We start from the raw sequence: 110,557 nt of genomic DNA, 5'->3' as shown, positions 1-110,557 counted from the left end.
ACCGGCGACTCCGACGTCGCCAAGCTGCTTACCGGCCATGGCGCCTCCCCGCAGGCGCTGCGCGATGCCTTCGTCAAGGTCCGCGGCAGCGCCCGGGTCACCAGCCCCGACCCCGAGGCGACGTATCAGGCGCTGGAGAAGTACTCCACCGACCTGACCGCCAGGGCTCGTGACGGCAAGCTCGACCCGGTCATCGGGCGTGACAACGAGATCCGCCGCGTGGTGCAGGTGCTGAGTCGGCGCACCAAGAACAACCCGGTGCTGATCGGCGAACCCGGCGTCGGCAAGACCGCGATCGTCGAGGGTCTGGCCCAGCGCATCGTGGCCGGCGACGTGCCCGAAAGCCTGCGCGACAAGACCGTCATCGCACTCGACCTCGGGTCGATGGTGGCCGGCGCCAAGTACCGCGGCGAGTTCGAGGAGCGGCTCAAGGCCGTCCTCGACGACATCAAGAACTCGGCCGGGCAGATCATCACCTTCATCGACGAGCTGCACACCATCGTCGGCGCCGGCGCGACCGGCGAGGGCGCGATGGACGCCGGCAACATGATCAAGCCGATGCTGGCCCGCGGCGAGCTGCGCCTGGTCGGCGCGACCACGCTCGACGAGTACCGCAAGTACATCGAGAAGGACGCCGCGCTGGAGCGCCGCTTCCAGCAGGTGCTGGTCGGCGAGCCGTCGGTGGAGGACACCGTCGGCATCCTGCGCGGGCTGAAGGACCGCTACGAGGTGCACCACGGGGTGCGTATCACCGACTCCGCGCTGGTCGCGGCGGCCACCCTATCCGACCGCTACATCACCGCCCGCTTCCTGCCGGACAAGGCCATCGACCTGGTCGACGAGGCCGCATCGCGGTTGAAGATGGAGATCGACTCCCGGCCCGTCGAGATCGACGAGGTCGAGCGGCTGGTGCGCCGCCTCGAAATCGAGGAGATGGCGCTGGCCAAGGAGGAGGACGAGGCGTCCAAGGAGCGGCTGGAAAAACTGCGCTCCGAGCTGGCCGACCAGAAGGAGAAGCTGGCCGAGCTGACCACCCGGTGGCAGAACGAGAAGAACGCGATCGACGTCGTCCGGGAGCTCAAGGAGCAGCTGGAGGTGCTGCGCGGGGAGTCCGAGCGCGCCGAGCGCGACGGCGACCTGGCCAAGGCCGCCGAGCTGCGGTACGGGCGCATCCCCGAAGTGGAGAAGAAGCTCGACGCCGCACTGCCCCAGGCCGAGGCCCGCGAGAACGTGATGCTCAAGGAGGAGGTCGGGCCCGACGACATCGCCGACGTGGTGTCGGCATGGACCGGCATCCCGGCGGGCCGGATGCTCGAGGGCGAGACCGCCAAGCTGCTGCGCATGGAGGAGGAGCTGGGCAAGCGCGTCATCGGTCAGAAGAAGGCGGTGACCGCGGTGTCCGACGCGGTGCGGCGCTCCCGGGCCGGGGTCGCCGACCCCAACCGGCCGACCGGGTCGTTCATGTTCCTCGGTCCGACCGGCGTTGGGAAGACCGAGCTGGCCAAGGCGCTGGCGGAGTTCCTGTTCGACGACGAACGCGCCATGGTCCGCATCGACATGAGCGAGTACGGCGAGAAGCACTCGGTGGCCCGACTGGTCGGCGCCCCGCCCGGCTACATCGGCTACGACCAGGGCGGCCAGCTGACCGAGGCGGTGCGGCGGCGGCCCTACACGGTGATCCTGTTCGACGAGATCGAAAAGGCGCACCCGGATGTGTTCGACGTGCTGCTGCAGGTCCTCGACGAGGGCCGGCTGACCGATGGGCAAGGCCGTACGGTCGATTTCCGCAACACCATCCTGATCCTGACGTCCAACCTCGGGTCGGGCGGCAGCGAGGAGCAGGTGATGGCGGCGGTGCGCTCGGCGTTCAAGCCGGAGTTCATCAACCGGCTCGACGACGTGATCATCTTCCAGAGTTTGGAGCCCGGCGAGCTGGTGCAGATCGTCGACATCCAGCTCCAGCAACTGGCCAAGCGCCTGGCGCAGCGCAGGCTCACCCTCGAGGTGTCGCTGCCGGCCAAGCAGTGGCTCGCCCAACGCGGCTTCGACCCCGTGTACGGCGCCCGGCCGCTGCGTCGGCTGGTGCAGCAGGCCATCGGCGACCAGCTGGCCAAGCTGCTGCTGTCCGGCGACGTTCACGACGGGGACACCGTCCCGGTCAACGTCAGCCCCGGCGGTGACAGCCTGATTCTGGGCTAAACCCCTGGCGCCGAACGTGCTCTCATGGCTGGGATTGGGCGGCGATCTCGCCACCAGAGCACGTTCGGCGTGCGGTTAGCTCGAGCCCAGCTCGAAGTCGCGGGTCTGGGCGCCGGCGTCGATTACCGCCTCGAGTCGTTGCCGGGCGGCCGGCTGCGCTAGTGTCTCGCGGAACAGCTGATCCTCGATGCGCAGGCCGGCCGCGAGTTCTTCGGTGGCCGCGGTGTCGACCGCCCGCTTGGCGTTGGCGATGGCCGACGCGGGCGCGGAGGCGATGCGCGCGGCCAGCTTGTCGACGAACCGCCGGAGTTGATCCGGCGGCAGCGCCCGATTCAAATATCCCCAGGATTCGGCGGTCGCGGCGTCGACATCGGTGCCGCCGAGGATGACTTCGAGCGCTCGTGCACGGCCGATCAGCCGGGGCAGCCGTTGCGTGCCGCCACCGGCGGGGATGATCCCGAGCGCGACCTCCGGATGACCCAGCACCGTCGCGTCGCGTGCGGCAAAGCGCATGTCGAACGCCATCGCGAACTCGCAGCCACCGCCCCGGCAGACGCCCTGGATGACCGCGATCGTGGCCTTCGGCAGCGTGCGGACCTGCTCGGTCACGGCGTGAAACAGCGACAGCTCCTGGTGCGGCCCGACGTCCTCGCCGGTCTGCAGAGCGGGCAGATCCAGGATCAACCCCACATCGGCGTGGGCGATGAAGATTTCCGGGTCGGCGGAGTCGACGACCAGCACCCGCACCCCGTCGTCGGCGGCGACCGCACGCGTCAGCCGGTCGATCTCGTGCAGCAGCGGCGCGTCCAGCAAATTGATCGGGGGGTTGTCGATCGTGGCCCGGCAAACACCGTCGGCGACGGCCACGCGAATGAGCTGGTAGCCCTGGTACACCATGGCGGGAACCTTACGCGGATCAGCAAACCTTAATGTGGTTGTGACCTGGTCGCATTCTCGGTTCCGGTCCGATAGCAGATACGCTACCTAGGATGGTCCCGCTCTGGTTCACGCTCTCCGCGCTGTGCTTCGTCGGTGCGGTGGTGCTGCTGTACGTCGACATCGATCGACGCCGCGGGCGCAGCAGACGGCGCAGGTCGTGGGCACGCTCGCACGGGTTCGACTACGAGCGCGAGTCGACCGAGATCCTCAAGCGCTGGAAGCGCGGGGTGATGTCGACGGTGGGCGATGTACCCGCCCACAATGTCGTGCTGGGCCAAATCCGCGGTGAGGCGGTGTACATCTTCGACCTCGAGGAAGTCGCGACGGTGATCGCGCTGCACCGCAAGGTGGGCACCAACGTCGTCGTCGACCTGCGCCTCAAGGGTCTCAAAGAGCCACGCGAAAGCGACATCTGGCTGCTCGGGGCGATCGGCCCGCGGATGGTGTACTCCACCAACCTGGACGCGGCCCGCCGGGCCTGCGACCGGCGGATGGTCACCTTCGCGCACACCGCTCCGGATTCCGCCGAGATCATGTGGAACGAGCAGCACTGGACGCTGGTTGCGATGCCGGTGTCGAGCACCCGCACCCAGTGGGACGAGGGGCTGCGCACCGTCCGCCAGTTCAACGATCTGTTGCGGGTGTTGCCGCCGGCGCCCGCCGAAACTGACGACCCGGCCGGACCTCGCACCGCCGCGCCGAGCCGCCCGCTGGCCCCGGCGGGACGGGCGGAGTTGCCGCCGCGTCGTTCCGCGCGGGATGCGTCCGGGCTGGTGGGCTCGGATCCGCAGGCCGCTCGGCGCGCCCCAGAGCCAGCCCCCCGCGACGAGGGGCGTACCGAGGCGATCCGTCGCCCACCGTCGACCGAGCGCAACGGCCAGCAGGCCCCCAACTTCCATCACTGAATCCTGTTGCGCTGCAACGGTAGACACTTAAAGGGCGGATAAGGCCGTGTCCGAAGCTGACCGTGCGGAACTGGCCGAACTGGTGCGACGGCTGTCGGTCGTGCACGGGCGCGTCACGCTGTCGGCGGGCAAAGAAGCCGACTACTACGTCGATCTGCGCCGCGCCACCCTGCATCACCGGGCCGGGGCGCTGATCGGTGCGCTGATGCGCGAACTCACCGCGGACTGGGATTACGCCGTCGTCGGCGGCCTGACCCTGGGCGCGGACCCGGTCGCCACCGCCATCATGCACGCCCCCGGTCGTCCAATCGACGCCTTCGTGGTGCGTAAGTCCGTGAAAACCCATGGCCTGCAACGGCTTATCGAAGGCTCCGAGGTGTCGGGCCAGCGGGTGCTGGTGGTCGAGGACACCAGCACCACCGGCGGTTCGGCGTTGACCGCGGTGCACGCCGTCCAGGACGCGGGCGGTGAGGTGATCGGCGTGGCCACGGTGGTGGACCGCGCCACGGGCGCCGCCGAAGCCATCCAGGCCGAGGGACTGCCGTACCGCAGCGTGTTGGGCCTGGCCGATCTGGGGTTGAGCTAGGACCGTCACCGCTGTGCGCACTTTCCTTGCGATAGCAGCCTGTTTGGCCGTCTGCCTGGCGGGCTGCTCCGGTTCCGGTCGCGCCGCGGCGCCGTACGGCGCCCAGGCCGTGCGGCTGGGCGAATCGCTGGCATTGCTGGGCTGGAACATGGCGGTGTCGAACCTGCGCTGGGGCGGCGACTACGTATTGGTCGACGTCGACGCGTCGCCGACGGACCCCAAGGCGCCGCACACCAAGCCCGAGGACATCCGGTTCGGGCTCTACGGTGCGCTCGCCCACCCGATGGAGTCGGACGGGCTGGGCAGCTGTGACAAGGCCCTAACGACCGTGCACGACATCCCGTCGCCGCTGCGGGCGCCGCCCGAGCGGCTGACCGGCACCGTGTGCCTCGGCCCGCTGAAAGACCGCAGCCAGGTGCGCGGCGTGTACAGCTACTCGACCCGCGACCGCATCCCCGATACCTCGGCGGCCTACCCGGCCGCTTTCCCGGTGGGCCTGATGCCGACCAACGTCAACGACACCGGCCTGGTCGTCAAGACCACCAGCCTGTCGGCGTGGCGGGCCGACGGCACGCCGGTGACCCGGGCGCAGCTCGGCGATCCGGGCGCCTTCACCGGCAACGGCTACATGCTGCTCGGGCTGGACGCCGAGGCCGTCGCGGCGCGCTACCGCGACGACTCCGCCCGGCGCGGCGGCCCGATGATGCTGCTCGCGTCGCCGACATTGCCCGCCCCGGGGCTGAACCCGGCCTGCGCGGTGTACGGGTCGTCGGTGCTGATCTTGCCCGAGGCCTCGCGGGACGCGGTGCACGTGGCCGCCTCGTTGTGCACCCAGGGCGAGATCAATCAGGCTCTGCTCTATGCGACGGTGGCGATCGTCGGGACGCATGCCGGGGTATGGACCCAGCGATGACCGAACCCGGCCCCACCGAATGGGCGGCTCAACCGGCCGCCGGCGTCGGCCCCTGGCAGGGCGACCCTCCCGACGACCCGCGGTATGACCCAATGTTGTTGCGCGACGGCGACACTCGCAACGTCGTAGACGCCTACCGGTATTGGACGCGGGAGGCGATCATTGCCGACATCGACACCCGCCGGCATCCACTGCACATCGCGATCGAGAACTTTGGGTACGACGCCAACATCGGGTCGGTGGTGCGCACCGCCAACGCGTTCGCCGTCGACACCGTGCACATCGTGGGGCGGCGACGCTGGAATCGCCGCGGCGCCATGGTGACTGATCGCTACCAACGGTTGTGCCATCACGACAGCACCGCGGAATTGACGGAGTTCGCGCGGGTCGCGGGTCTGGGCGTGGTCGCGGTGGACAACGTGCCCGGGGCGGCGCGGCTGGAGCAAACCGCGCTGCCGCGGGAATGCCTGCTGGTGTTCGGTCAGGAGGGGCCGGGGATCACCGACGACATCCGGTCGGCGGCGGCCATCACGGTCTCGATCGCCCAGTTCGGCTCGACGCGCAGCATCAACGCCGGCGTCGCCGCGGGAATCGCGATGCACGCCTGGATCCGTCAGCACGCGGATCTCGACCGCGCCTGGTGACCGGCGGCCCGGCCACCGGGCCGTACTGGCGAGTGTGCGTTCCCGGCGTTGCGTGTGCGTCTGCGGCGGCGACACGCCGGGTCGGGGCGCCGCCGGTACACACTCAAATCCGTAGCTGCACAGTGGAAGAGGCGCGCGACGTCAACTCCACAGCGTGACGTGAATCTTCGGCCGAAACCGCGTCACACCCACGCCCGAACCGCGGATCATCGCCTGAATACATCGCGGGGTGGTGATGAAGCGGACCAGTTCCGAGACCGCCGGCTGTCGCGCCGCCGGCGCCAGCGTCGCCGCGCACCATTCGCCCGAGCGGTCTAGGCCCGCACCGTTGACGTGTACCAGCCTCCCGGCGGCGAGGTCCTTGGCGACGGCGAAGCCAATGGTCAGCGTCACCCCGCCGACCCGCTGCACCTCTTCCAGCGCGGCGGCATCGCTCTGGAAGATTCGCTGCTGCGACTCCGGAATTGCCAAGTCGCGCAACATGGTTGCGATCTCGCCATCCACGCTGCCCGCCGACGGCCCCAGCATCCACTGCTGCTGGCGCAGCAGCCCCGGCGACGGAACACCCACGGCCAGTGGACTATTCGGTGCGACCACGGTGATGATCTGGTATTTCAGGAAGGGCCGCACGAAGATCGACTCGTCCGGGGCGGCGGAACTTTCGCTGGCCGGCCCGATCGCGATGTCGACGGCACGCGACGCGATCAGCTCGCGAAACCGTCTGGTCGGGTGCACGCTCAGCTCCACCGACAGGTCGTCGGCTCGCGACGAGAACAACTCGATCAGACCGGGCGCCGCGTGTTCGGCAAACGTCGTCGACGCCGCGATCCGCAGCAGCCGGCGTCCGTGTGCGGCCTCGGTGACCTCGATGGCGGTTTGCTGTTGCAGGCCCAGGATTTCCACCGCCCGGCTGGCCAGACGCAGCCCGCCCGGCGTGAACGCCAGCCCCGCACCGGTTCTGGTGAACAGCGGGTCGTCGAGTTCTTTGCGCAGCGCCGCGACGTGCATCGAGATCCCGGCGTCGGAAACACCGAGTTCGGCGGCGGCCGCATGCACCGAGCCCAACCGCACCACGGCCGAATAGGCCCGGAGTTGAGCCGGAGTCATGGCAATCAGCCTACGTGGGGCCTAATTTGAAGGGGTGCGCGACGTACTTGCCGAATTAGTGTCGATTTGGCGTGCCGGTCACACCGCCGGGCTGGCAACGGTGGTGCGGACATTCCGGTCGGCGCCGCGGCTACCCGGCGCCGCGATGGTCGTCGCGCCGGACGGATCGGTGAGCGGTTCGGTGTCGGGCGGCTGCGTGGAGGGCGCCGTCTACGACACCGCCACCGAAGTGGCGCGGACGGGCACACCGACGCTGGAACGCTATGGGGTCAGCGACGACGACGCCTTCGCGGTCGGCCTGACATGCGGCGGCATCATCGACATCTTCGTCGAAGCCGTGTCGCAGACGACGTTTCCCGAACTCGGCGCGATCGCCGGCGACATCGACGCGCACCGGCCGGTAGCCGTCGCGACCGTGATCGCCCACCCGGACGCGAGCCGGGTCGGCCGTCGGCTCGTCGTCCGCCCGGATGCCGTGGCGGCGTCACTGGGTTCGGCGCGTGCCGACGCGGCGGTGACCGACGACGCACGCGGCCTGCTGGCCTTGGGCCGCAGCGAGGTGCTCACCTACGGGCCCGACGGTCAGCGGCTCGCCGACGGCATGGAGGTTTTCGTCTCTTGCCACGCACCGCGACCGCGGATGCTGGTGTTCGGCGCCATCGATTTCGCCGCCGCGCTGGCGCAGCAGGGCGCCTTCCTCGGCTACCGGGTCACCGTGTGCGACGCCCGCGCCGTCTTCGCCACACCGTCCCGTTTTCCAGCGGCCGAACAAGTCGTCGTCGACTGGCCGCACCGCTACCTCGCCGCGCAGGCCGACGCGGGCGCTATCGACGAGAGCACGGTGATCTGCGTGCTCACCCACGACCCAAAGTTCGATGTCCCGGCGCTCGAGGTGGCGCTGCGCCTGCCGCGCGTCGGATACGTCGGGGCGATGGGCTCGCGACGCACGCATGACGACCGGATGGCGCGGCTGCGGGCGGCGGGGCTCACCGATGCCGAGCTGGGCCGGCTGGCCAGCCCGATCGGACTGGACCTCGGCGCACGCACGCCGGAGGAGACCGCGGTCTCGATCGTCGCGGACATCATCGCCAGGCGGTGGGGCGGCGGCGGCCGGCCCCTGGCTCAGTTGCTGGGCCGTATCCACCACGATCAGCAAGTCACCGGGGGCTTCGAGGCGACTTCAACGATCGCTTAACTCGCTATTGACGGCCAGGTCAGAGCGCACGACACTGATGTTCCCCTGCCCAGTGAGGTGCGTCACATGCAAGTACCCGGCCCCTTCGAATACGAACGCGCCACCAGTGTCGACCACGCCATCGGCCTACTCGATCGGCTGGGCGACGGCGCGCGAGTGGTCGCCGGCGGGCACAGCCTGCTGCCGATGATGAAGCTGCGGATCGCCAACCCCGAGTACCTGGTCGACATCAACGACCTCGCGCTCGAATTGGGCTACGTGATCACCGACCCGACGCTGGTCCGCATCGGCGCCATGACCCGCCACCGCGAGCTGCTGGAGTCCGACACCCTGGCCGCCGTCTGCCCGATCTTTCGCGACGCCGAACGGGTGATCGCCGACCCCGTCGTCCGTAACCGCGGCACCCTGGGCGGCTCACTGTGCCAGGCGGATCCGGCCGAAGACCTCTCCACTGTCTGCGAGGCGCTGGACGCGGTGTGCCTGGCCCGCGGCCCGTCGGGTGAACGCGAGATACCGATCGACGACTTCATCCTCGGACCGTACGAAACCGCACTGGCCTTCAACGAGATGCTTGTCGAGATCCGTATCCCGTTGCGCCACAAGACTTCCAGTGCATACGCCAAAGTGGAGCGGCGGGTGGGTGACTGGGCCGTGGCTGCGGCGGGCGCGTCGGTGACCCTCGACGACGCAACGATCGCCGCGGCGCGCCTGGGGCTGACCGCGGTCAACGTGGACCGCGAGGCACTGGCCGAAGTCGCCGCGTCCCTGGCGGGACAGCCGGCCACCGACGAGGTCTTCGCCGACGCGGGCCGACGTGCCGCGCAGGCCTGCGACCCCGTCACCGATGTCCGCGGCACCGCCGAATACAAGCGACACCTGGCCTCCGAATTGACTGTCCGAACGTTACGCACCGCCGCCCAACGTGTCCGGGCAGAGGGGAACTGACCATGCAGGTGAACATGACCGTCAACGGCGAACCGGTCAGCGCCGACGTCGAACCCCGGCTGCTGCTCGTGCACTTCCTGCGCGATCACCTACGGCTCACCGGAACCCACTGGGGCTGCGACACCAGCAACTGCGGCACCTGCGTCGTCGACGTCGACGGTGTGCCGGTGAAGTCGTGCACCATGCTCGCCGTGATGGCATCGGGCCACAGCGTGCGCACGGTGGAGGGCCTGGCCCACGCCGACGGCACGCTCGACCCGGTGCAAGAGGGCTTCATGCGTTGCCACGGGCTGCAATGCGGGTTCTGCACTCCGGGCATGATGATCACCGCCCGCGCCCTGCTGGACCGCGAACCGAACCCCGACGAGGAAACCATCCGGGAAGCCATCTCCGGGCAGATCTGCCGGTGTACCGGATACACGACCATCGTGCGGTCCATTCAATGGGCGGCGCAGCACGATACCGAGGCGGCGGCGGAGGCGACGTCATGACCACCTTCAAAGAAGAAGCACCCAGGCCCCCGTCGCCGGAAGACATTGCCGACAACGACCAAAAGCCTTGTGGTTACGGCCGAATGCTCCGCAAGGAGGATCCGAGGTTCATCCGCGGGCGCGGCCGCTACGTCGACGATGTCGTGCTGCCCGGCATGCTGCACCTGGCGATCCTGCGTTCGCCGTACGCGCACGCCACCATTGTCGGCATCGATGTCACTGCCGCCCAAGCACATCCGAAGGTCAAGGCGGTGGTCACCGGGGCCGACCTGGCGGCCAAGGGCCTGGCCTGGATGCCGACGCTGTCCAATGACGTGCAGGCCGTGCTGGCCACCGACAAGGTGCGCTTCCAAGGCCAAGAGGTGGCCTTCGTCGTCGCCGAAGACCGGTATTCGGCGCGCGACGCGCTCGAGCTGATCGACGTCGAATACGAACCGCTGGACCCCGTCGTCGACGTCCGCCGGGCGCTGGATCCGTCGGCTCCGGTGATCCGCACTGACCTCGACGGCAAGACCGACAACCACTGCTTCGACTGGGAGACCGGCGACGCGGCCGCCACCGAGGCCGCGTTCGTGAAGGCCGACGTGGTGGTCACCCAGGAGATGGTCTACCCGCGGGTGCACCCGGCGCCGATGGAGACCTGCGGCGCGGTCGCCGATTTGGACCCGGTCAGCGGAAAGCTGACGTTGTGGTCCACCACGCAGGCCCCGCACGCGCACCGCACGCTCTACGCGTTGGTCGCCGGGCTGCCCGAGCACAAGATTCAGGTCATCTCGCCCGACATCGGCGGCGGATTCGGCAACAAGGTGCCGATTTACCCCGGGTATGTCTGCGCGATCGTCGGCTCGCTGCTGTTGGGCAAGCCGGTGAAGTGGATGGAGGATCGCAGCGAGAACCTCACCTCCACCGGGTTCGCGCGAGACTACATCATGGTCGGTGAGATTGCGGCCACCAACGACGGCAAGATCCTGGCCATCCGGTCTAACGTGCTCGCCGACCACGGCGCGTTCAACGGCACCGCGGCGCCGGTAAAGTACCCGGCGGGGTTCTTCGGGGTGTTCACCGGCAGTTACGACATCGAAGCCGCCTACTGTCACATGACCGCGGTGTACACCAACAAAGCCCCCGGCGGGGTGGCCTACGCGTGTTCGTTCCGGATCACCGAGGCGGTGTATTTCGTTGAGCGCCTTGTGGATTGCCTCGCGTTCGACCTGAAGATGGATCCCGCGGAGCTGCGGCTGCGGAACCTGCTGCGGCCCGACCAGTTCCCGTACCGAAGCAAGACGGGCTGGACGTACGACTCGGGTGACTACGAGACCACGATGCGCAAGGCCATGGACATGATCGGCTACGACGCATTACGAGAGGAACAGCGGCGCAGGCGCGAACGGGGCGAGCTGATGGGCATTGGCATGTCCTTCTTCACCGAGGCCGTGGGTGCCGGGCCCCGCAAGGACATGGACATCCTCGGCCTCGGCATGGCCGACGGGTGCGAGCTGCGCGTGCACCCGACGGGCAAAGCGGTGGTACGGCTTTCGGTGCAGACCCAGGGTCAGGGGCACGAGACGACGTTCGCCCAGATCGTCGCCGAGGAGCTTGGTATCCCGCCCGACGACATCGACGTGGTGCACGGCGATACCGACCAGACGCCGTTCGGGCTGGGTACCTACGGCAGCCGCTCCACGCCGGTGTCCGGGGCGGCGGCCGCGCTGGTGGCCCGCAAGGTGCGGGACAAGGCGAAGATCATCGCCTCGGGCATGCTCGAGGTCTCGGTTGCCGACTTGGAGTGGGAGAAGGGCTCGTTCCACGTCAAGGGTGACCCGTCGGCATCGGTGACGATCGCCGACATCGCGATGCGGGCGCACGGCGCCAGCGATCTGCCGGAGGGTCTCGAGGGCGGCCTGGACGCTCAGATCTGCTACAACCCGGAGAACCTGACGTACCCGTACGGCGCGTATTTCTGTGTGGTGGACGTCGATCCGGGCACCGCGGTGGTCAAGGTGCGGCGGTTCCTGGCGGTCGACGACTGCGGCACCCGGATCAATCCGATGATCATCGAGGGCCAGGTGCACGGCGGCATCGTCGACGGGATCGGGATGGCGCTGATGGAGATGATCGCCTTCGACGAGGAGGGCAACTGCCTGGGCGGGTCGCTGATGGACTACCTGATCCCGACCGCGATGGAGGTTCCGCACCTGGAAACCGGGCACACCGTCACGCCGTCACCACATCATCCGATCGGCGCGAAGGGGGTCGGCGAGTCGGCCACCGTCGGGTCGCCGCCGGCCGTGGTCAACGCGGTGGTGGATGCGTTGGCGCCGTTCGAGGTTCGGCATGCCGACATGCCGTTGACGCCGTCGCGGGTCTGGGAGGCCATGCAGGGCAGAGCCAGGCCACCGATCTAGGCGTCGCGACGATGCAGAGCGAGTAACGAGCCATATGGGGAACCTCCCGCATGCGGGGGAGAGGAGCGGCGCAATCGAGCACAGCACGATCAGCGAGCGCGCACAGCAACTGGTGGCGACACGCACCCCGTTCGTGCGCGCGACAGTGGTGCGCGCCCAGCAGCCGACGTCGGCGCACGCCGGCGATGAAGCAATCCTGTTGGCGGACGGCACCATCGAGGGCTTTGTCGGCGGACAATGTGCGCAGAACTCCGTCCGCAAGGCGGCGCTCGGCGTGCTGCAGGCCGGCGAAAGTGTGTTGCTACGCGTACTGCCCGACGGCGACGTGCATTTTCCCGAAGCGCCCGGCGCTGCCGTCGTGGTCAACCCATGCCTGTCCGGCGGTTCGCTGGAGATCTTCCTGACACCGCAGCTGCCGCCCCCGCTGATCCGCGTCTGTGGCGACACGCCCATCGCCGACGCGCTCGTGCAACTCTGCCAGGTGCTCGGCTACGACGCCCGCCGCGAAATCGACAGCGGCACGGACCTGTCCGACACCGCCGCGGTGGTGATCGCGAGCCATGGCGGGCCGGAGGCCGAGATCATCCGCACCGCCCTGGACCACGGCGTCGGCTATGTCGGCCTGGTGGCCAGCACGGTTCGCGGCGCAGCCATAGTGAACGAACTCGAACTCGGCGAGCCCGAACGAGCCCGCATCCACACCCCGGTCGGGTTGCCCATCGGCGCCAAAACCCCCGCCGAGATCGCCGTCTCTATTGCCGCCGAGCTCATCGCCGTGCTGCGCGACGGTAACCTGACCCGCGTGAGCACCGTGACCAGTACCGACCCTGCCGAGGCGGTCGATCCGGTCTGCGGCATGACGGTGTTGATCGGACCCGGCACCGAGCACCTGCAACTGGCCGGCACGGACTACTGGTTCTGTTGTCCGCGATGTCGCAGCGCATTCTCCGCGGAACACGGCGGCGCATGACCGGACCTCACGTCACCGGTATCGTCCTGGCCGCCGGCGGATCCCGCAGACTGGGCAGTCCCAAACAGCTACTGCCCTACGGGAATACAACTTTGCTGGGAGCCAGCCTGAGTGTTGCGCACGACGCCGGGTTCGACCAGCTGATCGTCACCCTCGGCGGTGCCGCCGACGCAGTGCGGGAGACGGTGTCGCTGGACGGCGCCCAGGTGGTGACGGTCGACGATTTCGGCACCGGTTGCTCCTCCTCGCTGGTTGCCGCGTTGGCCCGGGTGCACCCGGACTCCGCCGGAATCGTGCTGCTGCTCGGCGATCAGCCCGGCATCGACCCGGCCACCCTGCGCCGAGTGATCGGCGAGGGGCCTGCCTCGGACATACTGGTCTGCCGCTACGCCGACGGCATCGGCCATCCATTCTGGTTTAGCCGTAACATGTTTGGCGATCTGGGGCGGTTGCACGGCGACAAAGGAGTCTGGAAGTTGCTGCATTCGGGCCGGCATCCGGTACGCGAGATGCCGGTGGATGGGCCCGCGCCGCTCGACGTCGACACTTGGGAAGACTACCGCCGGCTACTGGAATCGGCGCCGTCATGACGTCGGCGGTGTTCAGCGGTCCCGACGACGTCGTGGCGCAATTCGATGCCAAGGATTACCTCATCGACACGGGGACCGCGTCGGCGATCTATCTGGCCGTGACGCTGGGCCGGCCGTTGTTGCTCGAGGGTGAGCCGGGCGTGGGCAAGACGACCGCGGCGAAAACCCTTGCCCAGGTGCTGAACACGATCATCGTGCGGTTGCAGTGCTACGAGGGCCTGAGCGCGCACGAGGCGCTCTACGACTGGAACTACCAGCGACAGCTGTTGTCCATCCGGTTGGCCGAGGCGCGCGGAACCGGTATCGAAGAAGCCGATCTCTACACCGAGGCCTATCTGGTGGACCGGCCGATCCTGCAGTGCGTGCGCTACCGCGGACCGACACCGCCGGTATTGCTGATCGATGAAATCGACCGGGCCGACGACGAATTCGAAGCGCTGCTGCTGGAATTCCTCGGTGAATCCGCGGTGACCGTGCCGGAGCTGGGCACCTTCGTTGCCGAGCGTCCCCCGATCGCGGTGCTCACCTCCAACCGCAGCCGCGACCTGCACGACGCGTTGCGTCGACGTTGCCTGTACCACTGGATCGACTATCCCGAACCGGAGCGGGCGGCCGCGATCGTGCGGCGCACCGTACCGGGCGCTTGCGCCCCGTTGATCGAAAGCGCCACCCAATTCGTCCGTCGGGCACGCGATCTCGACTTGGACAAGCCACCCGGCGTGGCGGAGACCATCGACTGGGTCGCCGCGCTGGTATCGCTCGGGGTCGCCGACCTCGTCGACGATGCCGCCGTCATGACCCTGGGCGCGCTCGCCAAGACGCCCGACGACCGCACGCTGATCCGCGACGCGTTCAGTGAATATCCGCACCTGAGAGGACCCGCAGCATGAAGATCGCCAACCAGTTCACCGTCAGCGCACCGATCGACCAAGCCTGGGATGTGCTGTGCGACCTAGAACAGGTGATCCCGCTGATGCCGGGCGCGCAGCTGATCGGTCATGAGGGCGAGGACTATCTCGGCAAGGTCAAAGTCAAGGTCGGACCGGTGACCAGTGAATTCAGCGGCAAGGTCCGGTTCGTCGAGCAGGACCGTGATCGGCATCGCGCGGTCATCGACGGCAAGGGCAAGGAAGCCCGCGGCACGGGCAACGCGGCCGCCACGGTCACCGCGCAGCTGCAGGAGGACGGCGGTCGCACCAACGTGATCGTCGACACGGACTTGAAGATCGTCGGCAAACTCGCCCAGTTCGGCAGCGGCATGCTGCAGCAGGTTTCGGAGAAACTGTTGGGGCAGTTCGTGGAATCGTTGGAGGCCAAGCTGGCCGCCGAGAAGAACGGCGGCCCGCAGGCTGCCGAGCCGGCGGTCGAGGAGCCGACGCCGCCGCGGCCGGCGAGCCCGGTCGCGGCAACCCAGCAGGCGCCGGCCGCCGAGCCCGAGCCCATCGATCTGCTGCAGCTGGCCGGTGGTGACCAGCTGAAGAAGTACGCCGTCCCGGCGCTGGCCGGGTTGGCCGCGCTGGTGCTGATCTGGGTGCTGCTGCGGCGGCGTTAGCGGTCCGTGAGCACCCCATTGCTGTTGCGGGGCGTCGACCGGGCGGCGCTCGCGGCGGCGCTGGTTGCTCGGCTGCGCAACGCGGGGGTATCGGTGTCCGCCAGCGGCCCGGCGAGCTTTGTGCTGGCGTTGCGAATGTTGGCTCCGGACAACACCTCTGCGCTGTATTGGGCGGCCCGGCTGACCCTGGTGAACCGGATGGAGGATCTTGCGGCCTTCGACGCGGTGTTCGCCGCCGTCTTCGGGCTGGACGACGTCGACGGCGCCCGGCGTGCCGATGCGCAGTTGCCGTTGCCGGGACCGAAGACGCCCGCCGCCGGCACGCTGCGGCCGGGCGGCGGCGCGTCCGGGTCGACTCAGCAGCTGCCCTGGGTGACGCGCAGTGTCATCGCCGCCGACGGTTCCGGTGACTCGAGCGCGCAGGTGCCCGATGTGTTGCCCAGCCGGATCGAGGCGTTGGCGGATCGGCCGTTCGAGCGGTTCGATCCCGACGATCTCCGCCTGCTCGGCACGTGGTTGGAGGCGACCGTCGCGCGCTGGCCGCGCCGGCGCAGCCTGCGCTTCGAGCCGAGTGCCGCGGGCCGGCGGATCGATCTGCGCGCCACCATCAATGCGTCGCGGGCGACCGGCTGGGAATCGATGGTCCTGGCCAGCAGCCGGCCGCGCCGCCGACCCAGACCGATCGTGCTGGTGTGCGACGTAAGCCGGTCGATGCAACCATACGCCGCGGTGTATCTGCACCTGATGCGAGCCGTGTTGCGGCAGAACGGGACTCGGCCCGAGGTGTTCGCGTTCTCGACAACGCTGACGCGCCTTACCTCGGTGCTCTCACATCGGTCGGCCGAGGTTGCGCTGCAGCGGGCCAACGCCAGAGTCAGCGACCGGTACGGCGGCACGTCCATCGGCCGCAGCGTGACCGCGCTGTTGGCCCCGCCGCATGGGAATGCGCTGCGCGGTGCCGTGGTGATCATCGCCTCGGACGGCTGGGACAGTGATCCGCCCGAGGCGCTCACCCGCGCCATGGACCGATTGCGCCGTCGCGCACACATGCTGATCTGGCTGAATCCTCGTGCAGCGCACCGTGAATTCAAGCCACTCGCCGGGTCGATGGCGGCCGCCCTGCCTTATTGCGACCTGTTTCTGCCCGCGCATTCGCTGACCGGGATACGGCAGCTGCTGCTCGCGTTGGCCGAACGCTAATCAGCCCCCGCGTCCGGCGGCGTTGCGTGCACGTCCCGGGCGTTCAGTGTGCGCCCTGGGCGCCGTCACCACTAAGACCGGTCCATTGGGCGGACCAATCGCGTGAAAGCGGGCCGCGCGGTCGCAAAGCTGGTCTCATCCAAGCTCGCTCAACCAATGGACCGAGGAGCGCAGCGTGACCGGCCGTACCGCGCCGCAACGTCAAACACGCTGTGCTGCAACACTCCACGACACAAAGAAGGGCATGCCATGACAGCGCCAAGCAAACAACACCCGGTCGTGTTCATCCACGGCCTGTGGATCCACTCGACGGCCTGGCAGTCGTGGGTCGACCTGTCCGAGAGGCACGGATACGCGGCCTCCGCACCGGGCTGGCCCGGCGACAGCGCGACGGTGCTCGACACGCGCCGCAACGCCGCTGCCCTCAACAATGTCGGAATCCCGGAAATTGTCGACCATTACGCCAACCTGATCCGCTCCTCCGGGCAGCGACCGATCGTCGTCGGGCATTCCTTCGGCGGTCTGATCGCGCAGCTGCTACTCGACTCGGGCCTCGCGGCGGCGGCCGCCGGCATCGACCCGGCCCCGATCAAGGGCGTCAAGGTGGTGCCGTGGGCGCAGGTGCGATCGGGCTTCCCGATCCCGGGTCACCCGAGCACCAAGCGCGGGACAGTCTCGTTGAACCCCAAGCAGTTCCATTACGCCTTTGGCAACACGCTGAGCCGGGAGGAATCCGACGCGCTGCACGCCTCGCTCAGCATTCCGGGGCCGGGTCTGCCGCTGTTCCAGGGCGCAACCGCCAACTTCTCCAGCAACTCACCGGCCAAGGTCGACGTGCACAACACCACCCGCGGCCCCTTGCTGTTGACGTCCGGAACCGACGACCACACCGTCCCACTCAAGGTCACCCAGGCAGCCCATCGGCTGTACGCGAAAGGCCAGTCGGACACCGAGTTCCACCTCTTCCGCGGCCGCGGACACTCGCTGACCATCGACCATGGCTGGAAAGACGTTGCCGATGTGGTCCTGCAATGGCTGGCCCGAAAAGGGCTGTGACACGGGTATCCTGCGCAGATGTGGCTGAGCGCAGACGAATCCGGCGAGCAGCGCACGGTCAGTGACCGGTTGCTGATCATCATGGACGCCGTTGCCACCTCGCCCGGCGAGGTGGGGCTGTCCGAATTAGTCCGGCTGATCGGGATGAAGAAGGCGACCGTGCACCGGTTGGCCACCGACTTGGTGGCCCACCGGATGCTCGAGCGGGGATCTTACGGATATCGGTTGGGACTTCGCCTGTTCGAGCTCGGCGCGCACGTCCCCGCATCACGGAGGCTGCGGGCCTGCGCGCGACCGTTCATGACCGACCTGGTGACAGCGACCGGCGAGACCGTGCACCTCGGTGTCCTCGACGGCGCCGAGGTGCTCTGCATCGAGAAGCTCACCGGCCGGCGCAGCGCCCCGTCATCCACGTCCATCGGGGCGTGGCTGCCGGCGTATTGCACGGCGTTGGGCAAGGTGTTGCTGGCCTTTAGCCACGACTCCGTCGTCGACCCGGCCCTGGCCGAACCGTTGACGAAGAACACCGGCACCACGATCACCGACCGCGGCCAGTTCCTGCGCGAGTTGGCAAGGATCAGGGAGGCCGGTGTCGCCTACGACCGCGAGGAATGGGCCCCCGGGACCGTGTGTGTCGCGGCGCCGATCGTGGTCGAAAGCTACGTCGGCCGTGACGGGCACCGCGCCGTCGCCGGGCTGTCGGTGACCGGGCCGGCGGGTCGGCTGCAGCCCGCGCGGGTGGCCTCGGCGGTGCGCACCGCGGCGCTGACCATCAGCCGCAGCCTCGGGTTGCCGCAGCTGCGGTAACCGCCTGGCCGCGCCGGTGCGCTTTCAAAACCCAGGCGGCACAGCCGTATTGCGTGTCGTGTCCTTCAGTGCAACCCCGGAGCGACCGAGGGTGCGCGCGCCGGCGACCAACGCGGCGGCGACGGCCGCGGCACCGGCATAGTCGAGACCGTCGGGGGGATGGATGTTGGAGATGCAGTTGCGGTCGGCGTCGGTGCACCCCGGCGCCGGCCGGTGCGTCAGATAGATGCCCAGACTATCGGCGAATGACAAGCCGGGCCGCTCCCCGATCAACACGAGAACCGTTGCGACACCCAGCGCTGCACCGACGTGATCGCCGAGCGCGACCCGCGCCTGCGTCGCGATGACCGGCGGGGCGATCCGGTAGCGGCCGTCGAACTGGCAAAGCAGCGCGTCGAGCATTCCCGTCGCATGCTCGGCCAGCGCTCGGGGCGACAGACCGTCCGCAAGCACGAAACCGATGTCCGCGTTGGTCTTTGGCAACCCCGACAGGTCCGCGGGGGCGCGGCCCAGGTCGGGCCGGCGCAGGTACTCGGCGCGCGAGACCGCGCGGCTGCACACCCGCGGCGGCTCGTCGACACCGATGCCCCGCAGCCTCTCGACGAGGCCGTCGACGTCGAGCGGGTCGTGGACGGCGTCGCGTGCCGCAGCATGGGCCGCCCGGAATTCCAGCACCCGCCGCGTCGGCAGCGAGTCACCGGCCCGACCCAACCCAATACGCGCTGGGGTCGTCGCCCGCAGTGGCGCCCACCCACCGGTCGGTTGCACGTCGGTCATCGGCCGGCGACCAGTGCCCGCAGCGGCGACGCCGCCAGGTCGACGGGCAGGATCCGGCCGTCGGCGTCGGCCATGCCCAGGCCGGCCAACCAGGCTTCGAATTCGGGGGCGGGCCGCAGCCCCAACGCTTTTCGCGCATACAGCACATCGTGGAAGGACAGGCTTTGATACCCGAGCATGACGTCGTCGGCGCCGGGAACGGCGATGACGAACGCGGTGCCCGCCGCGCCCAACAGCGTCAACAGGGTGTCCATGTCGTCCTGGTCGGCCTCGGCGTGGTTGGTGTAGCAGACGTCGACGCCCATCGGCAGCCCGAGCAGCTTTCCGCAGAAGTTGTCCTCCAGCCCGGCCCGGATGATCTGCTTGCCGTCGTAGAGGTACTCCGGACCGATGAATCCGACCACGGTGTCGATCAGCAACGGCTGCAACGCGCGGGCCAGCGCGTAGGCCCGCGCCTCCAGCGTCTGCTGGTCGACCGGCTGGTTTCCCACCCCCAGGTGCGCGCCTGCCGACAGCGCCGCACCCTGTCCCGTCTCCAGGTACATGACGTTGTCGCCGACGGTGCCGCGGCGCAGCGATCGGGCGGCCTGGTTCGCCTCCTGCAGCATGGCGAGGGAGGTGCCGAACGCGGCGTTGGCCTTCTCCGTGCCGGCGATCGACTGGAACACCAGGTCGACGGGCGCGCCCCGGTCGATCAGCTCCATCGTGGTGGTGACGTGACACAACACGCACGACTGGGTGGGAATCGCGAACCGCTGACGAATGTCGTCGAGCAGGTGCAGCAACTCGGCGGCCGCGTGCGGCGAGTCGGTCGCCGGATTGATGCCGATCACCGCGTCACCGCAGCCCATCAGCAGACCGTCGAGCAGCGCCGCGGCGATCCCGCGCGGATCGTCGGTGGGGTGATTGGGCTGTAATCGGGTGGCCAGCGTGCCCCGCAAGCCGATGGTGGTGCGAAACGCGGCGGTCGTCGTCGCCGCGGCGGCCGCCAGGATCAGGTCCTGGTTGCGCATGATCTTCGACACGGCGGCAACCATTTCCGGTGTGAGGCCGGGCGAGACCGCGGCGATTCGGGCCGTGCCGTCATCGCGCGAGGCCGCGTCCAACAGCCAGTCGCGCAGACCGCCCACCGTCAGGTGTGCGATCGGGCCGAAGGCCGCGCGGTCGTGGCTGTCGATGATCAGCCGGGTGATCTCGTCGGTCTCGTACGGCACGACCATCTCGTCCAGGAACGTGGGCAGTGGGATGTCGGCCAGCACCCACGCCGCAGCGGCGCGCTCGGCATCCGATGCGGCGGCGCACCCGGCGAGCTGGTCCCCGGAGCGCAGCGGTGTGGCCTTGGCCAGCACGTCGACCAGTCCGGTAAACGAATGCGTGGTCCCCGCAATGGTTTGCCGGTAGCGCATATTCCAGTATGAGGTGGACGTCAACTTGTGCATCGCTGGCGTTTACTGTGCGTCTAGGGTGACGACACGCCGGCCGGAGCCGCCGCGGCTACCCGGCCAAGTCCGCAACTGCACACTCGGCGCCTCAGCACCGATGAGGCAGGATCGGCAGTATGGATCAGCTATGGGCAAACCGGGCTGCCAGCGCCGAAGCCGCGGTTGCCCAACGGCATCTGAGACGGCTGTGGGGGCTGCCCGCAACGCAGCTCGGTGTGGTGGCCTGGCCGCCGACACGGCGCGACCGGCTCTTCGGCACCTGGCATTACTGGTGGCAGGCCCACCTGCTGGACTGCCTGGTCGACGCGCAACTACGCGACCCGCAGCCGCGCCGGCAGGTCAGCATCAACCGTCAGGTCCGTTCGCACCGGTTGTGCAACAACTTTCGCTGGACCAACAGCTACTACGACGACATGGCGTGGCTGGCCATCGCACTGGAACGGGCCGCGCGGCTAGCCGGCGTCGAGCGCGGCCGTGCCCTGCCCAAACTCGCCGACCAGTTCGTCACCGCATGGGTGCCCGAGGACGGCGGGGGCATCCCGTGGCGCAAGCAGGACAGATTTTTCAACGCCCCGGCCAATGGACCGGCCGGAATATTTCTGGCGCGCTACGGCGACCACCTCGAGCGCGCCGAGCAGATGGGCGACTGGATCGACCGCACCCTCATCGACCCGCAGACCCACCTGGTGTTCGACGGGATCAAGGCCGGCTCTTTGGTCCGCGCCCAGTACACCTACTGCCAGGGCGTCGTGCTGGGCCTGGAAACTGAGCTCGCGGTCCGCACGGGCGCGGAGGCCCGGGTCCGGCACGCCGCGCGGGTGCACCGCCTGGTCGCCGCCGTCGACGAATACATGGCGCCGGCGGGCGTGCTGAACGGCTCCGGCGGCGGTGACGGCGGATTGTTCGCCGGCATCACCGCCCGCTACCTCGCCCTGGTCGCCACCGCCCTGCCGGGTGACTCCGCCGACGACGCGGTGGCCCGCGATACTGCCCGCGCGATGGTGCTCGCGTCGGCGAGGTCCGCGTGGGATAACCGGCAAACCGTCGACGGGCTGCCGCTGTTCGGCGCGTTCTGGGATCGCGACGCCGAGATGCCGACCGCCGGCGGCGCGCAGGCGCAGTTCGTCGAAGGCGCGGTGAACGCGTCGGAAATCCCGGAGCGCGACCTGTCGGTGCAACTGTCGGGGTGGATGCTGATGGAGGCCGCAGGTAAGGTCACCGCCGAATCGTCGCCGCAGACAGGAGTACCCCGTGAGTAAAGTCCACCCCGACGCCGAGTCGGCTCTCGGAGACCTGCTGAAGGATGGAATCACCATTGCCGCAGGCGGTTTCGGGCTTTGCGGCATACCCGAGAATCTGATCCAGGCGCTGGTGGACAGCGGCGTCAAGGACCTCACGATCGTCGGAAACAACGCCGGCGTCGACGATTTCGGCATGGGTTTGTTGTTGAAGGGACGACAGGTCAAGAAAGTTATTGCCTCCTACGTCGGAGAGAACAAGGAATTCGAGCGCCAGGTACTCGCCGGCGAGCTGGATCTGGTCCTCACCCCGCAAGGCACGCTGGCCGAGAAGTTACGCGCCGGCGGCGCCGGGATTCCGGGCTTCTACACGCGCACCGCGTTCGGCACCCAACTCGCCGAAGGCAAGGACATGCGGGTCTTCGACGGCACCGAATACGTGCTCGAGGAAGGCATTCAGGCCGACGTGTCGATCGTCAAGGCCTGGAAGGGCGACACCGCGGGCAACCTGATCTATCGCAAGACCGCGCGCAACTTCAACCCCATGATCGCCACCTGCGGCAGGGTGACCATCGCCGAAGTCGAAGAACTGGTCGAGGTCGGCGAGCTGGAGCCCGACCAGATCCACACCCCCGGCATCTACGTCGACCGCATCATCGAAGGCCCCGGCTACGAGAAGCGGATCGAATTCCGCACCACCAGCGGGGGCGCCGCGGCCAAAACGGACAGCCCCATTCGCGAGCTGATGGCCCGGCGCGCCGCCAAGGAGCTGCGCGACGGCTACTACGTGAACCTGGGCATCGGCATCCCGACCCTGGTGGCCAACTACATCCCCGACGACATCAACGTCACCCTGCAGTCGGAGAACGGCCTGCTCGGTATCGGGGCCTACCCGACCGAGGACGAGGTCGATCCCGACCTGGTCAACGCCGGCAAGCAGACCATCACCACGATCAAGGGCTCCAGCTTCTTCAGCAGCGCCGACTCGTTCGCCATGATCCGCGGCGGCCACATCGACCTGTCCATCCTCGGCGGCCTCGAGGTGGCCGAGAACGGCGACCTGGCCAACTGGATGGTTCCTGGCCGGATGGTCAAGGGCCCTGGTGGGGCGATGGATCTGGTCTCGGGCGTGAAGCGGGTGATCGTCGTGATGGATCACACCGCCAAGGACGGCAGCCCGAAAATCCTCAAGCAATGCACGCTGCCGTTGACCGGCAAAGGCGTCGTGGACATGATCATCACCGACCTGTGCGTCTTCGACGTGGACCCGCAACGTGGGCTCACCCTCACCGAACTGCATCCCGGGGTGACGGTCGCCGACGTCCGCGACAAGACCGGCTGCGATTTCGTCGTGGCCACCCCGCCGGGCGCCTAGCGCCGTCGCGCCAGGTATCCCCGCGTCGCCGCGATCAGCGCCGGTAGCAGCGACACGAACAGGATGACCAGGATGATCTTTTCCAGGTTCTGGTGCACGAGCGGCACGTTGCCCAGGAAGTAACCGGCCACGGTCACGCCGCCGCCCCACAGCACACCGCCGACGATGTCGAAACCCAAAAACAGCGGGTAGCGCATGTAGGACACCCCGGCGACCACCGGGGTGAACGTCCGCACGAACGGCATGAAGCGGGCCAGGATAATCGCCACGGGCCCGTACTTCTCGAAAAACGCGTGCGAGTCGGTCACGTAGTGCTGCTTGAAGAAACGGGAATCTTCCTTCTTGAACAGCGCCGGACCGATGCGGCGGCCGATGAAGTACCCGGTCTGGTCGCCCAGCACCGCGACGACGGCCACCGCCGGTGCCAGCACCCAGATGTTGAGCGTTCCGTGCGCGGCCAGCAGGCCGCCGGTGAACAGCAAAGACTCGCCGGGCAGCAGCGGAAACAGCAGACCGGTCTCGACGAAGACGATGACCAGGATGGTCGGCAGGACCGCGGAGGCGAACAAGCCTTCGGGTCCGATCCAGAACATCGGATCGATGATGTCGGGCATCAAAACCACTCGGCCGTCGCGGCGGTGCTCATGACGTCACAACATACCGGCACATGGGGGGCTGCCCACCGCGCGCGCCGAGTTGCGATACTAAGCCGACTCAGTCTTCAGGAGGAACGTCATGCCCATCGCCACCCCCGAGGTTTACGCCGAGATGCTGGCACGCGCCAAGGAGAACGCCTACGCGTTCCCGGCGATCAACTGCACCTCGTCGGAGACCGTCAACGCCGCCATCAAGGGCTTCGCCGACGCCGGCAGCGACGGCATCATCCAGTTCTCCACCGGCGGCGCGGAGTTCGCCTCCGGCCTGGGCGTCAAGGACATGGTCACCGGCGCCGTCGCGCTGGCCAAGTTCACCCGCACCATCGCGGCGAAGTACCCGATCAACGTCGCGCTGCACACCGACCACTGCCCGAAGGACAAACTGGACACCTACGTCCGCCCGCTGCTGGACATCTCGGCGAAACGCGTCGCGGCGGGCAAGGACCCGCTGTTCCAGTCACACATGTGGGACGGCTCGGCGGTGCCGCTGGACGAGAACCTCGTCATCGCCAAGGAGCTGCTCAAGGCGGCGGCCGCGGCGAAGATCATCCTGGAGATCGAGATCGGCGTGGTCGGCGGCGAGGAGGACGGCGTCGCCAACGAGATCAACGACAAGCTGTACACCACCCCGGAGGACTTCGAGCAGACGATCGAGGCGCTGGGCGCCGGTGAGCACGGCAAGTACCTGCTGGCCGCGACGTTCGGCAACGTCCACGGCGTGTACAAGCCCGGCAACGTCAAGCTGCGGCCCGACATCCTGGCGCAGGGCCAGAAGGTGGCCGCCGCCAAGCTCGGTTTGTCGGATGACGCCAAGCCGTTCGACTTCGTCTTCCACGGCGGGTCGGGCTCACTGAAGTCGGAGATCGAGGAAGCGCTGCGCTACGGCGTCGTGAAGATGAACGTCGACACCGACACCCAGTACGCGTTCACCCGCCCGATCGCCGCACACATGTTCACCAACTATGACGGCGTGCTCAAGGTCGACGGTGAGGTCGGCAACAAGAAGGTCTATGACCCGCGCAGCTACCTCAAGAAGGCCGAAGCGTCGATGACTGAGCGGGTGATCGAGGCGTGCAACGACCTGCACTGCGCCGGGAAGTCGCTCGGCGCCTGAGCCTTCTGCCCCTTCTGCCAGGCTGGCCGGCTGGCCGGCTGGCCGTTCGAGCGTGAAGTTAGTTTCACTCTCGGCGCCCAGCGTGAAGATGTCTTCACGCTCGGCGGGCCGGGGCTGCCTAGCCGCTGGGGGACTGGCAGATCTTCCACTGATTGTCGCGGTACTGCAGGTCGAGGCTGCGCGTTGACCGCAGCTGCGGGTCGTAGGCCATGAACGTGGTGACGTTGGCCTCGGCGTGTTGGCCGTTGACGACGATCTGGTCGACGCTGGCGATCACCGGATACTGCTTGGCCGCCGAAACCCGTTGGTACGTCTCGGCCCACGAGCGTTCGTCGTAGTCGACGTAACCGTCGCGGGTGGTGCCGCAGGTGATGCTGCGCAGCTGGATGAGGTCCCCGCGCTGCACGGCGACGTCGAAGTTGTGGATGGTCTGACGCACCAGGTCCTCCTGCGAGACGTGGGAGTGCTTCCCGCGGGTCAGCAGCACGGTGCCCAGGATGGCGATGGCCGCCAGGGCCAACACGATAACCGTGATCGCCAGCACCCAGCCCCAGTTGAAGTTTCGCGACACGGGGCGCGGCTTGTTCCCCTCGCGTCCTGGAATAGCCTGTGGGACAGCAGGTTTCGGGGGCGGCCCGGGCGCGGTGTTGAACACTTCCGTCGCCGGTTCGGGAGTGGTGGCGATGATCGCCGTCTCCTTCGCGTCGAAGCCCGGCGCGGTGAAGCGGCGTTCGCCCTGTTGCCGGTCCGCATCGGTCCCGGGGGCGCCGGCGGGATCGGACTTGTCGATCACCACGGTCTCGGTCTCGGGGTCCGGAGGGACGAGCGGGTAGGCCTCGGTGGCGTCCTCTTCGGCCTGTTCCGCGCCCGGGTCCGCACCTGGCGGGGTGGTGCCGCGGTTGGGCTCCGGTGGGTTAGGCATGAGTTGGAGCTTAGCGACCCGAGGGGGGACGGCAGAATGGTACTTATGACACCCATGGGTGATCTTTTAGGACCCGATCCGATCCTGCTGCCCGCCGACAGCGAGGCGGAAGCCGAGCTGGCGGCAAACGAGAATCCGGGCATCGTCGCCGCCGCGCATCCGGCGGCGTCGGTGGCGTGGGCGGCCCTCGCCGAGGAGGCGCTGGCCGAGGACCGTGCCATCACCGCGTACGCATACGCCCGGACCGGATACCACCGCGGCCTGGACAAACTGCGTCGCAATGGCTGGAAGGGCTTCGGGCCGGTGCCGTATTCGCATGAACCCAACCGCGGCTTCCTGCGCTGCGTGGCCGCGTTGGCCCGAGCCGCCGACGCGATCGGCGAGGTCGACGAGTACGGACGCTGCCTGGACCTGCTCGACGATTGCGACCCGGTGGCCCGCAAGGAGCTGGGGCTCTAAAACCCCTCAGAATTCCTCAGCACAGCGACCCTCGCCGTTCTCGACCTGGACGGTGGCGTGCTCAAGTCCCCGTTCGTGCAGGACTTCACGCGCGGCGCTGAGCACGCGCGCGGAATCGGCAGCGCTGGTGAGGTGCACGGTGCACATGTCCTTGCCCGGCGACAGCGTCCACACATGCAGGTCACGCACCTCGGTGACGCCGTCGACGGCGCCCAGCGCCGCCCGCAACTCCTCGACGTCGATGTGTGCCGGCGACGTCTCGGACAGGATCCGCAACGCCGCGCGCGCGAGCGAAAAGGCGCGGGGCAGCACCCAGATCGCGACCAGCACGGCCACTACCACGTCGGCATAGGGCCAGTGCGTGGTGACGGTCACGATGCCGGCGACCAGGACGCCGAGGCTGCCGACGATGTCGGCGACGACCTCCATGTAGGCGCCTTTGACCGCCAGGCTGCCCGCGGAGTGCGACCGCAGCAGCATCGCCACCCCCATGTTGGCGGTCACTCCGGCCAACGCGACCACGATCATCGGGACGCCGGGCACCGTTTCGCCGGTGCCCAGCCGGTCGATCGCTTCGATGAGGATGAACACCGCCACGCCGACCAGCAACGCCGCGTTGGCCACCGCGGTGAAGACCTCGGCGCGATGCCAGCCGTAGGTGCGGTCGGGGGAGGTGCTGCCCCGCTTGGCCAGCATCACGGCCGTCAGCCCCATAGACACCGCCACCACGTCGGTCAGCATGTGCCCCGCATCGGCCAGCAGCGCAAGGGAATTGATCACCAGGGAGGTGGTCAGCTCCACCACGAAGAAGGTCGCCAAAATCCCGGCGGCCATGACCATGCGAGGGATCATGCGAGCCGCGGTGGTCCTGTCCGCGGCTGGGGTGTGGCTGTGTCCGGCGCCCATGCCGACAAATATATGCATGAAAACGCATATATGGCAAGGTCAGAACCAGCGACTCCAGAAGCGGGTCAGCGAATTGCCGGCATTGGCGAGCAGGTGCGGTATCCCGGACAGGTCGAAGAACCAGCCCACGATGCCGAACAGCCACTGGTTGATCACCGGCGCCAGCAGCAAGAACAGCAAGATGAACACGCCGTACTGTTTGGCAGGCGCCACGGCCCGCTGCGTTTCCGAACTCAGGTGCGGTTCCAGGGCGTCGTAGCCGTCCAGCCCCGGGATGGGCAGCAAATTCAGCACCACCGCCATGATCTGCAGGAAGCCCAAAAACGCCGCGCCCGCCCACAACACCCAGTGCTCCGGGTCGAAGAACAGCCGGGTCAGCGTCAGCAGCAGGACCGCCAACACCAGGTTCGCCGTCGGGCCGGCCAGGCTGACCAGTGTGCGGCGGGTCGGCGTCATGAACCAGGTGTGCACGTAGACGGCGGCGCCGGGCAGGCCGATCCCGCCCAGCGCGATGAACACCATCGGCAACAGCAGCGACAGACCGGGATGGGCGTAGCGCCGCGGATCCAGGGTCAGATAGCCGCGAACCGCCTCGTCGTGATCGCCGAAGCGCCAGGCGGTCACCGCGTGGCCGAACTCGTGCAGGCACAGCGAGACCAGCCAGCCGGCGATCACGAAGATAAAGACCCCGGCGTAGGCCATCGGGCGGACGGTCGTCCCGGCCAGCCAGGCCAACACCCCGCCGGCTGCCGTCAGCGCGATCAAAGCCAAGAAGATGGGGCTGGGCCGCACCGACGCGCGCCCGTGTGAGTCCACCGGTCGAAACTACCGGACCAGCAGCCAGCCTTCGACGTGACGGTAGAACGTCGACCGGCGCGCGGGACGGGGCGCCGTGACCCCGTCCCGGATCACCACGGCGCCGGTGCTGCCCAGCTGGACGGCGCGCCCGGTGATCCACCGCCGCCAGGGTCGGCGGATCGAGGCCCGCAGGCCCGGCATGGACAGCGTCGGCTCGACGTCCGCGCCGGTGACGTCGCCGTCGAATAGCACGGTGTCGTCGGCGACGGCCTCGCCCCGCAGGCGGTGCTCGCCGCCCGGCGGCCGCCACCCGGCCCGGCCCACGATGACGGCGCCGGTCTCGTCGCGCACCAGCGTGACCCGCTGGGCCGTGCCGCGCCGGGCGCGTCGCGCCGCCCGACGGCCCGCCGCCGCGCGGTAGATCCGGGTCGCCCGGGTGCGGCTGCGCGGCACGTAGGCGACCTCGACGTCGAGGCGTTCGGCGCGCAGCAGCCGGCTCAGCACGGCGGCCAGATCACTGTCGGCGCCGAGCACGACCAACCGACGATACGGCCCGACGGCGGCGTCGATAGCCGCTGTGGCGGCCGCGCTTTCGACCCGATGGATCGGCAGCCCTCGCAGCGACCCGGGCAGCCGTCGCCCGCCAAACCGCAACACCGCCACGCCAGACGTGTCGGCGGCGATATTCATGAGCTCCTCGCAACCTGCTGAGATAGGGTGGGTCCCCGGCTGGACCACAATAAGCAGGCGTAAACACGCGGGATTGGGTGGGAGCAAGTCATGCCGGCAATCGTCCTCATCGGCGCCCAGTGGGGTGACGAGGGCAAAGGTAAGGCCACTGACCTGCTCGGTGGCCGCGTGCAGTGGGTGGTGCGATATCAGGGTGGCAACAACGCGGGACACACGGTCGTTTTGCCGACCGGGGAGAACTTCGCGCTGCACCTGATCCCCTCGGGGGTGCTGACCCCCGGGGTCACCAACGTCATCGGCAACGGCGTGGTGATCGATCCCGGCGTGCTGCTCGACGAGCTCAAGGGCCTCGAAGATCGCGGGGTCGACACTTCGCGGCTGCTGATCTCCGCCGACGCGCATCTGCTGTTGCCCTACCACGTGGCCATCGACAAGGTGACCGAGCGCTACATGGGCAACAAGAAGATCGGCACCACCGGCCGCGGCATCGGCCCCTGCTACCAGGACAAGATCGCCCGCCAGGGCATCCGGGTCGCCGACGTGCTCGACCCCGAGCAGCTGGCCCACAAAATCGAGGGCGCCCTAGAGCTCAAGAACCAGATCCTAGTCAAGATCTACAACCGCAAGGCGTTGGATCCACAGCAGGTGGTCGAGGCGCTGCTGCAACAGGCCGAGGGGTTCTCGCACCGCATCGCCGACACCAGGCTGCTGCTCAACACCGCGCTCGAGGCCGGTGAGACGGTGCTGCTGGAAGGCTCGCAGGGCACGCTGCTCGACGTCGATCACGGCACGTATCCCTACGTGACGTCCTCGAATCCGACGGCGGGCGGCGCGGCCGTCGGCTCCGGGATCGGTCCAACCCGCATCACCACCGTGCTGGGAATCCTCAAGGCCTACACCACCCGGGTCGGCTCCGGCCCGTTCCCGACCGAATTGTTCGACGAGAACGGCGAATACCTGTCCAAGACCGGCGGCGAATTCGGGGTGACGACCGGTCGGCGGCGCCGCTGCGGCTGGTTCGATGCCGTCGTCGCCCGCTACGCGACCCGGGTCAACGGCATCACCGACTACTTCCTGACCAAGCTCGACGTGCTGTCCAGCCTGGAGACCGTGCCGGTCTGCGTGGGGTATCGCGTCGACGGGGCGCAGACCAACGAGATGCCGATGACCCAAAGCGATCTTTCCCGGGCCGAACCGGTCTACGAAGAACTGCCCGGCTGGTGGGAAGACATCTCCGACGCGCGCGAATTCGACGACCTGCCCGCCAAGGCCCGTGATTACGTGCTGCGCTTGGAAGAGCTTGCCGGAGCCCATGTTTCGTGCATCGGGGTGGGGCCGGGCCGCGATCAGACCATCGTGCGCCGCGATGTGCTGGCGGCCCGCCCGTGAGCGATCGCAAGCGCGGCGAAGCCGGGCGCAGCGGGTCGCGAACCGACCAGTCTTTGACCGACGCCGACGCACTCGAACTCGACCCCGAATACGAACACCACGGCGGCTTCCCGGAATACGGGCCGGCCACGCCGGGGCCGGGCTTCGGCCGGTTCGTGGCGACCATGCGCCGGTTGCAGGACCTTGCGGTGTCCGCCGACCCGGGCCCGGACGCTCAAGAGGTCTGGGACGACGCGGCCGATCGCGCCGCCGCCCTGGTGGAACTGCTGAGCCCGTTTCAGGCCGAGGTCGAAGGTCAGGCCCCGGCGGGGCGGACGCCGGATCTGCCGGGCATGGGCAGCTTGCTGTTGCCGCCGTGGACGTTGACCAGCTACGCCCCCGACGGTGTCGAAATGACGGGCCAATTCACCCGGTTTCACGTCGGCGGCAACTACGCGGTGCACGGCGGAGTCCTACCGCTGCTGTTTGACCACATGTTCGGCATGGTGTCCCACGCCGCGAACCGGCCGATCAGCCGGACCGCCTTCTTGCACGTCGACTACCGCAAGATCACCCCGATCGACGTGCCGTTGCGGGTGAGCGGGCGGGTCACCAGCACCGAGGGCCGCAAGGCATTCGTCGCCGCGGAGTTGGTCGACGCCGACGGCGTGCTGTTGGCCGAAGCCAACGGATTGATGGTGCGTTTGCTGCCTGGCCAGCCCTGACGCGCCCGCCACCTATCCTTAGCTGGTGACTGACGGCGTGACCGAAGGACCGCGCGCGCCCATCGGCGGGCCGCGCGTGCTGCTGCTGGGTTCCGACGAGCTCAGCGGGGAGCTCGCCATCGCCCTGCGGCGCCTCGGCGCACAGGTGCACGAGCATCCCGACGCCGGCCCCGACGCGGTCGCGAGCGCGATCGAGCAGTTACGCCCGGATGTCGTGGTGACCGCCACCTCGGCGGTGTCGGCGGCGACCCTGGAGGCCCTCGAGAGGCGCGCGGCCGAGGGCGCGACCGAGCTGGTACCGAACGCGCGCACGGTGCGTCTGACGACCGACCGCGAGGCGTTGCGCCGGCTGGCCGCCGATCAGTTGGGCCTGCCGACCGCGCCGTTCTGGTTCGTCGGTTCGGTCGACGAGTTGCGCGCGGTCGCCGCGCACGGCGGATATCCCATGCTGGTCGAGTCCGTGAGCGGGGTGGGGGAGCGGTCCGTGGTGTCCGGGCCGGACGAGGTCGACGCTGCCTGGCATCGCGCGGTCGGACAGGACCAGCCACCGCGCGTGCTGGCCGAAACCGTGGTCGAGGTCGAGGTTTGCGTCACGCTGCTCGCAATCCGCACCGCGGGACCGGCCGGTCCGGTGATCGAGTTCTGTTCGCCGATCGGGCATCGCCGCGCCGAGTCCGACGTGCTGGAGTCCTGGCAGCCGCAGAAGATGAGCCCGGCCGCGCTCGACGCGGCCAGGTCGATCGCGGCCCGCATCGTCAACGCGCTGGGGGGCCGCGGCGTCTTCGCCGTCGAACTGATGATCCATGGCGACGAGGTGTACTTCTCCGATATCAGCGCGGTGCTGCCGCAGAGCGCCTGGGTGACCCTGCGCAGTCAGCGCATCTCGGCGATCGAACAGCAAGCCCGCGCGATCCTGGGGTTGCCGGTGGACGCGCTGATGATCTCACCGGCCGCCGCCCGCTTGATTCGTCCGGCAGGCACCGCCCCCGCACTGACCGCGGCGCTGGCCATCCCGGAAACCGACCTGCGCGTGTTCGATCGCGGGCCGCAACCGCGGCGGGGCGTGGCGCTGGCCACCGCCCCGGATGTGGCGGCCGCGCGAGACCGCGCGCGCGATGCGGCCACAGCGGTCTTGCAGGGCCGCCACTAGACTCACCCGGATGAGCTACGCGGGAGACATCACTCCGCTCGAGGCGTGGAAGTTGCTCAGCGACAACCCTCAGGCGGTCCTGGTCGACGTGCGCACCGAGGCCGAATGGCGCTTCGTCGGAGTGCCGGATTTGTCCAGTTTGGGCCGAGACACGGTCTTCATCGAGTGGACCACATCGGCCGGCCAGCCCAACCAGAATTTCTTGGCCGAATTGAAGGAGCGGATCCCGGCCGACTCGGGCCCGGTGGTCTTCCTGTGTCGCTCCGGCAACCGGTCCATCGGAGCCGCCGAGGTGGCGACCGATGCGGGTATCACGCCGTCCTACAACGTGCTCGACGGCTTTGAGGGTCACCTTAACGCGCAGGCCCACCGCGGTGAATCCGGTTGGCGCGCAGTCGGACTGCCTTGGAAGCAGGGCTGAGTCGGCGATGACGGACAAACCATCGGTGCGGATTCCGAAGGCACTTCCCGACGGAGTCGGCCAAGCCACGATCGGCGTGCGCGGGGGATTGCTGCGGTCGGAATTCGACGAGACCGCCGAGGGCATGTTCTTGAGCTCCGGTTACGTCTATCCGTCCGCGGCGGAGGCCGAGCAGTCGTTCTCCGGTGACATCGATCGCTACGTGTACTCGCGCTATGGCAATCCCACGGTGTCGATGTTCGAGGAACGGTTGCGGCTAATCGAGGGTGCGCCGGCGGCTTTCGCCACGGCCAGCGGCATGGCCGCGGTGTTCACCTCGCTGGGCGCGCTGCTGGGCGCGGGCGATCGCCTGGTGGCCGCGCGCAGCCTGTTTGGGTCATGTTTCGTGGTGTGCAACGAGATCCTGCCGCGGTGGGGTGTCCACACGGTCTTCGTCGACGGCGACGACCTCGGCCAGTGGGAGCAGGCGCTGTCGGTGCCCACCCAGGCGGTGTTCTTCGAGACGCCGTCGAATCCGATGCAGTCGCTGGTGGACATCGCCGCGGTCACCGATCTCGCACACGCCGCGGGAGCAAAGGTGGTGTTGGACAACGTCTTTGCTACCCCGCTGCTGCAGCAGGGTTTCCCGCTGGGGGTGGACGTGGTGGTGTACTCGGCCACCAAGCACATCGACGGTCAGGGTCGGGTGCTCGGCGGCGCCATCCTCGGCGACCAGGAGTACATTGACGGCCCGGTGCAAAAGCTGATGCGGCACACCGGCCCCGCGATGAGTGCGTTCAATGCCTGGGTTCTGCTGAAAGGCCTTGAGACACTGGCGGTCCGGGTGGAGCACGCCAACTCTTCGGCGCATCGCATTGCGGAGTTCCTCGAGAAGCACCCGGCGGTGCGCTGGGTGCGCTATCCGTATTTGGCGTCGCACCCGCAGCATGACCTGGCCAAGCGCCAGATGTCCGGTGGCGGCACGGTTCTGACGTTCGAGCTGGACGCAGCTGGCGATGCCGCCAAGGACCGGGCCTTTCAGGTGCTGGACAAGCTCCGGATCATCGACATCTCCAATAACTTGGGTGACGTGAAATCGCTTGTCACACATCCGGCTACGACGACGCACCGGGCGATGGGGCCGGAGGGGCGCGCCGCGATCGGACTGGGTGACGGCGTGGTTCGTATTTCGGTCGGCCTGGAGAATACCGACGATCTGATCGCCGATATCGATCAGGCCCTGAGCTAACCGGCCGCCTGTTTCTCGGCTTGCTCGGCTTGGGTTAGTGCTCCTTGCACTTCCATCCAGCTTTGGGTGACCACCCGGGCGTAGATCATCTGGGTGGTGATGGCCATTTGGCTGCGGCCACCGCCCAGGAAGGTGATGAGCCAGGCCACGACGGTGGTGAACCGGTTCTTGAAGCCGACCAGGTAAAGCAGGTGCAGGCCCAGCCAGGCCAGCCAGGCGATGAAGCCGCCGAATTCCAGCTTGCCGACCTGGGCGACGGCGCTGAATCGGGAGACGGTGGCCATGCTGCCCTTATCGAAATAGCTAAACGGCTTGCGGGTGGCCGGGTCGTCGGTGCCCTTGACGATCTCTTTGATGCGGTCGGTGGCGTAATGAGCGCCCTGGATCGCGCCCTGGGCCATCCCGGGCACGCCCGTCACCGACATCAGGTCACCGACGACGAAGACGTTGGGGTGTCCCTTGACGGTCAGGTCGGGCTCGACGACCACCCGCCCCGCCCGGTCGACCTCGGTGCCGTCGGACTGCTCGGCGATGATCTTGCCCAGCGAGCTGGCCTGAACTCCGGCCGCCCACACCTTGCACGCGCATTCGATGCGGCGTTTGGTGCCGTCCTTCTCTTTGATCGTCAGGCCCATGTAGTCCACGTCGTCGACCATCGCGTTGAGCTGGACCTCGACGCCCATCTTTTCCAGCCGGTTTTGCGCCTTGCGGCCTAGCTTTTCGCCCATCGGCGGCAACACCGCGGGCGCGGCGTCGAGCAGGATCACCCGGCAGTCGCGAGGCTCGATGGTGCGAAACGCCTGCTTGAGGGTGCGGTGGGCGAGCTCCATGATCTGTCCTGCCACCTCGACGCCGGTGGGGCCGGCGCCAACGACGACGAAGGTCAGCCGGCGTTGCCGCTCGGCGGGGTCGTCGGTGACCTCGGCGGCCTCGAACGCGCCGAGGATCCGGCCCCGCAGCTCCAGGGCGTCATCGATGGTCTTCATGCCGGGGGCGTAGGTCGCGAACTGGTCGTTGCCGAAGTAGGACTGTTGGGCGCCGGCCGCCACGATCAGGCTGTCGAATGGCGTCACGGTCTCCATGCCCATCAGCTTCGATGTCACCGTTTGCGCCTGGAGGTCGATGGCGAAGACCTCGCCGAGCAGCACCTGCACGTTTTTTTGCCGCTGCAGCACCAGCCGGGTGGCCGGGGCGATCTCACCCTCGGACAAGATGCCGGTTGCGACCTGATACAGCAGCGGTTGGAACAGGTGCGTGGTCGTCTTCGAGATGAGCACAACGTCGACGTCGGCGCGCTTGAGCGCCTTGGCCGCATTCAGCCCGCCGAATCCGCTACCGATGATGACGACGCGATGGCGCGACATGATTCTCCTTCAGGTCTGCAGATCCTTCTGGCTTTCTCCGTAGCGCGTACCCAGCCTATGACGTTGCCGCGCGCGGTGTCGCGCGTTCGCACCGCCGGCGTGGACCATCACCGCAGTTGGGTCACGCGGCGGTCGTGGGATGCCACCACGACCGCCGCGCGCAGGTGTCGGCTCAGCGAAGACCACCGCCGATGCTGCCGCCGCCGATGCTGCTGCCGCCGCCGCCTCCGCCGCCGATGCCGCCGCCGCCCCCGGTGCCGCCGGGTGCGCCGGGTCCACCCCCGCCGGGTGCGCCGGGATGGTCGGGATTACCCGGGCCACCAGGGTGGTCGGGGTTACCACCTGGCCCGCCGGGGTGGTCGGGATGACCCGGGCCGCCGGGGTGGTCGGGATAACTCGGCGCGCCGGGGTGCGCCCTGTGATGTCCCGGCAAGTAGGGCACTACGCCGGGATCTGGCGTCGCCGAGGTATTCCAGTCGTCTCGGCAGTTGACCGGGGTCGGACCCCACGCCGGGTCCCAGAAGTCGCCGGGACACCAATGCGGGGGCGGGCCGGGGTCAGCCCGAGCGGAGCCGGCGGCACCCAAGCCCACCAGCCCGAAACCTGTGGCCATGACGGCCGCTGCTGCTACATATGCGCGATTCTTCACATCCGAAGTATTACTTAGGCTAACTGTGTATGGGCTTTGATAACCGCTGTTTTCAATTGTCCGACAACGGATTCGCGCATTCTGGACTGAGGGCATCGGCGCGATGCCTTGAGGGGTGGCGACCTAACTGATCATCGCCGCGCGCCGACGCACCGCACCGGTGCGCTGTCGCAGATGTCGATCCCGCGCGCCCGCAATTAGCGGTAGTGTTCCCAGACAGCATGAAGCAATTCGTCGTCGCAGGACTGACGGGCGGCCTCACGGTCGGCGCGATGGTGGCCTGCGCGCTGCTCACGACGGCGCCACCGGCCAGCGCGGGTTGTCAGTTCGGCGGCATCGCGCTCAGCAAGTGCGACGGACCGGTGCAGCCCGACGGAACCTGGCAGCGGTGCGTCGTGTTTCCGCCCGCTCCGGGACGTGACGGCTCGCCGATTTATGCCACAAGCACCAAATGCCAAACGTTGGGGCCTGACCAGCACCCGGCGGGCCCGGCGTTCAACGACCCGCCCACGCATATCGACGACTAGCTCTGCGGGCAAATGCCGTCACGGCCAGACAGCCGCGCTGCCCTTGTAATTCCCGTTCAGCGCGGTACAGAAGTCGGTGTTGGTGCCGGCGAGCAGCACAATGTAGTCGCCGCCCTTGTTGTTGAAAGTCGGTGGGGGATAAGCCCAGCCGCTGTTGCACATCGAGGTGGCGCTGCCCAGTGAGGGACGTCGCCAGTTGGACATCTCGCACGCCTTCATGGCGTCGGTGTCCGGGTAGGTGCTCTTGGGGATGACCAGCATCGCGCCTCCCCACTGCCCGTCGTTGCGCCGGTAGGCACGCGCCCCGAATCCGGCGTTGTTCTTCTGGCATCCCAGCGCGCGTTGCAATGCCATGAACGGCGAAGCCAGGTCGCGGTCGCTGATATTCGCTGCGGCACTGATGAATTGAGCGGCGTCCTGTCCGTCAACTTCTTGCACGTTGGGGTCGTTGAGACCTTTGAGCTGTTGCAACAGTTGCGGTGCGGCGCCCGATCCCCCGATGACCGGTCCACTGTTGGTGGTGGTCATCGGCGGCAGCGTGCCGGTGGGATCGGCCACGGCCGTGGGCGCCGCCAACGCGCCCAAGGCCAGCGTGCATGCAGCGACGGCGTGAATCCGCATCCTTCGACTCCTTCAGTTAGCGGGGGCGACGAGCAACGCGTCGAGCACGTGGCGGGTCTGCAGCCGAATGTATTCCTCGACGGTGTAGTTGGGACCGAAGTGCCACTGCTTGAGCGCCCAGCCGTGCGCGATCAGCATGATGTCATACACGATCAGATCGACGTCGACGTCGCGAAACACCCCGTCGGCGATGCCCGCCTCGATCGTCGCGCGAAGCGGTGCGGCGCTGGCGATTTCGAGTTCCTTGATCTGCGTGCGTCCGGCCGGGCCCAGGGTGCGGCTTTCCCGGTAGGTGAGCACCACGCCGTCGAGGTTCTCGTCGACAATCTCGATGTAGCGCCGGATCCCCGCGGATAATCGCTGCACGGGATCCGCACCGGCGGCGTCCAGCACCGGCGTCAACTGATCGCGAAACACCTCCAGGATGCGCACGATGGTCGCGAGTAGCAGATCCTCTTTGCCGCCAAAGTACTTGTAGATCAAGCCGACACTGACCTTGGCCTCGGCGGCCAGATCCTGCATGGACATCTGGTGAAAGCCGGTCTTGCCCATCACCGCGACCGCCGCGTCGAGCACCTGGCGGCGCCGCGAGCTGACCCGGGCGGCGCGCACGGCCTCCTCGACGGGCAGAGAGTCGAAATCGGTGACGTCGGCCGTCATCAGATCCCAAGGTCCTTGGCGATGATCGTCTTCATGATCTCGTTGGTGCCGCCGTAGATCGTTTGGATGCGGGCATCGACGAAGGCACGCGACACGCTGTATTCCCGCATGTAGCCGTATCCGCCGTGCAGTTGTAGGCACCGGTCGGCGGTGCGGACCTGCAGGTCGGTCGTCCACCATTTCAGCCGGGCCGCCCGCGCCGCGGTGAGCTCGCCGACCAGATGCTGCGCGAGGCAGTCGTCGAGGAAGGTGCGGGCGATGTCGAGCTCGGTGGCCAGCTCGGCCAGCACGAACTGGCTGTGCTGGAAACTGCCGATCGGTGACCCGAAAGCCTTGCGGGCGCGGACGTACTCGAGGGTCTCGGCCAGCACGGCTTCGGCGGCGGCCACCGCTCCCACTCCGAGCGCCAGCCGTTCCTGGGGCAGGTTTGCGACCAGCTGATAAAAGCCGCTGCCCTCCTCGCCGAGCAGATTCTGCACCGGCACCCGCATGTCGGTGAAGGTGAGTTCGCTGGTGTCCTGGGCATGCAACCCGATCTTCTCCAGGTTGCGGCCGCGCTCGAATCCCGGGGTGTCCGCCTCGACCACCAGCAGCGACAGGCCCTTGTGCCGATCTGGCGACGTGCGCACCGCGAGGACGAACAGGTCCCCGCTTTGACCGTTGGAGATGAACGTCTTGGCGCCGTTGACGACGTAGTGGTCACCGTCGCGCACCGCGGCGGTGCGGATGCCGGCCAGGTCGCTTCCGGTGCCGGGCTCGGTCATCGCGATCGCGAGCACCGTCTCGCCGGTCACCACACCGGGCAGCCAGCGTTGCTGCTGTTCGGGTGTGGTCAGATCGGTGAGGTAGGGCAGCACGATGTCGTTTTGCAGCGTGAACGAGATCGCCTCGGCGGCCGCACCGGCCCGCTGCAATTCGTCGATCACGATCGCGTTGTAACGGAAGTCGTCCACGCCCGCCCCGCCGAACTGTTCGGGCACCGAAAAGCCCAGCAGCCCAAGCTTTCCCGCCTCGATGAACAAGCTGCGGTCCCATTGGCCGTTGCGTTCCCAGGTTTCGTGTGCGGGGGCGACTCGATGCTGTACGAAATCGCGCACCAGCTCGCGGAACTGATGATGTTCAGACGTGTATTCCAGGCGAGTGGCCATCGATTCTCCTGTCAGCGGAAGGCGTCGCTACCGGTGAAAGCCTGGCCGAGCACCAGCTGGTGCATTTCCGGGGTGCCCTCATAGGTCAGCACCGATTCCAGGTTCACCATGTGCCGGATGACCGGGTATTCCAGCGATATTCCGTTGCCGCCCAAGATTGTTCGAGCGGTACGGCAAATTTTGATGGCCTCGCGGGTGTTGTTCAGCTTGCCGAAGCTCACCTGCTCGGGGCGCAACCCGACGGCGTCCTTGAGCCGGCCGAGGTGCAGCGAGAGCAGCTGTCCCTTGTGCAATTCGACGGCCATGTCGACCAGCTTGGCTTGAGTCAACTGAAAACCCGCGATCGGACGGCCGAATTGACTGCGTTGGGTCGCGTAGTCGAGCGCGGCCTGCCAGGCCGTGCGGGCGGCGCCCATCGACCCCCAGATGATGCCGTAGCGGGCCTCCGACAGACACGACAACGGTCCCCGTAAGCCCTTCGCCTGGGGCAGCACGGCGTCGGCGGGCAGCCGCACATCGTCGAGCACCAACTCACTGGTGATCGATGCCCGCAGGGACAACTTGTGGTGAATGGTGTTGGCTGTGAAGCCCGGGGTGCGGGTGGGGACCACGAATCCCCGGATCCCTTCGTCGGTGTTGGCCCACACCACCGCCACGTCGGCGACCGAGCCGTTGGTGATCCACATTTTGCTGCCGTTGAGCACCCAGTCCGCGCCGTCGCGTCGGGCCTGGGTCTTCATCGCCGCGGGATCGGAGCCGACGTCCGGCTCGGTGAGCCCGAAGCAGCCGAGCAGCTCGCCGGTGGCCATCCCGGGCAGCCACTGCTGCTTTTGCTCCTCGGAGCCGAAGTTCCAGATCGCAAACATCGCGAGCGATCCCTGCACCGAAACCATCGAGCGAATCCCGGAGTCGGCCGCCTCGAGCTCGGTGCACGCCAGGCCGTAGTGCACGGCCGACGCCCCGCCACAGCCGTAGCCGTGCAGGTGCATGCCGAGCAGCCCGAGCTCACCGAATTGCTTGGCGAGTTGACGCACCGGCAGGTCGCCGATCTCGAACCACTCCGCGACGTAGGGCACGACGTGCTCGGCGCAGAATTTTCTGACGGTGTCGCGCACCGCGACCTCGTCGCTGGTCAGCGACGCGTCGAGGCCAAGCGGGTCGTCGCGGTTGAACGCGGGCGCTTTCGGGGTGCTCATCACCTCAGCCTGCCATCGTCGGGCTGCCGCCGACGTCCGCGGGGCGAGCTGGTCGTTGAATGAACATTCATTTTCGACGAATGTAGGTTCACCCCGTGGTGGGGGTCAACAATTCCGGCTGCCCGGTACTCTCGCTGCATGCAGCGGCTGGGGTGGCTGGGCTACTTTTTCACGGACGTGTGCTGCGTCCTGGTGTTCTGCGCCGCGGGACGCCGCAGTCACGACGAAGGCCTCACCATCACCGGTCTCGCCACGACGGCCTGGCCCTTTCTCACCGGCACCATCGTCGGTTGGCTGGCAGCACGGGCCTGGCGACGCCCCACCGCGCTGATCCCTACCGGCGTGGTTATCTGGCTGTGCACCGTCGTGATCGGCATGGTGCTGCGCAAGGCCAGCGCCGCCGGTGTGGCGACGAGTTTCGTCGCGGTCGCCGCGACCGTGACGGCCGTGTTCTTGTTGGGTTGGCGGGCCGGCGTCAGGCTGACCCAGCGGCGCCGCTCCAACGACGTTTGAGGGCGGATGGCCCGGACAGCCGACGATACGTGGGGCCCCGACAGCGGCGTGGGGTTGACGGCGACGTTCGGCGCCGCCGTGCGAGCGCTGGCGACCAGCGCGGGTCTGATCAACGATCCGCTCGCCGAGGCCTTGGTACGCGCCGCGGGCGTGCCGGCATTGACCCGGATAATCGACGACCGGCGATACGCCGACCATGGCATCCACGATGCCCTCGCGAGCGCTCTGATCACCCTGTACGGCGTGCAAACCCGATTCTTCGACGATTTCCTGGCCGCCGCCGGGCGCGCCGGCATCCGCCAGGTGGTGATCCTTGGCTCCGGGCTGGACACCCGGCCCTACCGATTGTGGTGGCCGCCGAACACGACGCTGTACGAACTTGATCAGCCCGACATCATCGACTTCAAGACCGCCGTGCTGCAGCACCTGCGCGCCGACCTCAACGCCCACCGCCGCGCGGTCGGAGTCGATCTGCGGGCCGATTGGTTGACCGCCCTGCGCCGGGTCGGATACGACGCGGCGCAACCCACGGTGTGGATCGCGGAAACGTTGCTCGGCGGATTCCTGCGGCCCGACGCGCAGAACCGATTCCTGGACGAGGTCAGCGCGGCCAGTCCGACGGGGAGTCGGTTCGCCGGTGATCATCTGCCCGGCTGGGCCCCGTGGGAACGGTTCGGTCTGGATGCGGACCTGGCCGGGCTGACGTATCGGGGAGAATTCCGGCCTGTTCCGCAGTATCTGGGCGAACGGGGTTGGGAGACCGCCGACCAGGCCGTCGCCGATGTGTTCGCCATGCTCGGGATGGGTGCGCACTGGTCGGGCTTTTCTGTCGACGACGGGTTTTCGCCCCGATACCTCACGGCGACGCGATCCGGCGATCCGCACGGGCCCGGAATGCATTCGCGGGATAAGTGTTAGAGGTGAAGTGAAGGTGAGTTCGCTTGAGTTCGTGCCCGCGACATTGGAGGACGCGCTGGCCCAGCCGCTGCTCACGGAGTTGGCGCAGGAGTACGCGCAGCGATACGAGCGCCCCGCGCCCGAAGTGCTGGCATGGCTGAAGGACAACCCTGCCGACGAATTCTCGCCACCGGACGGGGGAATGCTGATAGGACTGCTGGACGGACGGCCCGTCACCGGCGGCGGTTTCCGCCGACTCGACGCCGAAACGGCAGAACTCAAACGCATCTGGACCGACCGTGAGCATCGCCGCCGCGGCTACGCAATGGCGTTGCTGACCGAACTCGAGGCCGAAATCGCCACCCGCGGCTACAAGAAGATTTACCTGATGACCGGCGACCGGCAGCCCGAAGCCGAGGAGCTGTACGCGGCCACCGGCTACACCCGGTTGGACGCGCCGCGGCAATCCGATGCCCCCGTCTTCCCGATCGCATTCGAAAAGCGGCTTGCATGAGCACTGCGGTGCATCTGGCCGTCGCGCTGGACGGGTACGGCTGGGATCCCCAGGCCTGGCGGGCGACCCTGGCGGCCCAGCCGGACGCGCCACCGGTGCTCAGCGGCAGATATTGGGCCGGCCTCGCGGCTACCGCCGAGCGCGGCCTGTTCGACTTCCTCACCGTCGACGACAGCCTGATGCCGCAACCGGGGCGTCGCGAGCAAATCGACCCCCGGCGGTTGGCCGGCCGCGGCGACGCCGCCATGGTCGCGGCCCGCATCGCCCCCGCGACCCGCCACATCGGCCTGATCCCGGTGGCCACGGTGACCCATACCGAGCCATTCCACATCTCCAAATCCATTGCGACACTGGACTATGTCTCGCACGGTCGGGCGGGCTGGCAGCCGAGAGTCAGCTCGACCGCGCACGAGGCGGCACTGTTCGGCCGGCGCGATGTCGCCGGGGCCGATCTGTTCGCGGAGGCCGCCGACTACGTCGAGGTGGTGCGCCGGTTGTGGGACAGCTGGGAGGACGACGCGGTCGTCCGCGACGTGGCCACCGGCCGCTATGTCGACGTCGACAAACTGCATTACATCGACTTTGCCGGCAAGTTCTTCTCGGTGAAGGGCCCGTCCATCACGCCCCGCCCGCCGCAAGGCCAGCCGGTGGTGGCGGTCCTGGCCCATCTCGGTCCGGTCTACGAATTCGCCGCGGCCAGCGCCGATCTCGTGTTCATCACGCCGAAGGATGACGGCTCACTGCGCAGCATTCTCAAGGAGGTGGCGGCCGCAGGCGGCTCCAAGTTGAAAGTGTTCGCCGACGTGCTCGTGTCGTTCGGCGGCGACGGTGATCCCCGTTCCGACGCGCTGAATTTCACCGGGACACCCGCGGATCTGGTGGATCTGCTGTTGGGTTGGCAGCGCCTCGGCATCCACGGTGCTCGGCTGCGTCCGGCCGTCAACGCCACCGATCTGCCGGCCATCGTTGACCAGGTGGTGCCGCTGTTGCAGCGGGCGGGCCGCTTCCGAACCACTTACCGGGAGGGCGAGACGCTGCGTTCCCGGCTCGGCCTGCCGGTGGCACCCAACCGGTATGCGGCGGTGGACCGATGAACGTGCCGCTGTCGGTCCTGGACCTCGCGCCGATCAGCGCGGGAAGCGACGCCGCGACGGCGCTGCGCAACACGATCGAGTTGGCCCAACGCGCCGAGGCCTGGGGCTTTCGGCGTTACTGGGTGGCCGAACACCACTTCGTGGCCGTCGCCAGCGCCGCGCCGGCGGTGTTGATCGGACAGATCGCCGCTGCTACCAACACGATTCGGGTCGGTGCCGCGGCCGTCCAGCTCGGCTATACCACCGCCATCGCGGTGGTCGAAAGTTTCGGCATGCTCGAGGCTTTCTACCCGGGGCGCATCGATCTGGGAGTGGGCCGATCCGGGCAGCGCCGCGCCGAACAACACAAGCCGAAGACGCCGCGCGAACCGCGCCCGCCGCGGGTCTGGCACGAGGTGGACGGCGTCGTCATCCCGACCCCGTTCGACCTGCGCGGGATGCTCGACCTCGAGCAGCTACAGGCCACCATGGGGCTGTTGCAGCAACCGGAGGCGGTCTCACCGGACTTTGCCGAGCAGGTCGACGACATCCTGGCCCTGCTCGACGGCACCTACCGCTCCGGCAAATTCGACGTACACGCGGTGCCGGGGGAAGGAAGTAGCTTGCGGCCCTGGGTCTTTGGCAGCACCCGAGGGCAAAGCGCACGCGTTGCCGGGGCGCGGGGGTTGCCGTTTGTGGCGAGCTATCACATCACGCCGGCCACCGCCCTGGAAGCGATCGAGGCCTATCGCGACACGTTCGTGCCGTCGGCAGCGCTGCAGCGGCCCTACGTGGTGGTGTCGGCCGACATCGTCGTCGCCGACGACACCGCCACCGCCAAAGGGTTGGCCGCCGGGTACGGTCACTGGGTCTATTCGATCCGCACCGGGGTCGGCGCCATGCCCTACCCGAAGCCCGGAGAATGCCCGCCGCTGACCGAGGACCAACTGGACCTGGTAAAGGACCGGGTGGCAACGCAATTCGTGGGCACGGCGGGCGATGTCGCAGAGCGGTTGGCGGCGCTGCAGCGGGTCACCGGTGCCGATGAGCTGGTCATAACTTCGGTGACCCATCGCCACGAGGACCGGCTGCGCTCGCACCAGCTGATCGCGCGGGAATGGGGGTTGACCGCGTGAGCATCCGAGAAGGGCAGCGGCGCAAGCCGATTCATCTGGCTGCCCACTTTCCCGGCGTCAACAACACTACGGTGTGGACCGATCCCAGTGCCGGCAGCCAGATCGAATTCGACTCCTTCGTCCACCTTGCCCGCACCGCCGAGCGTGGCTTGTTCGATTTCTTCTTCCTGGCCGAGGGGCTGCGGCTGCGCGAGCATCGCGGGCGCATCTACGATCTCGACGTCGTCGGCCGGCCGGACACCTTCACCGTCCTGTCGGCTCTGGCCGGGGTCACCGACCGGATCGGGCTGACCGGAACGATCAACACCACATTCAACGAACCGTTTGAAGTAGCAAGGCAATTCGCCACCCTGGACCATCTGTCCGGTGGCCGCGCCGGCTGGAACATCGTCACTTCCTCGGACGCCTTTACCGGCGCGAACTTCCGTCGCGGGGGTTTTCTGAGTCACGCCGACCGGTACCGGCGGGCCGAGGAGTTCGTCACCCTCGCGCGCGAATTTTGGGACAGCTGGCAGCCCGGCGCGGTGCTGGCCGACGTCGCGGGCGGAACCTACGTTGACCCGTCCGGCATTCGCCCGGTCGAGCATCGGGGGCCGCAGTTCGACGTGCGCGGTTTCGCGACCCTGCCGGCGGGCCCGCAGGGGCACCCAATCCTGTTGCAGGCCGGCGATTCCGACGAGGGCCGGGCGTTCGGCGCGCGGTATGCCGACGCGTTGTTCACGTTGCACGGGTCGCTGTCCGACGGCCAGCGCTATTACGCCGACGTCAAGGGCCGGGCCGCGGCTGCTGGCCGAGACCCCAACCAGCTCAAGGTTTTTCCGGCGGCGACCTTCGTCTTGGGCGATTCCGACGGCGAGGCGCAGGACAAGGCGCGCCACATTCGCCACCAGCAGGTCAGCGGCGCCACCGCGATCGCGATGCTCGAACAGGTGTGGGGGCGTGAGCTCGGCGATCTCGACCCGGACGGCCCGCTGCCCGAGTTCGATCCCGTCGTCGACAGCGACATCACCCAGGGCCGGGTGCGCCACGTCGACCCCGTCGCAGTCGCCGGCCGCTGGCGCCAACGCGCCGAGGCGGAAAACCTCTCGATCCGCGAGCTCATCATCGCCGTCACCACCCGGGAGCAGTTCGTCGGCACGGCCAGCCGGATCGCCACCGAGATCGACGAATACATCCAGGCCGACGCCTGCGACGGGTTCATCCTGGTGCCGCATCTGACACCGCACGGCCTCGACGAGTTCGTCGATCGTGTGGTTCCGCTACTGCAGGAACGCGGGGCCTACCGCAGCGAATACGGCGGTGAGACGCTGCGAGATCACCTGGGGCTCAACGAGTTCGCGGAGCGTACATGATCACCGCCACGCCTAGCAGGCAGATCAACGCGCCGGCGACGTCCCAGCGGTCGGGACGGAACCCGTCAAACCCCATGCCCCACAACAGCGAGCCCGCCACGAATACGCCCCCGTACGCGGCCAACACCCGGCCGAAGTGCGGATCGGGCTGCAAGGTGGCGACGAAGCCATAGCCGCCGAGGGCGATCATGCCCCAGCCCGCCCACAACCAGCCGCGGTGTTCGCGGACGCCCTGCCACACCAGCCAGGCGCCGCCGATCTCGAACAGCGCCGCCAACACGAACAGCGCGATCGATTTGGCGACCGTCACCGCACGCCCGCCTTCGTCAGCGCCGCATGCGTGGCTTCGCGGATCGGGCCGCGCCACAGCGGGCCATGTCCGGGTGCCAGCACCTCGGTCTCCAACAGCGCCAGCGCCGACAGGGTGCGAATGCAGTCCTGCTGGCTGTAACTGAAGATCGCCGGCAGCAGCTGCGGGCCGTCGTGCCGGATCAGCGGGTGCCCGGTGATCAACGCGTCCCCACTGACCAGCACGCCGTCGACCAGATACGAGCAATGACCGTGGGTGTGGCCGGGGCTGAAGACGGCTCGCGGGTGCCCGGGCAGCGCCGCGGCGACCTCGGGCGTCAGCGGCTTGGCCGTCGGGATTCCGTCGCGAACCAGGCCGCCGCTACGGACCACGTGCGCGATCCAGACGGCCCATCGCGGCCGCCAAATCCGTAGCGCCAGATCGGTGACCGCCACCTGCTCGAGGTATTCGCGCTTGGCGTGCCCGACTTCGTCGGCGTGGCAGTAGACCGGCGTGCCGTGCTGGGCGGCAAACCAGATGGCGGTGCCCAGGTGGTCGATGTGGGCGTGCGTCAACAGGATGGCGCGCACGTCGCCGGGGCCGTAGCCGAGCCGATTCAACGAGGACAGCACGGCCCCGCGGTCGCCGGGATAGCCGGCGTCGATCAGCAGCACGCCGGTGTTGTCGGTCACCAGCGTCCAGTTGACGGCTTCACCCCGGGCAAGATGCACGGTGTCGGTTACTTGGACGAGTTCCGGAGCCGGTCCCATGCGCGCGAGTCTAAGGCGATCGCGATCGCGGCAAAGCCGGGCGTGCTGCGTCGCGGCCTTGGACGTCGCGGGTCGCCGGTGACAACATATGGAGTAGAAAGAACGAGTGGCCGAACTGAAGCTTGGATACAAGGCGTCCGCCGAACAATTTGCTCCGCGTGAGCTCGTCGAACTAGCCGTGGCCGCCGAAGCACACGGCATGGACAGCGCCACCGTCAGTGATCATTTCCAGCCGTGGCGGCACGAGGGCGGGCACGCCCCGTTCTCGCTCGCCTGGATGACCGCTGTCGGCGAGCGCACCGAAAGACTGCTGCTGGGGACGTCGGTGCTCACCCCGACGTTCCGTTACAACCCCGCCGTGATCGCGCAGGCGTTTGCCACGATGGGCTGTCTCTACCCGGGCCGGATCTTCCTGGGTGTCGGCACCGGCGAATCGCTCAACGAGATCGCCACCGGATACGAGGGCGAATGGCCGGAATTCAAGGAGCGTTACGCGCGGCTCCGCGAATCGGTGCGGCTGATGCGTGAGCTGTGGCTGGGTGACCGGGTCGACTTCGAAGGCGAGTACTACCACACCAAGGGCGCGTCGATCTACGACGTGCCCGAGGGCGGCATCCCCATCTACATTGCGGCCGGCGGGCCGCAGGTCGCCAAGTACGCCGGACGGGCCGGCGACGGCTTCATCTGCACCTCCGGCAAGGGCGAGGAACTGTACAAAGACAAGCTCATTCCCGCGATGAGGGAGGGCGCCGAGGCCGCGGGCAAGAATCCCGACGACATCGACCGGATGATCGAGATCAAGATCTCCTACGACACCGATCCCGACCTCGCACTGGAGAACACCCGGTTCTGGGCGCCGCTGTCGTTGACGGCCGAACAGAAGACCAGCATCCACGACCCGCTGGAGATGGAGAAGGCCGCCGACGAGCTGCCGATCGAGCAGGTCGCCAAGCGGTGGATCGTCGCTTCGGACCCCGACGAGGCCGTCGAAAAGGTCGGGCAGTACGTGCAGTGGGGGCTTAACCACTTGGTCTTCCACGCACCCGGACACGATCAGCGCCGGTTCCTCGAACTCTTTGAAAAGGATCTGGCGCCCAGGTTGCGGCGACTTGCCTGACACCGCGCCGACCGCTTCGGCGATCTATATCGCGGCGCCCGAGCCGGAGACCGGCAAATCGACGATCGCGTTGGGATTACTGAATCGATTGACCGCGACGGTCGCCAAAGTCGGTGTGTTCCGGCCGATTACGCGCGTTTCCGGCGGCAGCGCCTCGCCAGAGGAGCGTGACTACATCCTGGAGCTGCTGCTCACGCGCACCACCGCGGAGCTGTCCTACGAACAGTGCGTGGGCGTCACCTACCAGGACATCCACGCCGACCTCGACACCGCGATCGCCAACATCGTCGACGCGTATCACGCCATGGCGCAGTCCTGCGACGCGGTGGTGATCGTCGGCAGCGACTACACCGACGTCACCGCGCCCGCCGAACTTTCGGTCAATGCCCGCATCGCGGTCAATCTCGGCGCCCCCGTCTTGCTGGCGGTGCGCGCGAAGGGGCGTTCGGCCGAGCAGATCGCGACGGTCGTCGAGGTGTCACTGGCCGAACTGGCCGCGCAGCGTGCGCACACCGCGGCGGTGGTGGCCAGCCGGTGTGAGCCCGCCGAGATGGGGGTGGTCGCGGAGGCGCTGGGCAGATTCGATCCGCCCAGCTATGTGCTGCCCGACGAACCGCTGCTCGCGGCGCCGACCGTGGAGGAGCTGCGTCAAGCCGTCCGCGGGACGCTGATCAGCGGTGACGCCGAACTGGTCGCGCGTGAGGTGATGGGCGTGCTGGTGGCCGGGATGACAGCCGACCACGTGCTGGAGCGGTTGCGCGACGGCATGGCGGTGATCACCCCGGGAGATCGCTCCGACGTCGTGCTCGCCGCCGCGAGTGCCCATGCGGCCGAAGGGTTTCCATCGTTGTCCTGCATCGTGCTCAACGGCGGATTCGAGCTGCATCCCTCGATTGCGGCGCTGGTCGCCGGGCTGCGGCTGCGGCTGCCGATCATCGGAAACGAGTTGGGCACCTACGACACGGCCAGCGCCGCCTTCGTGGCGCGGGGGCGGGTCACGGCCGACTCGCAGCGCAAGATCGATACCGCGGTGGAGTTGATGGAGCGTCACGTCGACATCGCCGATCTGCTTGCCCAGCTTGCGATTCCGATCCCGACGGTGACCACACCCCAGATGTTCACCCATCGGTTGACCCAGCAGGCCCGCGCCGACCGCAGACACATCGTGCTGCCCGAGGGGGACGACGACCGGATCCTCAAGGCGGCTGGACGGGTGCTGAAGCGGCGCATCGCCGACCTGACGATTCTGGGCGACGAAGGTCGAATCCGGTTGCGCGCCGGCGAACTCGGCGTCGACCTGCACGACGCCACGATCATCGACCCGTACGACGAGGACCTGTGCAAGCAGTTCGCCGGCCAATACGCCGAGTTGCGCAAGGCCAAAGGCGTCACCATCGAGCAGGCCCACGAGATCATGCACGATGTCTCGTATTTCGGCACCATGCTGGTCTACAACGGCATGGTCGACGGAATGGTTTCCGGTGCCGCCCACACCACCGCGCACACGGTGCGCCCGGCTCTGGAGATCATCAGGACCGTCCCGGATGTCTCGACGGTCTCCAGCATCTTCCTGATGTGTTTGCCCGACCGGGTGCTCGCCTACGGCGACTGTGCGATCGTCCCGGATCCGACACCCGAACAGCTCGCCGATATCGCGATCAGCTCGGCGCGCACCGCCGCGCGGTTTGGGATCGAGCCGAAGGTGGCGATGCTGTCCTATTCCACTGGGGATTCGGGCAGTGGCGCCGACGTCGACAAGGTCAGAACGGCAACGGAATTGGTTCGTTCGCGGCAGCCGGATCTGCTGGTGGAGGGGCCGATCCAGTATGACGCCGCGATCGAGCCGTCGGTGGCCGCCACCAAACTGCGCGGCTCGCCGGTGGCCGGTCATGCCACGGTGCTGATTTTTCCCGATCTCAACACCGGCAACAACACCTACAAGGCGGTGCAGCGCAGTGCCGGGGCCATCGCGATCGGACCGGTGCTGCAAGGGCTGCGCAAACCGGTGAACGATTTGTCCCGCGGTGCGCTGGTCGAGGACATCGTCAACACGATTGCCATCACCGCGATTCAGTCGCAGGGCGACGGCGATGACTGATCACGCCAATCGTCCTGTGCTGGTGATCAATTCGGGATCATCGTCGCTGAAGTACCAGCTGGTCGAGCCGAAATCCGGCGTGGCGCAGGCGGGCGGCGGCATCCAGCAGATCGGTGAGCCGTCATCACGGGTGGCCTCCCACGAGGAGGCGTTGCGCTTGGCGTTCGAGCAGATGGCCGAATCCGGAGTTGACCTGAAGCCGGGCGCGCTGCTGGCCGTCGGGCACCGGGTGGTGCACGGCGGCAACGAGTTCTATCGACCGACGCTCATCGACGATGCGCGGATTGCCGACCTCGAGAAGCTGTCGCAGCTCGCCCCGCTGCACAACCCCCCGGCGATTCAGGGCATCAAGGTGGCGCGCAAACTGCTGCCGGCCGTGGCCCACATCGCGGTGTTCGACACCGCGTACTTTCACCGCCTGCCGCCCGCTGCCGCGACCTATGCGATGGACCGGGACCTGGCCGAGCGGTACCACATCCGCCGCTACGGGTTTCACGGCACGTCGCACGAATACGTGAGCGCGCAAGCCGCTGCGTTCCTGCATCAACCGTTGGACGAGCTGAACCAGATCGTGCTGCACCTGGGCAACGGCGCTTCGGCCTCCGCGATCGCCGGCGGCCGACCGGTGGATACCTCGATGGGGCTGACCCCGTTGGAGGGGCTGGTGATGGGCACCCGCAGCGGCGACATCGACCCGGGGGTGATCAGCTACCTGTGGCGCACCGCGCACATGGACGTCGATGCCATCGAGTCGATGCTCAACAATCGCTCTGGGGTCTGGGGTCTGGCCGGTGAGCGTGATTTTCGCAAGTTGCGAGCGATGATCGAATCCGGCGACGGCGCAGCGCAATTGGCCTATGACGTGTTCATTCACCGGCTGCGCAAGTATATCGGGGCCTACCTGGCGGTGCTGGGCAACACCGATGTCATCACCTTCACCGGGGGCATCGGCGAAAACGATGCGGCGGTGCGGCGCGACGCGATGGCGGGGCTGGAGCGGCTGGGCATCGTGCTCGACGAGGGGCGCAATCTGTCGGCAGGCAAGCGTGCGCAGCGGATCTCTGCCGACGATTCGCCGATCGCCGTGCTGATGGTCCCGACGAACGAAGAACTCGCCATTGCCCGCGACTGCGCGAACCTGCTGGCCGGCTGACCCGCCTGTTGAGTGTGCATTCGTGGCGTTGAGTGCGCGTCCACGGTGGGGTGTGCCGGCGTGTCCCCACCACACACGCACACTCAACGCCCCTGTGCACAACGGAATTCACGGCCGGGCTCGCTGTGCGAGAGTTCCCGTCATGTGGGAGCTCAGTCAACCGTTCATTGGCAGTGAAGCATTGGCGGCCGGGGCGCTGAACCGCCATCAACTGCGCACGCGTTACCGCGCGGTGTTTCCCAACGTATATCTGCCCAGGCACGTCGAGGCGTCACTGCAAGTGCGCATCGTCGCCGCCTGGCTGTGGTCGAAACGGCGCGGTATCGTCGCCGGGGCCGCCGCGGCCGCCTGGCACGGCAGCAAGTGGATCCCCGACGGCGTCCCGGTCGAGCTGTTACATGCCAGCACGCGTACCCCGCGTGGCATAGTAACCCGCCGGGACACGCTGTTGGACAACGAGATTCAGGTGATCGCAGGACTTCGGGTGACGACGCCGGAGCGAACGGCCTTCGACATCGGTCGTCGCGGGGCCATCCGTTCGGCGGTGGTGCGGTTGGACGCCCTGGCGCAGGCAACGGGTTTCAAAGTCGACGACGCACTTCGCGTCGCGACAGATCACCCGCGCTCGCCGGGGTTGCGTCGGCTCGAATCAGCGCTGGAGCTGGTCGACGCGGGTGCTCAATCGCCGCGCGAGAGCTATCTGCGTTTGCTGCTCATCGATGCGGGGCTGCCGCGGCCGCAGACCCAGATACCGGTCGTCGGGGTCGACGGCATGCCGGTGGCCTATCTCGACCTAGGCTGGGAGGACTGCATGGTCGCGGTGGAATACGACGGCGACCACCATCAAACGGATCGTCGGCAATATCTCAAGGACATTCGCCGGCTGGAAACCCTCGAGCAGTTGGGTTGGACGATCGTGCGGGTGGTGGCCGAAGACCGGCCCGCCGCGATCGTGCGCCGTGTCCGCGATGCTCTGGCCGCTTCGACTGTGCAGCAACGGTTTTGAGTGTGTACCTGCGGCGGGTCCGCCCTGCGTGTCGCCGCCGCAGGCGCACACTCAACGCCGACGATTCACACGCCGACGCACGAAGCTAGAAGGTGCTGGTGGGGCGAACCTTGTTGGCCATGTCGACCAGCGTGTAGCGATGCCGCTGCGTGGGCGCCACCCGGGCCAGGCTGCGCAGCGAAGCCTCGACGCCCAGCCGTAACCCGTGCTCGGTGAACGGGAAGCCGAGAATGTGGTTGGTGCTGGCCTGGTTGTCCTCGAGCCAGTCCATCGCGGCGCCCAGCACCAGCGCGCGGATCTGCAGTACCCGCGGCTCGGTGGGCGGCAGCGCCTCGACTCGCCGTGCGGCGTCACGGATCTGCTCCTCGGTGATCTCGCTGGTCGACCGGCCGGACAGCAGGGTCACCGCACTGGTCAGCCGGGCGGTGGTGAAATGTCGCGACGTCGGCGGTACCTCGTCGAGTGTGCGCACCGCACGTATTCGATCTCCGGCTGCCGAGAGGGTTCTGGCCAACCCGAACGCCGCCGAGATCACGCCGTCGTTGGTGCGCCACACCGTTTCGTAGAACTTGTTCACGTCGACGTTGCCGGCCAGTTCCCCGGTGGCGGCCAGGGCCAGCTTCGGCGCCAACTCGCCGGGAAAGATGTCGAGCACCTCGGTGAAATGCTTGATCGCGGAATCGTAGTCGCCGGTAAGCAATTCGGCGACGGCCCGGAACCAGACCAGCCGCCAGCGCCAGCCCACCCGCTCGGCCAGGTCGTCGAGCTTGCGGGTCGCCTTGGCCACATCACCGAGGTCGAGCAGCGCGCGGACCTCCATCAGCGGCAGCTCGACCGACTCCGAGACGTCGATGCCCTCGGCGGCCAGCGATCCGTGCCGCGCCGCGCGCAACGAGTCCAGGGTCTGCACCGGCTGCGACAGCACGGTGGCCTGCAGCACCGGGGCGGCGACGTCGGTCGGATCGACCAGCGGTACCGAGAGGGCGGTCACGATCTCGCGGGCGGTCAGCTTCTCCGAGTGCACCTGCCCGTCGAGGTAGACATCGGTGTGCGCGACCGACAGATCCACGCCGAAGGTGGACCGGCTGGGGCTGAACAACGTCGACAACCCCGGGCGTGGCACCCCGGTGTCCTGGGCGACGACCTCGCGCAGCACGCCCATCAACTGGGTGGACATCTCCTCGGCGGAGGTGAACCGGCGCCGCGGATCGGGGTCGATCGCCCGGCGCAGCAGCCGGCCGAATGAGTCGTAGGTGGCCAACACCGGATCGTCTTCGGGCAGCCCGTCGACGTAGCGCCCGTTGCGCGTGCGCAGGTTCAACGTCAGCGCGGCCAGCGTGCGCCCCACCGTGTAGATGTCGGTGGCGATCGTCGGCCCGGTGCGCACGATCTCCGGCGCCTGGTAGCCCGGCGTGCCGTAGAGGTAACCGAACGAGTTCACCCGCGAGACGGCGCCCAGGTCGATCAGCTTCAGCTGCTCCTCGGTGAGCATGATGTTCTCCGGCTTGAGGTCGTTGTAGACCAAGCCGATCGAATGCAGGTAGCTCAGCGCGGGCAGGATCTCCAGCAGGTAGGCGATGGCCTCGGCGACGGGCAGCTTCTTGTCCTTCTTGCCCCGCTTGAGCGACCGACCGCCGATGTACTCCATGACGATGTAGCCGACCGGGTCGCCGTGCCGATCGGTGTGCTCGACGAAGTTGAAGATCTGCACGATCTGCGGGTGGACGACCTCGGCGAGGAATTGCCGTTCGGCCATCGCGATCGCCTGCGCCTCGGCGTCACCGGAATGCACCAGGCCTTTGAGCACCACCGGCCGGTCGTTGACGTTGTGGTCGACGGCCAGGTACACCCAGCCCAGCCCCCCGTGCGCGATGCAGCCCTTCACCTCGTACTGGTTGGCGACGATGTCACCGGCGTTCAGCTGCGGCAAGAACGAATACGGGCTTCCGCACGACGGGCACTTGCCCTCTGAGGCGCCCTTGCCCTCGGTCCCCGTTCGGCCCACCGGCTTGCCGCAGTTCCAGCAGAACCGCTTGCTCTCCGGCACCACGGGATTGGTCATCAGGGCTTCGAGCGGATCGATGTCGCGCTCCCGCGGGATCTCCACCAGCCCGCCACCGAGCTGCCTGGTGGGCGGCAGCACCCGGGTCGCGACCGTCATCCGGTCTTGCGGTTCGGCGTTCAGGTTGCCCAGCGTGATGTGCGGCAGGTCGTCGTCGTCATCGTCGTCCCAGTCGGGACGGAACAGCGCCTGGGTGGCGTGGACGCGGCCCGTCGTCGCACCGGTTTGCGCGTCCTGGGTGCCGGGATCGGTGTCCTCGGCGTCGTGGTCGGTTTCAGACATCAGTCCACATACCTCGGTACCGGGGGCGCCGGCGCCGGACCCAGAACCGTTAACCATTTGCGGTACAACGTGTTCCAGGTGCCGTCGCGGCGGATCCGCTCCAGTGTGCCGTTGACGAATCGTACGAGTCCCGTGTTGTCCAGATTGATCCCGATGCCGTAGGGCTGGGTGGCCATGTTCGGTCCGACGATGTGCAGGTAGGGGTCTTCTTCGACCAGGCCGGCCAGGATCGAGTCGTCGGTGCTGACGGCGTCGATCTCCCGTTGCTGCATGGCCACCAGGCAGTCGGCCCAATTCACCACCGACACGATGACCGGCGGCGGCGAAATCTGCCGGATGCGGTGCAACGACGTGGTGCCCCGGGCCACGCAGACCCGCTTGCCGGACAGGTCGCCCACCTTCGCGATCGGGGAATCGCGCGGCGCCAGGATGCGCTGATTGGCGTCGAGGTAGACGGTGGAGAAGTTGACCAGTTTGCGGCGGTCGCAGGTGATGGTCATGGTCTTGACGACGACGTCGACCTCGGAGTGCTGCAAGGCGGTGATGCGCTCGTCCGACGACAGGATCCGGTACTCGACATGCGACGGCGCACCGAAGATGTCACGCGCGATCTCGCCGGCGATATCGACGTCGAAACCGGTGATCTCGCCGGTGATCGGGTCGCGGAAGCTGAACAGGTTGCTGCCGATGTCGAGGCCGACGATCAGCCGGCCGCGGGCGCGGATGTTGGCCACCGCGGCGTCGGCCTCGGCCTTGGTGGGGAACGGCCGCAGGCTGGCGGTGGCGTCGCAGTCCTCCTGGCCGGCGGCGTCGGGCGGCAACGGGGGCTCGGGCGGCAGTTGTTGCATGCCGACCGGGGTGGGCGGCGGCAGGGTGGGCGCGCTGGCCACGGTCAGCGATTCGGTATGCCCGCAACCCGCCACCAGCACCGCCGCGGCGAGCACGGCGCACGTCCGGCGGACCCTCGGGGGGCCGTTCACTATCGATACTCTTTCAGCCGCGGCCACAGGCCCAGGGCAACCGCCACGGCGGCGCCGAGACTGAGCACCACACCCCCGACCTGTGCGCCGGACAGCCCGCTGCGCGCGTTCACCACGTCGTTGCGCAGATGGGTGCGGCTCTGGGTCATGGCCTTGCCCAGCTGATCCTCGAGCTTGTCGAACGCCGGGGTGGAGTCGTCTTCGGCGCTGCCGAGCGCGATCTGGGTGGCGGCACGATAGTTACCGACCGAAATGTAGGAGTTGATGCGGTCGTTGGCCTGGCGCCACCGGACCAGCAGCTCGTCGGCGCCCTGCAGATCGGCTTTGTCCACGGCGTCATTGCGGGCCATGTACTGGTTGATCTGCTCGTGCATGTAGTCGATGCGTTGATAGAACGATTGTTTGCGGATCTGCTCGTCGCCGCGGCGGATCAGCGACAACGTTTCGTCGGCTCGCGCCTGCTGGGCGGTGATCGCCACGTTGGTCACGGTCTTCAGCGACGCGGCCGCCGTGTCCTTTGCGCTTCGACTGGCGGTCGTGGAGATCGTCAGCGCGGTTCCGACCCAGACCACCATGACGAGAATACCGAGCGCGCCGACCACCAGACCGGGGTTGATCCGGCGCCGGGTCCGCCGGGCCAGCCAGCGATGCGAGAACAGCCCGAAGGCCACCGTGGTGGCGACGACCAAAATCACCGGGGCCGGGAAATTCGTCGACGCAGTGGTTTCGGTATCCACTCGCTCCGAGGTCGCCCGGTACAACTGTGCGGCGTCGGGCAGGATCGTCGACTGCATCAGGCCGGAGGCTTCCGACAGGTACGACGACCCCACCGGGTTGCCCTCCCGGTTGTTGGTCCGCGCGATCTCGATCAACCCGGTATAGACGGCCAGCTCGGCGTTGATCTTGCCGAGCAACTGCACCAGGGGTTCATCGGTCAGCCCGCTCGACGCGCGGGTCACGGCCACCGCCGCGTCGGTGATGGCCTGCTCGTAGCGCAGCCGCACCGGCCACGGCTCGGCCTGGGCGATGAACGCGGTGGCCGCCGCGGCGTCCGCCACCGACAGCGTGGTGTAGAGCCGGCCGGCTGCGAACGCCAGCGGCTCGGTGTGGTTGAGCACGGTGGTCAGCACCTGCTGGCGGTGGTTGATGGTCGTCGACGTGGCGAAGGCGCTCGACACACCGAGCGCCGCCAGCACGATGCCGATCGTGAGGATGCGGCCGGGCGTCGTCGAGATGAACCACCAGCGGGGGTGGGCCGGTTCGCCCGGCGACCGCGACCCCAGCGGCTCGGTCGACGGATGCGCCAGCTCAACCGTCACGTCTGTTCAGACCTCATCTTTCGGCCACCGGAGTGTGCTGTTTCCACGTGTATAAGCGAATTCTAAGAGCATGTAGGGACAGATGGGGGGAGGCGGACCCAATTTCGGTGATCGCCTGCATATCCTGAACGCGTGCAAGGCGACGGCGACGGATGGGTGATCTCCGACAGCGGCGCGCACTATTGGGGTCGGTACGGCGCGGCCGGTCTGCTGTTGCGGGCGCCCCGACCCGACGGCACCCCCGCGGTGCTGCTGCAACACCGGGCGGTGTGGAGCCATCAAGGGGGCACCTGGGGTTTGCCGGGCGGTGCCCGGGACAGTCACGAGACCCCGGAAGAGACCGCGGTTCGCGAGGCTCACGAGGAGGCCGGTCTGCCCGCGGAGCGGTTGACCGTGCGGGCCACGGTCGTCACCGCCGAAGTCGCCGGCCGCGGCGGCAGCCACTGGAGCTACACCACCGTCGTCGCCGATGCCGGCGAGTTGCTGCGCACGGTGCCCAACCGGGAGAGCGCCGAAATGCGTTGGGTCGCCGAGGACGACGTCGCCGAGCTGCCGCTGCATCCCGGCTTCGCGGCGAGCTGGCAACGGCTGCGCACCGCGCAGGCGCGGGTGCCGCTGGACCACGCCGACGAACGCCGGCAGCAGCTGCCCCGCACCCTCGAGATCGAAGCCGGTGTCTTCGTCTGGTGCATGCTCGGTGATGCCGATGAGTCGCCTTCGCAGCTGAGCCCGCGGATCAGCTCGCTGCTAGAAGCGCTGACCTGAGCTGTGCGGCGGCCGCCCGCGGGTCCTCGGCCGCGGTGATGGCCCGCACCACCACGATGCGCCGGGCGCCGGCCTGCAGCACGTCGGGGAGCCGCTGCGCGTCGATGCCCCCGATCGCGAACCACGGCTTGTCGCCGTCGCCGGAGGTCCGCTGCGCGGCGGTGCGCAGCAATCCCAGACCCGGGGCGCTCCGGCCCGGTTTGGTCGGGGTCGGCCAGCACGGCCCCACGCAGAAATAGTCGACGTCGCCGTCCATGCCAACTTGGGCCGCAGCGACCTGGTCGGCGTCGTGCGTGGACAGGCCGATCAGTGTGTCGGGTCCGGCGATGTCGCGGGCCACCGCCGGCGGCAGGTCGCCCTGACCCAGGTGCAGCACGTCGGCGCCGGCGGCGCGGGCGATGTCGGCGCGGTCGTTGACGGCGAACAGGGCGCCGTGCCGACGGGCCGCGTCGGCGAGGATCTCGCAGGCGGCCAACTCGTCGCGGGCCTCGAGCGGTCCGAACCGCTGCTCACCGATCGACCCCTTGTCGCGCAGCTGAATGATGTCCACTCCGCCGGCCACCGCCGCATCGGCGAACTCGGCCAAATCGCCGCGTTCGCGCCGCGCATCGGTACAGAGATACAGTCTGGCGGAAGTTAGTCGGGTAACACGTGGATGCACACCGTGACGCTAGCGCGCTAGCGTAGTACCCGAACAACTAGAGACACGGGAGTCCCGGGTGATGCGGGGCTGAGAGTGGGCACAACCGGAGCCGCCGGACCTGCCCTTACCGTCACACCTGATCCGGATCATGCCGGCGAAGGGAGCTGAGGATGATTTCAGGCGAACAGACGCTGGCCGTCATCGGCGGCGGTGTCATCGGGCTGTCCGTGGCGCGCCGGGCGGCGCAGGCCGGCTGGTCGGTGCGAGTGCATCGCACCGGCGTGCGTGGCGCGTCCTGGGTGGCCGGCGGCATGCTGGCGCCGCACAGCGAAGGCTGGCCGGGCGAAGAGCATTTGTTGCGGTTAGGCCTGGAGTCGCTACGGCTGTGGCACGAGGGCGGCTACCTCGATGGGCTGCCGCCGGGGGTGATCACCGCGCGGGAGTCGCTGGTCGTTGCTGTCGACCGGGCCGACGTGGCCGACCTACGCACGGTCGCGGAGTGGCTGGACGGCCAGGGCCACCCGGTGATCTGGGAGTCGGCGGCCTGTGACGTCGAACCGTTGCTGGCGCAAGGCATCCGACATGGTTTTCGGGCACCCACCGAAATGGCCGTGGACAACCGGGCAGTGGTGGACGCGCTGGAGGCGGACTGCGAGCGTCTCGGCGTGCGGTGGGCGCCGCCGGCCGACGAACTGTCGCGGGTGCGCGGCGACGCGGTGGTGATCGCCAACGGCATCGACGCGCCGACGCTGTGGCCCGGGCTGGCCGTGCATCCGGTCAAGGGCGAGGTGCTGCGGCTGCGCTGGCGCAAGGGGTGTATGCCTTTGCTGCGCAGAGTCGTTCGCGCCCGCGTGCACGGCCGCCAGGTGTACGTGGTGCCGCGCCCGGACGGGGTGGTGGTCGGTGCGACGCAGTATGAGCACGGCCGCGACACCGCCCCGGTGGTGTCCGGCGTGCGCGACCTGCTGGACGACGCCTGTGCGGTGGTGCCGGCGCTGGGTGAATACGAGTTGGCCGAGTGCGCGGCCGGGCTGCGCCCCATGACACCGGATAATCTGCCCGTCGTAGGACGCCTGGACGAACGCACCCTGGTGGCGGCCGGGCACGGCCGGTCGGGCTTCCTGCTGGCGCCGTGGACCGCCGAACAGATCCTTGCCGAACTCGCCCCGGTCGGAGCGGCCTCGTGATCGTCATGGTCAACGAACAGGCGGTCGAGGTCGACGGGCAGACCACGGTGGCCGGGTTGCTGCAGTCGATGGGCTTTCCAGAACGGGGCATCGCGGTGGCGGTGAACGACGCGGTGCTTCCGCGATCCAGTTGGACGACAACACTTTCCGATGGTGCTCGGCTTGAGATAGTGACGGCGGTGCAGGGTGGCTGATTCCAAGTTGACGATCGCGGACCGCACCTTTGCGTCGCGGCTGATCATGGGCACCGGGGGAGCGACGAACCTGGCCGTGTTGGAGGCGGCGCTGGTCGCCTCGGGCACCGAACTGACCACCGTCGCGATGCGCCGCGTCGACGCCGACGGTGGTACCGGCCTGCTCGATCTGCTCAGCCGGCTCAACATCACCCCGCTGCCCAACACCGCCGGGTGCCGCAGCGCCGCCGAAGCGGTGCTCACCGCCCAGCTGGCGCGCGAGGCCCTCGACACCAACTGGGTCAAGCTCGAGGTGATCGCCGACGAACGCACCCTGCTACCCGACGCGGTCGAATTGGTCCGGGCGGCAGAGCAATTGGTCGACGACGGATTCACCGTGCTGCCGTACACCAACGACGATCCGGCGCTGGCGCGGCGGCTCGAGGACACCGGCTGCGCGGCGGTGATGCCGTTGGGTTCGCCGATCGGAACCGGCTTGGGAATCACCAACCCGCACAACATCGAGATGATCGTCGCCCGGGCGGGGATCCCGGTGGTACTCGACGCCGGCATCGGCACCGCCAGTGATGCCGCGCTGGCCATGGAGTTGGGGTGTGACGCGGTGCTGTTGGCCAGCGCCGTGACCCGGGCTGCCGATCCGCCCGCGATGGCAGCCGCGATGGCGGCCGCCGTCACCGCGGGCCATCTGGCCCGAGGCGCCGGACGGATCCCCAAGCGATTCTGGGCCCAAGCGTCCAGCCCGCAGCGCTGATCACACGCCGACGATGAGCGAACCGACGGGGCCTGCGGGGAAAACGCCGAAACGGTATGTAGCACTTGGCAGTTCGATGGCCGCCGGTCCGGGCATCCGGCCCCAGGCAAAGGACGCGCCACGGTGGTCGGGCCGCTCGGCCCGCAACTACCCGCATCTGGTCGCCGACCGGATGAACTTCGAGCTGGTCGATGTGACGTTCTCCGGTGCCACCACCGCCCACATCCTGACCGAACCTCAACACCACGCGCCGCCGCAGATCACCGCGTTGGACGGCTCGGAGGCGGTGGTCACCGTCACGATCGGCGGCAACGACGTCGGCTATGTCCCGCTGCTGATGGCGGCGGCGCTGCCGCGGCCGGCTCGGTGGCTGCCCGTGGTGGGCGGACGGATAGCGCAACTGCTCGACCGGGAGGCCCGTGACCAAGCACTGGCGGACGCGTTCGATTCGCTGTGTGCCGTAGGAAAAGCCGTGTGCGACCGGGCTCCGCGCGCGCGGGTGTTCTTCGTCGATTACCTCACGATGTTGCCGCCCGCGGGGATGGCCGCACCGCCGCTATCGGACGCCGATGCCGACGTCGGCCGCCACGTCGCCGGCGAACTGGCGAACCTCACCGCCCGGGCGGCTGCGGCAACCGGTTGCGAGGTCGTCGGGGCGGCCGCCGCGAGCCGAGATCACCACGCCTGGTCGGCCGAGCCGTGGACGACCACACCGGCGAAATTCGTTGTGCCGCTGCCGGGTAAGCCCGCGCCGCTACATCCCAACGCCGCAGGGATGCGCGCGGTTGCCGATCTGGTTGTCGCGCAATTGGAGAAGCTCGGCGTTTAACTACCCGGCAGGGTCCCGGTCAGGCGCTGGCCTGCCACCACTTGTACAGCGAGGGGACGCCCGCCTTGGAGAAGATGGACCCCAACACGTTCTTGCCGTCGACGGTCCACAGCACCAGACTGACACCCTGGTACGTCCCGCATGCCATCTGGCCGCCGGCCTGCTCGGCGCTACCTTGATGCCACGGGCCCGGTGCCGAGCTGCCGCTGCCGCTGCACGACGCGAGCGTCACGTCCTTGAGGTTGCTGGCGTACGCGCCACTCAGGTCGTTACCGCTCTTGAAGAGCTGATAGACCGCGGAGGCCGGTCCGTTCGGGTCGGGATTTTGCCCGCAATGCAGCTCCACAATTTCCGCGCCCGTCAATTCTGCCGACTCGCAATTGTTGAGTCCGTAACCCTTGGCGAGCGAACTGGCCAATGTATTGACGTCGGATGAACTACCGGTGGTATCCGCTGTCGCGGTTGCGGTGCCAAGGCAGCAAAAGCCGGCGGCGAATGCGGCGATGGTCGCGACCCGCAGCGTGTTGGGGAAGTAAGGCATCGTCAACTCCTGAAAATAGTTGAACCGCTCGGCGGACCGCGCTGGCGATATTCGTGCGGTGAGAATGATCGTAGGGATAAACCCCCCGGACGCAACCCATTCCGTCGAATACCATTTGCATCGGCATCAATTCGGGTTGGTCAACCGTTATTCCGCCACCATTGGTAAAGCGAGGGGACGTCGGGCCCGGCGGCGCGGATCACGCCCAGCATGTTCTTGGCGGTGTTGGTCCAGATGATCTCGGCATGATTTTGAAATGTTCCGCACGCCACGAGCCCCGCGCTGGCGGTCGAGCTGCCCTGATGCCAGGGCGCGGGCGAAGCTTTGTCTGCGCAATTGCCCAGGGCATCGCCGCCGATCAGGGCATTGAACGAGCTGGCCAGATCGTCGCCGCCGAACAGGAAATACTTGGCCAGCATCGGCCCGCTCGGGTCGGGGCTCCGCCCACACTGCAGGTACGCCAGCGCACCGCGCGGAACCGGCTGGGCGGTGCAGTTGTTCAGCCCGTACCCCTTCGACAGCGCCCCGGCCAGCGTGTTGATGTCCGCCGCGTTGCCGGTGCTGGGATCCGCCGCCGCCGGTCCGGCCGTCGCCATCGCGAAGCCGGCCACCAGCGCGGCCCCCGCCCGTGCCGTCTTCGCTAGGTAACCCATTCCTCGACTGTAGGGCGTCGGCCAAAACAATCCGTTGGAAATTGTCGTTATAAGCATCTTTTTTGGTGGGCCGGTGTTTGTTGCGGTACCGCGTTGAAAACCGTGTGTGGACATCAGAGTTCGTTCCGAATCTCGGACTCTGGCCACGGCGGGCCCGGCCATGCGATCAAGCCCGAAGCCACACAAAAAAAGGATTTTCCCGACTTGTCGCCCGCCGCGTCGAGCTCAGGTATGGTAAGCACCGTTTCGCGCCAGCTAACTTCTCGGGACTGGAGTTTCCATGACTGCTCAACCGCCGTCTCCCGGTTATCCGCCGCAGCAGCCGCCCGCCGGCCAGCCGCCGGATAACTACTTGGTGTGGTCGATTTTGGCGACGCTGTTTTGCTGCCTGCCATTGGGCATCGTTGCCATCGTCAAATCCTCTCAGGTGAGCGGGTTGTGGGCGCAGGGCCAGTACGCCGAGGCGCAGGCGGCCGCTGACGCCGCCAAGAAGTGGGTGAAGTGGTCGGTCATCGCCGCGGTCGTCGGCGCCGTCCTCTACGCGATCGTGCTGGGAATCATCGCGCTGACCGCCGATAACTCGACATCGGCTGCGCTGGCCGCGATGCGCTGAAAACCGGGCTACGCTCGCGGTCATGCGCCAGGGGCAGGTTTCGGTTGGACTCGGCGCGCCGCTGCTGGTCGCCGGGGTTGCCACGGTGGTGTGTGCCGCGATCTGGCTGGGTGATCCGACCACACCGGGCGGGCCCCTGCCGGTGTGTCCCACCAAAGCGCTGCTCGGTATCGACTGTCCCGGCTGCGGCAGCATGCGCATGCTGTATTCGCTGCTGCACGGCGATCTGCTGGCCGCCGCCAGGTTCAACGCGTTGGGCTTGGCCGCGGTCGCGCTGCTGGTCTGGGCGTATGTGGTGTGGGCCTACGGTCGTGTGACGGGCCGGCGCATCCGCAGCTGGCAGCACCAGCGCTGGTCAGCCGCGGTGGTGCTGACGTTGGTCGCGGTTTGGTTTGTGGTGCGCAACATTCCGTTTGCCCCATTCAGCGGCCTGTATGTGTGAAGCGTCTAACCTTAGGCGCAATGGTGAACAAATCCCGAGCGCTGGCGGCGTTGCTTGCCGCGGTCAGCGTTGCCGTGGTGTCCAGCGGCTGCTCCCATCGGTCGGCGACCTCGCAGCCGGCCGGCGACCTCGCGGCGGCCGAGTTCGCCGGCGCGCTGCACAACAAGGTCACCGCCGACGCCATGATGGTGCACCTGACGAAGCTGCAAGACATCGCCAACGCCAATAACGGCACCCGGGCGGTCGGCACCCCCGGTTACGAAGCCAGTATCGACTACATTGCAACGACGTTGCGCAACAGTGGTTTTGACGTGCAAACTCCGGAGTTTTCGGCGCGCGTCTTTCATGCCGAGAAGCCGACGGTCACGGTCGGCGGCAACACCATCGAGGCGCGAGCCCTCGAGTACAGCCTCGGCACCGGCCCCGACGGGGTGGGCGGACCACTGCTGGTGGTATCCGGGGGCAACGGCCTGGGCTGTGCGGCCTCGGATTACGACAACCCGGCCATCAAGGGCGCGGTGGCCCTGGTCGATCGCGGCACCTGCCCGTTCGCCCAGAAGGAAGCGGCCGCGGCACAGCGCGGCGCCGTCGCGATGATCGTCGCCGACAACGTCGACGAGGAGCACATGGGCGGAACCCTCGGGGCGAACACCGACGTGAAGATCCCCGTCCTGGGCGTGACCAAGTCGGTCGGCATCCAGCTGAAGGCCCGGCCGGGTCCGACCACCATCAAGCTGGACGCGCACAGTCAGGATTTCAAGGCCCGCAACGTCATCGCACAGACCAAGACCGGATCGACCGACGACGTGGTGATGGCGGGTGCGCATGTGGACAGCGTGCCCGAGGGGCCGGGCATAAACGATAACGGCTCGGGTGTGGCCGCGGTCCTGGAAACCGCCGTGCAGCTGGGAAACTCACCGCAGGTGCACAACGCGGTGCGGTTCGGCTTCTGGGGCGCCGAGGAACTGGGTCTGATCGGATCCCGCAACTACGTCGAATCGCTGAACCTCGACGACCTCAAACACATTGCGCTGTACCTGAATTTCGACATGCTCGCCTCCCCGAACCCCGGCTACTTCACCTATGACGGCGACCAGTCCCTGCCGGCCGAGGCCCGAGGCCAGCCGGTGGTGCCCGAAGGCTCGGCCGGCATCGAACGAACGTTCGTAAGCTACCTGAAGTCGGCGGGCAAGTCAGCCCAGGACACCTCCTTCGATGGACGTTCGGACTACGACGGATTCACCCTGGCCGGCATTCCGGCGGGCGGATTGTTCTCCGGCGCGGAGATCAAGAAGTCGGTCGAGCAGGCCAAGTTGTGGGGCGGGACGGCGGACGAACCGTTCGATCCCAACTATCACAAAAAGACCGACACCCTCGACCACATCGACCGCACCGCACTGGGCATCAACGGCGCCGGCGTCGCGTATGTGGTGGCGCTGTATGCCCAGGACCTCAACGGGCGAAACGGGGTTCCCGTCCTCGCGGACCGCACCCGGCACGTGCTTGCGAAGCCATGATCCGACGGTGGGGCTCGGCGCTAGTACTGATCGGGCTGCTGGCCGGATGCGCCTCGCCCCGTCCGGCGCCGCCCGCGGCGGCACCCGATCTGGGCCGTGGCCTGGCGACCAAGGTCACCGCGGACGGCATGTTCGCCCACCTGCGCGCGCTGCAGGAGATCGCCAACGCCAACAAGGGGAACCGCGCCGAGGGGACACCGGGCTACGACGCTAGCGTCGAGTATGTGGCAAATGCCCTGCGGAACAACGGATTCGACGTGGCTACGCCCCAGTTCGACCGGCTGTACGCGGTGTCACCGGGCAAGCCGTTGTTGACGATCGCCGGCAGCAACTACTCGGTCGACCAGGCCTCGTTGTTGGTCCGGACACCGCCGGGCGGTCTGACCGGCCAGCCGGTGCGCCCCCGGCAACCGTCCGGTTGCGCGGCGGGCGACTATCCGGCGACGCTGCCCGCCGGCGCGATCGCCGTCGTCGACGACGCCCACTGCTCGGTGGTCGACAAGCAGAACAGTGCGAAGGCCAAGGGTGCGGCGGCGCTGATCGTGGTCAGCGCGCCCAACGGTCAGGGCGCCCCGCCGACCCTGTTCAACCCCGGCTACTTCAAGCAGTTGACGATGCCCGTCGCCGTGGTCGGCAGCTACGGCGGCAGTGCGCTAGCGCGGAGCACCGCGCCGGTACGACTGGTGCTCGACGCCGAGAACGCCAAGGTCACCTCGCGAAACGTGCTGGCGCAGACCAAGACCGGTTCGACGAAAGACGTCATCGTGGTCGGCGCCCATCTGGACGGACCGCGCACCGGACCGGGCATCAACGACAACGGATCCGGCGTGGCCGCAGTGCTGGAAACCGCGTTACGGCTGGGCCCGTTGGCACCGGTGAACAACGCGGTGCGCTTCGTGTTCTGGGGGGCCGACGAGGATGGTCTCAACGGGGTGCTGGACTACGTGTTCGGCCTGAACGAGCAGCAACTCAACGACATCGCACTGTACCTCGACTTCAATCTGCTCGGTTCGCCCAACGCCGGCTTCTTCACCGACGACGGCGATCAGTCCGGTCCGCCCGGACCGGGAATCTCCTTTGGTGATGTGCCCGACGGGTCGGCCGGCATCGAGCGCACCTTGTCCGGCTATCTGAACCTGGCCGGGAAGCGGCCCGCCGATATGCCGTTGGGCATCCGGACCGACTACCACCCGTTCATGATCGCGGGCATACCGATCGGCGGCATGAGCACCGGCGCGTCACAGCCGAAAACCACTGTGCAGGCCCGCTTGTGGGGTGGCCAGGTCGGAGTGGGGTTCGATCCCAACTTCCAGAGCCCGCGGGACACGATCGACAACATCAACCGGGAAGCGTTGGCCATCATGGGTTCTGGGGTGGCGTTCGCGGTGGGCCATTACGCCGAGTCGATCGCCGGCGTCAACGGCGTTCCGCCCCGCGACAAACGCCACCGGACGCGGGTGCCGTAGCGGCGTTTGCTGGGTCTTGAAATTTCTGCTCCGACCGTCATCCGGCGGATCTAGAATGATAACCCTTTGGTGCTGCCGCGCAGCCGGTCGGGATGAGGTGGTCATGATGAGCTGCGGACAGAATCGACGTCGGCCCCGCGGCGGCCTCGGACGCACCACCCGGCGTTCGCTGCGGTCGGCAATTGCCTGTGCCGCCGCGGCGCTCGTGGTTGCCGGATGTACGACGGTCCTCGAAGGCCGGGCGCTGTCGATGCTCAACGACCCGTTCCGCGTGGGGGATCTGCCCGCCACCAACGGCCCCAGCGGGCCTCGTCCGAACGGTCCCCCGACGAGCGGCACCGTGGTCAACACCGACAACGGTGCGATCGACAAGTTGTCGTTGCTGTCGATCAACGACATCGAGGATTACTGGAAATCGGCTTACAGCCAGTCGCTCAACGGGACCTTCCTGCCCGTCGGAAAACTGGTCTCCTACGATTCCAACGATCCGGACAGCCCCATCGTCTGTCACAACGACACCTACAAGCTCGTCAACGCATTCTTCACGTCCCGCTGCAACCTGATTGCGTGGGACCGCGGCGTGTTCATGCCGGTCGCCCAACGCTATTTCGGCGACATGTCCGTCACCGGTGTGTTGGCGCACGAGTTCGGACATGCCTTACAGCAGATGGCCAGACTGGTGACGAAAAAAGACCTCACCATCGTTCGGGAACAGCAGGCCGACTGCTTCGCGGGCGTCTACCTGTATTGGGTGGCCTCCGGCAAGTCGCCCCGGTTCACGCTGAGCACCGCCGACGGACTCGATCACGTGCTGGCCGGCATCATCACCACCCGGGACCCGGTGATGGACGCCGATACCGAAAACGATGACGAGCACGGCTCGGCACTGGATCGCGTCAGCGCCTTCCAAATGGGTTTCATCACGGGCGCTTCGGGTTGCGCCGGGATCAACAAGCGGGAGATCGATCAGCGTCGCGGTGATCTGCCGAAGGCGTTGCAAACCGACCCCAGCGGCGATCCGGAGACCGGCGAGGTCCCGCTCAGCCAAGACACCCTTTCGACGCTGATGGAGTTGCTGGGAAAAGTGTTCTCGCCCAAGAACCCACCAACGCTGTCCTTCAAGACGGAGGGCTGCCCGGATGCCAAGGCCAGCCCGCCGGCCTCGTATTGCCCCGCCAGCAACACGATCATGGTCGACCTGCCCGGACTGACCGCGGTCGGGAAAGTCTCGGACGAGAATGAGCACACCCTGCCGCAAGGGGACGACACGGCGCTGTCGATCGTGATGTCGAGATACGCCCTTGCGGTACAGCATGAACGGGGCCTACCGATGCAAAGTCCCTGGACCGCGCTACGCACCGCCTGTCTGACCGGGGTCGTGCACCGCAAGATGGCCGAGCCGATCGAGACTCCCTCGCACAACGAACTTTTGTTGACCGCCGGTGATCTCGACGAGGCCGTCGCCGGTTTGCTCACCAACCATATGGTCGCCAGCGACGCCGACGGGACCAGTGTGCCGGCCGGTTTCACGCGCATCGCGGCCTTCCGCGGTGGCGTGACGGGCAACATGGATGCGTGCTACTCCCGTTATCCGGGCTGAGGCGTAAAGTATGGGCCACTCGAGCCGAGGAGGCGTCCGTGACGGAAGACCCGCCTAACTATCCGCCACCGCACGATCCGGGCTATCCCCCACCGAATCAGGGCTATCCGCCCCCGCCGGGGCCCGGCTACCCGCCGTCGCCGGGCTACCCACCCCCGCAGGGGTCGATCTACCCGGCGGCCGCGGGCACCAACGGCATGGCGATCGCCTCCCTGGTCTGCTCGTTGTTGGGCTGGATCTGCGGTGTCGGTCCCATCTTGGGCATCATCTTCGGCGTTCTCGCCCTCGGCAAAATCAAAGAGACCGGGCAGGGCGGCCGGGGATTGGCCATTGCCGGCATCGCCATCGGTTCGGTGCTGATCGTGTTGGTCACCATCGGTGGGATCCTCCGTGCGGTAGGCGAATTCGAGCATCACGACCTCGGTGCACCCGCGCCCGCGGTGCTCGCCGTCGACGTGGGCGGGCCCACCGCCCTTCCGGTTCCGGCGGCCTGACGGATTGGCGCTTAGCCGATCTCGTTGAGGCGCGGCAGTAACTCGTCACCGAAGCGGCGGATGAAGCCGACTGGATCGGGATCGCCCGGCACGGGGCCGACGTTGATCATCTCGATGCCCAGCTCGGCGTAACCTTCGACCGTTTTCAGGTAGCCGTCCACGTCTTCGAACGGGTCGGCAAAAGCACCGACGGTCCTGCGTATTTCGCCGCTGTCACGGCCCACCGCATCGCAGTGCCGATTCAGCACGTCGATCTTGTGCCGCAGCCCGTCAAGCCCGGAAACGGTGCTGTTCCAGATGTCGGCATACTGTGCGACCAGCCGCAGCGTCTTCTTTTCGCCGTCGCCACCGATCAGGATGGGCGGGCGCCGAATGGGCTGCGGTTCGCAGATCGTCTCGGCCAGCCGGTAGTGCTTGCCGTGGTACGGGCCGTTGTCGTCGCTCCACATCTGTCCGCAGATCTGCAGCGTCTCCTCGAGCATTTCGAACCGCTCAGCAAGTGGGGGGTAGGGGATGCCCAGCGCCGCGTGCTCGCGGCCGTACCAGGCGGCGCCGACGCCCAGCAGCGAACGGCCCTGGGAGAGCACGTCGAGCGTGGTGACCGTCTTGGCCAGCACACCCGGGTGACGGTAGGTCACGCCGGTGACCAAAAGGCCCAGGCCGATCGTATTCGTGTGTCCGGCAAGGAAACCCAAGGATGCATAACCCTCGAGGAACGGATCCTCGGCGGGCAGACCGGTGTTCTCCATCTGGAGAAAATGGTCGGCCAGCGTGAACAGTGTCGCGCCCGCCTGCTCGGCGGCTGTGGCGGCGTCGGCCAGGGTCGGCCCCAATGCTGTCGGGTCGCCGGGCAGAAAATCGATAAAGTGCACGCCTACTTTCATTGGGGTGTATGCCCTTTCATTGCTCTGTCAGTCGTTCAAGGAGTGTCAGTGCGGCGATGATCGTGCGACGTTCGGGCTCGGAGTAACGGTCCTGCAGGGCGCGGGCCAACCATTCCTCGCGCACTTGGCGGTCGCTCTCGGCGCGCTGACGACCTGCCTTGGTTAGCGAAACCACTTGGCGCCGACCGTCTTCCGGATCAGCTTTGCGCTCGATGAATCCGCGTTGGTCCAGGGCGGTCAGGATGGTTGCCATCGATTGCGGCCGGACTCGTTCGGCACCGGCCAGTGCGCTGGCCGACGACGCCCCGTCCTTCCACAGCCGGGTGAGCACCGACGTCTGCGACGGGGTCAAGTCGTTACGGACCTGCACGTCTGTGAGCCGGCGTCGTAGTCGGCTGAACACCACCCGGATATCTCGAGCGGCCGTCGCGGCGGACTCGGTGATGTCATCCATGCCGCCAGCCTAGATTAGGCAGCTAAAACTGTCCAGTTTTGACTGTCTAAATCGCCCGGGCGTGCTGGCCGACGCGGGGCAGCAGCAGTTGCCGGGGGTTCTGACCGCTACGGCAACAACCGCAGCGCCGCATCGACTGACAGCGCGGGCACATCGAGGACCTTGGACCGCAAATCGTGTCGCGCACCGGCGATTTCGACGACCTCGGTCGGTGCCGCGATCAGCGCCGCAGCGTCACGCACCTCGGCGGGCGTGCCGAACGGATCGGAGGTGCCGTGGGTGAACACGGTAGGCACCCGGATGTCGGGTAGGTGCTCGGTGCGCGGGCGCTCCGGCTTTCCGGGCGGATGAACCGGATAGGAGAACAGCGTCAACACGTTGACGAGTGGCGAGTCCGCCTCGGCGACCACCATCGAGGTCTGCCGACCCCCGTAGGAGTGCCCGCCGACGATCAACGGGCCGTCCGCCAGGCCGCGGCACACGGTGATCGCCTCGACAATCCCCGCGCGGTCGGCGGCCGCCGAACCCGACGGGGGACCTTTGGGGCGGCGCCGCCGGTAGGGCAGGTTGTACCGGATCGCCAGCCAGCCCCGACGAGCCCATTCGTCGCAAACCTGCTGCAGCAGCGCCGATTCCCGATCACCCCCGGCGCCGTGGGTGAGCGCGACGACGCCCCGCGCCACGTCGTCGGGTGGGTGCGCGACGCCCGCGATCGGCTCGAGGTTCATGCGCGCGTCAGCCGGAACAATGGTGAGACGGGGCCGTGGCCCCGGCCCAGCGGGTAGGCCGCGCGCAAGCATTCGGTGACCCAACGCTTGGCGAACGCGACGGCGTCGGGCACGGTGAACCCGTGGGCCAGCGCGCAGGCGGCCGCGGCGGCCAGCGTGTCACCGCCGCCGTGGTCGTTACCGGTGGCTATCCGCTCCGCGTCGAACTCGTGGAAGTCGGCGCCGTCATACAGCAAGTCGCAGCTGCGTTCCGACGAGCGCAGGTGGCCGCCCTTCACCAGGACCCACTGAGGTCCCAGCGCATGGAGCGCCTTCGCGGCGGCGCGCTGGGAGTCGGCGTCGGTCACGTCGATGCCGACCAGCAGTCGCACCTCGTCGAGGTTCGGTGTCACCAGCGTGGCCAACGGAAAGAGTTGGCCACGCAGCGAGTCCAGCGCCGCCGGTGCCATCAGTGCATCGCCGTGCATGGACGCAGCAACCGGGTCTACCACCAGCGGGGCCGTCAACCCGAGCCGGCGCCAGGTGGCGGCCACGGTGTCGATGATGCGCGGCGATGCCAGCATCCCCGTCTTGGCGGCCTGGATGCCGATGTCGGTGACCACCGCCTCGATCTGTCCCGCGACGACGTCGTCGGGAACCTCGTGAAAGCCCTTGACGCCCAACGTGTTCTGCACCGTTACCGCGGTGACCGCGACGCAGGCGTGCACGCCCAGCATCGCGATCGTGCGCATGTCGGCCTGGATGCCCGCGCCGCCCCCGGAGTCCGACCCCGCGATGGACAGCACCCGCGCCGGGGTGATGCCCGGCGGCGGCACGGGCAGAACTGGGGGCGAGAAGGTCACTGCGCCAGCGGTAGATACACCCGGTTACCGTGCTCGGCGAACTCGCGAGACTTCTCCGCCATACCCTCTGACATCGCCGCCTCGATCGCTTCCTCGCTGTCGAGCCCATTCTTGGCGGCGTAGTCGCGGACATCCTGGGTGATCCGCATGGAGCAGAACTTCGGCCCGCACATCGAGCAGAAGTGCGCCGTCTTGGCGGGTTCGGCCGGCAGCGTCTCGTCGTGATATTCCCGCGCGGTGTCGGGATCCAGGGACAGCGCGAACTGGTCGTTCCACCGGAACTCGAAACGCGCCTGGCTCAACGCGTTATCGCGATCCTGCGCGTGCGGGTGTCCCTTGGCCAGGTCCCCGGCGTGGGCGGCGATCTTGTAGGCGATCACGCCGTCCTTGACGTCCTTGCGGTCCGGCAGCCCCAGGTGCTCTTTGGGTGTCACGTAGCAGAGCATCGCGGTGCCGGCCTGGGCGATGATCGCCGCGCCGATCGCCGAGGTGATGTGGTCGTAGGCCGGGGCGATGTCGGTGGCCAGCGGGCCCAGCGTGTAGAACGGTGCTTCCTCGCACCATTCCTCTTCCAGCCGCACGTTCTCCACGATCTTGTGCATCGGAACGTGCCCGGGGCCTTCGATCATCACCTGCACGCCATGGGATTTCGCGATCTTGGTCAGCTCGCCCAGGGTGCGCAGTTCGGCGAACTGCGCGGCGTCGTTGGCGTCGGCGATCGAGCCGGGCCGCAGCCCGTCGCCCAGCGAGAAGGTGACGTCGTAGCGGGCGAAAATCTCGCAGAGCTCGTCAAAGTTGGTGTACAGGAAGGATTCCTGGTGATGAGCCAGGCACCACGCGGCCATGATCGAACCGCCACGCGACACGATGCCGGTGACGCGCTTGGCGGTCAGCGGCACATACCGCAGCAGCACACCGGCATGCACGGTCATGTAGTCGACACCCTGCTCACACTGCTCGATCACGGTGTCGCGGTAGAGCTCCCAGGTCAGTTCGGTCGGGTCGCCCTTGGTCTTCTCCAGCGCCTGGTAGATCGGCACGGTGCCTACCGGCACCGGCGAATTGCGCAGGATCCACTCCCGGGTCTCGTGGATGTTCTTGCCGGTGGACAGGTCCATGATGGTGTCGGCGCCCCACCGGGTGGCCCACACCATCTTGTCGACCTCCTCGGCGATCGACGACGTCACCGCCGAGTTCCCGATGTTCGCGTTCACCTTGGTCGCGAACGCTTTGCCGATGATCATCGGCTCGATCTCGGGGTGGTTGTGGTTGGCGGGGATGACCGCCCGTCCGCGGGCGACCTCGTCGCGCACCAGCTCGGCGGGCATCCCTTCCCGGGCCGCGATGAACGCCATCTCCGCGGTGATCTCACCGGCGCGGGCACGTTGCAGCTGGGTGCCGCGGTCACGAACCAGCCCGGCCCGGGGCGGCAGCCCGGCGGTCAGATCGATGGTGGCGTCCGGGTCGGTGTACGGCCCCGAGGTGTCGTACAGATCGAAGTCCTCGCCGGTGGACAGGTGCACTCTGCGCAGCGGAACGCGCAGCGTGACCCCGCCGGGGCCCTCGATCTCGCGGTAGGCCTTACTGCTGCCCGCGATCGGTCCGGTGGTCACGGACGGTGCGGTTGTTTCTGACAACGTGTCGGTCACTTTCATCTCCCTACGCCGGCATTACCCGGTCAGGTTCGTACGGTCGACGGCCCCAAGCCGTCCTCTCAGCACACTCGGCGTGCGCTCCCGCGCCTGTTTACTTTTGGTGTGGCTGGATAGCCCGCACTGACGTTACCCCCACCGCGGGCGGAACGCCCCGCACGGGGATGCCGGAGCGATCCAAATTACGAAAAGATGCCCGGCCGTCGGGAGCACAAAAGGTTGCTGAATAAAGCATCGCCGGTCGCTGGAGTGGTCGCGGCGGGATGCCGGGACAGGTGCGGCAGCCGAGGAGAACGGTCAAGCCTCTTCCATCGCCTCGCCGAATTCCTCGATGAGTCGGTTGTGGTGGTTGCTGGCCAGCAGGTGCCCGGTCGCGATGACCAGCGCGACCGGCCAGTCGATCAACTCGAGCGCGGCCAGCGCCGCCAAACCGCCGTAGTACGCCAACTGTTCGGGGCGTGGGATCTCGGTCTGGCCGACCAGCGGCAGGTTCACGACGAAGGTTTCGCCTTCGCGGATTTTCTGTACCGCGTCGCGCTGAGACGTCGTGCGGCGAGTTTTCTTTTCCGCCATCATTTGCCTTTCAGTAACGAAGGGTTTGCCAACCCGCCGGGTGACTTCGTCACCGTCGGACCTATGACGCCCAAGTCGACGACCGACGCCCTGGCCGATCCGATCGTTGCGTCACTTGCTTCGGTGCTGAGCGTGCCGTTGTTCGAACTCTATGCGTTGCTGTGGCGGGCCGGGATCGTGCAGATCGTGGAGCCCGATCGTCGGCATCGCAGACCTCCGCGGTTTTCGGCCCGGTCGGGTTCGCGACCGCACGGGCGGTTGTGCCCCGACCCATCGGCACACGGTGTGAAGCGGCCTCGGCGGGCGCAACCCGCGTCGGCGTAGCCGCGTCCAATCAGTTGGTGCTGCGCAAGTCGGCGGCGCCGGCGCGGCGGCCGGTCGCCTTCTTGGCCGGCGATTTGGCGGCGGATTTGCGCGGACTGACCTTTTGCGGCGCGGGCTCGCTGGGCACCGGTGTGAGACTCGCTTTCGGCGGCGCCCCGTTGCTGCGGTTCAACCGGTGCAACACCAGTGCGCCGCCGCCGACCGCCAATAGCACCGGCCACTCGATCAGGCCGGTCACTCCGAGCGCACCGATTGCCAATGCGGCCGCCGGCGTCGAGTGACTTCCCGAGTTGATGCCGCGCTTGATGCCCTCCGCGGCTCCGGTGACGCCACCAACGACTCCATTGACTGCCGCGCCCCCGACGGCGCCGGCGGCTGCGGTGGTGGCTTCCGCCGCGCGATTGATCGTTTTCCCCACGCCGCGGACTGCCCCGCCAACGACACCCATGATGACTCCCTGGTTCTTCGGTCGCATTCGTTGCGGAACGCGTAGCAACATGTATACCCGCCAAACGGGAAGTTAAGGCGGTGACAACAAATTGTTCACGCTTCTAACACGCGAAATGCTGCCACGTTCGAAACGCGCAGACAATGCGCAGCAGGTGCTTTATTCGGGACTCAAGTCGATCAAAACCGGGGCGTGATCGCTGGGCGCCTTACCTTTGCGCTCTTCGCGCACGATCTCCGCGTCCACCACGCGACCGGCCAACGCCGGTGAGGCGAGAATGAAGTCGATGCGCATACCCTGCTTTTTCGGGAACCGAAGCTGGGTGTAGTCCCAATAGGTGTAGACGCCCGGGCCGGGAGTGAAAGGCCGTACCACATCGGCGAATTGCGCGTCGACAATGGCGTTGAACGCCCGACGTTCGGGTTCGGAAACGTGCGTAGCACCGACGAAGAATTCGGTGCTCCACACGTCTTCATCGGTTGGGGCGATGTTCCAATCGCCGACCAACGCGATCTGGGCGGACGGATCGTCGCGCAACCAACCGGCCGCGGTATCACGAAGGGCAGCAAGCCAATTCAGCTTGTACGTGTAATGTGGATCGGCCAGGGTGCGGCCATTGGGCACGTACAGGCTCCATACCCGGACCCCGCCGCAGGTGGCCCCCAGGGCCCGGGCCTCGGCGATGGCCTCCACCTCTGGCTTGCTGCTCCAGGTCGGCTGGCCGTCGAAACCGATCTCCACGTTGTCCAGGCCGACGCGCGATGCGATCGCCACGCCGTTCCATTGGTTGAAGCCGACGTGTGCGACTTCGTAACCCACTTCCAGGAATGGCAGCGCGGGGAATTGACCGTCGGAGCATTTCGTCTCCTGCATGGCGAGCACGTCGACGTCGGCGCGACCGAGCCAGTCGATGACGCGGTCGACGCGACTGCGAATGGAGTTGACGTTCCAGGTCGCCAGGCGCACCCGCGGCGGAGTCGGATGCTGGGAGTCCTCGCCGTTAACCGTGCCGTCGGGCATGATTAGACGGTATCCCAGCCGCCGCGGGCGTCGACGTAGCGGCGGCCGTGGTGCGGCCGGAACCCCAGTCGATGCGCCAAGCCCGCTGCCGCGGTGTCGTTCTCGGCGACTTCGGCGTAGCCGCGGGTAGCGCCCCGCCGAACCGCGCCGGCCAACGCCGCCTCACACCGCCGCACCGCCGACTCGTCGTCGGGGAGCCCCGATACGGAAAGCCCGACCCATCGGGTGCCGTCCGGCGCGTCGGTTACCGTCGCACGGTCGGCGTCGTCCGGTGCAGTGTCACCGAGGTTCGGTGGCGTGGCGGTCAGGTCGCGCACCAACACTTGTTCGGCCGCGACGCCCACTACCCCCGGCGGCAACACCAGCAAGCGGTCGGGGATGGCCAGCCACGGATCGCGACCCCGCTGCTCGTACCACGTCACGATCGCCGGAACCGAGCTGATCCGCGCGGAAATATCCAGGGGCACAGCGGAATTGCGAGTCGGGCCGGTTTCGTCGGCGGCCCGCAGCAGCCACCCGTCGAGCCAGACCCGTTGGCCGCCGGCCCGTGCGGTCGCGGCGGCGTGCTCGAGCGCGCGGATCGCCGAGGTGCGGATCGGTGTATCGGTCAGCACCCGCAGCGCCACGACGTCGTCGGCGGCGAACTCGACGACGGCGCCGGTCTTGGTCTGCACCCGCACCGTCGGACCGACCGCCACCAGGTGGCCGACGGCGTCCGTCAACGGCGGGACCGATCCGGCGGGACGCCGGTAGCGAACCGCCACCCGGGTGCCGAGGTCCGGCCACGAGACCATCAGTGACCGAACGGATCCGGCCCGTCGCCCGGTTTCCAGGACAGGCCGGGCACACCCCAGCCGTGCGATTTGACGGCGCGCTTGGCGGCGCGCGCGTGGCGACCGATGAGACGGTCCAGGTAGAGGAAGCCATCCAAGTGGCCGGTCTCGTGCTGCAACATCCGCGCGAACAAACCGGTGCCCTCGATGGTGATCGGCTTGCCGTCGGCGTCGAGGCCGGTGACCCGGGCCCAGGTGGCGCGCCCGGTCGGGAACGACTCGCCCGGAACGGACAGACAACCCTCGTCGTCATCGCCGGGGTCCGGCATGGTCTCGGGGATCTCGGAGGTTTCCAGGATCGGGTTGATGACCACGCCGCGGCGGCGTTCGGTCGTGCCGCGATCGTCGGGGCAGTCGTAGACGAACAGTCGCAGCCCGTGTCCGATTTGATTGGCGGCCAGACCGACGCCGTGGGCAGCGTCCATCGTGTCGTACATGTCGGTGATCAGTCCGGCCAGATCTGCCGGCAGCGAACCGTCGGCATCGACGTGCACGGGTGTCGTCGCGGTGTGCAAGACCGGATCGCCCACGATGCGAATGGGTACGACTGCCATGGTCGGCTAGCTTAAGCCCGCCGACGATGGCGGCCGCAACGCGGCGGCGGAGGAGGGGGCCGTTGGGTTTAGCCCGCCGACGATGGCGGCCGCAACGCGGCGGCGGAGGAGGATCTCCCAGCCGCGAGACAAGCTATGAAGCCAATCGGCCGACTCGCGGGTCTGGATGACGACTTGAGGGTTCGCGGCGTGATTCAATATTCGCCGAAACATGCCCCTAGGTAAGTCAAGTCATGCGAGCAACAGGGAATTCGGCGGAAGGGTCCAGGGGAAGCGATATGGACAGCGCCATGGCGCGGGCAAATCGATCGGGGGACGATGCTGAGATCGCCGATGGGCTGACCCGACGCGAACACGACATCTTGGCGTTCGAACGGCAATGGTGGAAGTTCGCCGGTGTCAAGGAAGACGCGATCAAAGAGCTGTTTTCGATGTCGGCGACGCGGTACTACCAAGTCCTCAACGCGTTGGTGGATCGGCCCGAGGCGCTGGCCGCCGACCCGATGCTGGTGAAACGGCTACGGCGGCTGCGGGCCAGCCGGCAGAAGGCGCGCGCCGCCCGGCGTCTCGGCTTCGAGGTGACCTGAGTAGCTACAGTAGGGCTCGATGAAAGAGCGCGTGCCCGACTCGACGGGGCTCCCACTGCGGGCCATGGTGATGGTGCTGTTGTTCCTCGGCGTCATCTTCTTACTGCTCGGTTGGCAGGCGCTGAGCTCGTCGGGTAAGTCCGACGACGACTCCGTCTCGGCGGGCTCGAGCGTGACCAGCTCCGCCAGCGCCGCGCCGGCGACCTCGACGAGTCCCAAGCCCGCCAACCAGGCCGACGTGCACGTCTACAACATCTCTGGCAAGGACGGCGTCGCCGGGCGCGCGGCGGATCAACTCAAGGCCGCCGGCTTCAAGGTCGTCGACGTGGGGAACATGTCGTTGCCCGACGTGACGGTGACGACGGTGTATTTCACCGACGCCGAGGGTGAGCACGCCACCGCCGACGCGGTGGGTAAGAACCTGGGGGCCGCCGTCGAACCGCGCATCCCCGCCCTTTCCGGTGAGCCACCCGGCGTCATCGTCGTGGTGACGGGCTGACTCGGAGTCACGCGCCGGGTTAGGCTTCCGCTATGCCTCAGCCCGCCGGTCACCGCAAGGCCACTGTCGCCACCCTCTCCGCCGCCACTGTCGTCGCCGCCTTGAGTGCGTGCTCGTCGCCCCAACACGCGTCCTCGGTGCCGGGCACCACGCCGTCCGTCTGGACGGGATCGCCCGCGCCGTCGGGCTCCGCGGCGGCCGAGGGGGCCAGCGCCGGTAAGCCGAGCATCACCACCCAGCTGCGCGCTCCGAACGGCACCCAGGTCGCCACCGCAACGTTCGACTTCAGCAACGGCTATGCCACCATCACCATCGCGACGACCGGGGCCAGCGGCATCACGCCGGGCTTCCACGGCGTGCACATTCACAAAGTCGGCAAGTGCGAGCCCAATTCGGTTGCCCCCACCGGCGGCGCGCCCGGCGACTTCTTGTCCGCCGGCGGTCATTACCAAGCGCCTGGCCACACCACCGAACCCGAAAGCGGCGACCTCACCTCGCTGCAGGTGCGTAAGGACGGAACCGGGCAGCTGGTGACCACCACGGACGCTTTCACGATGGAAGACCTGTTGAGTGGTGAAAAGACCGCAATCATCATTCACGCCGGCGCCGACAACTTCGGGAACATCCCGGCGGAACGCTACAACCAGACCCTCGGCGGCACACCGGGTCCCGACTCGATGACGATGAGCACCGGAGACTCCGGCAAGCGAGTTGCGTGCGGTGTCATTGGTGCCGGGTAGCAGGGCCGGCTCACACATCGGCTTCACCCGCTCGCCGCGGCCGACCCTCGGTGTTGAATGGGAGTTCGCGCTCGTCGACGCGCAGACCCGTGACCTGAGCAACGAGGCCACCGCCGTGATCGCCGAGATCGGCGAAAACCCGCGCGTACACAAGGAATTACTGCGCAACACGGTCGAGGTGGTCAGCGGGATCTGTGACAGCACGGGCCAAGCGATGGAGGATCTGCGCGACACGCTGGGGCCGGCGCGCCAAATCGTCCGCGACCGCGGTATGGAGTTGTTCTGCGCCGGCGCACACCCGTTCGCGCAATGGAGCACCCAGAAGCTCACCGACGCGCCCCGGTACGCCGAGCTGATCAAGCGCACCCAATGGTGGGGCCGGCAGATGCTGATCTGGGGTGTGCATGTGCACGTGGGAATCTCCTCCGCGCACAAGGTGATGCCGATCATGACGTCACTGCTGCGGTACTACCCGCACCTGCTGGCACTGTCCGCGTCCTCGCCATGGTGGACCGGAGTGGACACCGGCTACGCCAGCAACCGGGCCATGATGTTTCAGCAATTGCCCACCGCCGGATTGCCGTTCCAGTTTCAGACCTGGGCCGAATTCGAAGGGTTCGTCTACGACCAGAAAAAGACCGGCATCATTGACCACGTCGACGAAGTCCGTTGGGACATCAGGCCTTCGCCACGGCTGGGCACCCTCGAGGTGCGGGTCTGCGACGGGGTTTCCAACCTGCGCGAGCTGAGCGCGCTGGTCGCGTTGACGCATTGTCTGGTGGTCGATTTGGACCGCCGGATGGAAGCCGACGAGTCGTTGCCGACCATGCCGCCGTGGCACAACCAGGAGAACAAGTGGCGCGCGGCGCGCTACGGTCTGGACGCGGTGATCATTCTGGACGCCGACAGCAACGAACGCTTGGTCACCGAGGATCTCGCCGACGTGCTGACCCGGCTCGAGCCGGTGGCCAGGTCGCTGCACTGCAGCGAGGAACTGGCCGCGGTCGAAAGCATCTGGCGCGAAGGCGCCTCCTATCAGCGACAGCGGCGGGTAGCCGAAGAGCACGACGGCGATCTGCGCGCGGTCGTCGACGCGTTGGTGAGCGAGTTGGACGTCTAGGCTGGCGTGATGGCGGACCCGGAAACGATTGAGCTGGCGATGTTTCCGCTGGAGGCGGCGCTGCTGCCCAACCAGGACCTGCCGTTGCGGGTTTTCGAGCCGCGCTATGTCGCGTTGGTGCGGCACTGCGTCGACACCGGCGAACCGTTCGGTGTCGTCCTGATCTCCCGTGGCCGCGAGGTCGGCGGCGGTGACGAGCGCTGCGATGTCGGAGTGCTGTGCCGCATCGACGAATGCATCGATGCGGGCGCCGAGCGCTACGCGCTGCGCTGCCGGACCGGCGAACGAATCCGGGTGCGCGAGTGGCTGCCGGACGATCCCTACCCGCGGGCATCGGTGCGCCGCTGGCCCGATGAGGACGGTGCACCGGTCACCCAGGCCCAGCTCGCCGAGCTCGAAGACAAGATCGTGGCGTTGTTCGAGCGCATCGCCGAGGCCCGCGACACCGCGCTGCCGGACCGCGACATGCTGCTGGGCCCGGGCCACCCCGACGCCGGACAGCGGCTGTTCGCCTTGGCCGCACGTATCCCGATCGGTGCGGCCGACCGTTACGCGGTGCTCTCGGCGCCGTCGGCGGCCGACCGGGTCACTGCACTGTGCGAGGCCGTCGACACGGTCGCGGAGATGGTGAAGTTCCAGCTATCGGAATAGCGGTGTGCTTTTATAAGGCATCGATTGGGCGACTGGACGGTTGAATGAAAGTACATCTGCAGGTCAACGGATCGCCGACGGGCGCCTCGACCAGCGCGGCCGAGATCGCCGCGACGGGTGCCGACGGCCTGTTCACCTTCGAAGGTCAACACGACGTCTTCTTCCCGCTGCTCGTCGCCGCCCGGGAGACCAGCCTCGCGCTGATGACCAACGTGGCGATCGCCGCGCCGCGCAGCCCGCTGCACCTGGCCCACGCGGCCTACGATCTGCAGGTCTTCAGCGGTGGCCGGTTCCGGCTCGGGCTCGGGTCACAAATCAAGGTTCACATTGAAAAGCGTTACGGCAGCACATGGCACCGGCCGGCCGCACGCATGGCCGAGACGATCGCGGCGATCAAGGCGATATTCGCGGCGTGGGAAGGCCAGTCGCCGTTGAACTTTCGCGGTGAGTTCGTTACCCACACGCTGATGGCGCCCAACTTCAATCCGGGTCCCAACCCCTTCGGGCCGCCGCCGGTGCTGATGGGAGCGCTGGGACCGATCATGACCCGCACCGCGGCCGAGGTCGCCGACGGCCTGCTCGTCATGCCGTTCAACAGCGCCCGCCATTTCGCCGAACGTACCCTGCCCGCCGTCGACGAAGGACTGCGCCGTGCGGGGCGGCGTGCCACCGACCTGGACGTGATCGCCCAGGCCATGGTGGCGGTCGCCAGCAGTGAAGCCGACCTGACCGCGGCCATCAACGGGGTCGCGTCGTTGATCGCGTTCTACGGCTCGACCCCGGCCTACCGGCCGGTGCTCGAGGTCGAGGGGTGGGCGCAACTGCAGCCGAAGCTCAACGCGCTGTCCAAACAAGGCCGCTTCGCCGAGATGCGCGCCCTGATCACCGACGAGATGGTCGCCCGGATCGGGATCGTCGGCTCACCCGATGACTGCGCCAAGCAGATCGCCGCACGATTCGGCGACCACGTCGACGAAATCTGTTGTTATTTCCCCGGATACACGCCACCGAGTGCCGACGTCGCCGCCCTGATCGATGCCTTGCACCAAAGCGCCATACGACGATGAACCCTGCGATGAACAGCGCGGAAGCCAGCCCGGTACTCGTCGACGTCGAAAGGGGTGTGGCGCTGCTCACGCTCAATCGGCCCGAGCACCTCAACGCGTACACGGCCGAGATGGGCGCGTTGTTGAGCACGGCGTACCGTACGTGCGACGAGGACGACGACGTCCGAGCCATCGTGGTCACCGGAGCGGGCCGGGCCTTTTGCGCCGGTGCCGATTTCTCCGGCGGGGCAACTCCATTCGATAGCCGGCAACACGATGCCACGTTCTCTGCGTCGCCGATCGACCCGCCGGCGTTCGAACTACGCAAACCGGTGATCGCCGCGCTCAACGGGCACGCCATCGGCATCGGGCTGACCATCGCGCTGCAGGCCGATATTCGCATTCTCGCCGGGGACGCCAAATACGGTGTGGTGCAGGTGCGTCGTGGCGTGATACCCGATTGCATGGCGCACTGGACGCTGGCGCACCTGACGAATCTCGGCGTGGCCGCCGAGGTGCTGCTGACCGGGCGCACCTTCGGCGGGCAGGAGGCCGTGGCGTATGGCATCGCGAATCGCGCGGTTCCGGCCGCTCAGGTGCTCGACGCCGCGCTGGAGATGGCCCGCGACATTGCGGTCAACGTCGCGCCGATGTCGGCGGCATTGAGCAAGCGGTTGTTGTGGGACAGCGCGATTCATGGCTACACGCCGCGTCAGGTCGCCTCGCTGGAAACGCAGTTGCACCACCGTGTGATGGGCACGCCCGACGCGAGTGAAGGTGTCGCCGCGTTCGTCGATCGGCGGTCCCCGCGTTTCAGTGGCAGCGTTGCGGCGGACTGGAACGCCCTGCCCGAGCCGTGAGTAGGTGGGCCGGCTTCGCCGAGCCCGTGATTTATAGGCCCTCACGCGCAGGCTGTCTGCCGTTTAGCGGCTCGACGCAATTACTCAGCTCTGCAGCAGGTCGGCCAGCGCGACACCCAGGTTGTGCAGGTTGGTTGCCAGCGAGTAGGTGCGATCGAGCGTCCAGTTGACGATACCGCCCGACAGCGCACCAACGATGATGTCGGCCAAGGTTTCTGCGTCGTGGCGCGTACTGACCTCGCCGCGCGAGACGCCTTCCTTGATGAGTTCGCCGAACGTGGCGTGTAGGTTGAACCCGCGCTGAATGCCGTAGCCGGAGGTGGCGAGCATCTCGCCGATAAGTTCGCGGTACGTGTCGCCGGATTTGACCAGCGTCGTACCGATGTCGTCGAACACCCCGATCAGCCGCGCCGGGATCGGTTGGTCGGCGCGGTCGAAAACCACTTCGTGCAGGTTGATTAGGCGTCGCTCGGCTAACGCGCGGATCATGTCCTGGCGGGTGGCGAAGTGGTTGAAGAACGTCCGGTTGGCCACATCAGCGCGTTCGCAGATTTCCTCGATGGTGGTGGCCGCGACCCCTTGTGCCAAAAACAGGTCGAACGCCGCGGTGAGGATCTTCTCGCGCATCTCTTGTTTGCGCCGTTCTAGTCTACTCATGCGCTGGCACACAGCTTTTCGGACAGCGCCCACCACTCGGCGGCCCGTTGCTCGTCGCGCGCATACGCTGCACCCGTCTCGCCGACGCTGCAGTCTTGCAGATACAGCGCACCCCGACCGGTCAGCTCCGGGCTCACCGCGGCCCATACCTGCGTGGCCGCGCCCTCTTCGGGTGTGGCGAAATCGAGGCGGCCGTTGCTCGTCTCACCCCGTAGCGCGCTGTTGTTTACGACGAGCTTGCGAAGGTCGGAGAAGTCCTCGCGCGACATATACCGGGCCAACGAGGTCGCGACGGCACCCGGATGGACGGCGTAGGCGCGAATTCCCAACTCGCACAGTCGCCGATCGGCTTCGATTGCGTGCAGGATGTTCGCCGTCTTGGCGGCGCCGTATGCCTCGAACTTGTCGTAGTTGCGGTGCTCCCAGTTCGGGTCGTCGAAGTTCACGTCGCCCATCACGTGACCCGCCGAGGACAGGATCACCAGCCGGGCGCCCTCGGCGGCGGCCAGCTGCGGAACCAGCAGTCTGGTCAGCTCGAAGTGCCCGAAATGATTTGTCCCGATCTGCAATTCGAACCCGTCTCGGGTGCGGCCGAACGGGGTGAACATGACGCCGGCGTTGTTCATCAACACATGCACGGTCGGTGTGATCTCGCGTATCGCGGCCGCCGCCGCGCGAACGCTCGACAGCGCGGTCAGATCAAGTTCGACCGTCGACGCTCTCGCGTCTGGCACTTCGCCCCGGACCCACTGCGCGGCGTCGGACAGTGCTTCCTGGTTGCGGGCGGCCAGGATTACGTGGGCGCCCGCGGTGGCCAGTGCGCGCGCCGCCTCGCGGCCCAGGCCGGACGAGGCTCCGGTGATCACACATGTCTTGCCGGAGAGGTCGATTCCCTCGACGACCTGCAACGCGGTCCGGCGTTCGTTCATCGACCGGCCAGCTCCCAGAGCGGGACGACCGTGGCAGGGTCGCATTCTTCGTCGACGATCCACTTGCACATCCGCCGGATCGGTTCGATGGCGTCCTGGGGCATCGCGAGCGCGACACTGCACGCGTAGCCCAGGCTGGTCAGCCGCTGGGCGCCGAACAGCGGCAGCGTGTTTCGCAGCCGCCGCTTGAGCGATTCGGGATAGATGCCGATCGTCTGAGTGTAGGCGTTGACCGCGGCGGTCACCCGGTCGATGCTGTCGACCGGCACGATGTTGGCGACCCGGCCCGACAGCATCGGCGAATAGTCGACCGGCTCGTCGATCTGGGAGACGACGATCGCGCCCTCGCGTCGCTCGCCACCGATGACGCGATAGAAGTCGTCCGTCATGCGCGATGCCTCGACATGATCGAGTAACTCACGGTTGGGATAGCGCGGCGGCGTGCTGACGAGGTCGGGCAGCGAGACGAGTTCTTGATAGATCAACTCGCCGAGCCGGTTCGCGTTGGCCAGGCCCCCGGTGTCGGTTCCGCTCAGCACATAGATGACACGAGCGTTGGCACACCCTTCCTGATTGGCCACGCCGATATCGGTCGCCGCCCGGCGAGCCACTTCCCGCAGGGTGTCGTCGTCGGCGAACGCTTCGGCGCCGATGATGGTCGCGCTGCGTTTCGGATCCAGCGCGATGAGTTCCAAACCCGGTTGGATGTACCGGGTTACGTGCTTGACGGACGCCATACCGCCCCACGCCACAATTTTTTCGACGTGCTGGGGCTGGTAGAGCTTTTCCTCGACCGCGAGGTCGCCGCCCTTCCAGTACCCGACCGCCAGGTGTCGAGTGATCGGGTGGTCGGGCGCGATATCGGCAAGGGTGCGGGCGATCGCGATCGCCGTGAGCGGATCGTTGGACGGGGCCTTGATGATGACGTCGGATCGGGTGATCACCGAGCGCAGGATCGTCACTGCCGACACCAACCCGCCGTTGCCGGCCGGGATGTGCAGCACCCGGGAGCCGAAGGCGCGCACCCGGAGTTCGCGCCCGTCGTGCAAGGTATGCGGGACCCACCCATTGAGGTAGTCCAGCCCGACCTGGCTGTCGGCGATCTCGGTGACGTTCTCCCGCGAAAACAGCGGGCGCAGCACGAGATAGCTGTTCTTCATCATCTCCGCCGGCAGCACGTTGGCTACCAGCGAGGCCTCGTAGGCTTCCTGCAGGTGGGTATTCGTCTCGAAGTCCAAGGCATCGCCCAGAGCGCCCAGCACGTCGAGGATCTCGTCGAAGCCCAACTCGTAGAGGTCGCTCATCTCGCCGGGACTCTTCAGCGGCAGCCGCTCGACGTACTTGCTCATGTCCGGCGCCTGGAACTGCGCGGCGCCGATGCGGGTATCGAACGGCACGAGATCGTCGGTGATGAGCTGCCCCCGCAGGAACAGCGGGACGGTGTAGGCGATCACAGGTCGACACCCTTCATGAAGTTGACCGCCTCGTTGTGCACCTCATGTGTTGCGGCGCAGGTGATCCGGTCGTCTGGGACACCCTGCTTCTCGCTGTAGCGCATGATGTCGCGCTCGAATGCCAGGCTGGCCTGGCCGCAAGGGCATTGCAGGTCCCAGTCGATGGTGACCTCGTCGCCGGAGATGACGCCGCCCCAGTGCGCGCGCAGCAGGATGTCGTAGACGGCCGCGCGTCCGGTCTGCACACCGGTACGGGGAAGTGGCTCGCTGGTCTGCGGGTCGAGCACGAACGGAACGACCCACGGTGCGACGTGGTAGCGGCCCTCGCTGCAACCCCAGTGGAAGGTGCTCGACTCGGAAAAGCCGTAGCCGACCTGAATGCGGTCCACGCCGAGGAAGTCCTGGATCACATCCATGAAATCGCCAGGCAGCGCAACACCTTTCATACCGCCTCCGGTGAGAATCGCGGAGTCGGGCGAGAAGACGTTTCGCACGCCGCGCTCCAGTCCGGCCTTGGCGATGTCGTACATCAAGTGGTAGGTGCCCAGCATGAATACGCGCTTGCCGCGTAACTGCTCGGTGATGCGGGTGAAGAACGCATCCATGTCCTGGGCTTGGCGGGCCTGCATGGCGATGAACTCGTCCTTGCGGGCGGCCAGCGCCGGGTCGATCTCCAAGCGGTCCAGTTCCCCGCGCGACGCCGCGGCGCGCATCTTGGCGGCCAGAAACATCAGGTCGGTATCGACTGCGAAGGGATAGAGCGCGTGAAACCGGGTTTCGTCGCCCCCGGTGAAGCCGCGCTTGATCATGTTGGCAATGCGCAGATGACCGAGCTTGCCGTTGGCGAAGTTCGGCCAGACCACATCGACCGACGGATTGAGTTCTTGGTCGGTTGGCTCGTGGCCGAAGGTCTGGAAAAGACAGATCTTCCACAGTGTCATGCCTTCTGCGGCGCCGCGCTTGTCCTTGGGCAGAATCGAGAGCGTTCCGGTGGTGCCGCTCGAGGTGATCACCTCCAGCGGTGTCTGGGCGTCGAGTCGTTCGATCCAGTCGTCGATCCCGGTGCAGCCTGCGGCATCCACGCCCGACAGGTCGTAGCTGGTGAGTTTGTCCAGCCACCGCGTCATCAGGTCGAAGCGCTTCTTGTCCACCAGTGCGGCCGGATACGACTTGAATGCGGTATGTGAGAACAGCAGCGGGACGACATCATTGAATTCGCAGAGCTCTCGGATGCCGAGCCGGTCGGCCAGGTTTCGCAGCATCTCGATGCGTTCGTAGTGCTCGCGAAACCGGATGCCCATCGCCTCGCGTTGCAGCTCTTCGAGTTCGTCACGACCGATGCTGTGCATCCGGGTGTAGGACTGGCCGAAGAAGCCGATCGGGTCATTCATGAACTCGGTCACCGGCCGCGCCGCCGTACTCGCCATCGGGCCATAGTAGACATTCAGTGCAGTAGAACGCAAGAATGCAGTCTACTGCAATAAACGACGGCGGCCATCTGGTGACCTGCGGACTGATCCTTTGCACGTAGGGCCCGCGTCGGCGTCGGTCTCACCGTCGCGCTGCTGCCTCGCGCCGACCGCTAGCGGCGGCACGCTCGACCAGCCGTGCTGCAATGGCTCGATGCAGCGGACCGACGACGGCCCACACCGCGCGTGCGCCGCCGCGGCGGTAATGCACGCGAGTGGTCAGGGTGGCGCGCCGGTCGTCCTCGCGGCGCAACGTCAGCTCACCGCGCATCAACGGCCCGCTGGTCGCGAGCACGATCTCGTCGTGATCCGAACGCACGATCGGCCAACCGATGAGTTGTTCGGGGCAGGACTGCGGTGCCGGACGGAACCTCAGGATGTGCCGGTGAATCCAGAGCACGATGCCGCCGCCCGGCTGACCCTGCAGCGCGTCGCGGAACATCTGGTCGGCGGGGCGGACGTCGCCATACCGGATGGGGACCTCGAACACGTCGGTGTAGTCGGATGCGGCTTTACCGCTGTCCTGCCACTCGTCCAGTGCGGCTGCCGCAATGCGTTTCAGCGTCCATTGCACGGCGACTCGGTGTCCTCCGGTGCCGATGACCAGCGCGCGATAGATCTTGCCGTGGATTCCTGGGAATGCGGCCCAGGTGGCCGAGCGCACCCGGGTGCGGCCCGGTGCATCGGCATCCAACTCGAAGACCCACCGGTAGATCGCGAACGGGTGGCGGCCCTGCATTGCGAATCGCTCCGGTTGGCGTACCTCGTCGAGCACGAAACCGGTTGGCACGCTTGCCGGGTCGCGCGGGTCGCGGCACATCACCTGCAGCAGCGCCGACCACGTGTCGGCCCGAGTCGCGTGGATTGTTATGGCATACTCATCAATATAGGGTAATCGTTCCATATAGAAGGAATGTACTAGATCATGGCACCTCCGCGGAAGCATGAAACGGATGTGATCCTCGACGCGGCTCGAGCGCTGGTGCTCGAGGGCGGACCGCGCGCGGCCAGTGTCGCGGCGATCGCGAAATCCAGCGGGGCGCCCGCCGGCACGCTCTATCACCGCTTCGGCAACCGCGACGGCATTCTGAAGGCGGCGTGGCTGCGCGCGCTGGAACGTTTCCAGTCCCGGGCCATGGCGGCTTCGGCGGCCAGCACGGCCGATACCCCGGCCGACGCCGCGATCGCGATGGCAGTCGCCGCGATCAGCTTCGCGCGGGAACTTCCGCAGGACGCCCGGCTGCTGTTGACCATCCGCCCGGCCGACCTGCTCGACGAGGAGCCCGACGCGAGATTTCAGGAGACGGTGGCGACGATGAACGCGCCGCTACTCGAGCGGGTCGGTGACTTGGCCCGAAAGCTCTACGGCCGTAAAAGTTCCCGCAATGTCGATGCGGTCCTGCGTGCGGTCTCCGACCTGCCCTATGCCGTCGTGCGGCGCCACGCCCACGACGACGCGATGCCGTCGTGGCTGGAGGACGACGTCGCGGCGACGGTGCGGGCGATGCTAGAGAGCTTCGGCGAACGCCCGTAGCGAGTCCACCTGAACGGGGTCCAGCGACGGCCGCACCGCCGTACGGGCCGTCTCGAGGTCGGCCGCGGTCACGTCGGCGGCGTCGATCGACCGGCGCATCGCGGTCAACGCCGCCTCGCGCAGCAGGGCCACGCAGTCGGCCGCGCTGAAACCGTCGAGTTCGGCTGCGATGTCATCGAGATCGACATCGGCGCTCAGCGGTATGGATTTGGCTGCGGTGCGCAGGATCTCGCGCCGGGCGGCAGCATCGGGTGGTTCGACGAACACCCGGCGCTCCAACCGGCCGGGACGCAGCAGCGCGGGGTCGATCAAGTCGGGCCGGTTGGTGGCACCCAACACGACGACATCGCGCAACGGGTCGATGCCGTCGAGCTCGGTCAGCAGCGCGGCCACCACCCGGTCGGTGACGCCCGAGTCGAAACTCTGCCCACGCCGCGGCGCCAACGCATCGACCTCGTCGAGGAACACCAGCGACGGCGCCGAATCCCGTGCACGCCGAAACAACTCGCGCACCGCCTTCTCCGAGGCGCCCACCCACTTGTCCATCAGCTCCGAACCCTTGACCGCGTGCACGCTCAGCTGGCCGGTGCTGGCCAGTGCGCGGACCACGAACGTCTTGCCGCAGCCGGGTGGGCCGTACAGCAGAACGCCGCGCGGCGGATCGACTCCCAGGCGCGCGAAGGTGTCGGGGTGCTGCAACGGCCACAGCACCGCTTCGGTGAGAGCCTGCTTGGCCGCCACCATGTCCCCGACGTCCTCGAGGGTCACGTTGCCGACGGTCAGCTCCTCGCTGGCCGAACGGGACAGCGGCCGGATGACGCTGAGCGCACCGACCAGATCGTCCTGCTCCAGCCTGGGGGCCCGGCCGTCGGCGCTGGCCCGCGACGCCGCGCGCAACGCCGCCTCACGCACCAGCGCAGCGAGATCGGCCGCCACAAAACCTGGTGTGCGACTGCTGATTTCATCGATGTCCAACTCACCTGTCGGAACGGATCGCAGCAGCGTCTCGAGCAGCGCCTTGCGGGTCGCGCCATCGGGCAGCGTCAGGCCGAGTTCTCGGTCGCACAGATCGGGGGACCGCAGTCGCGGATCGACGTGGTCGGGCCGCGCGGACGTGGCGATCAGCGCCACGCCGTCGGTGGCCACCGCATTGCGCAACTCGGCGAGGATCAGCGCCGCCACCGGCTCGGCGGTGTCCGGCAAGAGCGCGTCGACGTCGGTGATCAGCAGCACGCCGCCGCCCTGCGATCCGACACCGCGCACCGCGGTCACCGCGGCGGTCACCGCCTTGAGTCGGTCCTCGGCCGCCAGCGCACCCACCTCCGGGCCGTCAAGCTCGACCAGCCGGCGTCCCGCGCACACCGCGCGCACCATCGTCGTCTTGCCGACCCCAGCCGGACCCGAAACCAACACACCCAAATTCGTGGTCGCGCCAAGGGTTTTCAGCAGATGCGGTTCGTCGAGGGCCAGCTTGAGCCATTCGCTGAGCTTGCCGGCTGGCACCTGCGAGCCCCGCAGATCGTCGACCTGGATCGCCGGATTGGCGATGCCGACCCGCTGCGCCCGGGCCGGCGCCACCCCGTCGCCCCACGTGACCAAAGAGTTGGGTTGCACGCTCACCGGTCCGTCGGGATCGACACCGGTGACCGTGAGCAGTTCCGAGGTCCAACTAATCCCGACCGACGCGGCCAGCACCCGGGCGGCGGACGACGTCGACGTGCCCGGGCCCAGGTCGCGGGGCAGCAGCGACACCGCGTCACCCACCGTCATCACCTTGCCGAGTAGCGCGTGCCGCAGTGTCGCCGGGCTGATCGACTGCGTGGCAAGCGTGGAGCCGCTCAGCGTCACCGATCGCGCGCCGTACACGGTGACCGCGCCGACAATCACCGCCGTGCCCTCGCGCAGCCCCGCGTTGGACAGCGTCACGTCGTCGAGTAGCACGGTAGTGACCGGAATGTCCCGGTCGGCCAGCCCGGCGACCGCGGCCGTGCTGCGCGAACCCGTCAGGGATACCGCATCCCACTCCCGAATGCCAAGAGCCGCAAGGGCGTTCGGATGCATCCTGATGACACCGCGGCGCGAGTCGACGGCCGAGGTGTTCAGCCGGGCGGTCAGCGTCAGCTGTCCGGGCCGCGCGGCGGTCATGGCAATCGCCCACCCGGCTTACGCAGTCCCAGCCGCGCCACCGACCGCCCGCCGGGTCGGCCGAGGCGAACGATCGGCCGGCGGTTCGGCTGCGCCCGCCGATTGGCACGCCGCACGGCGCGGCGCTGTTCGGGTTTTTCGTCCCACACCTCGGGATGTGCGGCCAGCCAGCGCTGGTTGCGCACCGCAAAGGGGACGTGGCACAGGTAGGCGATGATGATCACCCAGATTAAGACGTAGGGGGCCAGCACCGCCGCCGCCGCGCAAATCGCGAGCAGCGCCAGCAGCGGGGCAGCCCAGTTGGGCGGCACCGCGGCCGCGTGCATCTTGCGCATCGGGATCTTGCTGATCATCAGGATCGAGGTCCCCGCGATCCAGATGCACAGGAACAGCGGCCTGGACCACCAGCCGTCGCCGAACTGCAGCTTGAGCCCGATCAGCCCGATCATCGACACCGCCCCGGCCGGCGCCGGCATCCCGACGAAGAACTCGCGTGCGTAGGCGGGCTGCGTGCCGTCGTCCTGCAGCGCGTTGAACCGCGCCAGCCGCAACACCACGCACACGGCATACAGCAGCACCGCGACCCACCCCACCGGCGAGGTCGACAGCAGCGTCACGTAGAGCACGATCGCCGGCGTCACCCCGAAGTTCACCGCGTCGGCCAGCGAGTCGATCTCCTCGCCCAGCCGCGACTGCGCATCCAAGATGCGGGCGACCCGGCCGTCCAGCCCGTCCAGGATGGCCGCGGCGGCGATCAATGCCATCGCCGCCTTGGGTTGGTGCTCGAGCGCGAACTTGATCGAGGTCAAACCCGCGCAGATCGACAGCACGGTCATCGCGCTGGGCAGGATCTGCAGATTGACCGCGCGGCCGCGGATTCTGTTGGTCACCGCAGCTCCGCCAATACGGTCTCGCCCGCCACCGCACGCTGGCCGGCGCTGACGGCCGGGCTGGCCCCCGCCGGCAGGTAGGTATCGAGCCGGGAGCCGAACCGGATCAGGCCGTAGGTGTCGCCGATCGACAGCTTGTCCCCGGCCCGCGCGTTGCACACGATCCGGCGCGCGACCAGCCCGGCGATTTGGACGGCGACCACCTCGGCGCCGCTTTCGGTGCGGATTCGCACGCTGGTGCGCTCGTTCTCGTCGCTGGCCGAGGGCAGGTCGGCCGACCCGAAACGGCCCGCCCGGTGCTGTACGGCGACCACCTCGCCGCTCACCGGGGCGCGCTGCACGTGGGCGTCGAAGATCGACAGGAAGATGCTGACCCGGGGCAGCGGCGCGTCACCCATGCCCAGCTCCGCCGGCGGAGCTGCCGAGTCGACGAGGCAGACCAGGCCGTCGGCGGGTGCGACCACGACATCGGGCCGGGCGGGCGGGACCCGCGGCGGGTGCCGGAAAAACGCGGCACACGCGCCCGCAGCCAGCAGCCCGGCGCGCCGCGGCCACCGATGGTGGCGACCCAGCACGGCCAGCACCAGTCCGGCCGAGACGAACGGCAAACCCGCCGGATGCACCGGCGGAACGGTCTCGCGCAGCAACTCGAGAATGTGCCGCGGACTTACAGTCGGGCCCTGATAGGACTGGCCGTAGGACTGGCCGTCGTCAGCGGAAGGACGGGGGCGTCGTGCCACCCGCGTCATCTTACGGAGTGTCGGGGGCGTGCTGGTTCGTCCCGGGCCACTGCGGGAAAGATTTACTCACACGACCTAGGGGGCCATCGATTTCGACGCACTCGCAAACCCGCGCCAGCTCGGCGGCGCGGCTGCGGCGCGCGAAAATCACCGTCACCGTCGTGTTCGCGGCGCATGCGGTGCTCGCCGCGTCCTGGGTCGCTTACATCCCGCTCGTCAAGGCCAAGCTCGACTTGTCCGACGCGGCGCTGGGTTCGGCGCTGTTCGGCACACCGTTCGGGTCGGTCGCGGCGATGATCTGCTGTCGGTGGGCGTTAGCGCGGTGGGGCAGCCGGCGCTGCGTGCCCGTCACTCTGGTCGGTTACGCCGCTGCCGGCACGACGATCGGGTTGGCCACCTCCGGACTGTCACTGTTCGTGGCGCTCGCGGTGTGGGGCGCTTTCCAGGGTGCGCTCGACGTCGCGATGAATACACAGGCCGCGACCGTCGAACGGCTGGCCGCGGCGCCGATCATGGCGCGCTTCCACGGCATGTGGAGCGTCGGCGGGTTGCTGGGAGCCGGCGCGGGGGCGGCCTGCGTCACCGTCGGCGTCGGCCTTACCCCGCTGCTCGTCGCCGCGGCGGTGGTCGTGCTCCTCGCGGTGGCACCGTTCATCCGCCACCTGGTCGCCGACCGGGCGGACGACACCGCCCCCGCAGAGCACACCGCCCCGCGTTCGGTGTGGTCGACGGGCGTGGCCGTGCCGGCCGCGGTGGCGTTCGCGTCGTTCTTGACCGAAGGTGCCGCGGCCGATTGGTCGGCGAACTTCTCCCGCAATGTCGTCGGCACCGGCGCGGGCACCGCCGCACTGAGCTACGCCGGATACAGCCTGCTGATGGTGGTCACCCGGCTGGGGGCGACCCGGCTGCAGGCCCGCGTTGCCGCCCGCCGTCTGCTGCCCGCGTTGGCCGTGGGCGCGGCGATCGCGATGAGCGCCACGCTGCCGCTGGCCACCCCGGCCGTCACGGTGATCGGCTTCGCCTGCCTGGGCGCGGGCGTGGCGCTGCTGGTGCCCACCGCGTTCAGCGCCGCCTACTCGGTCGGCAACGGCGGCCCGGCGATCGCCGTCGTCGCCGCCAGCGGCTGGCTGGGTTACCTGCTGGGGCCGCCGCTGATCGGTCACCTGGCCGAATGGTTCGGGCTGTCCGGCGCCTTGGTGACGATCCCGGTCATGGTCACCGTCGCCGCGGTCGCGATCCGCCGCAGCAACGCGTTCGATGCCGCGGACGAATTTCACCGGGCTTAAGTCAGGTCCCAGACCTGCAGTTCGGTCCCGGCCTGCACTTCCACCACGTCCTCGGGGATGTCCAGCAATCCGTTCGCCGACGCCAACCACCGCAGGTGATGGGAGGCCGGGGGGCCGTAGCTGACCACACTGCCGGTCTCGGCGTCGAGGATCGCGCGGCGGAACTGGCGCTTGCCGCGCGGCGAGGTGAGCGATTCGGCCAGCACGGCGGGCCGGTGCGGGCGGTACGGGTCCGGCAGACCCATCGCCGTGCGCAGCGCCGGACGGATGAACACCTCGAAGGACACCAGCGCGCTGACCGGGTTACCGGGCAGGGTCACGATGGTCGTGCCGGCCACCCGCCCGACCCCCTGCGGCATGCCCGGTTGCATTGCCACCTTGACGAACTCGACCCCTTCACCGCCCTGCACGCCGTCCGGCCCGAACGCGTCCTTGACGACCTCGTAGGCCCCGGCGCTGACGCCGCCGCTGGTGATGATCAGGTCGGCATCCGCCGCATGCCGATCCAGGATCGAACCGAACTGCGTGACGTCGTCCTCGGCGGTGGCGACGGCGATCACCTCCGCGCCCGCCTCTCGCACGGCCCCCGCCAGCATCACCGAGTTGGATTCGTAAATCTGACCGGGCTGCAGCGGCGTGCCGGGTGTCACCAGCTCGCTGCCGGTCGAGATCACCAGCACCCGCTGCCGCGGAATCACCGGCAGCTCAGCCAATCCCAGGGCCGCGGCCAGGCCCAGCACCGCCGGCGTCACGACCTGGCCGCGGCGCAGCACTGTAGTCCCGGCGGCCACGTCTTCGCCGGCCCGCCGGATGTGCTTGCCGGGCGGTGCGCTTTGCTGGATCGTCACCGAATGCAGGCCGCCGTCGGTGTTCTCCACGGGCACGATCCCCGTCGCACCGGCCGGCACCGGCGCGCCCGTCATGATGCGGTGCGCGGTCGCGGGCTGCAGTGTCAATTGATCGGTGCGTCCGGCCGGAATGTCTTCGGCCACCGGCAGCACCACCGGGTGCTGCGGTGTGGCGTCCGCGGTGTCCTCGGCGCGCACCGCATAACCGTCCATGGCGGAGTTGTCGAAGACCGGCAGCGACATCGGGGCCACCACATCGGCGGCCAGCACCAGCCCCTGCGCCGCCGCCAGCGGCGCCGTGGTGGCCGCACGGGCCGTGATCATTGCCGCTACGACGTGCTGATGCTCCTCGACTGACCGCACCGGGCCATTATCTGCCCTGTCGGATTCGACGCTGACACCGGTGAGTTCTAGCTGGGCGGCGAGATCTCGGACAGCACTGGCAGCAGCAGCCGCGATGAGGATCGCACGGTGTTGACTGTGCTGGTGCCGACGGGCGCGTGACGGAAGTCCATGATCGCCGGGACTTCGGGATTTTGGTCGTCGCTGCTCAGCGTCACCCGGATGCGGTGTCCGCGGCGGAACCGGCGTGCGTTGGGGATCAACGGGATTCGGTACACGACGTCTTCGCCGATCGGAACGCCGACCGCAGTCCGGCACGGCAGCACCGGGGCGCCTGGACGGCTGGCGTTCTCGTCGACCTCGCGCAGGGTGGCCCGCAGCCACCCACTGGTGAGGTGCTCGACCAGCGAGCCGTCTTCGGCGATATCGGACACGGTCACGAGCCACCCGGTGTCCAGCGCCGTCGTCGCGGCGGCCAATCGGAGTTCGATGTCGCCGGCCACGTCCAAGTCGTCGTCCAGCGGTGTGGTGGTCCAGGTCAGCAGCGAAGGGGGATCGATCTCGCTGGGCCGCGCGCGGTTGAGTCCTACTCCCAGGGCCCAGTATTCGCGGCTGCCGGGCTCGCCCTCGGCGGTCGCGAGGCCTCCGTCGGCGCGCAGGGCGAACTCCACATGTGAGCTGTTCGGCGGCGGCCACGAGTCCACCGCCTGCCACTCGTCGGCTTCGGGCAAGAAGTAGCGAAACGCTGGACCTTCGAGGATTCCCGTGTCGTGCCCCTTGAGCCAATGGTCGTACCAGGCCAGCGCCTCGACGTGCATGCTTTCCCATGGCCAGGTCAGGCCGTACTTGCCCAGCATTGCGACCCGCACACATGGACTCTTGGTCAGGTTGCGCAGCGTCGAAAACGTCGACGGTAGATGAAGTGGGGCGTTCTCCCAATCGCAGCCCACATAGACTGGTATGTCGATGTTTTCGAGCAGCGGCGTCAGGTCGCGTTCGTCCCACCAGGCATCCCGTACCGGATGTTTGACCACGCCGTTCTGCCAGAGCTCGTCCCACGGACGCGGCGGATGGGGAAGTTTCATCAGCAGGTCGAGCACCCCCTTGGCCGATTCGCCGTTCATCGTGGCGAACCTGCGGTGGATGGGGGGCAGGTTCAGCAACCGCCGCGCGATGGCGAACGGTGCGCTGAGGTAGAACCGGTCGCTCTTCGGTGCCGTCAGGCCGAGCATCGACAGAAACGAACTGACGAATTTCGTACTGGGCAGGCCGTGGTGCGTCGCGGCTTCGTAGAGATCACTGGTGACGGCGAACGGGAAGATGGCCTTCAAATGTGGGGGCCGTTCGACGGCGGCCTCGAGCTGAGTCATGGCGAAGTAGCTGATGCCGAGCATGCCGAGATTGCCGTCGCACCAAGGCTGTTCGGCGACCCACTCGATGAGGTCGTGCATGTCGCGGCGTTCTTGGCCGTCGAAGAAAGCGAAAGTCCCGCCGGAGCCGCCGGTGCCACGCAGGTTCACGATGAGGTGGACGTAACCGCGTGGCACCCAGAAGTCGGTGGCCCCCGCCTCGATGAAGCCGGCAGGCGCGCCGAGGTCTTGTATCTGCCGGGCGTAGGGCGAGGCGGCCACCAGTGCCGGGAACGCGCCGTCGGCATCCGGTCGGTAGATGTCGGCGACCAACTCGATCCCGTCGCGCATCGGAATTTTGATGTTGACGTCCTTGCGAATGCGGTACCGGGGCTGGCTCAGGTTGCGGAAATCGCGGCCCGACGTCTGCGGCCCGTTCAGCCGACGCTGGCCCGGCTCGAGTCCGGCGACACGCTTCGAAGTGGTGCTCATGGGCTCTCCAAAAGTTTCATACTGCGTTGAGATGGTCTCACGGTACGTTGAGACAAGTTTCAACGCAAGAGGAAATTCACGTTATGATGAAACTCGTGCCCAAGAAATCCTTGACCCCCGGCCCACGGGATGAACGCGGGGTGCTGGCGGCCCGGATCGTTGCCGCGGCCCGCGACGAGTTCGCCCGTCACGGGTGGGCCGGAACCACCATCCGCGCCGTCGCGCGGGCGGCCGACGTCGACCCCGCGCTGGTCTACCACTATTTCGGCTCAAAGGAAGGGTTGCTGGACGCCGCGACCAATCCGCCGAAAAAGTTTCTGGATAACGTCGCCACGACGTGGACCACGCCGACCGATCAGCTCGGCGCCGCGCTGATCACGCTGCTGTTGGCCAGCTGGGCCGACGACGAGGTAGGGCCGACACTGCGGGCGATCCTGCAGACCGCCGCGCACGAACCGGCCACCCGCGAGAAGTTGCGCCGCGTCGTCGAGGGCAGCCTGATGGGCGTCGCGGAGCTCGGCAACGACGAACGCGACCGGCTGATCCGCAGCGGGCTGATCTCGTCGCAGATGATGGGCTTCGCGCTGATGCGCTACGTATGGAAGATCGAGCCGGTCGCCTCGATGACCGACGACGAGGTGATCGCCGCGATCGCGCCCAACCTGCAGCGCTACGTCAGCGGTCAGATCCAGTAATTGTCGTGCCGGATGAACCACTCGCGCCGTTCGTCGTCGGTCATGTCCGCCAGCGCGCCGAGGCCCTCGAAGTAGGCCTCGCGCGGTGCGCCGGGCGCGAACAGCATCAGGATCGACGTGGGCTCGTCGGCCTCGTTGCGGAACCCGTGGATGCCGCCCGGCGGGACGTAGAGGAAGTCGCCCTGGTGTCCGTCCGCCCACTCGGTGCCGTCGTAGAGCTTGATCGTCCCGGACAGCACGAAGAAGGCCTCCGACATGGCCCGGTGGAAATGCGCCGGGGGCCCGCCGCCGGCCGGGACGATGTCGACCCGGTACAGGCCGTAGTCGCCGTCGGTGGCCTGCTGGTTGGCCAGGTAGTGGTATTTGACTCCGGCGGTCTGGTAGTCCGGCGGGGAGTCGGCCCGTTTGAGCCAGGCGCTGATCTCCGGTACGTCGGCGGTGTAGCGGGGCGGCGGATACGGCGGCACGACGAGCGACATGAGTGCAGTGTGCCCCGCCGCGCCGACCGTTACGCGTCCGTGCCGACCGCCCGCGTCCGGCCGGTCGATGATCGCCCGGTGCACGCCGCGAGCCCTCCGCTGCTTTGTCGGCGCGTGCTCGATTTGACCTCGATTTGACAACGCAGACAATTTCGCGACTTTTCGCAAAAGCAGTGGCCTTTTGGCATTTGGCGGCGGCATACACTGCGGTGTCGGCGCGCTGCGGCCCCGGTTGACGGGCAGATTTCTGTCGATCGACTCCCGTCGGCGTTCGGACTCAGCGAACTGAAAGACGCGACGGACTGCGGGACCGATCCCGCGGGCTGGCGCGGGGGACTGGGCTCCCTGGCCTGTGCAGCTGCGGCCCCTACACGGGGTTAGGGGAGCCGAGATGTCCTACGGTCAGCTCACCATCGTGCTCGTGCACGGTGCGTGGCACGGAAGCTGGGCGTGGGAGATCGTGGCCCCCCGATTGGCGAAGCGCTGGCCGGTCCGCACCGTCGACCTCCCCACCACCGGGGAACGTCCGGGCGCGTTCGGTCTCTACGACGACGCCGAGGTCGTCCGCCGATGCATCTTGGACATCGGCGGCCCGGTTGTCGTGGTCGCGCATTCCTATGCGGGTGCCGTCGTCTCGCAAGGTGCCGACCTGCCCAATGTGCGACACCTGGTGTACGTCTGCGCATTCCAGCTCGATGCCGGTGAATCGCTGATCGCGGCGGCCGGCGGACGGCCACCGCCGTGGTGGGTGATCGACGGCGATGTGATGACCGTCGACGACCCGGGGCTGCAGTTCTTCAACGACCTTTGTCCCGAGCAAGCCCAGCGGGCGATCGCCCGGCTTCGGCCGTTCAGCTACAAGGCCGTCACGGAACCCCTGACCGCGGCCGCGTGGCACACCATCCCCTCGACCTACATCGTGTGCGACAACGACGTGGCGTTCTCGACCGGGCAGGAATTCCTGGCCGGGCGCGCGACCCGCATTCGGCGAGTGCCATCTGGGCATTCGCCGTTCTTCTCTGTGCCACACCAATTGAGCGACCTCATCGAGGAGGCGGTCATCGACGGCGGGACGCCGTGAAACCGCTTGCGGCGCAAGGGTCATCACGAGGAAGTCGCTCGTTTTGCGGGACACCGGTTAGCATCACGTAGATGGAAGCCCCACACGAGGTGCGCGAAGGCGTGCGCGTGCAGCGGCTGCTCGATGCCCAGGAGAAGGCGGCGCAACTGTTCGACGAGATCGAGCGGCGCGCCATGATTCGCCCCGGCGTCGGGGAAAAGCAGCTCTCCGACGAGATTCGCGACCTGGCCGCGGCGATGTTCGGCGTGACTCGGCACTGGCATCGGCGCATCGTGCGCGCCGGCGAGAACACCCTGCAGCCGTTCAAAGAACATCCGCCGGACCGGGTGATTGCCGCCGACGACATCGCGTTCCTCGATCTCGGACCGATCTTCGAGGAGTGGGAGGCCGACTTCGGCCGCACCTTCGTGCTGGGCGCCGACCCGGCCAAACACGCGGTGCGCGAAGCACTTCCGCGGGTGTGGCAGGCCGGGCGGGATTACTTCGACGAGCACCCGGACGTCACCGGCGCCGAACTGTACGACCACGTGGTCGGCGCGGCCCAAGCCGAGGGCTTCGAGTGGGCTAGCCCCATCGCCGGCCATCTGGTCGGTGAATTCCCGCACCGGAAGATCGTCGGCGACGGCGTCGGCTGGTACATCGCGCCCGGCTCGAACCGGCCGCTGCGGCGTGACGACGGCGCCGGGCGGCCATGCCACTGGATCTTGGAGATCCACCTGGTCGACCGCCCGCGCGGCTTCGGTGGGTTCTACGAGCAACTGCTCGATCTGGCTTAGCGTCGATCGCAAGCCCGCCGCTTGCGGCGGGTGCGGCGGGTCGGCGCCATCTGGTCGAGCGTCGACCGCAAGCCCGGCGCTAGTCGAACGGGTACGTCACCCCGGTGAGCTCCTCGGAGACCGCCCACAACCGACGCTGCGCGTCGACGTCGTGTGACTTCTCGCTGGACGCAACAACTTTGGGGTAGCCGCGTTGCTCGGCGAAACCGTCGGGGCCGTAGTACTGCGCGCCCAGCACGCCGGGATCGGTCGCGGCCCGCAGCGTCGGCAACGCGCCCATGTCCGGGCTCTGGAACAACGGTTCGAGTACCGAGGAAACGAGCCTCAACAGTGGCGGCAGGTTGCGGGTCAACTCGCTGCGCGAGCCGCCAGGATGGGCCGCCACCGCGATCGTCGTCCCCTGCGGCGCCAGCCGTCGTTGCAACTCGTAGGTGAACATCAGGTTGGCCAGCTTGGCCTGCCCGTAGGCGCCGACACGGCTGTAGCTGCGTTCCCATTGCAGGTCGTCGAAGTGAATGTCGGCCTGAAGGCGGTGACCGACGCTGCTGACGGTCACGACGCGCGACCCCGCGACCGGCAGCAGTCGGTCCAGCAGTAGCCCGGTGAGGGCGAAGTGACCCAAATGGTTGGTGCCGAATTGCAGCTCGAAGCCGTCTTTGGTGGTCGCTTTCGGCGTCCACATCACGCCCGCGTTGTTGATCAGCAGGTCGATCCGGTCGTGCGCGGCGCGCAACGCCTCGGCGGCCGCCCGGACCGACGCGAGCGACGTCAGGTCGAGCTCTTGCAGCGCGACGTCGGCGCCGGGGCTCTGGCGGCTGATCCGTGCGACGGCATCCTTGCCTTTCTCGAGGTTGCGGACCGCGAGCACCACGTGGGCGCCCCGCTCGGCCAGCGCCAAGGCGGTCTCGTAACCCAGGCCCGTGTTGGCTCCGGTGACGACGGCGACGCGGCCGGACAGGTCGGGAATGTCCGCGGTGGTCCATTTGGCCATGAACGGCCTCCTTGAACTAGTAGAGTAAACGGGGCGATCGCTCCGGTTGCCCTCACTATACGGAACGCGCGCCCCGGTTTGTCAACCACGGAGGAGTGAATAGATGGCGCAGCCCGACCGTCGGCTGCGGGCCGACGCGGCGCGCAACCGGGCGCGCCTATTGGAAGTCGCCTACGACACCTTCGCGGCCGAGGGGTTGTCGGTGCCCATCGACGAGATCGCAAGGCGCGCCGGGGTCGGGGCCGGCACCGTCTATCGGCATTTCCCGACCAAGGAGGCGCTGTTTCAGGCGGTGATCGAGGACCGCATGCAGCGACTGGTCGCTGACGGGCGCGCGCTGCTGCAGTCCGTAGGCCCCGGCGAGGCGCTGTTCACCTACCTGCGTTCGCTCGTGTTGCAGTGGGGGGCGGCGGACCGCGGCCTGGTCGATGCGCTGGCGGGCTTCGGAATCGACATCACCACCGCCGCGCCCGAAGTCGAGGACGCCTTTTTGACCGTCCTTGACGAGCTGCTGCGGGCGGCGCAGCGCACGGGCACCGCGCGCCCGGATGTCGGCGTGCGGGAGGTGAAGACGATCCTGGTCGGCTGCCAAGCAATGGAGGCCTATAACTCTGCGTTGGCCGAGCGGGTCACCGACGTCGTCGTCGACGGTCTACGCGCCGGGCGATAGCGGCCGGCCCGCTCGAACGTGCGGCTAGCTTCACGCTCGTCGCCGAACGTGCGGCCAGCTTCACGCTCGTCGCCGAACGTGGGCGGCGGGCGCCCCGGTACGGACCGCCCCGTTCTTGCACTCGGCATAGGCGAGTGCTAAGAATGACGTTGGCACTCGCGATGGGCGAGTGCTAGGTCGGGACGGTGAGACCAGTCCGGTCGTCCGTCGCGGGCACTGCGCCCGGCCAGCGTAAGTAACGGGGTCGCCCTGGTGACCCGTCATCCCCAATCCGGAGGAATCACTTCGCAATGGCCAAGACAATTGCGTACGACGAAGAGGCCCGTCGCGGCCTCGAGCGGGGCTTGAACAGCCTCGCCGACGCGGTAAAGGTGACGTTGGGTCCCAAGGGCCGCAACGTCGTGCTGGAGAAGAAGTGGGGCGCTCCCACGATCACCAACGATGGTGTGTCCATCGCCAAGGAGATCGAGCTGGAGGACCCCTACGAGAAGATCGGCGCCGAGCTGGTCAAGGAAGTCGCCAAGAAGACCGACGACGTCGCCGGTGACGGCACCACCACGGCCACCGTGCTCGCTCAGGCGCTCGTCAAGGAGGGCCTGCGCAACGTGGCCGCCGGCGCCAACCCGCTGGGCCTCAAGCGCGGCATCGAGAAGGCCGTCGAAAAGGTCACCGAGACGCTGCTGAAGTCGGCCAAGGACGTCGAGACCAAGGACCAAATCGCTGCCACCGCCGCGATTTCCGCGGGTGACCAGTCGATCGGTGACCTGATCGCCGAGGCGATGGACAAGGTCGGCAACGAGGGCGTCATCACCGTCGAGGAGTCCAACACCTTCGGCCTGCAGCTGGAGCTCACCGAGGGTATGCGCTTTGACAAGGGCTACATCTCGGGCTACTTCGTCACCGACGCCGAGCGTCAGGAAGCGGTCCTGGAGGACCCGTTCATCCTGCTGGTCAGCTCCAAGGTGTCGACGGTCAAGGACCTGCTGCCGCTGCTGGAGAAGGTCATCCAGGCCGGCAAGCCGCTGCTGATCATCGCCGAGGACGTCGAGGGTGAGGCGCTGTCCACCCTGGTCGTCAACAAGATCCGCGGCACCTTCAAGTCGGTGGCCGTCAAGGCTCCCGGCTTCGGTGACCGCCGCAAGGCGATGCTGCAGGACATGGCCATCCTCACCGGTGGTCAGGTCATCAGCGAAGAGGTCGGCCTGACCCTGGAGAACGCCGACATCTCGCTGCTCGGCAAGGCCCGCAAGGTCGTCATCACCAAGGACGAGACCACCATCGTCGAGGGCGCCGGCGACACCGACGCCATCGCCGGCCGGGTGGCGCAGATCCGCGCCGAGATCGAGAACAGCGACTCCGACTACGACCGCGAGAAGCTGCAGGAGCGCCTGGCCAAGCTGGCCGGCGGTGTTGCGGTGATCAAGGCCGGGGCTGCCACCGAGGTGGAGCTCAAGGAGCGCAAGCACCGCATCGAGGACGCGGTCCGCAACGCCAAGGCGGCCGTCGAGGAGGGCATCGTCGCCGGTGGTGGTGTGGCCCTGCTGCAGGCGGCTCCCGCCCTGGACGACCTCGGTCTGAAGGGCGACGAGGCCACCGGCGCGAACATCGTCCGGGTGGCGCTGTCGGCTCCGCTGAAGCAGATCGCCTTCAACTCCGGGCTGGAGCCCGGCGTTGTCGCCGAGAAGGTCACCAACTCGCCCGCCGGCACCGGCCTGAACGCCGCCACCGGTGAGTACGAGGACCTGCTGAAGGCCGGCGTTGCCGACCCGGTCAAGGTCACCCGTTCAGCGCTGCAGAACGCGGCGTCCATCGCGGGCCTGTTCCTGACCACCGAGGCCGTCGTTGCCGACAAGCCGGAGAAGGCGGCCGCTCCCGCGGGCGACCCGACCGGCGGCATGGGTGGCATGGACTTCTGAGTCCTTTAGCGAAAAGCCCGGCCTGCGTCATGCAGGCCGGGCTTTTTCGTGTCGACGCCACGCCGAGTGTGCGGGAATAGGTACGTCCATACCCCGTTAAGTGCACAGGCCACACGGTCGGCGCGTACGCCCCGCGAATATGCCGCCATGAAGCCGCTTCTCGGCAGCGAGGCGCTGCGGCCTGGCGTCGTCACCCGAGGTCAACCGCGCACGCGGTACCGGTCGGTGTTTGGCGACGCGTACCGCACTCCGGTGATTCAGGTCGGGAGACTGAACACCACGCAGTCGTGCAGACATCCCTTGGCCGCGGACGGCGAGTCGGCATTGCGATGCAACAGGGCCCGGGTCGGCACCACCTGCAGCCGGACCGTCTCGCCGTCGGCTTCACCGACTTCGGCCTGGCCGTCCACGATCAGCGAGTAGCCGTCCGGTTCGGCCGGCGGCCACAGCAGGGTGACTTCACCACGGCGAGCCAGGTTTTCGCGGGTGCGGCCGCCGATCAGTCCGATGTCGAGCGACGACCCGTGCAGCTGCGGTTCCACCGTCACGGTGTGCACGCGGTAGTCGTCGTCAGCGGTAATCAAGTACGCGAACCGGAAATCCGGTAAGGCGGCGGCCAGCCGCTCGAGGTCCACCCTCTTCTTCGTGCGCATGCTGTCGAGGATAGGCCGTCGCCGGGCGGCATCAGGTGGGCAAACCCGCCTCGCCGTCGACCGGCGCGACGCCGAAGGCGGCGTTGGCCAGCGCCGGGTTGAGCAGGCCCGGCTGGGTGGCGCCCGGGTTGAAGCCGGTGCCCGCGGTGGCCGAGTTGAGCAGGCCCGCCTGCAGATTGGTCGCGCTCACCCCGCCCGTGACGTAGTGGCCGGAGCCCAGCATGGCCGCGTCGGGACCGCCGTGGCTCACCGCGTTGCCGACCTCCGCGAGACCGGTGCCGGAACTGTCCCAGTGCAGGAGTCCTCCCGTCTGACCGTCCGCCAGCCACGACCCGGCATGGCCGCCGGTGTGGTCCAGGCCGGCCCCCGCGCTCAGGTGCTGCGCCAGATTGCCGGTTCCGGCGTGCGGCGCGAAGCTGAGGTCGCCGTTGTGGAACTGCACACCGAGGTTCTGCAGCACGTTCTGCCAAGGTGCCAGCTGTTCGGCGGCCGCCGACGCGTCGGCGTGATACCCGGACATCGCGGCCACATCGGTCGCCCACATCTGCTCGTAGGCCGACTCGATGTCCATGATCGTCGGCGCGTTTTGGCCCAGATGGTTCGTCGAGGCCAACGCGCGCACCAAGGCCCGATTTGCCGATACCACCGCCGGCTGCACCGTCGCCGACAGCGCCGTCTCGAAGGCGCCCGCGATGGCCGACGCCTGGCTGGACGTCGCCTCGGCCTGAGCCGCTGCCGCCCTGAGCCAGCTCACGTACTGGGTCGCGACGGCCAGCATCGCCGCCGCCGACGGGCCATGCCAGGCGCCGTTGGCCAAGTCCGTGGCCACAGAGAGAAACGACGACGCGGACGAGGACAGGTTCTCGGCGAGCCCGTCCCACGCCTCCGCCGCAGCATGCAGCGGCGCCGATCCAGGACCGGCGTAGAGGAGAGCCGAATTGATCTCTGGCGGCAAACACGCATAATGCGGGCTCGTCACTGCAATAACTTAACCGGGACGGTCCTGTCTTCGTGGCGTTATGGGGTGGGCGCGGGCGCACTTCGCCGGCCGCGCACCAGCTTCCCGGGACGGGCGTCGGTGGGTTTCCCGTCCTCGGCGATGACTTCACCGGACACGATCGTGGCCACATACCCGTCGGCGGTCTGGTCCAGCCGGCGCCCGCCGGCGGGCAGGTCGTAGGTGATCACCGGCTTGTGCACCCGCAATCGGCCGTGGTCAATCACGTTGAGGTCGGCCTTGTACCCGACGGCGACGCGGCCACGGTCGGCCAACCCGGCGATCTGGGCCGGGACCGACGTCAGCTCGCGGATGGCCTCGGGCACCGAGAAGCGGCCGGACGCCCGATCGCGGGCCCAGTGTGACAGAAAGAACGTCGAATAGCTGGCGTCACAGATCATTCCGTAGTGCGCCCCGCCGTCACCGAGACCGAGCACGACGTCGTCGCGGTGCAGCAGTTCCCCCACGGTGTCGAGCGAGTTGCGTTCCATGTTGCTCGTCGCCACCAGCAGCATGGCCCGGCCGTCGTCGTCGAGCAGCCGGTCGTACGCCTCTTCCATCGGGTCCACCCCGCGCGCCCTGGCCCGGGCCCCAATGCTGTCGGCGGGATCCGGTTCGTAGTTGGGGTTATCGCCCAGCGGGAAGATCCAGTCCCACATCTGCGCGACGTAGAGGATCGGATGCCCCTCGCCCGGCTTGTCGGCCAGGATGCGGGCGCGGACTTCGGGTTTGCGCATCGCGGCCACCCGCTCGGCGAGCGGCAGATGCGCGATCTGTTGATAGCTGGGGTAGAGCACGAACGGGTTGGCGGTGAGCTGGAGCCCGATGATCAACCCGATCGGGCGCGGCAGCAGCTGCGCGGTAAAGCGGACGGCGCCCGCGTTTTGGTTGGCCTTCTCGACCATGGTGATCGCGTCGGGCCAAGTGGGGTCGCCGGCGTTGGCGACGACGAGGGTAAAGGTGACCGGCAGCCCGACCTCTTCGGCGACGTCGAACACCGTCTGCAGCACAGGCTGGTAACCGCCGGCCGGGATGTCGGGCACGAATTGCAGCAGCCCACCGCCGCCGTCGACGACGCCCTTGGCGATCTCCGCGATCTCTTCCCGCGCGGCATCGTAACTCGGTATGGGAGAACCACTTTCGGTCTTGTGAATCGTCAGCCGCGACGACGCGAATCCCAGCGCGCCTACTTCAATCGCCTCCTTGGCCAGCGCCCGCATCTTCGCGAGGTCCTCGGCGGTGGCCGGCTCCCGATCGGCGCCACGCTGACCCATCACGTAGACCCGCAGCGGAGAGTGCGGCAGGTAGGCGGCCACGTCGATGTCCCGCTTGCCCGCCTCGAGCGCGTCGAGGTACTCCGGAAAGGTTTCCCAGCTCCACGGCAGGCCGTCGGTCATCACCACGCCGGGAATGTCCTCGACGCCGGCCATCACGTCGACGAGCACGTCGTGGTCTTCCTGGCGGCACGGCGCGAATCCGACGCCGCAGTTGCCCATTACGACCGTGGTCACCCCGTGCGCGGAGGACGGTGTCAAACGGTCCGACCAGATGGACTGCCCGTCGTAATGCGTGTGCAGGTCCACGAAACCGGGCGTGACCAACAGGCCGGTGGCGTCGATCTCACGCTCCGCGGAGGCGCCACCGATGGTGTTGGCCGATCCGACGGCCGTGATGACACCGCCGGTCACCCCGACGTCGCCGACGAACGGCTCACCCCCGAGCCCGTCGACGATGGTGCCGTTGCGGATGAGGAGGTCATAGGTCATCTAATCAATCTACGACCGCGCCCGTGCTGATGCCACGACCGGTTCACCGAGACCGACGGGGCCGACACGTGTCGTCCCGGCCTCGTAGTGTCGGGGGTATGTCAGATACCGACGCCGCCACCCGCGAGTTGCTCCGTGACGCCTTCACCCGCCTGATCGAACACGTCGACGAACTCACCGATGGACTCAGCGACGAGGTGTCCACCTACCGCCCGACGCCCGACGCCAACACCATCGCCTGGCTGATCTGGCACAGCGCTCGGGTGCAGGACATCCAGCTGGCCGACATTGCCGATGTCGAGGAGGTCTGGACCCGCGACGGGTGGGTCGACCGCTTCGGCCTGGACCTGCCGCGGCGCGACACCGGTTATGGGCACAGCGGCGCGGACGTCGCGAAGGTGCGCGCGCCGGCCGACCTGTTGGCGGGCTACTACCACGCGGTGCACAAGTTCACCTGCGAGTACGTCGCGACGGTGACTGCGGCGGAGCTGGCTCGCGTCGTCGACACCAACTGGGACCCGCCGGTCACCGCTAGCGCCCGGATAGTCAGCATCATCGACGATTGCGCCCAGCACCTCGGGCAGGCGGCCTACCTGCGGGGCATCGCGCCGTAGGTTGGCGGGGTGCGATTCCTCGCGACGTCGCTACTGTGGCTCATCACCACGTTGGCGTTGGCGGTCGCGGTTCCGGCGGTATGGGCGCAACGAACCCTGGTCGACGAGGACGGCTACGCGGTGCTGGCGCAGCGGGCGGCCACCGATCCCGCGCTGCAGTCCGCGATGGCCGGCGAACTCACCGCCCGGGCGAGGACGCTGATCGCCGAGCACGGCGGCGGACGCTATCCAGTCGATAGCACCCAAATACAGGATGCCGCAGCCACTTTCACGGCCGGGCCCGCGTTTCCGCCGCTGTTCGCGACGGCGAACCGAACCGCGCACCGCTGGTTGTTCGACCGCGCAGGTTCGGCAGACTCCTGGGCCATCGACGTGGCTCCGATGCTCAATGACGGTGCGTTCGAACAGATACTGAGCGAACACGACGTCGATGTGCCCGCCACACTGACGGTCCCGCTGACCGCATCGGTGCCGCATTCGGTGCGGCAGGGCGCATTGCACCGGGTCGCCCGGTGGGGTCCCTGGGCGAGCCTGGGGTCGGCCGTGCTGTGCGGGGCGTGCGCCCTGCTGACGCTGCTGGCGGCCCGGCGCCGCGGCAAGGCGCTGAGCAGCCTGGGTGTCTCGGCGCTGCTCGTAGGCGCGACCGGGTGGGCGGGCACCGAGGTCGGTGTCGGCTACCTCAACGCGGCGCTAAATCGCAGCACGGGCGATGTTCGCCAGATCGCCGACGTGATGGTGCACCACGCGGAAACCGCTCTGCGCCAATGGCTCAACATGACGCTGGCCGCCGGTGCGGCGCTGGTGATACTCGGAGTTGTGCTTGCCGTGCTGGGCGGCCTCGTGAAGAAGGCCTAGCTCAACGGCAGGGTGGCCAGAATCGGCGTGGTCGGTTGCGGGGACCCGGCGCCCGGTTCGAGGGTGAACGCCAGCGCCGTCGACTTGCCGAGATCGGTCAGCGTCTCCGTGGTCGACGGCAACACCGCCGCGTTGCCCATCGTGCCGGCCGATGTGGGGCCCTTGGCGTCGATCAACCACAGCTGATACACGGTGCCCGGGGACGGCGGCGCCACGTTGTTCAGCACCAGCACACCGGCGTTGCGGTCACGGGAGAACACCACCGTGGCCGTGCCGTTGGCCAGCGGGCGTGACACGGTCTGCACATCCGGAGCTCCGATCACTTGCTCGGCGACCGAGGGCGGCGACGCCGGCCGCAGCACAGCCTGGATCCCCACCGCCGTCAGCGCTGCGACGATCGCAGCGGCGACCGACACCACTACCGTTGTGCGCCAAGTCCTTTGCCGTGTCGGCTGGGTGGCCGCGGCCCGCGCGAGCACGGCCGCCCGCAGATGCGCGGGCGGTTCCACGCTGGTCGCGGCCGAGACGACGGCCATCGTTTCCCGGACCGCGCGGACCTCGTCGATGAAGGCGGCCGCGACCGGTGCCGGCGCGGCTGCGACCTGCCGGTCGATGTCGGCGCGCTCCGCATCGGAGACGGCGTGCAGCGCATACGGTGCGGCCAGCTCCAGCAGCTCGAAGTCGTTGGGAGCGGTCATGCCACGTCCAAGCAGTTACGCAGTCCGCGCAGCGCGTCACGGATGCGGGATTTGATCGTCGATAGGTTGGCCGCCAACCGTTGCGATACCTCGACGTAGGTCAGGCCGCCGTAGTAGGCCAGCTCGATGCACTGGCGTTGCGTGTCGGTCAACGAACCCAGGCAGTCGGCGACGCGGCGACGCTCGTCACCCGCGATCGCCGAGTCGGCGACCACGTCGCTGGCGGTATCCACGTTGGCCGCGCCGTAGCGGGATTCCCGGCGGCTGCCCGCTTGCTCGGCGCGCACCCGGTCGATGGCCCGGCGGTGCGCCATGGTCAGCAGCCACGACAGCGCGGAGCCTCGGGCGGGGTCGAACTCCGACGCCGAGCGCCACACCTCGAGGTAGATCTCCTGGGTGGTTTCCTCGCTGTAGCCGGCGTCGCGCAGCACGCGGATCACCAGCCCAAACACCCGGCTCTTGGTGAGGTCGTAGACCGCGGCGAATGCCTCGGTGTCTCCGCGCGCTACCTGTCGCAGCAACACATCCAGGTCGCTGCTCAGTTGCGGCAATCCGGTCATTGTCTAGTAGCCTATCGCTCCCCGTCGCGGACGCCCGGGGCGCCGTTATCCGGTATCTGACTAGGGCTGAACACCGCGGTCAGCACTGCTATTCCGTATCGCGGACAATTAACCGAAAGTGAACGAGAACACCTGCAGGCCTTTGCTCACCTGCATGTCGAGTTGGTCGCGGTGGGCGCCGTCGTCGCCGACGATCTGATGCAGCGTGGGAACACCGCCGATCGGTGTGGTGGTCGTCTGCCCGTCCCGGGTGACGGAAAGAGTGCCGGTACCGCCGACGACGACGTAGACCGCCTTGCCGGTGTAGTTGAGCCGAATGGCAGCATCGTCGCTGTCGGCGGTGGCGCCCTGGTCGTCCAGCGTCCAGCGGCCTCGCAGGGCGAATTTGTCGTTCGGCACCTGCGCCGGGAAGCCGAACGTGTCGGTGCCGATCTTGTAGCTGCCGTCGCCGCCGTAGTTGGCGGACTTGTCCGGCGCCAGGTAGGTCTCGGGGGTGAGCCGGGTCGTCGGGGTGGTGTCGACCCCGTTCACGGCGGCGGGCAGCGCGACGTTCGGGTTGGCGTCGACCAGTAATTGCCGGATGAACTTCTCGGTGTTGTTGTAGTCGCCCTCACCGAAACTGGTGTGCCGGATCGTGCCGTTGGCATCGATGAGGTATTCCGCCGGCCAGTAGAGATTGTTGAAGGCGTTCCAAGTGGCGTAGTCGTTGTCCAGCGCGATCGGGTAGTCGATGTGCAGTCCGGCGGCGCCGCTGGCCACATTCTGGGGGACCCGCTCGAACGCGTACTCGGGAGTGTGCACCCCGATGACGACCAATCCGCTGTCCCGATAACGGTCGTACCAACCGACCACATGCGGGATCGAGCGCTGGCAGTTGATGCAGGAGTACGCCCAGAAGTCGATCAGCACCACCTTGCCGCGCAGCGACGCGGCGTCCAGAGGCTTGTCGTCAGCAGTGTTGAGCCAGCCGGTGATTCCGGTGAGGGCGGGCGCCTGCCCGCACTGCTCGAGATCGGCAGATCCGTTGCTGCAGTTGGAGATCATGCCGTTGCTCGTCATCCCCTGATCGAGCTGCAGGATGCTGCCGGCGGTGGTCCGCGGTGGGCTGCTGGGTTTGAGCGAGCGCTGAATCTCGTCGGCGCCGAGCCGGTTCTGCATCGCCGTGGTGTAGTCGGGCACCGCGCGCTGCAGCATGGCGGGCAGGTTGAACACCAACGCCACCGCCAGCACGATCATCGTGACGCCGCCGGCGATTTGAATGAGGCGCTGCCGCCGGCGGAAGGCCGCGACCCGTTCGGACACCTGGCGCCCGGCCAGCGCGAAAGCCAACAGCGGCAACGCATTTCCCAGCGCGAACGTCGCGGTCAGCACCACGGTGGCGGGGCCCAGCGACGCCGTGCCGCCGGCGACCACGATCGCGGCCAGTACCGGACCCGCGCAGGGCACATACAATGCGCCCAACGTCAGTCCCAAACCGAAACCGTCTGTGTTGCGGCCGAATTGACGCTGCGGCAGGGCCGCGAACGGCCGCTCGATCAGATGTTGCAGCGGCGGGAAGATCAACCCCAGGCCGATCAGGACCAACACCACCAGCGCCGCCCAGCGGATGGCGTCCTGCGGCAGATGCAACGCCGACAGCAGCGCGGACCCGATCAGCGTGGC

At 67.8% G+C, this 110,557-nt stretch carries 113 protein-coding genes, 2 pseudogenes and 1 riboswitch (2 of these 116 only partly in view); of the genes and pseudogenes, 64 read left to right on the top strand and 51 right to left on the bottom strand.

The features are described 5' to 3' along the window. Positions 1 to 2,199: the 3' portion of an ATP-dependent chaperone ClpB gene (clpB, locus tag AWC25_RS12900; protein ID WP_069401311.1), read on the top strand. Its footprint begins 354 nt before the window's first position; 2,199 of the gene's 2,553 nt are visible here — the last part of the coding sequence; the start codon falls outside the window, past its left edge; it ends in the stop codon at positions 2,197 to 2,199. A 75-nt stretch (positions 2,200 to 2,274) separates the two neighbouring features. Here the strand turns inward: clpB and AWC25_RS12895 are convergent, their stop codons facing one another. Next, positions 2,275 to 3,096: an enoyl-CoA hydratase/isomerase family protein gene (locus AWC25_RS12895; RefSeq protein ID WP_069401241.1), complete on the bottom strand. Its 822-nt coding sequence runs from the start codon at positions 3,094 to 3,096 to the stop codon at positions 2,275 to 2,277. Between the two features lie 92 nt (positions 3,097 to 3,188). Here AWC25_RS12895 and ttfA point away from each other — a divergent pair, with 92 nt between their 5' ends. From ttfA to AWC25_RS12875, 4 genes are read left to right on the top strand one after another with little or no spacing between them, the layout of a single operon-like run. Further along, complete coding sequence (gene ttfA / locus AWC25_RS12890; RefSeq protein ID WP_069401242.1) at positions 3,189 to 4,043, top strand: trehalose monomycolate transport factor TtfA; 855 nt, start codon at positions 3,189 to 3,191, stop codon at positions 4,041 to 4,043. A gap of 46 nt (positions 4,044 to 4,089) precedes the next feature. Next, entirely contained in the window at positions 4,090 to 4,629 is a 540-nt protein-coding gene (gene pyrE / locus AWC25_RS12885; protein WP_085166894.1) for an orotate phosphoribosyltransferase, read from the top strand. A 13-nt stretch (positions 4,630 to 4,642) separates the two neighbouring features. Continuing rightward, the gene (locus AWC25_RS12880) at positions 4,643 to 5,542 is read left to right on the top strand and encodes a hypothetical protein (RefSeq protein ID WP_069401244.1); all 900 of its coding nucleotides are present in this window, start codon (positions 4,643 to 4,645) and stop codon (positions 5,540 to 5,542) included. After that, on the top strand, positions 5,539 to 6,186 hold the full coding sequence (locus tag AWC25_RS12875) for a TrmH family RNA methyltransferase (RefSeq protein WP_069401245.1): 648 nt from the start codon (positions 5,539 to 5,541) through the stop codon (positions 6,184 to 6,186). Before AWC25_RS12880 ends, AWC25_RS12875 begins: the two co-directional genes overlap by 4 nt. Positions 6,187 to 6,327: 141 nt before the next feature. Here the strand turns inward: AWC25_RS12875 and AWC25_RS12870 are convergent, their stop codons facing one another. Beyond that, entirely contained in the window at positions 6,328 to 7,293 is a 966-nt protein-coding gene (locus AWC25_RS12870; RefSeq protein WP_069401246.1) for a LysR family transcriptional regulator, read from the bottom strand. A 34-nt stretch (positions 7,294 to 7,327) separates the two neighbouring features. Between AWC25_RS12870 and AWC25_RS12865 the strand changes: the two genes are divergently transcribed. The 11 genes and pseudogenes from AWC25_RS12865 (at position 7,328) to AWC25_RS12815 (ending at position 18,504) form a co-directional block, all read left to right on the top strand. Further along, complete coding sequence (locus tag AWC25_RS12865; RefSeq protein WP_069401247.1) at positions 7,328 to 8,488, top strand: XdhC family protein; 1,161 nt, start codon at positions 7,328 to 7,330, stop codon at positions 8,486 to 8,488. Between the two features lie 66 nt (positions 8,489 to 8,554). Then, positions 8,555 to 9,433: an FAD binding domain-containing protein gene (locus AWC25_RS12860; RefSeq protein WP_085166893.1), complete on the top strand. Its 879-nt coding sequence runs from the start codon at positions 8,555 to 8,557 to the stop codon at positions 9,431 to 9,433. Positions 9,434 to 9,435: 2 nt separating this feature from the next. Beyond that, positions 9,436 to 9,924, top strand: coding sequence for a (2Fe-2S)-binding protein (locus AWC25_RS12855; protein WP_069401249.1), 489 nt, complete (start codon positions 9,436 to 9,438; stop codon positions 9,922 to 9,924). Continuing rightward, a complete protein-coding gene (locus AWC25_RS12850) occupies positions 9,921 to 12,329 on the top strand; it encodes an aerobic carbon-monoxide dehydrogenase large subunit (protein WP_085166892.1) in 2,409 nt (802 codons plus the stop codon). Before AWC25_RS12855 ends, AWC25_RS12850 begins: the two co-directional genes overlap by 4 nt. 34 nt (positions 12,330 to 12,363) lie before the next feature. After that, a pseudogene (locus tag AWC25_RS12845) lies at positions 12,364 to 13,119 on the top strand (XdhC family protein); the annotation flags it as partial. A 176-nt stretch (positions 13,120 to 13,295) separates the two neighbouring features. After that, the gene (locus AWC25_RS12840) at positions 13,296 to 13,889 is read left to right on the top strand and encodes a nucleotidyltransferase family protein (RefSeq protein WP_069401252.1); all 594 of its coding nucleotides are present in this window, start codon (positions 13,296 to 13,298) and stop codon (positions 13,887 to 13,889) included. Then, complete coding sequence (locus tag AWC25_RS12835) at positions 13,886 to 14,779, top strand: AAA family ATPase (protein ID WP_069401253.1); 894 nt, start codon at positions 13,886 to 13,888, stop codon at positions 14,777 to 14,779. The genes AWC25_RS12840 and AWC25_RS12835 overlap by 4 nt, the downstream gene beginning before the upstream one ends. After that, on the top strand, positions 14,776 to 15,441 hold the full coding sequence (locus AWC25_RS12830) for an SRPBCC family protein (protein ID WP_069401254.1): 666 nt from the start codon (positions 14,776 to 14,778) through the stop codon (positions 15,439 to 15,441). The genes AWC25_RS12835 and AWC25_RS12830 overlap by 4 nt, the downstream gene beginning before the upstream one ends. A gap of 6 nt (positions 15,442 to 15,447) precedes the next feature. Then, the gene (locus tag AWC25_RS12825) at positions 15,448 to 16,641 is read left to right on the top strand and encodes a vWA domain-containing protein (protein ID WP_085166891.1); all 1,194 of its coding nucleotides are present in this window, start codon (positions 15,448 to 15,450) and stop codon (positions 16,639 to 16,641) included. 249 nt (positions 16,642 to 16,890) lie between these two features. Next, the gene (locus AWC25_RS12820) at positions 16,891 to 17,697 is read left to right on the top strand and encodes an alpha/beta hydrolase (RefSeq protein WP_069401256.1); all 807 of its coding nucleotides are present in this window, start codon (positions 16,891 to 16,893) and stop codon (positions 17,695 to 17,697) included. 18 nt (positions 17,698 to 17,715) lie between these two features. Next, positions 17,716 to 18,504, top strand: coding sequence for an IclR family transcriptional regulator (locus tag AWC25_RS12815; RefSeq protein WP_085166890.1), 789 nt, complete (start codon positions 17,716 to 17,718; stop codon positions 18,502 to 18,504). 24 nt (positions 18,505 to 18,528) lie between these two features. Here the strand turns inward: AWC25_RS12815 and eutC are convergent, their stop codons facing one another. Both eutC and AWC25_RS12805 read right to left on the bottom strand, forming a co-directional pair. Continuing rightward, positions 18,529 to 19,281 (bottom strand): ethanolamine ammonia-lyase subunit EutC, encoded by a 753-nt coding sequence (gene eutC, locus AWC25_RS12810; RefSeq protein ID WP_085166889.1) that lies wholly within the window; start codon positions 19,279 to 19,281, stop codon positions 18,529 to 18,531. Continuing rightward, positions 19,278 to 20,687: an ethanolamine ammonia-lyase subunit EutB gene (locus AWC25_RS12805; protein WP_069401259.1), complete on the bottom strand. Its 1,410-nt coding sequence runs from the start codon at positions 20,685 to 20,687 to the stop codon at positions 19,278 to 19,280. Before AWC25_RS12805 ends, eutC begins: the two co-directional genes overlap by 4 nt. 152 nt (positions 20,688 to 20,839) lie before the next feature. Here AWC25_RS12805 and AWC25_RS12800 point away from each other — a divergent pair, with 152 nt between their 5' ends. Then, positions 20,840 to 21,982 carry a glycoside hydrolase family 76 protein gene (locus tag AWC25_RS12800; RefSeq protein WP_085166888.1) on the top strand — a complete coding sequence of 381 codons (1,143 nt, stop codon included), beginning with the start codon at positions 20,840 to 20,842 and terminating at the stop codon, positions 21,980 to 21,982. Further along, a complete protein-coding gene (locus AWC25_RS27685) occupies positions 21,975 to 23,336 on the top strand; it encodes a 3-oxoacid CoA-transferase (RefSeq protein WP_085166887.1) in 1,362 nt (453 codons plus the stop codon). The genes AWC25_RS12800 and AWC25_RS27685 overlap by 8 nt, the downstream gene beginning before the upstream one ends. On the opposite strand, the gene AWC25_RS12790 is transcribed toward AWC25_RS27685, so the two are convergent. Beyond that, positions 23,333 to 23,950 carry a DedA family protein gene (locus AWC25_RS12790; protein WP_069401312.1) on the bottom strand — a complete coding sequence of 206 codons (618 nt, stop codon included), beginning with the start codon at positions 23,948 to 23,950 and terminating at the stop codon, positions 23,333 to 23,335. The genes AWC25_RS27685 and AWC25_RS12790 overlap by 4 nt on opposite strands. 118 nt (positions 23,951 to 24,068) lie before the next feature. On the opposite strand from AWC25_RS12790, the pseudogene fbaA reads away from it, so the two are divergent. Then, positions 24,069 to 25,106, top strand: a pseudogene (gene fbaA, locus AWC25_RS12785) (class II fructose-bisphosphate aldolase); the annotation flags it as partial. Positions 25,107 to 25,224: 118 nt separating this feature from the next. Here the strand turns inward: fbaA and AWC25_RS12780 are convergent. Continuing rightward, positions 25,225 to 26,028 (bottom strand): Rv0361 family membrane protein, encoded by an 804-nt coding sequence (locus tag AWC25_RS12780; RefSeq protein WP_069401263.1) that lies wholly within the window; start codon positions 26,026 to 26,028, stop codon positions 25,225 to 25,227. A gap of 45 nt (positions 26,029 to 26,073) precedes the next feature. On the opposite strand from AWC25_RS12780, the gene AWC25_RS12775 reads away from it, so the two are divergent. Continuing rightward, entirely contained in the window at positions 26,074 to 26,487 is a 414-nt protein-coding gene (locus AWC25_RS12775) for a DUF3151 domain-containing protein (protein WP_085166886.1), read from the top strand. Between the two features lie 6 nt (positions 26,488 to 26,493). Here the strand turns inward: AWC25_RS12775 and AWC25_RS12770 are convergent, their stop codons facing one another. From AWC25_RS12770 to AWC25_RS12760, 3 genes are read right to left on the bottom strand one after another with little or no spacing between them, the layout of a single operon-like run. After that, the gene (locus AWC25_RS12770) at positions 26,494 to 27,393 is read right to left on the bottom strand and encodes a cation diffusion facilitator family transporter (protein WP_085166885.1); all 900 of its coding nucleotides are present in this window, start codon (positions 27,391 to 27,393) and stop codon (positions 26,494 to 26,496) included. 39 nt (positions 27,394 to 27,432) lie between these two features. Then, positions 27,433 to 28,209: a site-2 protease family protein gene (locus AWC25_RS12765; protein ID WP_085166884.1), complete on the bottom strand. Its 777-nt coding sequence runs from the start codon at positions 28,207 to 28,209 to the stop codon at positions 27,433 to 27,435. A gap of 9 nt (positions 28,210 to 28,218) precedes the next feature. Then, on the bottom strand, positions 28,219 to 28,881 hold the full coding sequence (locus AWC25_RS12760; RefSeq protein ID WP_069401267.1) for a peptidase M50: 663 nt from the start codon (positions 28,879 to 28,881) through the stop codon (positions 28,219 to 28,221). A gap of 90 nt (positions 28,882 to 28,971) precedes the next feature. On the opposite strand from AWC25_RS12760, the gene AWC25_RS12755 reads away from it, so the two are divergent. Genes AWC25_RS12755 through AWC25_RS12735 form a run of 5 tightly spaced genes read left to right on the top strand, consistent with a single transcriptional unit; the run spans position 28,972 to position 33,773 of the window. Further along, positions 28,972 to 30,270 carry an adenylosuccinate synthase gene (locus AWC25_RS12755; RefSeq protein WP_069401268.1) on the top strand — a complete coding sequence of 433 codons (1,299 nt, stop codon included), beginning with the start codon at positions 28,972 to 28,974 and terminating at the stop codon, positions 30,268 to 30,270. A 53-nt stretch (positions 30,271 to 30,323) separates the two neighbouring features. Then, positions 30,324 to 30,974, top strand: a complete 651-nt coding sequence (locus AWC25_RS12750) for a PaaI family thioesterase (protein WP_069401313.1) — start codon at positions 30,324 to 30,326, stop codon at positions 30,972 to 30,974. A 25-nt stretch (positions 30,975 to 30,999) separates the two neighbouring features. Further along, positions 31,000 to 32,124 carry an ATP-grasp domain-containing protein gene (locus tag AWC25_RS12745; protein WP_085166883.1) on the top strand — a complete coding sequence of 375 codons (1,125 nt, stop codon included), beginning with the start codon at positions 31,000 to 31,002 and terminating at the stop codon, positions 32,122 to 32,124. Positions 32,125 to 32,134: 10 nt separating this feature from the next. Continuing rightward, positions 32,135 to 32,545, top strand: a complete 411-nt coding sequence (locus AWC25_RS12740) for a rhodanese-like domain-containing protein (RefSeq protein WP_069401270.1) — start codon at positions 32,135 to 32,137, stop codon at positions 32,543 to 32,545. A gap of 7 nt (positions 32,546 to 32,552) precedes the next feature. Further along, a complete protein-coding gene (locus AWC25_RS12735; RefSeq protein WP_085166882.1) occupies positions 32,553 to 33,773 on the top strand; it encodes an O-succinylhomoserine sulfhydrylase in 1,221 nt (406 codons plus the stop codon). On the opposite strand, the gene AWC25_RS12730 is transcribed toward AWC25_RS12735, so the two are convergent. Together AWC25_RS12730 and AWC25_RS12725 are read right to left on the bottom strand one after the other, a co-directional pair. Beyond that, on the bottom strand, positions 33,770 to 35,137 hold the full coding sequence (locus AWC25_RS12730) for an NAD(P)/FAD-dependent oxidoreductase (RefSeq protein WP_069401272.1): 1,368 nt from the start codon (positions 35,135 to 35,137) through the stop codon (positions 33,770 to 33,772). The genes AWC25_RS12735 and AWC25_RS12730 overlap by 4 nt on opposite strands. Before the next feature lie 172 nt (positions 35,138 to 35,309). Further along, positions 35,310 to 35,750: an Mtp family mycobacterial-type pilin gene (locus AWC25_RS12725; protein ID WP_085166881.1), complete on the bottom strand. Its 441-nt coding sequence runs from the start codon at positions 35,748 to 35,750 to the stop codon at positions 35,310 to 35,312. A 257-nt stretch (positions 35,751 to 36,007) separates the two neighbouring features. Between AWC25_RS12725 and AWC25_RS12720 the strand changes: the two genes are divergently transcribed. Further along, positions 36,008 to 36,313: a CDGP domain-containing protein gene (locus tag AWC25_RS12720; protein ID WP_085166898.1), complete on the top strand. Its 306-nt coding sequence runs from the start codon at positions 36,008 to 36,010 to the stop codon at positions 36,311 to 36,313. An 18-nt stretch (positions 36,314 to 36,331) separates the two neighbouring features. Here the strand turns inward: AWC25_RS12720 and AWC25_RS12715 are convergent, their stop codons facing one another. Genes AWC25_RS12715 through AWC25_RS12700 form a run of 4 tightly spaced genes read right to left on the bottom strand, consistent with a single transcriptional unit; the run spans position 36,332 to position 39,938 of the window. Beyond that, positions 36,332 to 36,934, bottom strand: a complete 603-nt coding sequence (locus tag AWC25_RS12715) for a hypothetical protein (RefSeq protein WP_085166880.1) — start codon at positions 36,932 to 36,934, stop codon at positions 36,332 to 36,334. Between the two features lie 12 nt (positions 36,935 to 36,946). Then, complete coding sequence (locus AWC25_RS12710) at positions 36,947 to 37,594, bottom strand: TetR/AcrR family transcriptional regulator (RefSeq protein WP_069401274.1); 648 nt, start codon at positions 37,592 to 37,594, stop codon at positions 36,947 to 36,949. Continuing rightward, the gene (locus AWC25_RS12705; RefSeq protein ID WP_069401275.1) at positions 37,594 to 38,742 is read right to left on the bottom strand and encodes an acyl-CoA dehydrogenase family protein; all 1,149 of its coding nucleotides are present in this window, start codon (positions 38,740 to 38,742) and stop codon (positions 37,594 to 37,596) included. The genes AWC25_RS12710 and AWC25_RS12705 overlap by 1 nt, the downstream gene beginning before the upstream one ends. Before the next feature lie 11 nt (positions 38,743 to 38,753). Further along, the gene (locus tag AWC25_RS12700; RefSeq protein ID WP_069401276.1) at positions 38,754 to 39,938 is read right to left on the bottom strand and encodes an acyl-CoA dehydrogenase; all 1,185 of its coding nucleotides are present in this window, start codon (positions 39,936 to 39,938) and stop codon (positions 38,754 to 38,756) included. A 138-nt stretch (positions 39,939 to 40,076) separates the two neighbouring features. Between AWC25_RS12700 and AWC25_RS12695 the strand changes: the two genes are divergently transcribed. Genes AWC25_RS12695 through AWC25_RS12670 form a run of 6 tightly spaced genes read left to right on the top strand, consistent with a single transcriptional unit; the run spans position 40,077 to position 45,423 of the window. Then, a complete protein-coding gene (locus tag AWC25_RS12695) occupies positions 40,077 to 40,451 on the top strand; it encodes a DUF3054 domain-containing protein (RefSeq protein ID WP_069401277.1) in 375 nt (124 codons plus the stop codon). A gap of 6 nt (positions 40,452 to 40,457) precedes the next feature. Further along, positions 40,458 to 41,369: an SAM-dependent methyltransferase gene (locus tag AWC25_RS12690; protein WP_069401278.1), complete on the top strand. Its 912-nt coding sequence runs from the start codon at positions 40,458 to 40,460 to the stop codon at positions 41,367 to 41,369. 13 nt (positions 41,370 to 41,382) lie between these two features. Next, positions 41,383 to 41,862, top strand: a complete 480-nt coding sequence (locus tag AWC25_RS12685) for a GNAT family N-acetyltransferase (protein ID WP_169717123.1) — start codon at positions 41,383 to 41,385, stop codon at positions 41,860 to 41,862. Then, positions 41,859 to 42,956, top strand: coding sequence for an LLM class flavin-dependent oxidoreductase (locus AWC25_RS12680; protein ID WP_069401279.1), 1,098 nt, complete (start codon positions 41,859 to 41,861; stop codon positions 42,954 to 42,956). Before AWC25_RS12685 ends, AWC25_RS12680 begins: the two co-directional genes overlap by 4 nt. After that, the gene (locus AWC25_RS12675; protein ID WP_085166879.1) at positions 42,953 to 44,071 is read left to right on the top strand and encodes an LLM class flavin-dependent oxidoreductase; all 1,119 of its coding nucleotides are present in this window, start codon (positions 42,953 to 42,955) and stop codon (positions 44,069 to 44,071) included. The genes AWC25_RS12680 and AWC25_RS12675 overlap by 4 nt, the downstream gene beginning before the upstream one ends. Further along, complete coding sequence (locus AWC25_RS12670) at positions 44,053 to 45,423, top strand: NtaA/DmoA family FMN-dependent monooxygenase (protein ID WP_276048983.1); 1,371 nt, start codon at positions 44,053 to 44,055, stop codon at positions 45,421 to 45,423. Before AWC25_RS12675 ends, AWC25_RS12670 begins: the two co-directional genes overlap by 19 nt. Here AWC25_RS12670 and AWC25_RS12665 read toward each other — a convergent pair. Both AWC25_RS12665 and AWC25_RS12660 read right to left on the bottom strand, forming a co-directional pair. Continuing rightward, complete coding sequence (locus AWC25_RS12665) at positions 45,398 to 45,733, bottom strand: YnfA family protein (protein ID WP_069401282.1); 336 nt, start codon at positions 45,731 to 45,733, stop codon at positions 45,398 to 45,400. The two genes, AWC25_RS12670 and AWC25_RS12665, sit on opposite strands and share 26 nt — an antisense overlap. Beyond that, the gene (locus AWC25_RS12660; RefSeq protein WP_069401283.1) at positions 45,730 to 46,482 is read right to left on the bottom strand and encodes an MBL fold metallo-hydrolase; all 753 of its coding nucleotides are present in this window, start codon (positions 46,480 to 46,482) and stop codon (positions 45,730 to 45,732) included. The genes AWC25_RS12665 and AWC25_RS12660 overlap by 4 nt, the downstream gene beginning before the upstream one ends. Before the next feature lie 106 nt (positions 46,483 to 46,588). On the opposite strand from AWC25_RS12660, the gene fgd reads away from it, so the two are divergent. The 4 genes from fgd to AWC25_RS12640 all read left to right on the top strand — a co-directional run bounded on the left by fgd (position 46,589) and on the right by AWC25_RS12640 (position 51,856). Then, positions 46,589 to 47,599 (top strand): glucose-6-phosphate dehydrogenase (coenzyme-F420), encoded by a 1,011-nt coding sequence (gene fgd / locus AWC25_RS12655; RefSeq protein WP_069401284.1) that lies wholly within the window; start codon positions 46,589 to 46,591, stop codon positions 47,597 to 47,599. Further along, complete coding sequence (gene pta, locus AWC25_RS12650) at positions 47,592 to 49,697, top strand: phosphate acetyltransferase (RefSeq protein ID WP_085166877.1); 2,106 nt, start codon at positions 47,592 to 47,594, stop codon at positions 49,695 to 49,697. The genes fgd and pta overlap by 8 nt, the downstream gene beginning before the upstream one ends. Next, positions 49,690 to 50,850, top strand: a complete 1,161-nt coding sequence (locus AWC25_RS12645; protein WP_085166876.1) for an acetate kinase — start codon at positions 49,690 to 49,692, stop codon at positions 50,848 to 50,850. The genes pta and AWC25_RS12645 overlap by 8 nt, the downstream gene beginning before the upstream one ends. 142 nt (positions 50,851 to 50,992) lie before the next feature. Further along, on the top strand, positions 50,993 to 51,856 hold the full coding sequence (locus AWC25_RS12640; protein ID WP_085166875.1) for an endonuclease domain-containing protein: 864 nt from the start codon (positions 50,993 to 50,995) through the stop codon (positions 51,854 to 51,856). 85 nt (positions 51,857 to 51,941) lie between these two features. On the opposite strand, the gene AWC25_RS12635 is transcribed toward AWC25_RS12640, so the two are convergent. From AWC25_RS12635 to glnX, 3 genes are read right to left on the bottom strand one after another with little or no spacing between them, the layout of a single operon-like run. Beyond that, on the bottom strand, positions 51,942 to 54,200 hold the full coding sequence (locus tag AWC25_RS12635; protein ID WP_069401288.1) for a serine/threonine-protein kinase PknG: 2,259 nt from the start codon (positions 54,198 to 54,200) through the stop codon (positions 51,942 to 51,944). Beyond that, positions 54,200 to 55,180: a glutamate ABC transporter substrate-binding protein gene (locus tag AWC25_RS12630; protein WP_142278810.1), complete on the bottom strand. Its 981-nt coding sequence runs from the start codon at positions 55,178 to 55,180 to the stop codon at positions 54,200 to 54,202. Before AWC25_RS12630 ends, AWC25_RS12635 begins: the two co-directional genes overlap by 1 nt. Beyond that, on the bottom strand, positions 55,180 to 56,499 hold the full coding sequence (gene glnX, locus AWC25_RS12625; RefSeq protein WP_069401290.1) for a protein kinase G-activating protein GlnX: 1,320 nt from the start codon (positions 56,497 to 56,499) through the stop codon (positions 55,180 to 55,182). The genes AWC25_RS12630 and glnX overlap by 1 nt, the downstream gene beginning before the upstream one ends. Before the next feature lie 132 nt (positions 56,500 to 56,631). Between glnX and AWC25_RS12620 the strand changes: the two genes are divergently transcribed. Next, on the top strand, positions 56,632 to 57,264 hold the full coding sequence (locus AWC25_RS12620) for an NUDIX hydrolase (protein WP_069401291.1): 633 nt from the start codon (positions 56,632 to 56,634) through the stop codon (positions 57,262 to 57,264). Here AWC25_RS12620 and thiE read toward each other — a convergent pair. Further along, positions 57,236 to 57,925 (bottom strand): thiamine phosphate synthase, encoded by a 690-nt coding sequence (thiE, locus tag AWC25_RS12615; protein ID WP_069401292.1) that lies wholly within the window; start codon positions 57,923 to 57,925, stop codon positions 57,236 to 57,238. The two genes, AWC25_RS12620 and thiE, sit on opposite strands and share 29 nt — an antisense overlap. Positions 57,926 to 58,077: 152 nt before the next feature. Between thiE and thiO the strand changes: the two genes are divergently transcribed. The 4 genes from thiO to AWC25_RS12595 are packed head-to-tail and all read left to right on the top strand — an operon-like array spanning position 58,078 to position 60,868. After that, the gene (gene thiO / locus AWC25_RS12610; RefSeq protein ID WP_069401293.1) at positions 58,078 to 59,094 is read left to right on the top strand and encodes a glycine oxidase ThiO; all 1,017 of its coding nucleotides are present in this window, start codon (positions 58,078 to 58,080) and stop codon (positions 59,092 to 59,094) included. After that, a complete protein-coding gene (thiS, locus tag AWC25_RS12605) occupies positions 59,091 to 59,288 on the top strand; it encodes a sulfur carrier protein ThiS (RefSeq protein ID WP_069401294.1) in 198 nt (65 codons plus the stop codon). Before thiO ends, thiS begins: the two co-directional genes overlap by 4 nt. Next, complete coding sequence (thiG, locus tag AWC25_RS12600; RefSeq protein WP_069401295.1) at positions 59,281 to 60,039, top strand: thiazole synthase; 759 nt, start codon at positions 59,281 to 59,283, stop codon at positions 60,037 to 60,039. The genes thiS and thiG overlap by 8 nt, the downstream gene beginning before the upstream one ends. Positions 60,040 to 60,052: 13 nt before the next feature. Next, positions 60,053 to 60,868 (top strand): SGNH/GDSL hydrolase family protein, encoded by an 816-nt coding sequence (locus AWC25_RS12595; protein WP_069401296.1) that lies wholly within the window; start codon positions 60,053 to 60,055, stop codon positions 60,866 to 60,868. Between the two features lie 19 nt (positions 60,869 to 60,887). Here the strand turns inward: AWC25_RS12595 and AWC25_RS12590 are convergent, their stop codons facing one another. Together AWC25_RS12590 and AWC25_RS12585 are read right to left on the bottom strand one after the other, a co-directional pair. Beyond that, entirely contained in the window at positions 60,888 to 61,409 is a 522-nt protein-coding gene (locus tag AWC25_RS12590; RefSeq protein WP_085166873.1) for a hypothetical protein, read from the bottom strand. Positions 61,410 to 61,549: 140 nt separating this feature from the next. Continuing rightward, positions 61,550 to 62,062: a serine/threonine protein kinase gene (locus tag AWC25_RS12585; RefSeq protein ID WP_069401297.1), complete on the bottom strand. Its 513-nt coding sequence runs from the start codon at positions 62,060 to 62,062 to the stop codon at positions 61,550 to 61,552. Between the two features lie 280 nt (positions 62,063 to 62,342). Between AWC25_RS12585 and AWC25_RS12580 the strand changes: the two genes are divergently transcribed. The 6 genes from AWC25_RS12580 (at position 62,343) to AWC25_RS12555 (ending at position 68,194) form a co-directional block, all read left to right on the top strand. Continuing rightward, positions 62,343 to 62,675, top strand: coding sequence for a CD225/dispanin family protein (locus AWC25_RS12580; RefSeq protein WP_069401298.1), 333 nt, complete (start codon positions 62,343 to 62,345; stop codon positions 62,673 to 62,675). 22 nt (positions 62,676 to 62,697) lie between these two features. Then, positions 62,698 to 63,117: a DUF2752 domain-containing protein gene (locus tag AWC25_RS12575; RefSeq protein WP_069401299.1), complete on the top strand. Its 420-nt coding sequence runs from the start codon at positions 62,698 to 62,700 to the stop codon at positions 63,115 to 63,117. A 20-nt stretch (positions 63,118 to 63,137) separates the two neighbouring features. After that, positions 63,138 to 64,634: a M28 family metallopeptidase gene (locus tag AWC25_RS12570; protein ID WP_085166872.1), complete on the top strand. Its 1,497-nt coding sequence runs from the start codon at positions 63,138 to 63,140 to the stop codon at positions 64,632 to 64,634. After that, positions 64,631 to 66,100 (top strand): M28 family peptidase, encoded by a 1,470-nt coding sequence (locus tag AWC25_RS12565; protein ID WP_085166871.1) that lies wholly within the window; start codon positions 64,631 to 64,633, stop codon positions 66,098 to 66,100. The genes AWC25_RS12570 and AWC25_RS12565 overlap by 4 nt, the downstream gene beginning before the upstream one ends. 106 nt (positions 66,101 to 66,206) lie before the next feature. Then, positions 66,207 to 67,700, top strand: a complete 1,494-nt coding sequence (locus tag AWC25_RS12560; RefSeq protein ID WP_085166897.1) for a neutral zinc metallopeptidase — start codon at positions 66,207 to 66,209, stop codon at positions 67,698 to 67,700. Positions 67,701 to 67,738: 38 nt separating this feature from the next. Continuing rightward, positions 67,739 to 68,194, top strand: a complete 456-nt coding sequence (locus AWC25_RS12555) for a DUF4190 domain-containing protein (RefSeq protein ID WP_142278809.1) — start codon at positions 67,739 to 67,741, stop codon at positions 68,192 to 68,194. Between the two features lie 11 nt (positions 68,195 to 68,205). On the opposite strand, the gene AWC25_RS12550 is transcribed toward AWC25_RS12555, so the two are convergent. The 6 genes from AWC25_RS12550 to AWC25_RS12525 form a co-directional block, all read right to left on the bottom strand. Further along, positions 68,206 to 69,078 carry an LLM class F420-dependent oxidoreductase gene (locus AWC25_RS12550; RefSeq protein ID WP_085166870.1) on the bottom strand — a complete coding sequence of 291 codons (873 nt, stop codon included), beginning with the start codon at positions 69,076 to 69,078 and terminating at the stop codon, positions 68,206 to 68,208. A gap of 16 nt (positions 69,079 to 69,094) precedes the next feature. Further along, positions 69,095 to 69,532: a MarR family winged helix-turn-helix transcriptional regulator gene (locus AWC25_RS12545; protein WP_085166869.1), complete on the bottom strand. Its 438-nt coding sequence runs from the start codon at positions 69,530 to 69,532 to the stop codon at positions 69,095 to 69,097. 107 nt (positions 69,533 to 69,639) lie between these two features. After that, positions 69,640 to 70,260 (bottom strand): alpha/beta hydrolase family protein, encoded by a 621-nt coding sequence (locus AWC25_RS12540; RefSeq protein WP_085166868.1) that lies wholly within the window; start codon positions 70,258 to 70,260, stop codon positions 69,640 to 69,642. Further along, a complete protein-coding gene (gene thiD / locus AWC25_RS12535; RefSeq protein ID WP_069401306.1) occupies positions 70,257 to 71,102 on the bottom strand; it encodes a bifunctional hydroxymethylpyrimidine kinase/phosphomethylpyrimidine kinase in 846 nt (281 codons plus the stop codon). Before thiD ends, AWC25_RS12540 begins: the two co-directional genes overlap by 4 nt. Beyond that, the gene (gene thiC, locus AWC25_RS12530) at positions 71,099 to 72,757 is read right to left on the bottom strand and encodes a phosphomethylpyrimidine synthase ThiC (protein ID WP_372513565.1); all 1,659 of its coding nucleotides are present in this window, start codon (positions 72,755 to 72,757) and stop codon (positions 71,099 to 71,101) included. The genes thiD and thiC overlap by 4 nt, the downstream gene beginning before the upstream one ends. Next, positions 72,742 to 72,852, bottom strand: a riboswitch (TPP riboswitch). Its footprint overlaps the gene before it by 16 nt. A gap of 199 nt (positions 72,853 to 73,051) precedes the next feature. Further along, positions 73,052 to 73,327, bottom strand: a complete 276-nt coding sequence (locus tag AWC25_RS12525; protein WP_142278808.1) for a hypothetical protein — start codon at positions 73,325 to 73,327, stop codon at positions 73,052 to 73,054. A gap of 63 nt (positions 73,328 to 73,390) precedes the next feature. Between AWC25_RS12525 and AWC25_RS12520 the strand changes: the two genes are divergently transcribed. Continuing rightward, positions 73,391 to 73,651, top strand: coding sequence for an Rv1535 domain-containing protein (locus AWC25_RS12520; protein ID WP_069401308.1), 261 nt, complete (start codon positions 73,391 to 73,393; stop codon positions 73,649 to 73,651). A 10-nt stretch (positions 73,652 to 73,661) separates the two neighbouring features. Here the strand turns inward: AWC25_RS12520 and AWC25_RS12515 are convergent, their stop codons facing one another. The 4 genes from AWC25_RS12515 to AWC25_RS12500 all read right to left on the bottom strand — a co-directional run bounded on the left by AWC25_RS12515 (position 73,662) and on the right by AWC25_RS12500 (position 76,506). After that, positions 73,662 to 74,099, bottom strand: a complete 438-nt coding sequence (locus AWC25_RS12515; RefSeq protein ID WP_069401318.1) for a hypothetical protein — start codon at positions 74,097 to 74,099, stop codon at positions 73,662 to 73,664. A 159-nt stretch (positions 74,100 to 74,258) separates the two neighbouring features. Further along, entirely contained in the window at positions 74,259 to 75,065 is an 807-nt protein-coding gene (locus tag AWC25_RS12510; RefSeq protein WP_211281043.1) for an exodeoxyribonuclease III, read from the bottom strand. A gap of 56 nt (positions 75,066 to 75,121) precedes the next feature. Next, positions 75,122 to 75,913, bottom strand: coding sequence for a GNAT family N-acetyltransferase, cg3035/Rv0428c family (locus AWC25_RS12505; RefSeq protein WP_085166866.1), 792 nt, complete (start codon positions 75,911 to 75,913; stop codon positions 75,122 to 75,124). Continuing rightward, entirely contained in the window at positions 75,913 to 76,506 is a 594-nt protein-coding gene (locus AWC25_RS12500) for a peptide deformylase (RefSeq protein ID WP_085166865.1), read from the bottom strand. Before AWC25_RS12500 ends, AWC25_RS12505 begins: the two co-directional genes overlap by 1 nt. 278 nt (positions 76,507 to 76,784) lie before the next feature. Here AWC25_RS12500 and AWC25_RS12495 point away from each other — a divergent pair, with 278 nt between their 5' ends. Genes AWC25_RS12495 through AWC25_RS12465 form a run of 7 tightly spaced genes read left to right on the top strand, consistent with a single transcriptional unit; the run spans position 76,785 to position 82,009 of the window. After that, positions 76,785 to 77,093 (top strand): nucleoid-associated protein NapA, encoded by a 309-nt coding sequence (locus tag AWC25_RS12495; protein WP_003873790.1) that lies wholly within the window; start codon positions 76,785 to 76,787, stop codon positions 77,091 to 77,093. Positions 77,094 to 77,112: 19 nt separating this feature from the next. After that, entirely contained in the window at positions 77,113 to 77,592 is a 480-nt protein-coding gene (locus AWC25_RS12490) for a LytR C-terminal domain-containing protein (protein ID WP_069400657.1), read from the top strand. 32 nt (positions 77,593 to 77,624) lie between these two features. Next, positions 77,625 to 78,332, top strand: coding sequence for a superoxide dismutase[Cu-Zn] (gene sodC / locus AWC25_RS12485; protein WP_069400658.1), 708 nt, complete (start codon positions 77,625 to 77,627; stop codon positions 78,330 to 78,332). Beyond that, the gene (locus tag AWC25_RS12480) at positions 78,313 to 79,452 is read left to right on the top strand and encodes a glutamate--cysteine ligase (RefSeq protein WP_198166660.1); all 1,140 of its coding nucleotides are present in this window, start codon (positions 78,313 to 78,315) and stop codon (positions 79,450 to 79,452) included. The genes sodC and AWC25_RS12480 overlap by 20 nt, the downstream gene beginning before the upstream one ends. A gap of 9 nt (positions 79,453 to 79,461) precedes the next feature. Continuing rightward, on the top strand, positions 79,462 to 80,103 hold the full coding sequence (locus tag AWC25_RS12475; RefSeq protein WP_085166896.1) for an LON peptidase substrate-binding domain-containing protein: 642 nt from the start codon (positions 79,462 to 79,464) through the stop codon (positions 80,101 to 80,103). Between the two features lie 44 nt (positions 80,104 to 80,147). Next, a complete protein-coding gene (locus AWC25_RS12470) occupies positions 80,148 to 81,170 on the top strand; it encodes a TIGR03617 family F420-dependent LLM class oxidoreductase (RefSeq protein ID WP_085166864.1) in 1,023 nt (340 codons plus the stop codon). Positions 81,171 to 81,178: 8 nt separating this feature from the next. Then, entirely contained in the window at positions 81,179 to 82,009 is an 831-nt protein-coding gene (locus tag AWC25_RS12465) for an enoyl-CoA hydratase-related protein (RefSeq protein WP_085166895.1), read from the top strand. Positions 82,010 to 82,093: 84 nt separating this feature from the next. Here the strand turns inward: AWC25_RS12465 and AWC25_RS12460 are convergent, their stop codons facing one another. The 5 genes from AWC25_RS12460 to AWC25_RS12440 all read right to left on the bottom strand — a co-directional run bounded on the left by AWC25_RS12460 (position 82,094) and on the right by AWC25_RS12440 (position 87,422). Beyond that, positions 82,094 to 82,702, bottom strand: coding sequence for a TetR/AcrR family transcriptional regulator (locus AWC25_RS12460; RefSeq protein WP_244899503.1), 609 nt, complete (start codon positions 82,700 to 82,702; stop codon positions 82,094 to 82,096). After that, the gene (locus AWC25_RS12455) at positions 82,663 to 83,595 is read right to left on the bottom strand and encodes an SDR family NAD(P)-dependent oxidoreductase (RefSeq protein WP_069400662.1); all 933 of its coding nucleotides are present in this window, start codon (positions 83,593 to 83,595) and stop codon (positions 82,663 to 82,665) included. Before AWC25_RS12455 ends, AWC25_RS12460 begins: the two co-directional genes overlap by 40 nt. Beyond that, positions 83,592 to 85,049, bottom strand: coding sequence for an acyl-CoA reductase (locus AWC25_RS12450; protein ID WP_084229346.1), 1,458 nt, complete (start codon positions 85,047 to 85,049; stop codon positions 83,592 to 83,594). Before AWC25_RS12450 ends, AWC25_RS12455 begins: the two co-directional genes overlap by 4 nt. Beyond that, positions 85,046 to 86,476 carry a long-chain-fatty-acid--protein ligase gene (locus AWC25_RS12445; protein ID WP_069400663.1) on the bottom strand — a complete coding sequence of 477 codons (1,431 nt, stop codon included), beginning with the start codon at positions 86,474 to 86,476 and terminating at the stop codon, positions 85,046 to 85,048. Before AWC25_RS12445 ends, AWC25_RS12450 begins: the two co-directional genes overlap by 4 nt. Positions 86,477 to 86,600: 124 nt before the next feature. Beyond that, on the bottom strand, positions 86,601 to 87,422 hold the full coding sequence (locus AWC25_RS12440; RefSeq protein ID WP_069400664.1) for a DUF2867 domain-containing protein: 822 nt from the start codon (positions 87,420 to 87,422) through the stop codon (positions 86,601 to 86,603). A 21-nt stretch (positions 87,423 to 87,443) separates the two neighbouring features. Here AWC25_RS12440 and AWC25_RS12435 point away from each other — a divergent pair, with 21 nt between their 5' ends. Then, complete coding sequence (locus AWC25_RS12435) at positions 87,444 to 88,052, top strand: TetR/AcrR family transcriptional regulator (RefSeq protein WP_069400665.1); 609 nt, start codon at positions 87,444 to 87,446, stop codon at positions 88,050 to 88,052. Here the strand turns inward: AWC25_RS12435 and AWC25_RS12430 are convergent. Genes AWC25_RS12430 through AWC25_RS12420 form a run of 3 tightly spaced genes read right to left on the bottom strand, consistent with a single transcriptional unit; the run spans position 88,026 to position 91,827 of the window. Then, positions 88,026 to 90,197, bottom strand: coding sequence for an AAA family ATPase (locus tag AWC25_RS12430; RefSeq protein ID WP_069400666.1), 2,172 nt, complete (start codon positions 90,195 to 90,197; stop codon positions 88,026 to 88,028). The two genes, AWC25_RS12435 and AWC25_RS12430, sit on opposite strands and share 27 nt — an antisense overlap. After that, on the bottom strand, positions 90,194 to 91,087 hold the full coding sequence (gene pssA, locus AWC25_RS12425; RefSeq protein ID WP_069400667.1) for a CDP-diacylglycerol--serine O-phosphatidyltransferase: 894 nt from the start codon (positions 91,085 to 91,087) through the stop codon (positions 90,194 to 90,196). The genes AWC25_RS12430 and pssA overlap by 4 nt, the downstream gene beginning before the upstream one ends. Further along, positions 91,084 to 91,827, bottom strand: coding sequence for a phosphatidylserine decarboxylase (locus AWC25_RS12420; RefSeq protein WP_232327056.1), 744 nt, complete (start codon positions 91,825 to 91,827; stop codon positions 91,084 to 91,086). The genes pssA and AWC25_RS12420 overlap by 4 nt, the downstream gene beginning before the upstream one ends. A 131-nt stretch (positions 91,828 to 91,958) precedes the next feature. Between AWC25_RS12420 and AWC25_RS12415 the strand changes: the two genes are divergently transcribed. Next, positions 91,959 to 93,113 carry an MFS transporter gene (locus tag AWC25_RS12415; RefSeq protein ID WP_069400739.1) on the top strand — a complete coding sequence of 385 codons (1,155 nt, stop codon included), beginning with the start codon at positions 91,959 to 91,961 and terminating at the stop codon, positions 93,111 to 93,113. Here AWC25_RS12415 and moeA read toward each other — a convergent pair. Together moeA and AWC25_RS12405 are read right to left on the bottom strand one after the other, a co-directional pair. Next, positions 93,110 to 94,324, bottom strand: coding sequence for a molybdopterin molybdotransferase MoeA (gene moeA / locus AWC25_RS12410; protein WP_069400668.1), 1,215 nt, complete (start codon positions 94,322 to 94,324; stop codon positions 93,110 to 93,112). The genes AWC25_RS12415 and moeA overlap by 4 nt on opposite strands. Before the next feature lie 47 nt (positions 94,325 to 94,371). Continuing rightward, positions 94,372 to 96,144 carry a CocE/NonD family hydrolase gene (locus tag AWC25_RS12405; protein ID WP_085166863.1) on the bottom strand — a complete coding sequence of 591 codons (1,773 nt, stop codon included), beginning with the start codon at positions 96,142 to 96,144 and terminating at the stop codon, positions 94,372 to 94,374. 86 nt (positions 96,145 to 96,230) lie between these two features. Here AWC25_RS12405 and AWC25_RS12400 point away from each other — a divergent pair, with 86 nt between their 5' ends. Further along, positions 96,231 to 96,839, top strand: a complete 609-nt coding sequence (locus AWC25_RS12400; protein WP_069400741.1) for a TetR/AcrR family transcriptional regulator — start codon at positions 96,231 to 96,233, stop codon at positions 96,837 to 96,839. Here the strand turns inward: AWC25_RS12400 and AWC25_RS12395 are convergent. Then, the gene (locus AWC25_RS12395; RefSeq protein ID WP_069400740.1) at positions 96,827 to 97,318 is read right to left on the bottom strand and encodes a cupin domain-containing protein; all 492 of its coding nucleotides are present in this window, start codon (positions 97,316 to 97,318) and stop codon (positions 96,827 to 96,829) included. The two genes, AWC25_RS12400 and AWC25_RS12395, sit on opposite strands and share 13 nt — an antisense overlap. 391 nt (positions 97,319 to 97,709) lie before the next feature. Here AWC25_RS12395 and AWC25_RS12390 point away from each other — a divergent pair, with 391 nt between their 5' ends. Beyond that, positions 97,710 to 98,399, top strand: a complete 690-nt coding sequence (locus AWC25_RS12390) for an alpha/beta hydrolase (protein ID WP_069400670.1) — start codon at positions 97,710 to 97,712, stop codon at positions 98,397 to 98,399. A gap of 71 nt (positions 98,400 to 98,470) precedes the next feature. Then, on the top strand, positions 98,471 to 99,175 hold the full coding sequence (locus AWC25_RS12385; RefSeq protein WP_069400671.1) for a M24 family metallopeptidase: 705 nt from the start codon (positions 98,471 to 98,473) through the stop codon (positions 99,173 to 99,175). 79 nt (positions 99,176 to 99,254) lie between these two features. On the opposite strand, the gene AWC25_RS12380 is transcribed toward AWC25_RS12385, so the two are convergent. Then, a complete protein-coding gene (locus tag AWC25_RS12380) occupies positions 99,255 to 100,166 on the bottom strand; it encodes an SDR family NAD(P)-dependent oxidoreductase (RefSeq protein WP_069400672.1) in 912 nt (303 codons plus the stop codon). Between the two features lie 103 nt (positions 100,167 to 100,269). On the opposite strand from AWC25_RS12380, the gene AWC25_RS12375 reads away from it, so the two are divergent. Together AWC25_RS12375 and groL are read left to right on the top strand one after the other, a co-directional pair. Further along, the gene (locus AWC25_RS12375) at positions 100,270 to 100,836 is read left to right on the top strand and encodes a TetR/AcrR family transcriptional regulator (RefSeq protein WP_069400673.1); all 567 of its coding nucleotides are present in this window, start codon (positions 100,270 to 100,272) and stop codon (positions 100,834 to 100,836) included. Between the two features lie 290 nt (positions 100,837 to 101,126). Further along, positions 101,127 to 102,752 (top strand): chaperonin GroEL, encoded by a 1,626-nt coding sequence (gene groL, locus AWC25_RS12370; protein ID WP_069400674.1) that lies wholly within the window; start codon positions 101,127 to 101,129, stop codon positions 102,750 to 102,752. Between the two features lie 257 nt (positions 102,753 to 103,009). Here groL and AWC25_RS12365 read toward each other — a convergent pair whose 3' ends face one another. The 3 genes from AWC25_RS12365 to AWC25_RS12355 are packed head-to-tail and all read right to left on the bottom strand — an operon-like array spanning position 103,010 to position 106,168. Beyond that, the gene (locus AWC25_RS12365) at positions 103,010 to 103,405 is read right to left on the bottom strand and encodes a hypothetical protein (protein ID WP_069400675.1); all 396 of its coding nucleotides are present in this window, start codon (positions 103,403 to 103,405) and stop codon (positions 103,010 to 103,012) included. A gap of 31 nt (positions 103,406 to 103,436) precedes the next feature. Continuing rightward, positions 103,437 to 104,384 (bottom strand): PPE family protein, encoded by a 948-nt coding sequence (locus AWC25_RS12360; protein ID WP_085166862.1) that lies wholly within the window; start codon positions 104,382 to 104,384, stop codon positions 103,437 to 103,439. Between the two features lie 38 nt (positions 104,385 to 104,422). Continuing rightward, complete coding sequence (locus tag AWC25_RS12355; RefSeq protein WP_085166861.1) at positions 104,423 to 106,168, bottom strand: N-acyl-D-amino-acid deacylase family protein; 1,746 nt, start codon at positions 106,166 to 106,168, stop codon at positions 104,423 to 104,425. A gap of 98 nt (positions 106,169 to 106,266) precedes the next feature. Here AWC25_RS12355 and AWC25_RS12350 point away from each other — a divergent pair, with 98 nt between their 5' ends. After that, entirely contained in the window at positions 106,267 to 106,782 is a 516-nt protein-coding gene (locus tag AWC25_RS12350) for a mycothiol transferase (RefSeq protein WP_069400678.1), read from the top strand. A gap of 9 nt (positions 106,783 to 106,791) precedes the next feature. Continuing rightward, positions 106,792 to 107,637 (top strand): hypothetical protein, encoded by an 846-nt coding sequence (locus tag AWC25_RS12345; RefSeq protein WP_085166860.1) that lies wholly within the window; start codon positions 106,792 to 106,794, stop codon positions 107,635 to 107,637. Here AWC25_RS12345 and AWC25_RS12340 read toward each other — a convergent pair. The 3 genes from AWC25_RS12340 to AWC25_RS12330 all read right to left on the bottom strand — a co-directional run. Beyond that, positions 107,634 to 108,335: an anti-sigma factor gene (locus tag AWC25_RS12340; protein ID WP_069400680.1), complete on the bottom strand. Its 702-nt coding sequence runs from the start codon at positions 108,333 to 108,335 to the stop codon at positions 107,634 to 107,636. The genes AWC25_RS12345 and AWC25_RS12340 overlap by 4 nt on opposite strands. Beyond that, positions 108,332 to 108,895, bottom strand: a complete 564-nt coding sequence (locus tag AWC25_RS12335; RefSeq protein ID WP_069400681.1) for a sigma-70 family RNA polymerase sigma factor — start codon at positions 108,893 to 108,895, stop codon at positions 108,332 to 108,334. The genes AWC25_RS12340 and AWC25_RS12335 overlap by 4 nt, the downstream gene beginning before the upstream one ends. A 108-nt stretch (positions 108,896 to 109,003) precedes the next feature. After that, positions 109,004 to 110,557: the 3' portion of a cytochrome c biogenesis protein DipZ gene (locus tag AWC25_RS12330; RefSeq protein WP_069400682.1), read on the bottom strand. It continues 186 nt past the right edge of the window; only the last 1,554 of its 1,740 coding nucleotides appear in the window; its start codon lies beyond the right edge, outside the window — the gene reads right to left on this strand; it ends in the stop codon at positions 109,004 to 109,006.

The organism is Mycobacterium sherrisii, assembly GCF_002102355.1.
Taxonomy (GTDB): Bacteria; Actinomycetota; Actinomycetes; order Mycobacteriales; family Mycobacteriaceae; genus Mycobacterium; species Mycobacterium sherrisii.
Note: the sequence above shows the minus strand (reverse complement) of the source record. Positions and strands in the feature narration are given on the sequence as shown.

What these genes read in the sequence shown, in the direction of transcription:
- AWC25_RS12895 (WP_069401241.1), bottom strand. Translation starts at nt 3,096, where the DNA reads ATGGTGTACCAGGGCTACCAGCTCATTCGCGTGGCCGTCGCCGACGGT.
- ttfA (WP_069401242.1), top strand. Translation starts at nt 3,189, where the DNA reads ATGGTCCCGCTCTGGTTCACGCTCTCCGCGCTGTGCTTCGTCGGTGCG.
- AWC25_RS12875 (WP_069401245.1), top strand. Translation starts at nt 5,539, where the DNA reads ATGACCGAACCCGGCCCCACCGAATGGGCGGCTCAACCGGCCGCCGGC.
- AWC25_RS12870 (WP_069401246.1), bottom strand. Translation starts at nt 7,293, where the DNA reads ATGACTCCGGCTCAACTCCGGGCCTATTCGGCCGTGGTGCGGTTGGGC.
- AWC25_RS12860 (WP_085166893.1), top strand. Translation starts at nt 8,555, where the DNA reads ATGCAAGTACCCGGCCCCTTCGAATACGAACGCGCCACCAGTGTCGAC.
- AWC25_RS12855 (WP_069401249.1), top strand. Translation starts at nt 9,436, where the DNA reads ATGCAGGTGAACATGACCGTCAACGGCGAACCGGTCAGCGCCGACGTC.
- AWC25_RS12850 (WP_085166892.1), top strand. Translation starts at nt 9,921, where the DNA reads ATGACCACCTTCAAAGAAGAAGCACCCAGGCCCCCGTCGCCGGAAGAC.
- AWC25_RS12840 (WP_069401252.1), top strand. Translation starts at nt 13,296, where the DNA reads ATGACCGGACCTCACGTCACCGGTATCGTCCTGGCCGCCGGCGGATCC.
- AWC25_RS12835 (WP_069401253.1), top strand. Translation starts at nt 13,886, where the DNA reads ATGACGTCGGCGGTGTTCAGCGGTCCCGACGACGTCGTGGCGCAATTC.
- AWC25_RS12830 (WP_069401254.1), top strand. Translation starts at nt 14,776, where the DNA reads ATGAAGATCGCCAACCAGTTCACCGTCAGCGCACCGATCGACCAAGCC.
- AWC25_RS12820 (WP_069401256.1), top strand. Translation starts at nt 16,891, where the DNA reads ATGACAGCGCCAAGCAAACAACACCCGGTCGTGTTCATCCACGGCCTG.
- AWC25_RS12815 (WP_085166890.1), top strand. Translation starts at nt 17,716, where the DNA reads ATGTGGCTGAGCGCAGACGAATCCGGCGAGCAGCGCACGGTCAGTGAC.
- eutC (WP_085166889.1), bottom strand. Translation starts at nt 19,281, where the DNA reads ATGACCGACGTGCAACCGACCGGTGGGTGGGCGCCACTGCGGGCGACG.
- AWC25_RS12805 (WP_069401259.1), bottom strand. Translation starts at nt 20,687, where the DNA reads ATGCGCTACCGGCAAACCATTGCGGGGACCACGCATTCGTTTACCGGA.
- AWC25_RS12800 (WP_085166888.1), top strand. Translation starts at nt 20,840, where the DNA reads ATGGATCAGCTATGGGCAAACCGGGCTGCCAGCGCCGAAGCCGCGGTT.
- AWC25_RS12790 (WP_069401312.1), bottom strand. Translation starts at nt 23,950, where the DNA reads ATGCCCGACATCATCGATCCGATGTTCTGGATCGGACCCGAAGGCTTG.
- AWC25_RS12780 (WP_069401263.1), bottom strand. Translation starts at nt 26,028, where the DNA reads ATGCCTAACCCACCGGAGCCCAACCGCGGCACCACCCCGCCAGGTGCG.
- AWC25_RS12775 (WP_085166886.1), top strand. Translation starts at nt 26,074, where the DNA reads ATGACACCCATGGGTGATCTTTTAGGACCCGATCCGATCCTGCTGCCC.
- AWC25_RS12770 (WP_085166885.1), bottom strand. Translation starts at nt 27,393, where the DNA reads ATGGGCGCCGGACACAGCCACACCCCAGCCGCGGACAGGACCACCGCG.
- AWC25_RS12760 (WP_069401267.1), bottom strand. Translation starts at nt 28,881, where the DNA reads ATGAATATCGCCGCCGACACGTCTGGCGTGGCGGTGTTGCGGTTTGGC.
- AWC25_RS12755 (WP_069401268.1), top strand. Translation starts at nt 28,972, where the DNA reads ATGCCGGCAATCGTCCTCATCGGCGCCCAGTGGGGTGACGAGGGCAAA.
- AWC25_RS12740 (WP_069401270.1), top strand. Translation starts at nt 32,135, where the DNA reads ATGAGCTACGCGGGAGACATCACTCCGCTCGAGGCGTGGAAGTTGCTC.
- AWC25_RS12735 (WP_085166882.1), top strand. Translation starts at nt 32,553, where the DNA reads ATGACGGACAAACCATCGGTGCGGATTCCGAAGGCACTTCCCGACGGA.
- AWC25_RS12730 (WP_069401272.1), bottom strand. Translation starts at nt 35,137, where the DNA reads ATGTCGCGCCATCGCGTCGTCATCATCGGTAGCGGATTCGGCGGGCTG.
- AWC25_RS12725 (WP_085166881.1), bottom strand. Translation starts at nt 35,750, where the DNA reads ATGGCCACAGGTTTCGGGCTGGTGGGCTTGGGTGCCGCCGGCTCCGCT.
- AWC25_RS12720 (WP_085166898.1), top strand. Translation starts at nt 36,008, where the DNA reads ATGAAGCAATTCGTCGTCGCAGGACTGACGGGCGGCCTCACGGTCGGC.
- AWC25_RS12715 (WP_085166880.1), bottom strand. Translation starts at nt 36,934, where the DNA reads ATGCGGATTCACGCCGTCGCTGCATGCACGCTGGCCTTGGGCGCGTTG.
- AWC25_RS12710 (WP_069401274.1), bottom strand. Translation starts at nt 37,594, where the DNA reads ATGACGGCCGACGTCACCGATTTCGACTCTCTGCCCGTCGAGGAGGCC.
- AWC25_RS12705 (WP_069401275.1), bottom strand. Translation starts at nt 38,742, where the DNA reads ATGGCCACTCGCCTGGAATACACGTCTGAACATCATCAGTTCCGCGAG.
- AWC25_RS12700 (WP_069401276.1), bottom strand. Translation starts at nt 39,938, where the DNA reads ATGAGCACCCCGAAAGCGCCCGCGTTCAACCGCGACGACCCGCTTGGC.
- AWC25_RS12695 (WP_069401277.1), top strand. Translation starts at nt 40,077, where the DNA reads ATGCAGCGGCTGGGGTGGCTGGGCTACTTTTTCACGGACGTGTGCTGC.
- AWC25_RS12690 (WP_069401278.1), top strand. Translation starts at nt 40,458, where the DNA reads ATGGCCCGGACAGCCGACGATACGTGGGGCCCCGACAGCGGCGTGGGG.
- AWC25_RS12680 (WP_069401279.1), top strand. Translation starts at nt 41,859, where the DNA reads ATGAGCACTGCGGTGCATCTGGCCGTCGCGCTGGACGGGTACGGCTGG.
- AWC25_RS12675 (WP_085166879.1), top strand. Translation starts at nt 42,953, where the DNA reads ATGAACGTGCCGCTGTCGGTCCTGGACCTCGCGCCGATCAGCGCGGGA.
- AWC25_RS12670 (WP_276048983.1), top strand. Translation starts at nt 44,053, where the DNA reads ATGGGGGTTGACCGCGTGAGCATCCGAGAAGGGCAGCGGCGCAAGCCG.
- AWC25_RS12660 (WP_069401283.1), bottom strand. Translation starts at nt 46,482, where the DNA reads ATGGGACCGGCTCCGGAACTCGTCCAAGTAACCGACACCGTGCATCTT.
- AWC25_RS12645 (WP_085166876.1), top strand. Translation starts at nt 49,690, where the DNA reads ATGACTGATCACGCCAATCGTCCTGTGCTGGTGATCAATTCGGGATCA.
- AWC25_RS12640 (WP_085166875.1), top strand. Translation starts at nt 50,993, where the DNA reads ATGTGGGAGCTCAGTCAACCGTTCATTGGCAGTGAAGCATTGGCGGCC.
- AWC25_RS12635 (WP_069401288.1), bottom strand. Translation starts at nt 54,200, where the DNA reads ATGTCTGAAACCGACCACGACGCCGAGGACACCGATCCCGGCACCCAG.
- thiO (WP_069401293.1), top strand. Translation starts at nt 58,078, where the DNA reads ATGATTTCAGGCGAACAGACGCTGGCCGTCATCGGCGGCGGTGTCATC.
- AWC25_RS12595 (WP_069401296.1), top strand. Translation starts at nt 60,053, where the DNA reads ATGAGCGAACCGACGGGGCCTGCGGGGAAAACGCCGAAACGGTATGTA.
- AWC25_RS12590 (WP_085166873.1), bottom strand. Translation starts at nt 61,409, where the DNA reads ATGCCTTACTTCCCCAACACGCTGCGGGTCGCGACCATCGCCGCATTC.
- AWC25_RS12585 (WP_069401297.1), bottom strand. Translation starts at nt 62,062, where the DNA reads ATGGGTTACCTAGCGAAGACGGCACGGGCGGGGGCCGCGCTGGTGGCC.
- AWC25_RS12580 (WP_069401298.1), top strand. Translation starts at nt 62,343, where the DNA reads ATGACTGCTCAACCGCCGTCTCCCGGTTATCCGCCGCAGCAGCCGCCC.
- AWC25_RS12575 (WP_069401299.1), top strand. Translation starts at nt 62,698, where the DNA reads ATGCGCCAGGGGCAGGTTTCGGTTGGACTCGGCGCGCCGCTGCTGGTC.
- AWC25_RS12570 (WP_085166872.1), top strand. Translation starts at nt 63,138, where the DNA reads ATGGTGAACAAATCCCGAGCGCTGGCGGCGTTGCTTGCCGCGGTCAGC.
- AWC25_RS12565 (WP_085166871.1), top strand. Translation starts at nt 64,631, where the DNA reads ATGATCCGACGGTGGGGCTCGGCGCTAGTACTGATCGGGCTGCTGGCC.
- AWC25_RS12560 (WP_085166897.1), top strand. Translation starts at nt 66,207, where the DNA reads ATGAGCTGCGGACAGAATCGACGTCGGCCCCGCGGCGGCCTCGGACGC.
- AWC25_RS12550 (WP_085166870.1), bottom strand. Translation starts at nt 69,078, where the DNA reads ATGAAAGTAGGCGTGCACTTTATCGATTTTCTGCCCGGCGACCCGACA.
- AWC25_RS12545 (WP_085166869.1), bottom strand. Translation starts at nt 69,532, where the DNA reads ATGGATGACATCACCGAGTCCGCCGCGACGGCCGCTCGAGATATCCGG.
- AWC25_RS12540 (WP_085166868.1), bottom strand. Translation starts at nt 70,260, where the DNA reads ATGAACCTCGAGCCGATCGCGGGCGTCGCGCACCCACCCGACGACGTG.
- thiC (WP_372513565.1), bottom strand. Translation starts at nt 72,757, where the DNA reads ATGAAAGTGACCGACACGTTGTCAGAAACAACCGCACCGTCCGTGACC.
- AWC25_RS12525 (WP_142278808.1), bottom strand. Translation starts at nt 73,327, where the DNA reads ATGGCGGAAAAGAAAACTCGCCGCACGACGTCTCAGCGCGACGCGGTA.
- AWC25_RS12520 (WP_069401308.1), top strand. Translation starts at nt 73,391, where the DNA reads ATGACGCCCAAGTCGACGACCGACGCCCTGGCCGATCCGATCGTTGCG.
- AWC25_RS12515 (WP_069401318.1), bottom strand. Translation starts at nt 74,099, where the DNA reads ATGGGTGTCGTTGGCGGGGCAGTCCGCGGCGTGGGGAAAACGATCAAT.
- AWC25_RS12505 (WP_085166866.1), bottom strand. Translation starts at nt 75,913, where the DNA reads ATGGTCTCGTGGCCGGACCTCGGCACCCGGGTGGCGGTTCGCTACCGG.
- AWC25_RS12500 (WP_085166865.1), bottom strand. Translation starts at nt 76,506, where the DNA reads ATGGCAGTCGTACCCATTCGCATCGTGGGCGATCCGGTCTTGCACACC.
- AWC25_RS12495 (WP_003873790.1), top strand. Translation starts at nt 76,785, where the DNA reads ATGGACAGCGCCATGGCGCGGGCAAATCGATCGGGGGACGATGCTGAG.
- AWC25_RS12490 (WP_069400657.1), top strand. Translation starts at nt 77,113, where the DNA reads ATGAAAGAGCGCGTGCCCGACTCGACGGGGCTCCCACTGCGGGCCATG.
- sodC (WP_069400658.1), top strand. Translation starts at nt 77,625, where the DNA reads ATGCCTCAGCCCGCCGGTCACCGCAAGGCCACTGTCGCCACCCTCTCC.
- AWC25_RS12475 (WP_085166896.1), top strand. Translation starts at nt 79,462, where the DNA reads ATGGCGGACCCGGAAACGATTGAGCTGGCGATGTTTCCGCTGGAGGCG.
- AWC25_RS12470 (WP_085166864.1), top strand. Translation starts at nt 80,148, where the DNA reads ATGAAAGTACATCTGCAGGTCAACGGATCGCCGACGGGCGCCTCGACC.
- AWC25_RS12465 (WP_085166895.1), top strand. Translation starts at nt 81,179, where the DNA reads ATGAACAGCGCGGAAGCCAGCCCGGTACTCGTCGACGTCGAAAGGGGT.
- AWC25_RS12455 (WP_069400662.1), bottom strand. Translation starts at nt 83,595, where the DNA reads ATGAACGAACGCCGGACCGCGTTGCAGGTCGTCGAGGGAATCGACCTC.
- AWC25_RS12445 (WP_069400663.1), bottom strand. Translation starts at nt 86,476, where the DNA reads ATGGCGAGTACGGCGGCGCGGCCGGTGACCGAGTTCATGAATGACCCG.
- AWC25_RS12440 (WP_069400664.1), bottom strand. Translation starts at nt 87,422, where the DNA reads ATGGAACGATTACCCTATATTGATGAGTATGCCATAACAATCCACGCG.
- AWC25_RS12435 (WP_069400665.1), top strand. Translation starts at nt 87,444, where the DNA reads ATGGCACCTCCGCGGAAGCATGAAACGGATGTGATCCTCGACGCGGCT.
- AWC25_RS12430 (WP_069400666.1), bottom strand. Translation starts at nt 90,197, where the DNA reads ATGACCGCCGCGCGGCCCGGACAGCTGACGCTGACCGCCCGGCTGAAC.
- AWC25_RS12405 (WP_085166863.1), bottom strand. Translation starts at nt 96,144, where the DNA reads ATGAGCACCACTTCGAAGCGTGTCGCCGGACTCGAGCCGGGCCAGCGT.
- AWC25_RS12400 (WP_069400741.1), top strand. Translation starts at nt 96,231, where the DNA reads ATGAAACTCGTGCCCAAGAAATCCTTGACCCCCGGCCCACGGGATGAA.
- AWC25_RS12395 (WP_069400740.1), bottom strand. Translation starts at nt 97,318, where the DNA reads ATGTCGCTCGTCGTGCCGCCGTATCCGCCGCCCCGCTACACCGCCGAC.
- AWC25_RS12390 (WP_069400670.1), top strand. Translation starts at nt 97,710, where the DNA reads ATGTCCTACGGTCAGCTCACCATCGTGCTCGTGCACGGTGCGTGGCAC.
- AWC25_RS12385 (WP_069400671.1), top strand. Translation starts at nt 98,471, where the DNA reads ATGGAAGCCCCACACGAGGTGCGCGAAGGCGTGCGCGTGCAGCGGCTG.
- AWC25_RS12380 (WP_069400672.1), bottom strand. Translation starts at nt 100,166, where the DNA reads ATGGCCAAATGGACCACCGCGGACATTCCCGACCTGTCCGGCCGCGTC.
- AWC25_RS12375 (WP_069400673.1), top strand. Translation starts at nt 100,270, where the DNA reads ATGGCGCAGCCCGACCGTCGGCTGCGGGCCGACGCGGCGCGCAACCGG.
- groL (WP_069400674.1), top strand. Translation starts at nt 101,127, where the DNA reads ATGGCCAAGACAATTGCGTACGACGAAGAGGCCCGTCGCGGCCTCGAG.
- AWC25_RS12365 (WP_069400675.1), bottom strand. Translation starts at nt 103,405, where the DNA reads ATGCGCACGAAGAAGAGGGTGGACCTCGAGCGGCTGGCCGCCGCCTTA.
- AWC25_RS12355 (WP_085166861.1), bottom strand. Translation starts at nt 106,168, where the DNA reads ATGACCTATGACCTCCTCATCCGCAACGGCACCATCGTCGACGGGCTC.
- AWC25_RS12350 (WP_069400678.1), top strand. Translation starts at nt 106,267, where the DNA reads ATGTCAGATACCGACGCCGCCACCCGCGAGTTGCTCCGTGACGCCTTC.
- AWC25_RS12340 (WP_069400680.1), bottom strand. Translation starts at nt 108,335, where the DNA reads ATGACCGCTCCCAACGACTTCGAGCTGCTGGAGCTGGCCGCACCGTAT.
- AWC25_RS12335 (WP_069400681.1), bottom strand. Translation starts at nt 108,895, where the DNA reads ATGACCGGATTGCCGCAACTGAGCAGCGACCTGGATGTGTTGCTGCGA.